This window comes from Mesorhizobium sp. M8A.F.Ca.ET.057.01.1.1 (assembly GCF_003952565.1).
Taxonomy (GTDB): Bacteria; Pseudomonadota; Alphaproteobacteria; order Rhizobiales; family Rhizobiaceae; genus Mesorhizobium.
On record NZ_CP034454.1, the window covers coordinates 6372681 to 6485920 of the forward strand.

General features: G+C 64.1%; 107 protein-coding genes and 3 pseudogenes (2 of these 110 cut by a window edge). 58 read left to right on the forward strand and 52 right to left on the reverse strand.

The features are described 5' to 3' along the window. On the reverse strand, positions 1–113 hold the beginning of the coding sequence (locus tag EJ077_RS30255) for a CerR family C-terminal domain-containing protein (protein ID WP_208698562.1). It extends 571 nt beyond the left edge of the window; 113 of the gene's 684 nt are visible here — the first part of the coding sequence; the start codon lies at positions 111–113; its stop codon lies beyond the left edge, outside the window. 90 nt (positions 114–203) lie between these two features. On the opposite strand from EJ077_RS30255, the gene EJ077_RS30260 reads away from it, so the two are divergent. From EJ077_RS30260 to EJ077_RS30270, 3 genes and pseudogenes are all read left to right on the forward strand, one after another. Then, positions 204–677 carry a CYTH domain-containing protein gene (locus tag EJ077_RS30260; RefSeq protein ID WP_208698564.1) on the forward strand — a complete coding sequence of 158 codons (474 nt, stop codon included), beginning with the start codon at positions 204–206 and terminating at the stop codon, positions 675–677. Then, entirely contained in the window at positions 674–1618 is a 945-nt protein-coding gene (locus EJ077_RS30265) for a CHAD domain-containing protein (protein WP_208698566.1), read from the forward strand. The genes EJ077_RS30260 and EJ077_RS30265 overlap by 4 nt, the downstream gene beginning before the upstream one ends. Before the next feature lie 35 nt (positions 1619–1653). Then, a pseudogene (locus EJ077_RS30270) lies at positions 1654–1785 on the forward strand (lipo-like protein); the annotation flags it as partial. Between the two features lie 214 nt (positions 1786–1999). Here the strand turns inward: EJ077_RS30270 and EJ077_RS30275 are convergent. After that, positions 2000–3376, reverse strand: a complete 1377-nt coding sequence (locus EJ077_RS30275) for an adenylate/guanylate cyclase domain-containing protein (protein WP_208698568.1) — start codon at positions 3374–3376, stop codon at positions 2000–2002. Positions 3377–3487: 111 nt separating this feature from the next. Continuing rightward, on the reverse strand, positions 3488–4288 hold the full coding sequence (locus EJ077_RS30280; RefSeq protein WP_208698570.1) for a helix-turn-helix domain-containing protein: 801 nt from the start codon (positions 4286–4288) through the stop codon (positions 3488–3490). 113 nt (positions 4289–4401) lie between these two features. Between EJ077_RS30280 and EJ077_RS30285 the strand changes: the two genes are divergently transcribed. The 4 genes and pseudogenes from EJ077_RS30285 (at position 4402) to EJ077_RS30300 (ending at position 7111) form a co-directional block, all read left to right on the forward strand. After that, complete coding sequence (locus EJ077_RS30285; RefSeq protein ID WP_208698572.1) at positions 4402–5256, forward strand: SMP-30/gluconolactonase/LRE family protein; 855 nt, start codon at positions 4402–4404, stop codon at positions 5254–5256. A 5-nt stretch (positions 5257–5261) separates the two neighbouring features. Continuing rightward, positions 5262–5990: pseudogene (locus EJ077_RS30290) on the forward strand (LysR substrate-binding domain-containing protein). A gap of 135 nt (positions 5991–6125) precedes the next feature. Then, on the forward strand, positions 6126–6506 hold the full coding sequence (locus EJ077_RS30295; protein ID WP_208698574.1) for a nuclear transport factor 2 family protein: 381 nt from the start codon (positions 6126–6128) through the stop codon (positions 6504–6506). After that, positions 6485–7111, forward strand: a complete 627-nt coding sequence (locus EJ077_RS30300; RefSeq protein ID WP_208698576.1) for a DNA-3-methyladenine glycosylase — start codon at positions 6485–6487, stop codon at positions 7109–7111. The genes EJ077_RS30295 and EJ077_RS30300 overlap by 22 nt, the downstream gene beginning before the upstream one ends. Here the strand turns inward: EJ077_RS30300 and EJ077_RS30305 are convergent. From EJ077_RS30305 to EJ077_RS30320, 4 genes are all read right to left on the reverse strand, one after another. Further along, complete coding sequence (locus tag EJ077_RS30305) at positions 7101–8843, reverse strand: SulP family inorganic anion transporter (protein ID WP_208698578.1); 1743 nt, start codon at positions 8841–8843, stop codon at positions 7101–7103. The two genes, EJ077_RS30300 and EJ077_RS30305, sit on opposite strands and share 11 nt — an antisense overlap. 68 nt (positions 8844–8911) lie before the next feature. After that, positions 8912–9190 carry a helix-turn-helix domain-containing protein gene (locus EJ077_RS30310; RefSeq protein WP_208698580.1) on the reverse strand — a complete coding sequence of 93 codons (279 nt, stop codon included), beginning with the start codon at positions 9188–9190 and terminating at the stop codon, positions 8912–8914. A gap of 152 nt (positions 9191–9342) precedes the next feature. Next, on the reverse strand, positions 9343–10044 hold the full coding sequence (locus EJ077_RS30315; RefSeq protein WP_208703172.1) for a phosphatase PAP2 family protein: 702 nt from the start codon (positions 10042–10044) through the stop codon (positions 9343–9345). Between the two features lie 8 nt (positions 10045–10052). Beyond that, positions 10053–10394 carry a hypothetical protein gene (locus tag EJ077_RS30320; RefSeq protein WP_208703173.1) on the reverse strand — a complete coding sequence of 114 codons (342 nt, stop codon included), beginning with the start codon at positions 10392–10394 and terminating at the stop codon, positions 10053–10055. A gap of 166 nt (positions 10395–10560) precedes the next feature. On the opposite strand from EJ077_RS30320, the gene EJ077_RS30325 reads away from it, so the two are divergent. Together EJ077_RS30325 and EJ077_RS30330 are read left to right on the forward strand one after the other, a co-directional pair. Beyond that, the gene (locus tag EJ077_RS30325; protein ID WP_208698582.1) at positions 10561–11952 is read left to right on the forward strand and encodes a sensor histidine kinase; all 1392 of its coding nucleotides are present in this window, start codon (positions 10561–10563) and stop codon (positions 11950–11952) included. Continuing rightward, the gene (locus tag EJ077_RS30330) at positions 11949–12611 is read left to right on the forward strand and encodes a response regulator (RefSeq protein ID WP_208698584.1); all 663 of its coding nucleotides are present in this window, start codon (positions 11949–11951) and stop codon (positions 12609–12611) included. Before EJ077_RS30325 ends, EJ077_RS30330 begins: the two co-directional genes overlap by 4 nt. Before the next feature lie 224 nt (positions 12612–12835). Here the strand turns inward: EJ077_RS30330 and EJ077_RS30335 are convergent, their stop codons facing one another. Next, positions 12836–13312 (reverse strand): hypothetical protein, encoded by a 477-nt coding sequence (locus EJ077_RS30335; RefSeq protein ID WP_208698586.1) that lies wholly within the window; start codon positions 13310–13312, stop codon positions 12836–12838. Positions 13313–13587: 275 nt separating this feature from the next. On the opposite strand from EJ077_RS30335, the gene EJ077_RS30340 reads away from it, so the two are divergent. Continuing rightward, positions 13588–15591, forward strand: a complete 2004-nt coding sequence (locus EJ077_RS30340; RefSeq protein WP_208698588.1) for a PhoX family protein — start codon at positions 13588–13590, stop codon at positions 15589–15591. Positions 15592–15724: 133 nt separating this feature from the next. Next, positions 15725–15949 carry a hypothetical protein gene (locus tag EJ077_RS30345; RefSeq protein WP_208698589.1) on the forward strand — a complete coding sequence of 75 codons (225 nt, stop codon included), beginning with the start codon at positions 15725–15727 and terminating at the stop codon, positions 15947–15949. Here EJ077_RS30345 and EJ077_RS30350 read toward each other — a convergent pair. Continuing rightward, positions 15941–17124: pseudogene (locus tag EJ077_RS30350) on the reverse strand (flavin-containing monooxygenase). The gene EJ077_RS30345 and the pseudogene EJ077_RS30350 sit on opposite strands and share 9 nt — an antisense overlap. Positions 17125–17565: 441 nt before the next feature. Here EJ077_RS30350 and EJ077_RS30355 point away from each other — a divergent pair. Then, a complete protein-coding gene (locus EJ077_RS30355) occupies positions 17566–18603 on the forward strand; it encodes a phosphatidylglycerol lysyltransferase domain-containing protein (RefSeq protein WP_208698591.1) in 1038 nt (345 codons plus the stop codon). 372 nt (positions 18604–18975) lie between these two features. On the opposite strand, the gene EJ077_RS30360 is transcribed toward EJ077_RS30355, so the two are convergent. After that, positions 18976–19737 carry an ABC transporter permease gene (locus tag EJ077_RS30360; RefSeq protein WP_127871058.1) on the reverse strand — a complete coding sequence of 254 codons (762 nt, stop codon included), beginning with the start codon at positions 19735–19737 and terminating at the stop codon, positions 18976–18978. After that, positions 19734–20660, reverse strand: a complete 927-nt coding sequence (locus EJ077_RS30365) for an ABC transporter ATP-binding protein (protein WP_208698593.1) — start codon at positions 20658–20660, stop codon at positions 19734–19736. Before EJ077_RS30365 ends, EJ077_RS30360 begins: the two co-directional genes overlap by 4 nt. 295 nt (positions 20661–20955) lie before the next feature. On the opposite strand from EJ077_RS30365, the gene EJ077_RS30370 reads away from it, so the two are divergent. Both EJ077_RS30370 and EJ077_RS30375 read left to right on the forward strand, forming a co-directional pair. After that, positions 20956–22317, forward strand: coding sequence for a cytochrome ubiquinol oxidase subunit I (locus EJ077_RS30370; RefSeq protein ID WP_208698595.1), 1362 nt, complete (start codon positions 20956–20958; stop codon positions 22315–22317). 4 nt (positions 22318–22321) lie between these two features. Further along, positions 22322–23326 carry a cytochrome d ubiquinol oxidase subunit II gene (locus tag EJ077_RS30375; RefSeq protein WP_208698597.1) on the forward strand — a complete coding sequence of 335 codons (1005 nt, stop codon included), beginning with the start codon at positions 22322–22324 and terminating at the stop codon, positions 23324–23326. Positions 23327–23371: 45 nt separating this feature from the next. On the opposite strand, the gene EJ077_RS30380 is transcribed toward EJ077_RS30375, so the two are convergent. Continuing rightward, positions 23372–25960 (reverse strand): helix-turn-helix transcriptional regulator, encoded by a 2589-nt coding sequence (locus tag EJ077_RS30380; RefSeq protein WP_208703174.1) that lies wholly within the window; start codon positions 25958–25960, stop codon positions 23372–23374. A gap of 223 nt (positions 25961–26183) precedes the next feature. Here EJ077_RS30380 and EJ077_RS30385 point away from each other — a divergent pair, with 223 nt between their 5' ends. The 3 genes from EJ077_RS30385 to EJ077_RS30395 all read left to right on the forward strand — a co-directional run bounded on the left by EJ077_RS30385 (position 26184) and on the right by EJ077_RS30395 (position 27278). Beyond that, positions 26184–26459, forward strand: coding sequence for a DUF4242 domain-containing protein (locus EJ077_RS30385; RefSeq protein ID WP_208698599.1), 276 nt, complete (start codon positions 26184–26186; stop codon positions 26457–26459). After that, the gene (locus EJ077_RS30390) at positions 26434–26700 is read left to right on the forward strand and encodes a hypothetical protein (RefSeq protein WP_208698601.1); all 267 of its coding nucleotides are present in this window, start codon (positions 26434–26436) and stop codon (positions 26698–26700) included. The genes EJ077_RS30385 and EJ077_RS30390 overlap by 26 nt, the downstream gene beginning before the upstream one ends. 77 nt (positions 26701–26777) lie before the next feature. Continuing rightward, complete coding sequence (locus EJ077_RS30395; protein WP_208698603.1) at positions 26778–27278, forward strand: hypothetical protein; 501 nt, start codon at positions 26778–26780, stop codon at positions 27276–27278. A 166-nt stretch (positions 27279–27444) separates the two neighbouring features. Here EJ077_RS30395 and msrA read toward each other — a convergent pair whose 3' ends face one another. The 4 genes from msrA to EJ077_RS30415 all read right to left on the reverse strand — a co-directional run bounded on the left by msrA (position 27445) and on the right by EJ077_RS30415 (position 30968). Continuing rightward, positions 27445–28170 (reverse strand): peptide-methionine (S)-S-oxide reductase MsrA, encoded by a 726-nt coding sequence (gene msrA, locus EJ077_RS30400; RefSeq protein WP_208698605.1) that lies wholly within the window; start codon positions 28168–28170, stop codon positions 27445–27447. A gap of 236 nt (positions 28171–28406) precedes the next feature. Then, positions 28407–28703 carry a hypothetical protein gene (locus EJ077_RS30405; RefSeq protein ID WP_208698607.1) on the reverse strand — a complete coding sequence of 99 codons (297 nt, stop codon included), beginning with the start codon at positions 28701–28703 and terminating at the stop codon, positions 28407–28409. A gap of 113 nt (positions 28704–28816) precedes the next feature. Continuing rightward, positions 28817–29521: a DUF1223 domain-containing protein gene (locus EJ077_RS30410; protein WP_208698609.1), complete on the reverse strand. Its 705-nt coding sequence runs from the start codon at positions 29519–29521 to the stop codon at positions 28817–28819. A 364-nt stretch (positions 29522–29885) separates the two neighbouring features. Continuing rightward, positions 29886–30968: a TadE/TadG family type IV pilus assembly protein gene (locus EJ077_RS30415; protein WP_208698611.1), complete on the reverse strand. Its 1083-nt coding sequence runs from the start codon at positions 30966–30968 to the stop codon at positions 29886–29888. Positions 30969–31176: 208 nt separating this feature from the next. On the opposite strand from EJ077_RS30415, the gene lepA reads away from it, so the two are divergent. Next, positions 31177–32982, forward strand: coding sequence for a translation elongation factor 4 (gene lepA / locus EJ077_RS30420; protein WP_208698613.1), 1806 nt, complete (start codon positions 31177–31179; stop codon positions 32980–32982). 6 nt (positions 32983–32988) lie between these two features. Here lepA and EJ077_RS30425 read toward each other — a convergent pair whose 3' ends face one another. The 3 genes from EJ077_RS30425 to EJ077_RS30435 form a co-directional block, all read right to left on the reverse strand. Continuing rightward, positions 32989–34032, reverse strand: a complete 1044-nt coding sequence (locus EJ077_RS30425) for a DUF262 domain-containing protein (RefSeq protein ID WP_208698615.1) — start codon at positions 34030–34032, stop codon at positions 32989–32991. Positions 34033–34096: 64 nt separating this feature from the next. Beyond that, the gene (locus EJ077_RS30430; RefSeq protein ID WP_208698617.1) at positions 34097–34879 is read right to left on the reverse strand and encodes an FRG domain-containing protein; all 783 of its coding nucleotides are present in this window, start codon (positions 34877–34879) and stop codon (positions 34097–34099) included. 70 nt (positions 34880–34949) lie between these two features. Continuing rightward, on the reverse strand, positions 34950–35618 hold the full coding sequence (locus tag EJ077_RS30435) for a hypothetical protein (RefSeq protein WP_208698619.1): 669 nt from the start codon (positions 35616–35618) through the stop codon (positions 34950–34952). 201 nt (positions 35619–35819) lie between these two features. Here EJ077_RS30435 and EJ077_RS30440 point away from each other — a divergent pair, with 201 nt between their 5' ends. Continuing rightward, a complete protein-coding gene (locus EJ077_RS30440; RefSeq protein ID WP_208698621.1) occupies positions 35820–36332 on the forward strand; it encodes a hypothetical protein in 513 nt (170 codons plus the stop codon). Between the two features lie 302 nt (positions 36333–36634). Here the strand turns inward: EJ077_RS30440 and EJ077_RS30445 are convergent, their stop codons facing one another. From EJ077_RS30445 to EJ077_RS30455, 3 genes are all read right to left on the reverse strand, one after another. Next, the gene (locus EJ077_RS30445) at positions 36635–38275 is read right to left on the reverse strand and encodes an ABC transporter substrate-binding protein (protein WP_208698623.1); all 1641 of its coding nucleotides are present in this window, start codon (positions 38273–38275) and stop codon (positions 36635–36637) included. A 502-nt stretch (positions 38276–38777) separates the two neighbouring features. Further along, the gene (gene secB, locus EJ077_RS30450) at positions 38778–39281 is read right to left on the reverse strand and encodes a protein-export chaperone SecB (RefSeq protein WP_127277690.1); all 504 of its coding nucleotides are present in this window, start codon (positions 39279–39281) and stop codon (positions 38778–38780) included. 385 nt (positions 39282–39666) lie between these two features. After that, a complete protein-coding gene (locus EJ077_RS30455) occupies positions 39667–40164 on the reverse strand; it encodes an FxsA family protein (RefSeq protein ID WP_208703175.1) in 498 nt (165 codons plus the stop codon). Between the two features lie 199 nt (positions 40165–40363). Here EJ077_RS30455 and EJ077_RS30460 point away from each other — a divergent pair, with 199 nt between their 5' ends. Genes EJ077_RS30460 through EJ077_RS30475 form a run of 4 tightly spaced genes read left to right on the forward strand, consistent with a single transcriptional unit; the run spans position 40364 to position 43085 of the window. Next, positions 40364–41071, forward strand: coding sequence for a Tim44/TimA family putative adaptor protein (locus EJ077_RS30460; RefSeq protein ID WP_208698625.1), 708 nt, complete (start codon positions 40364–40366; stop codon positions 41069–41071). Between the two features lie 21 nt (positions 41072–41092). Beyond that, positions 41093–42190, forward strand: coding sequence for a murein transglycosylase A (locus EJ077_RS30465; protein WP_208698627.1), 1098 nt, complete (start codon positions 41093–41095; stop codon positions 42188–42190). After that, positions 42190–42720 carry a Smr/MutS family protein gene (locus EJ077_RS30470; protein WP_208698629.1) on the forward strand — a complete coding sequence of 177 codons (531 nt, stop codon included), beginning with the start codon at positions 42190–42192 and terminating at the stop codon, positions 42718–42720. Before EJ077_RS30465 ends, EJ077_RS30470 begins: the two co-directional genes overlap by 1 nt. Beyond that, a complete protein-coding gene (locus EJ077_RS30475; RefSeq protein ID WP_208698631.1) occupies positions 42717–43085 on the forward strand; it encodes a helix-turn-helix domain-containing protein in 369 nt (122 codons plus the stop codon). Before EJ077_RS30470 ends, EJ077_RS30475 begins: the two co-directional genes overlap by 4 nt. Positions 43086–43174: 89 nt before the next feature. On the opposite strand, the gene EJ077_RS30480 is transcribed toward EJ077_RS30475, so the two are convergent. The 4 genes from EJ077_RS30480 to EJ077_RS30495 all read right to left on the reverse strand — a co-directional run bounded on the left by EJ077_RS30480 (position 43175) and on the right by EJ077_RS30495 (position 46514). Next, positions 43175–43429: a hypothetical protein gene (locus tag EJ077_RS30480; protein WP_135930959.1), complete on the reverse strand. Its 255-nt coding sequence runs from the start codon at positions 43427–43429 to the stop codon at positions 43175–43177. 358 nt (positions 43430–43787) lie between these two features. Beyond that, complete coding sequence (locus EJ077_RS30485; RefSeq protein ID WP_208698633.1) at positions 43788–44402, reverse strand: transglutaminase-like cysteine peptidase; 615 nt, start codon at positions 44400–44402, stop codon at positions 43788–43790. 166 nt (positions 44403–44568) lie between these two features. After that, complete coding sequence (locus EJ077_RS30490; RefSeq protein ID WP_208698635.1) at positions 44569–45846, reverse strand: polyhydroxyalkanoate depolymerase; 1278 nt, start codon at positions 45844–45846, stop codon at positions 44569–44571. A 299-nt stretch (positions 45847–46145) separates the two neighbouring features. Then, positions 46146–46514: a septal ring lytic transglycosylase RlpA family protein gene (locus EJ077_RS30495; protein WP_208698637.1), complete on the reverse strand. Its 369-nt coding sequence runs from the start codon at positions 46512–46514 to the stop codon at positions 46146–46148. Between the two features lie 310 nt (positions 46515–46824). Between EJ077_RS30495 and EJ077_RS30500 the strand changes: the two genes are divergently transcribed. After that, positions 46825–47010, forward strand: coding sequence for a hypothetical protein (locus EJ077_RS30500; RefSeq protein WP_167531555.1), 186 nt, complete (start codon positions 46825–46827; stop codon positions 47008–47010). A gap of 43 nt (positions 47011–47053) precedes the next feature. Here the strand turns inward: EJ077_RS30500 and EJ077_RS30505 are convergent, their stop codons facing one another. From EJ077_RS30505 to EJ077_RS30520, 4 genes are all read right to left on the reverse strand, one after another. Beyond that, positions 47054–47851 carry an ATP-binding cassette domain-containing protein gene (locus tag EJ077_RS30505; protein ID WP_208698639.1) on the reverse strand — a complete coding sequence of 266 codons (798 nt, stop codon included), beginning with the start codon at positions 47849–47851 and terminating at the stop codon, positions 47054–47056. A gap of 7 nt (positions 47852–47858) precedes the next feature. Next, the gene (locus EJ077_RS30510; protein WP_208698641.1) at positions 47859–48635 is read right to left on the reverse strand and encodes an ABC transporter permease subunit; all 777 of its coding nucleotides are present in this window, start codon (positions 48633–48635) and stop codon (positions 47859–47861) included. Beyond that, entirely contained in the window at positions 48632–49789 is a 1158-nt protein-coding gene (gene ssuD / locus EJ077_RS30515) for an FMNH2-dependent alkanesulfonate monooxygenase (protein ID WP_208698643.1), read from the reverse strand. The genes EJ077_RS30510 and ssuD overlap by 4 nt, the downstream gene beginning before the upstream one ends. Before the next feature lie 76 nt (positions 49790–49865). Then, positions 49866–50819 (reverse strand): sulfonate ABC transporter substrate-binding protein, encoded by a 954-nt coding sequence (locus EJ077_RS30520; protein ID WP_208698645.1) that lies wholly within the window; start codon positions 50817–50819, stop codon positions 49866–49868. A 286-nt stretch (positions 50820–51105) separates the two neighbouring features. Between EJ077_RS30520 and EJ077_RS30525 the strand changes: the two genes are divergently transcribed. Beyond that, the gene (locus tag EJ077_RS30525) at positions 51106–51393 is read left to right on the forward strand and encodes a GIY-YIG nuclease family protein (RefSeq protein ID WP_208698647.1); all 288 of its coding nucleotides are present in this window, start codon (positions 51106–51108) and stop codon (positions 51391–51393) included. A gap of 158 nt (positions 51394–51551) precedes the next feature. Here the strand turns inward: EJ077_RS30525 and EJ077_RS30530 are convergent, their stop codons facing one another. From EJ077_RS30530 to tauA, 4 genes are all read right to left on the reverse strand, one after another. Further along, positions 51552–51740, reverse strand: a complete 189-nt coding sequence (locus tag EJ077_RS30530; protein ID WP_208698649.1) for a hypothetical protein — start codon at positions 51738–51740, stop codon at positions 51552–51554. A 19-nt stretch (positions 51741–51759) separates the two neighbouring features. Continuing rightward, entirely contained in the window at positions 51760–52620 is an 861-nt protein-coding gene (locus tag EJ077_RS30535) for an ABC transporter permease subunit (RefSeq protein ID WP_208698651.1), read from the reverse strand. Beyond that, positions 52617–53390, reverse strand: a complete 774-nt coding sequence (locus EJ077_RS30540) for a taurine ABC transporter ATP-binding protein (protein WP_208698653.1) — start codon at positions 53388–53390, stop codon at positions 52617–52619. Before EJ077_RS30540 ends, EJ077_RS30535 begins: the two co-directional genes overlap by 4 nt. Positions 53391–53562: 172 nt before the next feature. Beyond that, on the reverse strand, positions 53563–54576 hold the full coding sequence (gene tauA, locus EJ077_RS30545; protein WP_208698655.1) for a taurine ABC transporter substrate-binding protein: 1014 nt from the start codon (positions 54574–54576) through the stop codon (positions 53563–53565). Positions 54577–55209: 633 nt separating this feature from the next. Between tauA and EJ077_RS30550 the strand changes: the two genes are divergently transcribed. The 6 genes from EJ077_RS30550 (at position 55210) to EJ077_RS30575 (ending at position 62014) form a co-directional block, all read left to right on the forward strand. Then, positions 55210–55671 carry an RrF2 family transcriptional regulator gene (locus EJ077_RS30550; RefSeq protein ID WP_208698657.1) on the forward strand — a complete coding sequence of 154 codons (462 nt, stop codon included), beginning with the start codon at positions 55210–55212 and terminating at the stop codon, positions 55669–55671. 31 nt (positions 55672–55702) lie between these two features. Further along, positions 55703–57046 (forward strand): FAD/NAD(P)-binding protein, encoded by a 1344-nt coding sequence (locus EJ077_RS30555; protein ID WP_208698659.1) that lies wholly within the window; start codon positions 55703–55705, stop codon positions 57044–57046. 916 nt (positions 57047–57962) lie between these two features. Next, entirely contained in the window at positions 57963–58121 is a 159-nt protein-coding gene (locus tag EJ077_RS30560) for a hypothetical protein (protein ID WP_208698662.1), read from the forward strand. A gap of 23 nt (positions 58122–58144) precedes the next feature. Next, positions 58145–59599 (forward strand): pyridoxal-phosphate dependent enzyme, encoded by a 1455-nt coding sequence (locus tag EJ077_RS30565; RefSeq protein WP_210212146.1) that lies wholly within the window; start codon positions 58145–58147, stop codon positions 59597–59599. After that, positions 59596–60765 carry a trans-sulfuration enzyme family protein gene (locus EJ077_RS30570; RefSeq protein ID WP_208698664.1) on the forward strand — a complete coding sequence of 390 codons (1170 nt, stop codon included), beginning with the start codon at positions 59596–59598 and terminating at the stop codon, positions 60763–60765. The genes EJ077_RS30565 and EJ077_RS30570 overlap by 4 nt, the downstream gene beginning before the upstream one ends. A gap of 280 nt (positions 60766–61045) precedes the next feature. Beyond that, positions 61046–62014 (forward strand): GlxA family transcriptional regulator, encoded by a 969-nt coding sequence (locus EJ077_RS30575; protein WP_208698666.1) that lies wholly within the window; start codon positions 61046–61048, stop codon positions 62012–62014. A gap of 44 nt (positions 62015–62058) precedes the next feature. Here EJ077_RS30575 and EJ077_RS30580 read toward each other — a convergent pair whose 3' ends face one another. Beyond that, positions 62059–62376, reverse strand: a complete 318-nt coding sequence (locus tag EJ077_RS30580) for a DUF2251 domain-containing protein (protein WP_208698668.1) — start codon at positions 62374–62376, stop codon at positions 62059–62061. 179 nt (positions 62377–62555) lie between these two features. Between EJ077_RS30580 and EJ077_RS30585 the strand changes: the two genes are divergently transcribed. The 3 genes from EJ077_RS30585 to EJ077_RS30595 all read left to right on the forward strand — a co-directional run bounded on the left by EJ077_RS30585 (position 62556) and on the right by EJ077_RS30595 (position 65834). After that, on the forward strand, positions 62556–63860 hold the full coding sequence (locus EJ077_RS30585; protein ID WP_208698670.1) for a M24 family metallopeptidase: 1305 nt from the start codon (positions 62556–62558) through the stop codon (positions 63858–63860). A 357-nt stretch (positions 63861–64217) separates the two neighbouring features. After that, a complete protein-coding gene (locus EJ077_RS30590; protein WP_245458581.1) occupies positions 64218–64865 on the forward strand; it encodes an isochorismatase family protein in 648 nt (215 codons plus the stop codon). Positions 64866–64883: 18 nt separating this feature from the next. After that, complete coding sequence (locus EJ077_RS30595) at positions 64884–65834, forward strand: alpha/beta hydrolase (RefSeq protein WP_208698672.1); 951 nt, start codon at positions 64884–64886, stop codon at positions 65832–65834. Positions 65835–65843: 9 nt separating this feature from the next. Here the strand turns inward: EJ077_RS30595 and dnaQ are convergent, their stop codons facing one another. The 5 genes from dnaQ to EJ077_RS30620 form a co-directional block, all read right to left on the reverse strand. Then, on the reverse strand, positions 65844–66569 hold the full coding sequence (gene dnaQ, locus EJ077_RS30600) for a DNA polymerase III subunit epsilon (RefSeq protein ID WP_208698674.1): 726 nt from the start codon (positions 66567–66569) through the stop codon (positions 65844–65846). A gap of 88 nt (positions 66570–66657) precedes the next feature. Then, on the reverse strand, positions 66658–67239 hold the full coding sequence (gene coaE, locus EJ077_RS30605; RefSeq protein ID WP_208698676.1) for a dephospho-CoA kinase: 582 nt from the start codon (positions 67237–67239) through the stop codon (positions 66658–66660). Then, on the reverse strand, positions 67236–68078 hold the full coding sequence (locus tag EJ077_RS30610) for a shikimate dehydrogenase (RefSeq protein WP_208698678.1): 843 nt from the start codon (positions 68076–68078) through the stop codon (positions 67236–67238). Before EJ077_RS30610 ends, coaE begins: the two co-directional genes overlap by 4 nt. After that, positions 68071–68670 (reverse strand): Maf-like protein, encoded by a 600-nt coding sequence (locus EJ077_RS30615; protein WP_208698680.1) that lies wholly within the window; start codon positions 68668–68670, stop codon positions 68071–68073. The genes EJ077_RS30610 and EJ077_RS30615 overlap by 8 nt, the downstream gene beginning before the upstream one ends. 268 nt (positions 68671–68938) lie before the next feature. Continuing rightward, positions 68939–69760, reverse strand: a complete 822-nt coding sequence (locus tag EJ077_RS30620; RefSeq protein ID WP_136091030.1) for a pyruvate, water dikinase regulatory protein — start codon at positions 69758–69760, stop codon at positions 68939–68941. Between the two features lie 405 nt (positions 69761–70165). Here EJ077_RS30620 and hemE point away from each other — a divergent pair, with 405 nt between their 5' ends. The 3 genes from hemE to rho all read left to right on the forward strand — a co-directional run bounded on the left by hemE (position 70166) and on the right by rho (position 73163). Beyond that, positions 70166–71197, forward strand: a complete 1032-nt coding sequence (gene hemE, locus EJ077_RS30625; RefSeq protein ID WP_208698682.1) for a uroporphyrinogen decarboxylase — start codon at positions 70166–70168, stop codon at positions 71195–71197. Then, positions 71197–71733, forward strand: coding sequence for a protoporphyrinogen oxidase HemJ (gene hemJ, locus EJ077_RS30630; RefSeq protein ID WP_208698683.1), 537 nt, complete (start codon positions 71197–71199; stop codon positions 71731–71733). The genes hemE and hemJ overlap by 1 nt, the downstream gene beginning before the upstream one ends. Before the next feature lie 164 nt (positions 71734–71897). Continuing rightward, on the forward strand, positions 71898–73163 hold the full coding sequence (rho, locus tag EJ077_RS30635; RefSeq protein WP_027145740.1) for a transcription termination factor Rho: 1266 nt from the start codon (positions 71898–71900) through the stop codon (positions 73161–73163). Positions 73164–73187: 24 nt separating this feature from the next. On the opposite strand, the gene EJ077_RS30640 is transcribed toward rho, so the two are convergent. Beyond that, entirely contained in the window at positions 73188–75230 is a 2043-nt protein-coding gene (locus tag EJ077_RS30640; protein ID WP_208703178.1) for a thioredoxin domain-containing protein, read from the reverse strand. 73 nt (positions 75231–75303) lie between these two features. On the opposite strand from EJ077_RS30640, the gene mnmE reads away from it, so the two are divergent. From mnmE to EJ077_RS30675, 7 genes are all read left to right on the forward strand, one after another. Then, on the forward strand, positions 75304–76632 hold the full coding sequence (gene mnmE / locus EJ077_RS30645; protein WP_208698685.1) for a tRNA uridine-5-carboxymethylaminomethyl(34) synthesis GTPase MnmE: 1329 nt from the start codon (positions 75304–75306) through the stop codon (positions 76630–76632). A gap of 199 nt (positions 76633–76831) precedes the next feature. Further along, positions 76832–78715, forward strand: coding sequence for a tRNA uridine-5-carboxymethylaminomethyl(34) synthesis enzyme MnmG (gene mnmG, locus EJ077_RS30650; protein WP_208698688.1), 1884 nt, complete (start codon positions 76832–76834; stop codon positions 78713–78715). Next, on the forward strand, positions 78712–79344 hold the full coding sequence (gene rsmG, locus EJ077_RS30655; protein ID WP_208698690.1) for a 16S rRNA (guanine(527)-N(7))-methyltransferase RsmG: 633 nt from the start codon (positions 78712–78714) through the stop codon (positions 79342–79344). The genes mnmG and rsmG overlap by 4 nt, the downstream gene beginning before the upstream one ends. A 55-nt stretch (positions 79345–79399) precedes the next feature. After that, positions 79400–80200, forward strand: a complete 801-nt coding sequence (locus EJ077_RS30660) for a ParA family protein (RefSeq protein WP_208703179.1) — start codon at positions 79400–79402, stop codon at positions 80198–80200. A 67-nt stretch (positions 80201–80267) separates the two neighbouring features. Next, entirely contained in the window at positions 80268–81152 is an 885-nt protein-coding gene (locus EJ077_RS30665; RefSeq protein WP_208698692.1) for a ParB/RepB/Spo0J family partition protein, read from the forward strand. A gap of 611 nt (positions 81153–81763) precedes the next feature. After that, on the forward strand, positions 81764–82390 hold the full coding sequence (locus EJ077_RS30670) for a DUF1326 domain-containing protein (RefSeq protein WP_208698694.1): 627 nt from the start codon (positions 81764–81766) through the stop codon (positions 82388–82390). Positions 82391–82423: 33 nt separating this feature from the next. After that, positions 82424–83212 (forward strand): DUF2182 domain-containing protein, encoded by a 789-nt coding sequence (locus EJ077_RS30675; RefSeq protein WP_208698696.1) that lies wholly within the window; start codon positions 82424–82426, stop codon positions 83210–83212. A gap of 44 nt (positions 83213–83256) precedes the next feature. On the opposite strand, the gene holA is transcribed toward EJ077_RS30675, so the two are convergent. Then, on the reverse strand, positions 83257–84300 hold the full coding sequence (gene holA, locus EJ077_RS30680; protein ID WP_208698698.1) for a DNA polymerase III subunit delta: 1044 nt from the start codon (positions 84298–84300) through the stop codon (positions 83257–83259). 551 nt (positions 84301–84851) lie between these two features. On the opposite strand from holA, the gene EJ077_RS30685 reads away from it, so the two are divergent. The 4 genes from EJ077_RS30685 to lpdA all read left to right on the forward strand — a co-directional run bounded on the left by EJ077_RS30685 (position 84852) and on the right by lpdA (position 90098). Further along, on the forward strand, positions 84852–86084 hold the full coding sequence (locus EJ077_RS30685; RefSeq protein WP_208698700.1) for a 3-methyl-2-oxobutanoate dehydrogenase (2-methylpropanoyl-transferring) subunit alpha: 1233 nt from the start codon (positions 84852–84854) through the stop codon (positions 86082–86084). A gap of 3 nt (positions 86085–86087) precedes the next feature. After that, on the forward strand, positions 86088–87101 hold the full coding sequence (locus tag EJ077_RS30690) for an alpha-ketoacid dehydrogenase subunit beta (protein WP_208698702.1): 1014 nt from the start codon (positions 86088–86090) through the stop codon (positions 87099–87101). Positions 87102–87112: 11 nt separating this feature from the next. After that, positions 87113–88435 carry a dihydrolipoamide acetyltransferase family protein gene (locus EJ077_RS30695; RefSeq protein WP_208698704.1) on the forward strand — a complete coding sequence of 441 codons (1323 nt, stop codon included), beginning with the start codon at positions 87113–87115 and terminating at the stop codon, positions 88433–88435. Between the two features lie 265 nt (positions 88436–88700). Further along, positions 88701–90098, forward strand: a complete 1398-nt coding sequence (gene lpdA, locus EJ077_RS30700) for a dihydrolipoyl dehydrogenase (protein WP_208698706.1) — start codon at positions 88701–88703, stop codon at positions 90096–90098. Between the two features lie 183 nt (positions 90099–90281). On the opposite strand, the gene EJ077_RS30705 is transcribed toward lpdA, so the two are convergent. Beyond that, positions 90282–91385: a saccharopine dehydrogenase family protein gene (locus EJ077_RS30705; RefSeq protein ID WP_208698708.1), complete on the reverse strand. Its 1104-nt coding sequence runs from the start codon at positions 91383–91385 to the stop codon at positions 90282–90284. Positions 91386–91506: 121 nt separating this feature from the next. Between EJ077_RS30705 and EJ077_RS30710 the strand changes: the two genes are divergently transcribed. Beyond that, positions 91507–91935 (forward strand): Lrp/AsnC family transcriptional regulator, encoded by a 429-nt coding sequence (locus EJ077_RS30710; RefSeq protein WP_208698710.1) that lies wholly within the window; start codon positions 91507–91509, stop codon positions 91933–91935. A gap of 410 nt (positions 91936–92345) precedes the next feature. Here EJ077_RS30710 and EJ077_RS30715 read toward each other — a convergent pair whose 3' ends face one another. From EJ077_RS30715 to EJ077_RS30730, 4 genes are all read right to left on the reverse strand, one after another. Then, entirely contained in the window at positions 92346–93716 is a 1371-nt protein-coding gene (locus tag EJ077_RS30715; protein ID WP_208698712.1) for a HAMP domain-containing sensor histidine kinase, read from the reverse strand. A gap of 47 nt (positions 93717–93763) precedes the next feature. Next, positions 93764–94447 carry a winged helix-turn-helix domain-containing protein gene (locus EJ077_RS30720; RefSeq protein WP_208698714.1) on the reverse strand — a complete coding sequence of 228 codons (684 nt, stop codon included), beginning with the start codon at positions 94445–94447 and terminating at the stop codon, positions 93764–93766. A 104-nt stretch (positions 94448–94551) separates the two neighbouring features. Beyond that, positions 94552–95346 carry a hypothetical protein gene (locus EJ077_RS30725; protein ID WP_208698716.1) on the reverse strand — a complete coding sequence of 265 codons (795 nt, stop codon included), beginning with the start codon at positions 95344–95346 and terminating at the stop codon, positions 94552–94554. A 139-nt stretch (positions 95347–95485) separates the two neighbouring features. Further along, positions 95486–95743, reverse strand: a complete 258-nt coding sequence (locus EJ077_RS30730; RefSeq protein ID WP_208698718.1) for a hypothetical protein — start codon at positions 95741–95743, stop codon at positions 95486–95488. 246 nt (positions 95744–95989) lie between these two features. Between EJ077_RS30730 and EJ077_RS30735 the strand changes: the two genes are divergently transcribed. Then, positions 95990–96625, forward strand: coding sequence for a methyltransferase family protein (locus EJ077_RS30735; protein WP_208698720.1), 636 nt, complete (start codon positions 95990–95992; stop codon positions 96623–96625). Between the two features lie 4 nt (positions 96626–96629). On the opposite strand, the gene EJ077_RS30740 is transcribed toward EJ077_RS30735, so the two are convergent. Continuing rightward, positions 96630–97115: a hypothetical protein gene (locus EJ077_RS30740; RefSeq protein ID WP_208698721.1), complete on the reverse strand. Its 486-nt coding sequence runs from the start codon at positions 97113–97115 to the stop codon at positions 96630–96632. Between the two features lie 220 nt (positions 97116–97335). Here EJ077_RS30740 and EJ077_RS30745 point away from each other — a divergent pair, with 220 nt between their 5' ends. Further along, positions 97336–97701 carry a RidA family protein gene (locus EJ077_RS30745; protein ID WP_208698723.1) on the forward strand — a complete coding sequence of 122 codons (366 nt, stop codon included), beginning with the start codon at positions 97336–97338 and terminating at the stop codon, positions 97699–97701. A gap of 30 nt (positions 97702–97731) precedes the next feature. Beyond that, a complete protein-coding gene (locus EJ077_RS30750) occupies positions 97732–98967 on the forward strand; it encodes an amidohydrolase/deacetylase family metallohydrolase (RefSeq protein WP_208698725.1) in 1236 nt (411 codons plus the stop codon). A gap of 192 nt (positions 98968–99159) precedes the next feature. On the opposite strand, the gene EJ077_RS30755 is transcribed toward EJ077_RS30750, so the two are convergent. Together EJ077_RS30755 and EJ077_RS30760 are read right to left on the reverse strand one after the other, a co-directional pair. Further along, the gene (locus tag EJ077_RS30755) at positions 99160–100950 is read right to left on the reverse strand and encodes an NAD(P)/FAD-dependent oxidoreductase (RefSeq protein WP_208698727.1); all 1791 of its coding nucleotides are present in this window, start codon (positions 100948–100950) and stop codon (positions 99160–99162) included. Between the two features lie 173 nt (positions 100951–101123). Continuing rightward, positions 101124–102062, reverse strand: a complete 939-nt coding sequence (locus EJ077_RS30760; protein WP_208698729.1) for a MurR/RpiR family transcriptional regulator — start codon at positions 102060–102062, stop codon at positions 101124–101126. A 313-nt stretch (positions 102063–102375) separates the two neighbouring features. Here EJ077_RS30760 and EJ077_RS30765 point away from each other — a divergent pair, with 313 nt between their 5' ends. The 5 genes from EJ077_RS30765 to EJ077_RS30785 all read left to right on the forward strand — a co-directional run bounded on the left by EJ077_RS30765 (position 102376) and on the right by EJ077_RS30785 (position 108375). Beyond that, positions 102376–103203 (forward strand): ABC transporter ATP-binding protein, encoded by an 828-nt coding sequence (locus tag EJ077_RS30765; protein WP_127872735.1) that lies wholly within the window; start codon positions 102376–102378, stop codon positions 103201–103203. Then, a complete protein-coding gene (locus EJ077_RS30770; RefSeq protein ID WP_208698731.1) occupies positions 103200–104042 on the forward strand; it encodes an ABC transporter permease in 843 nt (280 codons plus the stop codon). The genes EJ077_RS30765 and EJ077_RS30770 overlap by 4 nt, the downstream gene beginning before the upstream one ends. A gap of 65 nt (positions 104043–104107) precedes the next feature. Then, the gene (locus EJ077_RS30775) at positions 104108–105271 is read left to right on the forward strand and encodes an ABC transporter substrate-binding protein (protein WP_208698733.1); all 1164 of its coding nucleotides are present in this window, start codon (positions 104108–104110) and stop codon (positions 105269–105271) included. A gap of 260 nt (positions 105272–105531) precedes the next feature. Next, positions 105532–106620 carry a Gfo/Idh/MocA family protein gene (locus EJ077_RS30780; protein WP_208698735.1) on the forward strand — a complete coding sequence of 363 codons (1089 nt, stop codon included), beginning with the start codon at positions 105532–105534 and terminating at the stop codon, positions 106618–106620. 312 nt (positions 106621–106932) lie between these two features. Continuing rightward, positions 106933–108375 carry an amidase gene (locus EJ077_RS30785; RefSeq protein ID WP_208698738.1) on the forward strand — a complete coding sequence of 481 codons (1443 nt, stop codon included), beginning with the start codon at positions 106933–106935 and terminating at the stop codon, positions 108373–108375. A 145-nt stretch (positions 108376–108520) separates the two neighbouring features. On the opposite strand, the gene EJ077_RS30790 is transcribed toward EJ077_RS30785, so the two are convergent. Both EJ077_RS30790 and EJ077_RS30795 read right to left on the reverse strand, forming a co-directional pair. Next, positions 108521–109765 carry a M24 family metallopeptidase gene (locus EJ077_RS30790; RefSeq protein ID WP_208698740.1) on the reverse strand — a complete coding sequence of 415 codons (1245 nt, stop codon included), beginning with the start codon at positions 109763–109765 and terminating at the stop codon, positions 108521–108523. 232 nt (positions 109766–109997) lie between these two features. After that, positions 109998–110564 (reverse strand): invasion associated locus B family protein, encoded by a 567-nt coding sequence (locus tag EJ077_RS30795; RefSeq protein WP_208698742.1) that lies wholly within the window; start codon positions 110562–110564, stop codon positions 109998–110000. Positions 110565–110834: 270 nt separating this feature from the next. Here EJ077_RS30795 and EJ077_RS30800 point away from each other — a divergent pair, with 270 nt between their 5' ends. Then, positions 110835–113240 carry the start of an S-layer family protein gene (locus EJ077_RS30800; RefSeq protein ID WP_208698744.1) on the forward strand. Its footprint extends 5691 nt past the window's final position, so 2406 of the gene's 8097 nt are visible here — the first part of the coding sequence; the start codon lies at positions 110835–110837; its stop codon lies off the right edge, out of view.

Here is a 113240-nt window from a genome sequence, read left to right on the forward strand (position 1 = left end):
TCGAAGCCCTGCCGACCGAACAGTTTCAGCGCCGCCCGGACCAGCGCGGCGCGCGTCAGCTCCGCCGGGGATGTCGCGCGGCGGGGCGTCTTGGCGTCTGATGATTTGGTCATCGCAACACTTTAATCAATCGATTGATTAAAGTCAACTTGTGTGCGCTGCCGTCTTGCCACCGCCTTCGGCAAACGCTTTAGTGCGCGGCCATGGGCAAGGAAGTCGAGCGTAAGTTCCTGGTCTCCAGCCCCGCATGGCGGGATCTGGTTGAAGCGGATATCCCCATTCTCCAGTTCTATCTCGCCACGGCACCCGGACGAACCGTCCGCATCCGCATCAGTGATGGCGCCTCGGCCAAGCTGACGCTCAAATTCGGCAGCAGCGCGCGCGAGCGCGACGAATTCGAATATCCGATCCCGCTCGAGGAGGCGGTGGAGATGCTGGACTTCGCCATCGGACGTGTCATCGAGAAGACACGTCACCATGTTAGGCATCGCGGCTATCTCTACGAAGTCGATGTCTTTGGCGGCGCACTGGCGGGACTTGTGGTGGCCGAACTCGAAACTCCGGAAGACGTTCCGGATGAAATGCTGCCGGACTGGCTCGGCCGTGAAGTCACCGGCGAACAGAAGTTCTACAACGCGTCGCTCGCCCTCGGGGGAATACCGGAGATCGCCGCATGAGCTTTCGCATAGACCCGCGCCTGCCGCTGACCGGCGAGGTCAGACGCATCCTTGCCGAGGAAATCGGCAGGGCCCTGCAACATCTGGACGTGGCGCGCACACGGCCCGAACAGGGCCTGCACAAATGCCGCAAGCGGCTGAAGAGCGCGCGCGCTTTGTTGCGCCTCATTCGTTCCGGTGACGAAACATTCTGCACCACGGAAAACCAGTGCTATCGCAATGTGGCGGCGCTGCTTGCCGGCCCGCGTGAAGCGACAGCCCTGATCGAAACCATCGATCGGCTGGCGGCGGCCTTTGCCAGGGAAAGCGCCGATGGCGGGCTCGATGCCGTGCGCGACCGGCTGATCGCACGCCAGCATGATTTGTACGAAGGCGCCGGGCTGCAGGCCGCGATCGGCGCGGCCGCCGCCGCCTGCGAAGACGGCATGAAGCGCATGGAAACCCTTACCCTGCCCGACCAGCCGGAACAGGCCGCCGACGTGCTTGCCGAAGGCGCCCGCGGCACCTTGCGCCGCGCAAGGAAGGCGCTCGGCAAGGCCGGCTCGCACGGCGAGGCCAACGATTTCCACGACCTGCGCAAGGCGGCCAAGACCCATGGCATGCACCTGTCGCTGCTCGGCAGGCTGTGGCCGACCCCGATCAAGGCGCGGCGCAAGGCCGTCGACGCGTTGGGCGAACGGCTCGGTGAACTGCATGATGTGTTCGTCATGCGTGCGTTGCTCGAGGCGGCCGACGAGCCGCTGGGACCGCCCGAGGATACGAAACTTCTCGGCAAGCTGCTCAAGCGTTCGGAAAAGAGCCTGAAGAAGGCGTGCCTTGCCGAGGCGGCTGAACTCTTCGGCGACAGCCCCAAGCGTTCAACGAAAAGGCTTGCCCGCAAGGCCCGCGACGATCTTGCCGGCTCGGCCGAAGACGCCGGCGCACTTGCGGCCACCGGCTGATCCGGACCGAACATGCTTTGCCCTCGGCGCCGGCCTTGTCGCCCTTTTTCCGCATCGTCAAGCCGATGCTGGAATATGGTTTCGACTACCGGCAGATGGTCTGGGACGACAAGGCAAGCACAGAGGCCGCAGCCGCAAAGGATGGCGCAACCGCGACGGACACGTGATGGCTTTCGGCCTATAGCGGTTCAGCGTTTGACAGAATCGCCGACCCGCTCTAACTCTTTGTTTTCACGCAATTCCCAAGGGGAAGCGCTGCGCGCTTCTCCCGGGAAAACCGCTACGCACTTTTCCTGGAATTGCTCTAGGTCAGGGCATGCTCCCATGGCGCTGCCTGCCGCTAACCCGCCGAGGTGCAGGCGTTTCACATGGCGGCCTAAATTACGCCGGAACCGCGATAGCACCCTGGTTTTCGGCTCTGTGTTCGACCCAGACATGGACGGGTTCGTCCCGGCCGCGGATGCTCATCGGTCCATGATCGCGCGCATTCAGCGGTGTCGTGGGCGATTCCGCCTTCGCGGCCTCAATCAGTCGTGACCCAAAGCAAATGTTCGCCTGAAGCTCACGGCAGAGCGACTGCAAACGGCTGGCGACGTTGACGGTGTCGCCCACCACCGCGAAGGACAGATTGCGCTCGCTGCCGACCGCGCCGATGACCACCGCGCCATATTGTGCACCGATCCGAACGTCCAGCGGCGGGTATCCCCTGGACACACGCTGCACATTCCAGTCTTCGAGAGCGGCGATCATCGCTTCAGCGCATTGGATGGCCCGGGTCGCGTCGTCATGGCTGGCTTGCGGAACCCCGAATGTCGCCATGATGCAATCGCCGATATAGTTATCGACGGTGCCATGGTGGTCGAAAACGACTTGTTCCATGCGACGGTGGAACTGACGCAGAAGTTCGAACACTGCTTCGGCCGGATGATCCTCGGAATAATGTGTGAAGCCGACGATGTCGGCGAACAGCACCGCGATGTCCTGCCGGCGGACCGGGCCGAAGGGCTCGTCATCGGTGGCGAGCTGGTCGACGACATTGGGCGAAAAATGCCGGGCGAGATTGGCGCGGGCGCGCTCTGCCTTGACATAGTCTTCCGACAGATGTCGGGAACGAAAGACGACCAGCGCCATGATCGCGCCGATAATCAGCACAACCAACACGTTGGTCGCCTGCGCAAATGTATCGACGAAATTGGGGTTGAGATAGAGGTTCAGTCGCTCTGTCATTGGCAGCGAATAGAGGTTCGTCGCCGGAATTACGGTTCCCGGATGGGAAATCACCCATCCCACCCCGATCGCCCATGCCAGGGCCGCGAGCGCGCCGAGATAGAGTGCCAATCGTGTCGAAAGGGTCAGAGCGCCAAGGCATACGAAAATCAGCAGGTATTTAAAGCTGCCCTCGCGCAGTTGCATCGCGGCCGGCGCGACCTCGAGGGAAAACGGATTGGGCGTTATCAGCAGAACGGTCAACAGAATGATGTCCAGCGTACCGGCGACGTAACCAATCCACCATCGCGCCGCGCGACGGCGAGCAAAGAGAAATTGGATCAGGCCGACAAGCTGGAACAGCACGAGGCCCGCCAGCACGAAGAGCAGCGAAGCATCCCAACGGCTGATCAATGAAAAGAAGCAGGAGATCACGGCGAGCGATGCCGTACGCGCCCAGAACTGTAATGCAGCACCCTGGCGTTCTGCGCGCGCCCGCAAATTTTTCAGGCGCGAATAGCGGCGAAGTTCAAGTGTTGGCTGGGTCGACATAGGATCACTTCGATTTCACGGGGACGTGTCACGCTTTCGGCAAACCCGCCTTCTACAATCTGACAAATCAGTGCGCGAACTATATCATGAATGTGATTTCGTTTTTCTGTATCAGGCCGGTAACGGGCGGCGTCCCTTTGCAGGAGCGGCGGGCCGATCGAACGCCCCGGCGTCGCGCGGATGCGGGCCGATCGGCATGATCGCCTCGAACGGCGTGGCGCCGAAGGCGAACGTCCATTTGTAGCCGACCAACCCGTCCTCGGGCGTGGTGTGCTGGTCGTGATGGGCGAGCAGCTTGGCGCGGTCGGCCAGTTCCTCGGCCTCGCGCCGCACCATTTCCGCCGTCTCCGGCCGCATCCGCCTGGAGAAGCTGACGAAGGTCGCCTCCTTCTCGATGTGGGTGATCGCCCAGCCGATGAAATTTTTGTTGGTCATCTCGAACAGCGGCCTGAGCGGCCCCTCGAAATTCCACTGGATCGGCGTCTCGACCAGCAATTTCGCCGACAGACCGCGGCCGAGCGCGATCAGGCCGAGCTGCTCAAGGTCGCGCAGATAGAGGAACATCGAGGCTTCGCTCAGGCCCTGCGAGCGCATGATGCCTTCAGGCGTGAACTTTTCCGACAGCATGACGAAGACGAAGAGCAGCGCCGGACGGCCGGCGAGCCGACGCTCGATCTCGGGCGCGACGTGGTTGACCGGCCCCGGCCCCCTGCTCATCGAGCCGAGCACGTTTTCCAGTTCCACGCCGGCGGCGGCGCAGATTTCCACCAGCCGGTCGAGCTTGCAGTTCTTCTCATGGAAGATGCGCTTCACCGTCGGCTCGGAAACGCCCATGCGTTCGGCAAGCTCGCGATAGGTGACGCCCTTCGCCTTCAGCGTCCGCTTCAGCGCCTCGAAGATCAAACCGTTCATGGGATGCACCTCTTGCCGTCGGTTTCGTATCGGTATTCGATACTAGTGGCAATCTGGCTTCCCGAAAAGTATCGAAAAGCCTAGCTCTTCGCCGACATCAAAGGAGAGCAGTCATGAACATCTTCGTTACCTCAACCTTCATCGCCGCCATCGCCATTGCAGCACCTGCCCAGGCCGGCGAACTCTGGCGGGCAACGGGTCTTGAACAGCCGGAATCGGCGCTGTTCGACGCCGCCAATAACCGCATCATCGTTTCCAACATATCAGGCAATCCGGGCGACGCCGACGGCAATGGTTATCTCAGCGTGCTGTCCCTCGACGGCAAGACCGTCACCCAGCACTGGACCGACGGCATGGATGCGCCCAAGGGCATGGCGATAGCGGGCGGCAAGCTCTATGTCGCCGACATCACCAAGGTCCGTGTCGTCGACCTCGCCAGCGGCAAGCTCATCGCCAGCATCGTGGTCCCGAATGCCGTCTTCCTGAACGACATGACATCGGATCAGTCCGGCAAGGTCTATGTCACCGACATGCTGGCCAACACCATCTACCGCATCGACGGCGACAGGCCGGTGCTGCTTGTCAGGGACGCCATGCTCGCTTCACCCAACGGCGTCTTCGCCGATGGCAACAGGCTGATCGTCGCCTCCTGGGGCAAGGGCATCAAGCCCGACTTCAGCACGGCCGAGCCGGGCGGGCTGCTGGCGGTCGACCTCGCCAGCAAGACGGTAACGCCGCTGGCGGGCGCGCAGAAATTCGCCGACCTCGACGGCGTCATCGCCATTGGCGACACCATCTATGCCACCGCCTACATGACCGGCACGCTCTACCGATACAGGACCGGCGGCGCGCCGGAAGCGGTGGCGCATTTCAAGCCGGGCAGCGCCGACATCGGCACCGACGGCAAGTCGATCCTCTATGTGCCGCTGATGAACGAAGGCGAGGTGGCGGCGCTGAAGATCGATTGAGAGCCATGCCGACCGCTCCAGGAGCGTTGGAGCGGCTGCTGCGCGCCTTGGCGCCGCGCATCCAGGATATCGAGAACGACATCGACGCGCTGATGGCGTTTCGCGACAAGCCGTCGGGCAATGTGCGGATCACACTCTCCGATCACGCGCTGGACTGGATCGTCTGACCGAAGCTGAAACCAGTGCTGCGGCACTATCCCGACATCCACGTCGAACTGAATGTCGACAATGGCTTCCGCAACATCGTCGAGGAGCGGTTCGACGCGGGCGTGCGGCTGGGGGAAAGCGTCGACAAGGACATGATCGCCATTCGCATCAGCCCCGACTGGCGGCTGGTCGTCGTCGCGTCCCCTGACTACCTCGCCCGGCATCCGGCGCCCGGCACGCCTCAGGACCTGGTCCAGCACGATTGCATCAACCACCGGCAGTCGCGCTCGGGCGGCCTCTACGCCTGGGAATTCGCCAGGGACGGGCGAGAGCTGAGGGTGCGCGTCGACGGACAGCTGACTTTCAATTCGACGATCCCCATGATCGACGCCGCCGTGAGCGGACTTGGGATCGCCTACGTGCCGGAGAATTTGGTGACCGACGCGCTTCGGTCGGGCCGGCTGGTGCTGATGCTCGACGAATGGTGCCCGCTTTTCCCGGGCTATTACCTCTACTATCCGACCCGCCGGCAGAACTCGCCCGCCTTCGCGGTGATCGCCAATGCCCTGCGCCATGCGGATGTCTAATAAAAAATGATCGATGAGCGCGGCCGGCGGCGCCTCGGCTGGCTTTGCGAACGCCGTTCCGCGCAATCTCGAAGGTCCGCTCCAGGCAGGCATATATGGTATGACGGCCCGCCACCGGCGGCCAAGGAGTTCGAGATGGAAGACCGAGAGATCAGAGCGGCCCTGGATTGTCACTGGGCCGCTTCCGACACCAGCGACTTCGAAGCTGAGCACGAGATCTACCGGGAGGACGCGGTGCTCGACTATCCGCAATCGGGCGAGCGCATAAGCGGGCGGCGCAACATCCAGTCGTCCCGCGCCGCGCAGCCGAACCGCAAACGCTTCACCGTGCGCCGCATCACCGGCACCGGTGACCTCTGGGTCACCGAATATGTGCTGACCTATGACGGAAGGCCATCCTACACGGTCAGCATCATGGAGTTCCTCGACGGCAAGGTGGCCCGCGAGACGCAGTATTTCGGCGAGCCGTTCGAACCCGGACCTTCGCGCGCGCAATGGGTCGAACGGATTCCGTGAGCCGCTCGACAAGTCATCCACCGCTCGCGCGGGAAGAACTGCCGGACGATACGGCAGCGCTTGCCCGTTATCTCATCGGCAAGTTGGTGGTGCGCGACTTGCCCGAAGGCAGGGTCAGCGGGCGGATCGTCGAGACGGAAGCCTATGTCGCCGGCGATGCCGCCGGGCATGGCTTTCGGGGGATGACGCCGCGCAACCGGTCGCTGTTTCTCGAGCGCGGGCACGCCTATGTCTATCTCGCCTATGGCATCTCGTTCATGTTGAACGTTTCGAGCGAGGCGCAAGGCACGGGAACCGGCGTGCTGATCCGGGCGCTGGAACCGCTGGAAGGCATCGAGATCATGCGGCTGAACCGTGGCGTCGAGCGCCTGCGCGACCTGGCGCGTGGGCCCGGAAGGCTGGCCGCGGCATTGCGGATCGATCGATCGCTCGACGGGCTCGACCTTTGCCGGGAAGGCCCGCTATGGCTCGCACACGGTGAATTCGAGGCCGGCGCGATCGGACAGGGCATCAGGATCGGCATTTCGAAGGACGCGGACCGCCTGCTTCGCTTTTACCTGAAGGAAAGTCCTTTCGTCAGCGGCCCGGCATCGCTCAACCGTTGAGCAACGGTTGCTCCGCCTCTTGTTTTCCCGCCAGCTGCGCCCGCGCGTCGCGGATCGACGCGGCATAGGTCACCAGCGGCCGCTTGACGCCGTGGTTGATCAGCATGCGCCGTATCCGCGGCGAGGCGCCCGAAATGATGAAGCGCACGCCGGCGCGGCTTGCCTTGCGGGCCGCGCTTTCGATGACATTGGCCGCCGTCGAATCAAAGAGCGGCACGGCGGAGCAGTCGAGGATGAAGTTGCGGCGCTGGTCGGCGATGCGATCGAGCACGCTGCCGACGGTGGAGGCGGCACCGAAGAAGAAGGCGCCCGAGATGCGGTAGACGACGGTGTCGGCGTCAGCAGCTTCGCTGGGATCATAGGCGCGGCCGCGATCAACGCTGTCGGCGACATCGTCCTGCGCCAGATCCGCCTCGACCGCGACGGACTTCGCCATGCGGTCGATGAACAGGATCGAGCCGAGCGCGAAGCCGACGACGATGCCTTGGGTCAGGTCGCGGAAGACGACGATCAGGAACGTCGCCAGCAGCACCAGCGCGTCGCCGCGCGATGCCCTGAGCAGCGTGGCGAAGGCCTGTTTCTCGAACATGTTCCAGCAGACCACCGCCAGCACGCCTGCAAGGGCCGAGAGCGGGATGTAGCTGGCGAGCGGTGCGGCCACCAGCATCAGCACCAGCAGGATGGCCGAATGGATGATGCCCGAAACCGGGCCGTGCGCGCCGGCGCGCACGTTGGTGGCAGTGCGGGCGATGGTGCCGGTGGCGCAGATGCCGCCGAACAGGGCGGACGCGATGTTGGCGAAGCCTTGCGCCACCAGCTCGCAATTCGAGCGGTGCCGCCGCCCCGTCATGCCGTCGGCGACAACGGCCGACAGCAGCGATTCGATGGCGCCGAGCAGCGCGAAGGCGATGGCGTCCGGCAGCACCTCGATCATCCTGCCGAGACTGACCGGGGGCAGGCCAGGCCATTGCAGGCTGCGCGGGATGCCGCCATAGCGCGTGCCGATCGTGTCGGCCGGCAGCGCGAACATCGCCACGACGAGCGAGGCAAGCCCGATGGCGACCAGCATGGAAGGCCATTTCGGCCGCCAGCGCTTCAGGAAAATGATGGTGGCGATGGTCAGCACAGCCACCATGGTCGCGGCGGGTTTGATCGTGCCGGCCGCTTGGCCAAGCGCGATCAACTTGGGCACGAACGGTCCGGGTTCCCTGCCCGGCAAGGTCAGCCCGAACAGTTCGACGATCTGGCCGGAGAAGATGATGACGGCAATGCCGGCGGTGAAGCCGACGGTGACCGGATAGGGAATGAATTTGATGTAGGTGCCGAGCCTGAGATAGCCGATGGCCAGCAGGAAGATGCCCGCCATCATCGTCGCCAGCAGCAGGCCGTCGACGCCGACCCGCGCGACCGTCGCCGCCACCAGCACGATGAAAGCGCCGGCCGGGCCGCCGATCTGGAAGCGGCTGCCGCCCAAGGCCGAGATGATGAAGCCGCCGACGATGGAGGTGTAGAGGCCACGCTCCGGCGTCACGCCCGAAGCGATCGCGATTGCCATCGACAGCGGCAGCGCGACGATGGCGACGGTCAGGCCGGACATGAAGTCGGCCTTAAATTGCGGCAGGTGGTAACCCTCCCGCCAGACCGTCACCAGCTTCGGCGTGAACAGTTCGGAAAATGTCGGCTTCACCGGCTGATGGGCCTGTTGATGCACTGCCTGACGCGCTTGATCCATGGGCTGCCTTCCGCACCTGCAAGGGCGGCGGGATCGTCGGCAGGACTGTCGGCGGTCGCCGTCGCGACTTATGCCGGCTCAGCCTTGGGATCCAGCGGCACCGCGGGCTTGAGGCGCACGCCCCTGCCGCCGCGCTCGCTGGCCTGGTTCTCGCCGATCAGTTCCACCCCGGCCTCGTCGAGAGCCTGGATGACCTTCATCAGCGTATCGACCACACCCCTGACCACACCGTCGCTCGCTTCCATGCGCTGGATGGTCGGAAGCGAGACGCCGGCGCGCTCGGCGAGCGTCTTCTGGTCGATGCCGGCCAAAGCCCTTGCGGCACGCATCTGCGCGGCAGTGATCATTGGCCGGAACCCATGTCTGAGTCTGCTGATATAACGTATAATACCGTCATTGTGATGTTTCAAGCATCATTATAAAGGTTTCAGACGTAAGCGTCTTCGCCTGATTATCCATTTCTTCGATACTTTCCGAGGATTCAAGCTAAACGGCGGGGTCAGGCATCGTCGCTCACCGCCTGGCGCCGTTGCAGAATCCTCGCCACCAGCCAGCATAGCATCGCCCAGGCGAAGCCGGCACACCAGCCCGCCAGCACATCGGACGGCCAGTGGACGCCCAGATAGACGCGGCTGACGCCGACCAGCACCGTCGTCAGCACCGCCAGGAACAACACGTAGACCTTGGTGGTCCGGCCTGGCAGGAAGCGTGCCGCCAGCGAACCGAGCGTGAGATAGGTCACCGCCGACAGCATGGCATGGCCGCTCGGAAAGGAGAGCGAGGTCTCGTTGACCAGATGCGAAACCAGTTCCGGGCGTGGCCGGTCGACGCCGACTTTCAGCAGGCTCGACAGAAGCTGGCCGCCCGCCACGGCAACGAAGACGAGAAGCGCGGTGCCTCGCCTGCGGATCAAAAGCAGATACATGATCGTCGCCGTGGTGATCAGCACCAGCACGCTGGTACTGCCAAGACTGGTGATGTCGCGCATCGCCCCTTCCAGCCATGACGGACCGATGGGAACGCCGGGCTGGCCCGGCTGGCGGAAGGCAAGCAGGATTTCGGTATCGAAGGCGTGCGGCGTAGTGGCCCGTGCCACCTCCATCAATTCCTCGAACGCCCACAGCCCACCGGCGATGACCAGGCCGGCCAGCAGCACCGGGAATTCGACCCGGTTGAGCAGAGTTTTCGCAGCGCTTTTCATCGGCACGGTTACAACCGCCCTTGCAGATAGGGCCCAACGGTGATCAGCGCCACGGCGGCGATCGCCAGCATGATGCCGGTCGCCTGCAGCGCGTTGACGCGCTCGCCGAAGAACACCAGAGCCACGACATTGACCGAGACCAGCTGGATGACCGCAGAAAGGCTGAACGACACCGACATGCCGAACTCGCGGATCAGCCGCAGCATGATCAGATTGCCCAGCGAATAAAGCGCCAGCGTCAGCAGGATCTTGCCCAGGCTCGGCGCCAGTCCCCATTGCTTGGCGGCGGTTGCCGCCAGCAGGAAGATCACCGTCGAAAAACCCAGCTGCAACAATCCCGAAAAACTCAACGTCCGTCCCCCTCGAAGTGGCTTTCGCCTGATATCGCGGACCATGTTTCCGAAGCGCGCCGAGACGTCAAGCGACGTCGTTGCAACGAAGGCCTTGGCAACGGCGAGACTGAAGCTCAATGTGCTGGAATCGCCCGCCATATCGATAGAAGGGCGTCAGGGGCTCATGATTCGTATTCTTCAGAACTTGGCGCGGCGCTGGAGCGAGCTTTCCCTTGCCCTGCAATTCGTCGTTGCCGGCGGCTTTGGGCTGCTGGTCGTCATGCTGATCGTGGGGACTTGGGTGACGACGCAGATCCGGGACGGCGTCATTCGCAATTCGGCCGCCACGACGGCGCTCTATGTCGACAGTGTGATTGCGCCGTTGCTGCCCGACCTGCGCAAGAGCGAGGAGCTCAGCGAATCCGTCAAACAGGCGCTCGACGAGACGCTCGGCCAGGGCGCGCTCGGCAAACGCCTGGCATCGTTCAGGCTCTGGCGCCGCGACGGCACGGTGCTCTACGCGAAGAACGCTGATTTGATCGGCCGCCGCTTCGACCTGAACAAAAATCTGCGTTCCGCCTTCCAGGGTAGCGTCGTGGCCCAGTTCGATACGTTCGACGAGAACGAAGACAAGGAGCGGGCCGCGGGTATGCCATTGCTCGAGATCTACAATCCGGTGCGCGAACCCTGGTCCGGCGACGTGGTCGCCGTCACCGAATTCTACGAGCTCGCCGGCGATTTCAAGGCCACCCTGGCTTCCGCCCTGCTGTCGAGTTGGCTGGTCGTGGCCGGCACCACCTTGACGGCATTCCTGCTTCTGTCGGGCATCGTCCTGCGCGCCAGCCGCACCATCGACGACCAGCGCGGGGCGCTGCGCCGCCAGGTGTCGGAGCTGCAGGGCCTGGTGACGCAGAACAGCGCCTTGCGGCAGCGCGTGCAGCGGGCGTCCCGCCGCGCGACCGCGCTCAACGAAAGGTACCTTCGCCGGATCGGCGCCGACCTGCATGACGGCCCGGCCCAGCTCGTGGCCCTGGCGGCGCTGCGCATGGACAGTCCGGTGTTTACCGGCGACGGCCATGGCAGCGAAGGCCGCTCGACCGAGGTCGCCATGATCCGCAAGACGCTGGAGGACGCGATGCGCGAGATACGCGGCATCTGCACCGGCCTGGTGCTGCCGCAGATAGAAACGGCGGCGGCGGCGGAGGTGCTGCGGCTGGCCGTCGAGGAGCATGAGCACCGGACGGGCACGTCGGTGACGCTTACGCTGCCCAAACATTTGCCCGAACCCGGCGCTTCTGAGAAGATCAGCATCTATCGATTCGTGCAGGAGGGGCTGAACAATGCCTACCGCCACGGGCGGGGCAAGGATCAGGCGGTGCGTGCGGGAATGAAGAATGGCCGGCTTTTCGTCGAAGTTTCGGATGGCGGGCCGGGCTTCGATCCGGCTCGGGCCGAAGGGTTGGGGCTGGCTGGCCTCAGGGAGCGGGTTGAAAGCATTGGCGGACAGTTCGAAACCCTGACGGGGCCGAAGGGCACGAAACTGATGATCCGTCTTTCGGTCGAGGAGCAAGCATGATGGGGGCCATTCGCATCGCCATTGTCGACGACCATCCTCTCTTCCGCGAGGGTGTGACACGCAGCCTGTCGGAGATCGGAGGCTTCGAAGTGGTCGGAGAGGGGGCTACCGCGCAGGACGCGGAACGCATCGCCTCGACCGTGCAGCCCGACATATTGCTGCTCGACATTTCGATGCCCGGCGGCGGCCTGGCCGCGGTTGCAAGCATCCTTGCCGAGCATCCCGCCCAGAAGATCGTCATGCTGACCGTCTCGGAGGCCAATGCCGACGTGACCAAGGCCCTGAACGCGGGGGTGCACGGCTATATCCTCAAAGGAGTCGGATCGCGCTCGCTTGCCGATATCCTGCGCAACGTGGCGGCCGGCGAAAGCTATCTTTCGCCGATGTTGTCGGCCCGGCTGCTTTCCGATGTGCAGTCCCTGCAGCCCACCAACGGCGTGGCGGACCGGCTGCGGCAACTCACCGGCCGACAGACCGAAATCCTGCGGCTGGTGGCGGAAGGACTGAGCAACAAGGAAGTTGCCTTGCGCCTGGAGCTGCAGGAGAAGACCGTCAAGCACCACATGACGGGGGTGCTGTCGAAACTCAGCGTGCGAAACCGCACCGAGGCTGCCCTGATGATGCGCGAGTTTCGCGACCGCGACAGGGACTTCTCATAGAGCGGTTCGGCGTCGTTGGAATCGCCGACTTACGGCAACGCAGCCAGGGAAAGCTACGTGCTTTTCCTGGAGTTCTCCAAGTCATCGCAGCATTGGAAGACAGCGCGAAAACGAGGTCACCTCCGCCGGGGGCGGCGGAGGTGACGTGTGAAGCCGGTCGTTGCCTGTTGACCAGCTTCACAAGGCCTAGATTTCAGAAGGCGGAGATTTCAGAAGGCCAAGGTTCAGAGGGCCTTGAGGCGGGTGACATCGGCCGGTGTGGCCGGGCGGTCGATGATCGTGCGGTCGAGCGCATCCTTCATCCTGAAACGGCCGTTCTCGATCTTTTCCGTTATGCCGTCGGGGTGCTGAACCGTAATCTTGTTGCCGTCCACGTCGATCTCGTCGCCGGTGATGGCGTTGACATGGCTGCTCTTCCCGCCCTGGCCCTTGCCGGACCCCGAATTGCCGCCACCGTTATCAGCGCCATTTCCGTTGCCGTTGCCGTTGTTGCCGCCGTTGCCGTTTCCATTGTTGCCGCCGCCGCTATTCCCACCGCCACCGCCATTGCCACCCCCACCCTTGCCGGCGAGTGCGGTCGCGGCCTCGATTCCAGGCACGAAGCCATGAAAGGCAATTCCATAGGGAGCGATGGTCAGCGCCAGAAGCGCCGCCGATCCGAAAGCCAGCCGGCAACAACGGGCCGTTATCGATCCGTGCATCCTGAACTCCGTCGATTGAGCCGGCGCGCCCACCCCAACGTTGCAGTGCAACCAACATCGCCGAAACACGTGGTGACCGGAAGCGACCTCCGACCGTTGCGTTTGTCCTCCAGGACCTTTGCATGCGCAAGATTGGACTAAAGTCCGATATCCGGCGTGAAAAACGGTGTCGTGAGGGGGCGGCAGCGCGGATACCGTGTCACGAAAATGTGATCAGCCGACTGTAAGGCGGTCGATCAGGCAACAAGCTCCAGCCAATCCAGCCAGAGGCTCTCATGACCGAACATCGCTCCCCCGACGCCCGATTCCGCACCAGCCTGCTCGAGGAAAACGAAGGACCGGCCAACAATCCCAGCGAAAACCGCACGATGGGCGAGATCATCGCCGCGCGGTTTTCGCGCCGGGGCTTCCTCAAGGGTTCGCTTGCCGTCTCGGCGATCGCCGCCACCGTCAGCCCGCTGGCGATGATCGCCGCCGACGATGCCCGCGCAGCGGAAGGTTCGGCCTTCAAGTTCGACGAGCTGGAGGCCGGCATCGACGACAAGCACCATGTCGCGCCGGGCTACGACGCCGATGTGTTGCTGCGCTGGGGCGATCCGCTGTTTGCCGATTCGCCGGAATTCGATCCGACCAAGCAGTCGGCGCAAGCCCAGGCCAGGCAGTTCGGCTACAACAACGACTATGTCGGCTATATCGCGATCGATGGCTCGGCGGAACATGGCCTGCTGGTGGTCAACCACGAATACACCAACCCGCATCTGATGTTCCCGGGCATCGTCAAGATCGTCGAGAAGGACGGCAAGAAGGCGGCCGAGGTGGCGCCGCTGTCGAAGGAGCAGGTGGATGTCGAGATGGCCGCGCATGGCGGCACCATCGTCGAGATCCGCAAGGACGGCGGCAAATGGCAGGTTGTGCGTGACGGCAAGCTCAACCGCCGCATCACCTCCAGCACCGAGATGGCGCTGTCCGGCCCGGTCGCGGGCCATGACCGCGTCAAAACCAATGCCGATCCGTCCGGAACGAAAGTCTTCGGCACGATCAACAACTGCGCCGGCGGCGTCACGCCCTGGGGCACCTATGTGATGGCCGAGGAGAACATCCATGGCTATTTCTCCGGCGAGCTGCCGGAAGGCCACAAGGAAGCCGCCAACTACAAGCGCCTCGGCATCCCGGAAGGGGCCTATGAATGGGGCGCGCATTACGACCGCTTCAACCTCGCCAAGGAACCGAACGAGCCCAACCGCTTCGGCTGGATCGTCGAAGTCGATGTCAACGACCCGAATTCGGTGCCGCGCAAGCGCACCGCCATGGGCCGCTTCAAGCATGAGGGCGCCGAATCGATCGTCGCCAAGGACGGCCGCGTCGTCTTCTATCTCGGCGACGACGAGCGCTTCGACTATGTCTACAAATTCGTCACCAAGGGCATGTTCAATGCCGGCGACCGCGCAGCCAACAAGGACCTGCTCGACGAGGGTACGCTGCATGTCGCCAAATTCGCCGACGACGGCTCGGTCGAATGGATGCCGATCGTGTTCGGCCAGGGTCCGCTGACGGCGGAAAACGGTTTTGCCGGCCAGGCCGACGTGCTGATCGAGACGCGCCGCGCCGCCGACCTGCTTGGCGCCACCAAGATGGACCGGCCCGAAGACATCCAGCCCAATGCCGGCAACGGCAAGGTCTATGTCATGCTGACCAACAATTCCAAGCGCAAGGCCGATCAGGTCGACGCCGCCAACCCGCGCCCCGGGAATGCCTTCGGCCACATCATCGAGATCGTCGAGGACGGCGGCGATTTCGCCGCCACAAAGGGCAAGTGGGAAGTGCTGCTGAAATGCGGCGATCCGGCGGTGGCCGATGTCGGCGCCACCTTCTCCACCGCGACGACGGCCAATGGCTGGTTCGGCATGCCCGACAATTGCGCGGTCGATTCGGCCGGCCGCCTGTGGGTCGCCACCGACGGCCAGGGCCCGAAGGCCACCGGCCGCACCGATGGCCTGTGGGCGGTGGACACGGAAGGATCGGCGCGGGCGACCTCGAAGCTGTTCTTCCGGGTGCCGATCGGCGCCGAGATGTGCGGCCCGCTGTTTACGCCGGACGATCAGACCGCCTTCGTCGCCGTCCAGCATCCGGGCGACGGCGGTGAGGACTGGGACGCGTTTGGCCGGCCTTCCTATTATGAGGACCTGTCGACCCGCTGGCCCGATTTCAAGCCCGACATGCCGGTGCGGCCTGCAGTCGTGGCGATCACCAAACAGGGCGGCGGCAAGATCGGCGTCTGACGTCGAGCGAGACAAAACGAGAGGGGCTTCGGCGATCCGCGGCCCCTCTTTTTGCGCAGCATTGCATTCAAGCCTCGGGAAAGATTGGCAATTTAAACATGGCGCCCTAAATCGTGATCAGGAGATCATCGCCATGCCCAATTCGATCTACGACCGTGGCCTGCTCAAACCTGACGAAGTGGCCACCTTGCAACGTGTCTTCGATGAGGCCTGCCGCCGACGGCAAGCGCATCCCGAATCCGCCGAGGCGCGTGAATTGGCCCTCACCTTGCTTGCCCTCTACAATGCCGGCATGGCCGACGAGGCGATGCTGACCGAGGCCGTCGGCTTCCGGCGGCTGGAGCCGAAATCAGCGTGAGGTGCCCGGCTGGCCGGGACCGGCGACGCGCCTGGCTATCGCCTTGGCCAATATGCCGGCATTGGCGAAGCAGCCGCGGATGCTCGGCCGCATGCCGGTGAACCACAGGCCGGGCAGTTGCGGATCGGCCTGGCCGCCGTTGAAGAGGGGAACGCCTTTCTCGTCGAGCACGCCGAGATTTCCAACCATGCGCTCCAGCCCGGTGCGGTAGCCCGTCGCGGCAATGACGATGTCGGGAGCGATCAGGCCGCCATTGGCCAGGATGACGCCATCGCGGGTGAACTCCCGCATCCCCGGCACCACCAGGATCCTGCCCGATTTGATGGCCTTGACGGCGCCATCGTCGGCGGCGATCGCGGTATAGTCGGAAGTCAGGCGGCTGGCGCCGCCGGCAGGTGCCCGCGGCATGCCGAATTTGGTGAGATCGCCGAAAACCAGGCGCTGCGTCACCGCCATCGCCGCGTCGGCGACGCGCAGCGGCAAGCGCGCCATGAGCGGCGAGAAGCGGTGCACGGCGATCTTGCCGATACGCTTGGGCAAGAGGGCGGGGCCGTTGCGGGCCGACAGCCAGACAGCGGCGGTATCGACGCCTGCCAGATGATTGAGAGCATCGAAGCCCGAATTGCCGGCGCCGACAACCAGCACCTTCTTGCCCGCATAGGCCTGGGCGTCGCCAAAATCCGCCGAATGGATAATCCGGCCCGCGAACGCCTGCATGCCCTTCCATTGCGGCGTGAAGGGTTCCCTGTCGCGGCCGGTGGCGACAACGACATGACGCGCCAGGCGCGAGCCGGCGCTGGTGCGCACGATCCAGTGGTCGCCCCCGGACATGATGGCCTCGACGGAAACGCCAAACTCCACCGGCAAACGGTTCGCCTCATGGAAATCGTTCATATGGCGGATGACGACATCCCGATGGGGAAAGGCGGGGTACCCTTGGGGTAGGCAAGGCCGGGCAGCGCCGAGAGATCGCGGTGGGTGTTCAGGTGCAGCTGTTCGTGGCGCCGGCGCCAGGGCTCGGCCAGCCGGCTTTCCTTCTCCAGCACCGCCGTCGCCACGCCGGCCTTCATCAAGGCCCGCGCGACAGCCAACCCCGCGGCGCCGGCGCCAATGACGATCGCCGGCTCGACCGCCACCAACTGCTCCACCATCGTCCCGGGTGTCGTGTCAGCCATTCACACTCGAATCCCATTCGCCCTTGCGGCAACCCCAAAAGGCTCGCAGGCGCTGTAACAGTTGATCACGCGCGGCCCCCGAACGGCAAATCGATGCCGATTTTCGATGGGTGTGCGCCGAGCCGTGGTCTCGCCCCCGAGCATTCCGCCGCCAGGCGAAAACAACCGGATCGTGCAACCGCGGCCAAAACCACGACATGAAGCGATTGCCCGCTTCTGTCCGAATATATCCAGTCCTATATGGCATATCAGCGGCATCGGCGATAATCAGGTCGCGGCAAAGTGATTGATTCGAGGTCCGGGGGCTGGTGGATCTCTTCTGACGACGCAGGAATTCGAACCCGTAACCGACTCGGCTTCCCGCTAGAAATCAATGCGCCACGGCGGTCTTGCATGCCTTCAAGGCATGCGGCGCCGCAGACGGCACGCGGAATCTCGACCATGCCCTCCTTGCGGATCTATTTCGACAACATCCTCGAGGGTGCCTCGCCCAAGGTGGAGCGCCGGGCGCTGACGCATGTCGAGCGGCTGGCGCTGGTGCGCCGCCATGGCGATTTCTCGCTCGCCTATTCCACCGCCGTGCAGCACAAGCTCTCCTATTTCGGCGACGCCGACGGCTACATCGCCTTCGGCACCAAGATGAGGCATCATTTCGCGCTCGGCGATCCGGTGGCGGCGCCGGCGCAGCGGCCCGATTATATCAGACGCTTCGTCGAGCGTGCCGGCGGCCCATGGTTCGTGCAGATCGGCGAACAGACCGCCCAGGTCCTTGCCGGACTCGGCTACAAGGTCAACCGGCTGGGCATCGACACCCGCCTTGTCCTGCCCGACCATGATTTTTCCGGCAAGCGCAACGAAACCGTGCGCTATTCCGAGCGCTGGCTGCTGAAGAAAGGCTTTTCGTTCGAGGAGGACAAGCGCACGATCCATCTCGACGAAATCTCCCGGCTCTCCCAAAACTGGCGCGGCGACCGCATCGTCAAGCGCTGGGAGATGGGTTTTCTCAACCGTCCGTTTTACGATCAGCTCGGCACCGACATGCGTCGTTTCGTCCTGCACGATCCCGAGGGCGACCTGGTCGCCCTGCTCGACTTCGATCCGTTGTTCGCCGACGGCAAGGTGATCGGCTACACCACCGCCTTCAAGCGCAAGCATATCGATGCCTCGCCGCATGCCGAGATCGGCCTGACCAAATTCGCCGTCGACCGCTTTCGCGAGGAAGGCATTTCGGTGGTGACGCTCGGCCTGTCGCCGCTCGTCGACGTCGGCCCGAGCGGATTTGCCGAGAGCGAGTTCTGGCGCAACACCTTCCAGCGCGCCTACGACTCGCCCTGGATCAACCGCCGCAGGTTCAACCTGCAGGGACAGGCGGCATTCAAGCGCCGCTTCCACGGCGCCGAGGAGCCGGTCTACATCGCCTTTCGCGAGGGGACCTACATCGAAATGCTGGGGCTGCTGCGGCTGGTCAAGGCCATTTGAACTCTACAGGATTTGGGTTCCTCGCCTCCACTTTGCGCTATGTCATGCACACATCTTCTGTGATTGGCGTGACTGGTCGGCCCGAGGTTTGATTGCCACGTGGTTCCCCCAATCCGTCGCTGCTTCGCAGCGCCACCTTTCCCCCCTCCGGAGGGAAAGGAAGGGGGCTTTGCTGGACGAGCGTCGACGGCAAAAAAGGCCTGGCGCCTTTCCTCTCCCCGGTCGATCGGGGGGTCCGATGGACGGGCGAGACCCGCGGCTCGCCCCGGCAAGGTGGCTCGGCGAAGCCGAGACGGAGTGGGGGTCGACCAGCGCAGCTTATGACAAATGCATGCGCCAGGCCGCCATGCACGCTATCGCCAAGACAGCCGATCAGTTACGCAGCCGGTAGCCGGTCCGGAAGATCCAGGCGACGATCGCGATGCAGGCGGCCAGGAACACCAGCGTCATGCCGAGGCTGATGCCGACCGAGACGTCGGCCTTGCCGTAGAAACTCCAGCGAAAGCCGCTGATCAGGTAGACCACCGGGTTGAACAGCGTAATCGTCTTCCAGATGCCTGGCAGCATGTGGATCGAATAGAAGCTGCCGCCGAGGAAGGTCAGCGGGGTGACGATCAGCAGCGGCACCAGCTGCAGCTGCTCGAAGCTTTTCGCCCAGATGCCGATGATGAAGCCGAACAGGCTGAAGGTGACCGCCGTCAGGATCAGGAAGGCGAGCATCCAGAATGGATGCTCGATCTGCAGCGGCACGAACAGCGAGGCGGTGGCCAGGATGATCAGGCCGAGGATGATCGACTTGGTGGCCGCGCCCCCGACATAGGCGATGACGATCTCCAGATAGGAGACCGGCGCCGACAAAAGCTCGTAGATCGAGCCTACGAATTTCGGGAAATAGATGGCGAAGGAGGCGTTGGAGATCGACTGCGTCAACAGCGACAGCATGATCAGTCCCGGCACGATGAAGGCGCCGTAGCTGATGCCGTCGATTTCGGTGATGCGCGAGCCGATGGCCGAGCCGAAGACGACGAAATAGAGCGATGTCGAGATGACCGGCGATATGATGCTCTGCAGCACGGTGCGGAACGCACGCGCCATCTCGACCCGGTAGATCGCCCATACTGCACGCAGGTTCATGGCTCTTGCCTCAGGAGGCTGACGAAGATCTCTTCGAGCGAGCTGTTCTTGGTGTCGAGATCGCGGAATTGGATGCCGGCCGCCTCGAGATCCCTGATCAGCGAGGCGACGCCCGGCCGGTCGCTCTGATTGTCATAGATGTAGGTGAGTTGCGTGCCGTCCGGCGACAGTTCGAGCGCGTAGCGCGAGAGCCCGTCGGGCACGCTGCCGACCGGTGCGCGCAGCTCCAGCGTCATCTGCTTGCGGCCGAGCTTGCGCATCAGTTCGGCCTTGCCCTCGACCAGGATGATTTCGCCGCGGTTGATGACGCCGACGCGGTCGGCCATGGCCTCGGCTTCCTCGATATAGTGCGTGGTGAGGATGATGGTGACACCGTCCTCGCGCAACCGGCGCACCATCTCCCACATGTCCTGGCGCAGCTCGACGTCGACGCCGGCGGTGGGCTCGTCGAGGAACAGGATGCGCGGCTCGTGCGACAGCGCCTTGGCGATCATCAACCGCCGCTTCATGCCGCCCGATAGCGTAATCGCCTTGGCGTCCTTCTTGTCCCACAACGACAGATCGCGCAGCACCTTCTCGACAAAGGCCGGATTGGCCGGCTTGCCGAACAGGCCGCGGCTGTAATTGACCGTTGCCCAGACGCTCTCGAAGGCGTCGATGGTGAGTTCCTGCGGCACCAGCCCGATCAGGCTGCGCGCGGCGCGATAGTCCTTGTTGATGTCGTGGCCGTCGACGGTGACGGTGCCCGACGAGCGGTTGACGATGCCGCAGACGATCGAGATCAGCGTCGTCTTGCCGGCGCCGTTGGGGCCGAGCAGGGCGAAAATCTCGCCGCGCTGGATATCGAGATTGATTTCCTTGAGCGCGGTGAAGCCGGTGGCGTAGGTCTTGGAGACCCCGGAAATGGACAGAATGGAGGGCATGGTTGAAAACGGCTGCCTGAAAGAGGTGACTTCATATAGGCCTGTTGTCGCCCAGCGCAACCGCGAGTCAATGCCGCTGCTGCCAGTTCTCGACACCGGGGCTTGGGCTGGCTGAAAACAGATCGCCTGCATCCGGTAAAATTGTCCTGTGGCGTTCAGCCTCGCGGCAGGACGCCGCTTTGACCTGACCACGCATCGGGCCTATCCTCCGCCAGTATCGGAGCAATTCCAGGAAAAGTGTAAAGCGGTTTTCCGCCCGGAGTTGCGTCGAAATAGTAAGCAGCCGGAGCCCGCCATGGACCCGCTTATTCTCTCGCGCATGCAGTTCGGCGCGAATATCTCGTTTCATATCCTGTTTCCGACGATCACCATTGCCCTTGGCTGGGTGCTGCTGTTCTTCAAGCTGCGTTACAACGCGACCAATGATTCCGCCTGGATGCGCGCCTATTTCACCTGGGTGAAGGTGTTCGCGCTGTCCTTTGCCATGGGCGTGGTTTCGGGCGTGACCATGAGCTTCCAGTTCGGCACCAACTGGCCGGGCTACATGGAGCATGTCGGCAACATCGCCGGACCGCTGCTCGCCTACGAGATCCTCACCGCCTTCTTCCTCGAGGCGGCCTTCCTCGGCATCATGCTGTTCGGGTTCCGTCGCGTTTCCAACCGCGTCCACACGCTGGCGACGGTGCTGGTCGCCGGCGGCACCACGCTGTCGGCCTTCTGGATCATCGCGCTCAATTCCTGGATGCAGACCCCGGCCGGCTTCGAGATGCGCGATGGCGTGGCACATGCCGTCGACTGGTGGGCCATCGTCTTCAACCCGTCCATGCCCTACCGGCTGGTGCACATGCTGCTCGCCTCGGGGCTTACGGTCTCGTTCCTGATCGCTGGCCTGTCGGCGTTGCGCTACCTCAAGGGCGACCGTTCGGAATCGATGTGGAAGGCGCTGCGCACCGGCGTCTTCACCGCCGCCATCCTCATCCCGATCCAGATCCTGGCAGGCGACCAGCATGGGCTCAACACGCTGGAACACCAGCCGCAGAAGATCGCGGCCATGGAGGCCAACTGGAACACCGGCCCCAACGTGCCGCTGGTGCTGTTCGCGCTGCCCGACGAGGCGGCCAAGGAAAACAGATTCGAGGTCGCGATTCCGGATGGGGCCAGCCTTATCCTGCGGCACAGCACCGACGGTGTCGTGCCAGGGCTGAACGACTATCCCGGCAACCACCCGCCAGTCTTTCCGCTCTTCTGGAGCTTCCGCATCATGGTCGGCACCGGGCTTTTGATGCTCGCCGTCTCATGGTCGGCAGCCTTCTTCCTCAAGCGCCGGCATTCGCTGCCCAGGCCGCTCGCCCTGCTGATGGTGCCGATGGCGCTGTCGGGCTGGCTGGCGACATTGGCCGGCTGGTACACGACCGAGATCGGCCGCCAGCCCTGGCTGGTGACCGGCGTGCTGAAGACCGCCGACGCCGTCGGGCCGGTGGCCGGCAGCCATGTCGCGCTGACGCTCGCCATCTATCTCCTGCTCTACGTGCTTTTGCTGATAGCCTATCTCGGCGTGCTGGTGCACCTGGCGCTGAAGGCGGCCAAGGATGGCGATTCATCGCCGCTGCCGGGCGTGATGAAAACGGCCATGTCGCAACCGGCGGCGGGGGAGTGAGACGATGACCTACGACTGGCCAACCCTGCTCCCCCTCATCTTCGCCGGCCTGATGGGCCTCGCCATCCTGATCTACGTCATTCTGGACGGTTTCGACCTCGGCATCGGCATCCTGTTCGCCGCCGCCGAGGACACCGAGCAGGACACGATGATCGCGGCGATCGGCCCGTTCTGGGACGCCAACGAGACCTGGCTGGTGCTGGCCGTCGGCCTGCTGCTGGTCGCCTTTCCGCTGGCGCATGGCGTCATCCTCACGGCGCTCTACATTCCCGTCTTCGTGCTTTTGGTCGGGCTGATCCTGCGCGGCGTCGCCTTCGATTTCCGCGCCAAGGTGCCGGCCGGCCGCAAGCACCGCTGGAACCGCATCTTCTTCCTCGGCTCGATCACCGCCTCGCTGGCGCAGGGCTATATGCTGGGCGTCTACGTGCTCGGCCTCGATGTCGGGCCGGGCGGCACGGCGTTCGGCGTGCTGGTGGCGTTCTGCCTGGCGGCCGCCTACGCGGCGATGGGCGCTGCCTGGGTGATCTACAAGACCGAAGGCGAACTGCAGAAGAAGGCGGTGCGCTGGCTGCGCACGGCACTGGTGCTGACCGCGCTCGGCATGGCCGCGGTGTCACTGGCGACGCCCTTCGCCAGCCCGCGCATCTTCGACAAATGGTTCGTCTGGCCGCAGATGCTCTATCTGTCGCCGCTGCCGATCCTGTCGGCGCTGCTGTTCCTCTGGCTGTGGCGGCAGACCTTCCACCTGCCGAGGCCCGACGATCGCCATGCGCTGACGCCGTTCCTGACGCTCGCCGCCATCTTCGCGCTCGGTTTTGCCGGGCTGGCCTGGTCGTTCTACCCATTCGTGGTGCCCGATCGCCTGACCATCTGGCAGGCGGCGTCGGCGCCCGAGAGCCTGGCGATCATCCTGGCCGGCACCGTGGTGGTGCTGCCGGTGATCATATTCTATTCGTTCTATGCCTACCGCGTGTTCGGCGGCAAGGCGACGGATCTGACTTACGATTGAGGCTCTGCCTGCGGGCAGGGCGAGCGGCGGATCAAGCGTGCCGGCTCAGATCAGCCCGCTGTCGCGCGCGGCGGCGGTGGCCTCGCCGCGCGACACGGCGTCCAGCTTGCCCAGCACCGCCGAGACATGGTGGTCGACCGTTTTGGGCGAAATGGCGAGATGCTCGGCGATACGCTTGTTGGACAAGCCCCGCTCGATCAGCTGCAGCACTTCCATCTGGCGCTCGGTCAGGCCGGCGCGGTTGGCGCGCGTGGCGCGGCGCGGGCCACGGGCGATGTGAATGACGCCGCTGCGGCGCATGATGTCGCGCACGTGCTGGGCGACCGGCCGGGCGCCAAGCGCCTCGAATATCTCCAGCGCCACCCGCTGTGCGGCTTCGTCGCCCTGGGCAAGCGCAAATGCGCGTTCGTAAGGCGCCTCGAGCTCGACCCAGGCCGAGGCCGCGCCACGCCAGTCCCCGGTGAGCAGCATCCTGTAGGGCAAGGCCATGCCGGCCGTGTCTCCGGGATCGACATCCGGTACCAGCATTCGCCGCCAGACGGCCAGTTCGGCAAAGACAGCCCGCGTCGGCGACAGGCCTTCGGCAAGCCCGATGAGCCGCAGCGCCTCGTCCTTGTCCGCCTGCCCGAGCCAGGCCTGTTCGGCAACCACCGCCGCATAGGGCAGCAGCCGCTGCAGCTCGATGCCCTTTTCCAGAAACCGCTTCATCTCCGCCAGAAGCGGCTCGGCCGACGGATCGCCGCGCCGCAGGCGCAGTTTCACCAGCGCCACCAAAGCGGGATAGCGCACCAGGGCCGTGGCCTGATCGTTGCCAATCACGTCCAGTGCTTCGGAAGCCGCCTCATCCCAGCATCCCTGACGCAGCCGCAACTGCGCGCGCACGCCGTGCATATAGTCGCGCCATGTCGCGAGATCGTTCTCGACGCAGTAGTCGATGCCGCGATCGAGGAAGGATTGAGCCTCGCGGTAGTCGAGCTGGTTCATGCCGCCACAAGCGCAATTGGTGAAGGCGCGTGCCGCGTGCTCCTGAAAATTCTCCTGCAGCGCGATTTCGAGGCTGCGGGCAAGATGCCGCCGGCTGCTGGCCAGATCCAGCCACTGCTCGGCGGCGCCGACATTGTTGAGGGCGTGGCAGACGACATCCGGCCGGTCCAGCCGTTCGGCGAGCTCGATCGCCCTGGAGCCCAACGACAGCGCGTCGTGCAGTCTCTCGGCCAGCATCGCCAGCTGCGAGAGGTTCGAATAGGCCATGGCAAGCTCGGCACTGGGCCCAACGCTCTCCAGCAACGCAACCGCCTGGGCGCCGAACCGGTCTGCGGCCTGCCGATCGCCCAGGAGATAGGCGAAGCGGGACAGCCATCTGAGGCTGTCGCCTTCTTTCAGACTGTTGCCGAGCGCCTGCTGCAGTGCGCGCGCCTGCTCCTGCGCCTCGATGGCGTCGCCGATGCGCGCGATCAAGTGGCACTCGAAGGCATATTGCTCGTAAAGCCCGGCGCGCTCTTGCGCGGGCAAGGTGTCGGCCTGGCGCAAGGCGACCTCATAATAGCCGGCGGCGTCGCGATGGGCGCCAACGCGGGAGGCCTCGCGCGCGGCGACCGGCGCCAATTCGCGCACCGTCTCCAGATTGTGCGCCTCCACCGCGTGATGGACCAGCCGCGCGGTGGCGACGTCGCCCCTTTCGAGCAGCGCCGACAGCGCGCGCTGGTTGAACGCACGCCGGTGGCTGGTCGTCAGCATCGTCTCGATGGCGTGGCGGGCGATCTCGTGGCGAAATGCATAGGCGTCGCCCAGATCGTCCAGCAAACCGTTGGAGACGCATTCCGCCAGCTGGCCGGCACTGGCCACGCCGCACAGGCCCGCCAGCGCCCAGGCGTCGGCGCGCCTGGGAAATACTGAGACCGCATCGAGCATCGACCGGGCGCCGGCCGACAGACGTTCGGCGCGCGCCAGCACCGCGTCGCGCACGCTGGCCGGCAATGCCGTTTCGCATTCGCAGCTCAACAGTTCGGCGACGAAAAAGGCGTTGCCGGCGGTCGCCCGGTAGATGGCATCGCCGTCACGGCCGGCGGCGCCGGCGAGCGACAGCACCGCCGCCTCGCTCAAAAGCGGCACGTCGATGCGTGCGACGCTTGCGGCCGGGATTTCACCCAGCGCGCGGCGCACGCGCATCTGGCCCTCGCTGCGGTCCGTGCGCGCCGTCAGCAAGAGCAGGATATGGGTGTTGGCGATGCGGCGGCCGAGAAAGCGGACGAAGTCGAGCGTCGCGTCATCGGCCCAGTGCAGGTCCTCGATCACCAGAAGGGTCGCGCCCTCTGTCGCATCGAAGACGTCAAGCGCGTCGGAAAACAGCGGCAGCCGCTCTCCCCGCCGCGCGTCGACAGCTTGCGGCATTGCCCATTGCGCCTCTCGTGCTAGGTCGTAGAGCGGCCCGAGCGGATCTGGAATCGACAGGTCTTCGCAGGCGCTGCGGAAGATACGGGTCCGCGCACCGGCTTCGCCGATGAAGGCCTCGACAAGCGCCGACTTGCCGGCGCCCGCTTCGCCCGACAACGCCGCCACGTGACCACGGCCGCGGCTGGCCTGTGCCAGCAAGCCATCCAATTGCGCCAGCTGTGTCTGCCGTTCCAGAAGCATGGTCATTGGCTCATGTGATCCTGGTTGCGGCCGCCGCGCCCCAACTCGACCGCCAGGGTATCCGGGCTCGGTATCTGCTGTGTGGCTCCTGGGCTAAACGCCGTTAACATGGGGAATCGTCCCGCCAAACATAGGGAAAGGTTCCGATGCGCGCCGTTGACGGGCGTGATCATGTCCAGCCGCGCTCAATTCGAGCGTGTCCAATGGAAAAGGGAACCTCGATATGCCCCGCTATGTGGTTGAACGTACATTTCCTGCCGGCCTCAGCGTGCCGATGAACGATGCCGGCGCCGATGCACTGGCCGGAGTGATCATGCGCAATGCCGAGAAGGGCGTCACCTGGGTGCAGTCCTTCGTGTCGCCCGACAAGAAGCAGAGCTTCTGCATCTATGACGCGCCTTCGCCGGAGGCGATCCGCAGCACCGCCCAGAAGAACGCCCTGCCCGTCGACAAGATCACGGAGGTGCGGGTTCTTGACCCTTACTTTTATCGCCCATGAAAGTCCGGTCGCCCAGCGCAATGGCGACATGCCCGACATGCCGGCCAACGACGCGATGCCTGCCTTGGGAGATGACCGCCGGGAGTGGGGCGTGCCCCGCCGCCTGCGGCGGATCGTGTCGGCGCTTTCCGCGCACTTGCCGGGCAGGCGCCGGCCACCGGAAGGCGACTATCTGAGGCGCGACATCGGCCTGCCGGAGCGCGAAGAGCTGCCCCACTACTGGGACTTCACCCGGTTATAGCCACCGATACGTCCGGCCATCCGGGCTTCGCCGCGAGGAGCGGCTGCTCCCGCGCGCATCAACAACGAGGAGAGAAAATGAACATCCATCTGTGGACCAGACATCTCATCAACCTGTCGATCCTGTCGATCGCGGCCACGGCGGCGAATGCCGACGATGCCGGCGCGCTGGACGAGAAGGTGCGGGCGGCCAATAGCCGCTTCGAGAATGTGGCGATGGCGACCGCCGAAGGCTACGCGCCGATCGCATGCGCCAGCGGCATCAGCGGCGGCGCCATGGGCATCCACTACGTCAATGCCGCCTATCTGAAGGACGACGCGGTCGATGTCGCCAAGCCGGAGGCGGTGATGTACGAGCCGATGGCCGACGGCAAGCTCAGGCTTGTTGCCGTCGAATACATCACCTCGAAAGGTCCGGCCTCGCTGGGAGGGCAGCTGTTCAACTTCAACAGCGCACCCAACCGCTACGGCCTCGGGGCTTTCTACGAACTGCATGTCTGGGCGTGGAAGAAGAACCCGACCGGGATCTTTGCCGACATGAACCCCGATGTGTCGTGCGATGCAGTCAAGGCCATGTAGGCACAAAATCTCCCCCCTCGAGGGGGAGATGTCGCCGTAGGTGACAGAGGGGGTCGCCGGACGTAGAGCGCTAACCTTCTTCTGTCGCAACAGGTCGAGCCCGGTCGGACCGACCTCCTCTGGCCGCTTCGCGGCCATCTCCCCCTCAAGGGGGGAGATTAGGCACTCAGTTGCTCGCCGACAGCACCAGCACCGGCTTTTCGCTGTAGAGCGACGGGAACAGCGTCTTCAAATTCGCCACCTTGGGCAGGTCGTTGTAGACGATGTAGGGGTAGGTCGGGTTCAGCGTCAGGAAGTCCTGGTGGTAGTTTTCGGCCGGGTAGAAGGTCTTGCCGGTCTCCAGCGTGGTGACGATGGGCTCGGAAAACACCTTGGCCTTGTCGAGCTGGGCGATGTAGCTCTGCGCGATCTTCTTTTGCGCGTCGTTCTCGGCAAAGATCGTCGAGCGGTACTGGGTGCCGGAATCCGGTCCCTGGTAGTTGAGCTGGGTCGGGTTGTGGGCGACCGAGAAATAGACCTGCAGCAGCTGGCCGTAAGTCACGACCGAGGGATCATAGGTGATCTCGACGGATTCGGCGTGGCCGGTGCGGCCGGTGCCGACCGTCTCGTAGACGGCATCGTCCTTGGCGCCGCCGGTGTAGCCGGAAACCGCCTTGCTGACGCCCTTGACGTGCTGGAACACACCCTGCACGCCCCAGAAGCAGCCACCGGCGAAGATTGCCTTTTCGCTGCCCGAGGCCGCCTTTTCGTCGATTGCCGGCGGCGGGATTTTCACCGCGTCCTCGGCGGAGATGGCAGGCGTCAGCCAGAAGGCGGCGCCCGCGACGGCAAGGGCGAGTGCGGCGAGCGCGCCCCGGACAAGACCGGCCGAACGGTTGTTGGTATTGGTCATGGTTGCACTCCTCATGGCTTTCCCCGTTGATCAGTAATTTGGGGGATCAGTCTATTGGATCAGCTGCGGTGGCGCGATGCGCGAGTTGCGGCGGCGCCTCACATTCGCGTGCGCCGGGACTTTCGCCTTGACGTGTTCCCGACGCAAAAAACGCTTCAAGCCTTTGCCGGGATTGCTCCAGCGACTGCCCCCGGCTGGACAGAGAGCCCGCCAGGGACAGAAGGCCACGCCCAATCTCAATTGGCGGTGGCATCCGTTGCCGGCTTCATGGCATCGGTCGCCGGTTTCATCGCGTCCGCGGCGGGCTTCATGGCATCCGCAGCGGGCTTCATGGAGTTGGTGGCCATAGGGTCGGCCGGCTTCATCGCATCGGTTGCCGGCTTCATCGCGTCCGCGGCCGGCTTCATGGCGTCCGCGGCGGGCTTCATCGCATTGGTGGCATCGTCGGCGCGCGCGATGCCGCCGGCAACGAGCGCGGTCGAGCACAGAGCGAGCGCGAGCGCCGGCAGCGTCAGACGGGAGAAATTGGTCATAGTCGGTTTCCTTGTGGGGTTGGTGGCACGCCCTTTTGGACGGCCGGGGTCTTGCGCCGCCGCCCATGCGGTGGCGCAAATCTCTGCTCGGCAAATCTCTGCTCGAACGCGATCTAGTTGGCGGCGGCGGCCAGGATCGGCCCGCCGCCGGGCGACTGCACCAGCACTGCGGTGCTGAGGCCGCCGGAGGCGGAAGGCAGCGCATAGGTGGTGGCCGCGCCGCTCCAGCCACCGAGCTTTTGCAACTGATGCACGACATTGGCGTGCGGCAAGGTGCGGCCGGTGTTTTCGCCGCGCGCCACCGGCACCTCGACGACACCCTTGGTGTAGCGCACAAGCCAGACATCGGCCTTGCCGCCCGGTGCCGCGCCGGCGCCGATCGCGACCTTGCCGCCGTCGAGCGACAGCGACGGGCCGCCGGTCTTGGCCGTGGCGGTGATCAGATGTTCGATCTCGCCGGGCGCGGCGCCGACGACGTCGGCATGGCCGTTGACCACCACCTGCGGCGTGAACGGCCCGTCATGGCCGCGCGGCGGCTCGTAGGAAACCTGGCGCTGGGTGAATTCCTTCTTGCCGAACGTGTCCTTCCAGCCGAGATAGTCCCAATAGGTGACGTTGAACGACAGCGCCAGCACGCCGGGCCGGTCCTTGACCTTGATCAGGTTGGCATTGGCCGGCGGACAGGACGAGCAGCCCTGGCTGGTGAACAGTTCGACCACGCTGAGCGGCTGGGCTGCCGCCGCGCCGAGCGAGGCGGCGAGCGCGAGCGCGGCGAGGCCGGACAGTGCGAGGACCCTGCGTGACATGACTGGCGACATCGGCTTGCTCCGTGGGAGGGCGCCACGATGCGCCCGTCATATCCCCACTTCGCCGCCACTTGCCGCTTCGTTACAACGCTCACCGGTTTGTGATTGAAGAGCGCCTGCGCCTCCTCCTTGCGGCCCTGGAGATTGGCGAAAACGGTCGCGCGTCCAATCTCCCCCTCGTGGGGGAGATGTCCGGCAGGACAGAGGGGGGCGCCGTAGAGCGCCTACGCCCGCGCTTTTAAACAGATGTCGGCGCGCGGGGGAGATGGCCGGTCGAACCAGGGCGGATATCGTGGACCTGGCAGGTCGGCGGGACAGCGCCCCCTCTGGCCTGCCGGCCATCTCCCCCACGAGGGGGGAGATCGGCAGCCCCACCTCACTGCGTCAGCGCGGTGTCAGAGGGCCGCTTGTTGAAGTCGCACTTGCCGGTCACGTTGTAGAAGAAGTCGGCGTTGCCGACAGGCGCCGGGACCGCGTTGCCGCCATCTTCCCAGGCCTGATAGGCTGTCGCGCCGCAAGGCACGAGGCCGAAGATATCGACGACCTGGCCGGTCGCGATCTCATTGTAATTGACAGTGTTGGTCTGCGGATCCATGAGCCCGTTGTAGAGCCGGTTTGAGGTGGTTGGATCATTCGACTTGAGGTATTGCGGGTTGCCTGATGGCACATACATCTGCAGACTGAGGCCACCCATCTGGCTGACATCGATGGACGCGCCAGTGCCATTGGCGGGATACATCGTGTCGACACAGTAAAATTTCGTCTGAAACTTGTCGGTCTGGATCACCGCACCGGAAGGCGGGTTGGAGCCGGCGAGCTTGCAAACCTGCGTCTGGGCCACCGTGGTGACGGTCTTGCCGGTTGAATCGGTCGTTAGGATGCTGGTGGTGGTGGTGCCATAGCCCTTCGGATCTCCGGTCTTGCCATAGACGTAGTCGATCGTCATCAGCGGCTTGGCCGTCGTCGCGCCGAATTGCGTGCCGTAGAGCGTCATCGTCTTGTTCCAGTAGCCCGAGACGCCGCTGACCTTGAAGTTGGCCGCGACCAGCGCCGGCGGCTTGCTGACCGCCGAGGCCACGGCGATCGGTACGGTATCGATCCTTGCGATGGTCATGAAGACGGTCGGCATGGCGAAACTTGCCGTGGCCCGCGCGGTGGTCGCGGTGGCGGTGGTCCCAGCCACGAAGCTGGTCAGCGTCGCGGTGCCTTGTCCGCCGTTGGCGGTGAAGGAATCCTGCAGCATCGTCTGGCGCTGCGGCAGCGTCGACGTGGTGTCCATGGTGGTGATCGTCAGGATCGCGGCATCCAGCGCCTGCTGCTGGTTGGACCTGGTCTGGACCGCGCTGGTATAGTCGACCGAGAAGCCGATGGCCGCGATCAGCGGCATCAGGCTCACCAGGAAGAGCGGCATCATCGACCCGCTGCGGGAACGGGTAAAGCCGCTTGCAAGCTTGAACATTTCCAACTCCCGACAGACATTAGAGGGCGCGCAATTACCACGCAGCCGGCAAACCAAGGTCTAATCTGAACGATTAAAGTTTACGCATTGTTGGCGCGCAGGCCGGTTTTTTCGATTCTTTTGCCGATTTCACCGCTTTGCGAGCGGCAAGGCAGCCCTTGGGCGCCAAGCCTTGCCGCCGCTTGCCGCCCCTGCTAAAGCGCGCGGCATGAGCACGCCCCTCGACCACATCCGCAATTTTTCCATCGTCGCCCATATCGACCATGGCAAATCGACGCTTGCCGACCGCCTGATCCAGTCGACCGGCGGGCTGGAGCTGCGCGACATGAAGGAGCAGGTGCTGGACTCGATGGACATCGAGCGCGAGCGCGGCATCACCATCAAGGCGCAGACCGTGCGGCTGAAATACCGCGCCAACAATGGCGAGGACTATATCCTCAACCTGATCGACACGCCCGGCCATGTCGACTTCGCCTATGAAGTGTCGCGGTCGCTCGCCGCCTGCGAGGGCTCGCTGCTGGTGGTCGACGCCAGCCAGGGCGTCGAGGCGCAGACGCTGGCCAATGTCTACCAGGCGATCGACAACAACCACGAGATCGTCGTGGTGCTGAACAAGGTCGACCTGCCGGCCGCCGAGCCGGAGCGCATCCGCGAGCAGGTCGAGGAGGTGATCGGCATCGACGCTTCCAACGCCGTGCTGATCTCGGCCAAGACCGGGCTCGGCATTCCCGACGTGCTGGAAGCGATCGTCCACCAATTGCCGTCGCCGCGCGAGGGCGACGCGACAGCGCCCTTGAAGGCGATGCTGGTCGACAGCTGGTACGACGCCTATCTCGGCGTCATCGTGCTGGTGCGCATCATCGACGGCGTGCTGAGAAAAGGCCAGACCATCCGCATGATGGGCACCGGCGCCAAATATCTGGTCGAGCGCACCGGCGTGTTCACGCCGGCCCGCATCAATGTCGAGGAGCTCGGACCCGGCGAGTTCGGCTTCTTCACCGGCTCGATCAAGGAAGTGGCCGACACACGCGTCGGCGACACCATCACCGAGGACAAGCGCCAGACCGCGCATGCCTTGCCCGGCTTCAAGCCGGCGCAGCCGGTGGTGTTCTGCGGCCTGTTCCCGGTCGACGCCGCCGATTTCGAGGATCTGCGCGCCGCCGTCGGCAAATTGCGCCTCAACGACGCTTCTTTCTCTTATGAGATGGAAACGAGCGCCGCCCTCGGCTTCGGCTATCGCTGCGGCTTCCTCGGCCTGCTGCATCTCGAAATCATCCAGGAGCGGCTGGAGCGCGAGTTCAACCTCGACCTCATCGCCACCGCGCCGAGCGTCGTCTACCGGCTGCTGCTCAATGACGGCTCGGTGAAGGAACTGCACAACCCGGCCGACATGCCGGACGTGGTGAAAATCTCCGCCATCGAAGAGCCGTGGATCCGCGCCACCATATTGACGCCCGACGACTATCTCGGCGGTATCCTGAAGCTCTGCCAGGACCGGCGCGGCATCCAGGCCGATCTCTCCTATGTCGGCAAACGCGCCATGCTGACCTACGATCTGCCGCTAAACGAAGTGGTGTTCGACTTCTATGATCGGCTGAAATCGATCTCCAAGGGCTATGCCTCGTTCGACTATCACCTGACCGACTACCGCGAGGGCGACCTGGTGAAGATGTCGATCCTGGTCAATGAGGAGCCGGTCGACGCGCTCTCCATGCTGGTCCACCGCACGGCGGCCGAAAAGCGCGGCCGCCAGATGTGCGAAAAGCTGAAGGAACTGATCCCGCACCACCTGTTCAAGATCCCGATCCAGGCCGCGATCGGCGGCAAGGTCATCGCCCGCGAGACGATCTCGGCGCTGCGCAAGGACGTCACCGCCAAGTGCTATGGCGGCGACGTCTCGCGCAAACGCAAGCTCTTGGACAAGCAGAAAGAGGGCAAGAAGCGGATGCGGCAGTTCGGCAAGGTCGATATTCCGCAGGAGGCGTTTATCCAGGCCTTGAAGATGGGGGATTGAGGAGAATTAGGGCCGAGTTTGCTTGCGTTGTCCTGGGGGCGGGTAACCCTTTTGAAGAGCCCACGTTCCTAATTCTCGCTCTAAAATTTCGACCCGACCAACATGGCTGACACCATCGTTTGTGCTGCGGTTTAAGGCATCATACCGGGAGTAGATCGAAGAGTAATTATCCTGGCCGCCCTGAACATGCATGTCGCGGTGCCGTTTTCTGTCTCTCTCGAAGCTTAGTAAAAACTCCCTCAATACCGTAAGAGATGCATCATCGACCTGCCTGACTAACCAATAATATACCGGCATAATGCCAGCCGACGAAAGAAGCTCATCCTTCGGAAGGAAAACCTCTACCATTCGGTCCAAATTGTCGACACAGCGTCGTCCTGACAGTTCCAGCCTGGACTGCTCGACTGACGGCCCTCGAGCAAATTTGTCGAGATCTGATTTCTTCGTGCTAACCAATTTACCTTGGTACTCGAAGAGTAGAATTTTTCCTGCAGCGTTATAGTCTGCAGCGCGTTTGACGCTAAACCGAATAATATCGGAAAAAAATTCGTGTTTACTGACAGTTCTCGTGACCTCTGATACAGGCCCCGTCATAGCGTTGCGGATCTCTGCGCCGGTGAGAGGTTTGCTGCGATTAAGCCTTACGAACAGCTCGTTGATTTCATCCTCATCGGAGGTCACAACGCTCATAATATCGAGAGATTCGTTCTCAAAAGTTTCTGAGACCTGCGGGTAATTCGCCCTCAAATCCCTCAGAGACAGGCCACCAAGCTGAAGTGTTTCATCCTGACGCCATTTGAAGTCATGATTGAGGGTCAGCGTGCCGTCAAAGAAATCGAAAATCGCTTCAAGGCGCTGCTTGCCATCGATGATGGCAAAGGGGAGACGGTTAGGGTTGAGGGGATTTTCGCCAGTTTGAAAATCCGCGAGATAGAGTTTTGGTACGTCATACCCATTTATTATTGAGTCTATTAGATAGCCTTTATCTGACGGGGACCAGAGTCGCCCGCGACGCTGATATGGTGGATCCATATCAATCTGATCGCGCATCCTGTTCCACCAGGACAGCGTTTTCGGTGGATGGGCGTTTATCCGAATTGCTCTGGGTTTCATCTTAGAAGCCAAATACTCTCTTCAATTCTCGGGAAAGGCCTTCTAAATCTGGGAAAACGACTGATTCGGTAAAACCCTTTCTAAACAAAGAGTCACGTATCGACTGAACCTTATCTCTCGGTATTATTAGTTTCTTCAAGCATCCCTTCGAGAACGTGTCACTCTTGTAGACTTTTTCCATCTCCTCCAGTCCTTGCCCAAAGAGCGCGAAGCCACCGCGCTGAGCTACGATACGAGCGCTGTTATAGGTGCCGTATATCATTATCGGATGTTTGGGCATCTGTGGAATTGGCGTCCCTGGCGCATAGGTGTGCAACTGGTCGCTGCTTTCGTCCAATACGCCGCCCGAAAACGAGATATGTTGCAGAGCGGAGCGGTTCCATAAGATGGGATCGCACATCCAGAAAGCCGCATCTTTCTTATGCCGCTCGGCGCCGCTTAAGGCAAAATAGGCTGCAACGAATGGGTTCTCGCTCCAATCTAACAGCCTTGTTGGCACCCCATAGTGCTGCATCAAAAAGAGCTTATCCCAGTCGCTTGTCAGTGTCCGACTCAAAAATGGCTGCGACCGCTGAACAAATCTAATGGTAATCTCGCTTTCGAGCTGCGAAAGCTCCTCAATCTTCTTCTTTGAACTGTGGCGAAACAGCGATGGAACAAGCTTATGAGAGCTATCGCTGCTCCCCCGATACCAAGATGCATCATGCGCGAGCTGAAATTGCTCGATCTCGTCGAGTAAGTTTTTAAATTCAGTTACTTGGGTAGTCTCAAGAGTTTTAGCCATAAGATCTTCAATTTTTCAAGAGAACATACGAACAATCCATTTAAGGGGCGTGCATCCGAGAATAGATGCCCTATTCATACTCTTTCCGGAGCTTCCTCCATTCTGCGAGCAATGCAGTGTATTGACTCATGAAGAGACCCTCTTCATTTCCCTGCAACGGCGAGTCAATTGTGGCGAACGAAGCGCTTCGAAGTACGTCCAAAATGCGAAAATCTTCAACGCTAAAGACTGGTAGCGCTTGATTTAAAACCCAAAGTCCGACCCTTGCGCTTTCGGCCGTAAGGGCGGGCTTTTCGCTGAAATATGGGTACACAAGCCGGTGAGACTCATCGCCGATTTTGACAGAGAGCAAGTTCTCAACCTTCACGGTGCATCCCAGAGCCTCCACGACAAACTGCTTTTTTATGCTGCCTTCGACAATCTCAAAGGGTTCGTTTATCCATCGACGCTTTTCATTCCACCACGTCAGGAAGCCGCTTCTTAAAAGAGGATAGAGTCTCTGCCGTCGCTTATTGCTGGCAACTCGATCGTCAGTCAATAACCGCAGATCGGCATGACCTGTAACGTGTGTCTTGGCGTCTGCCCAAAAAGGCCCATGAAAATCACCGCCTCCAGGAGCCCCATACATTTTCTTATTTATGTCGCGGCGAATGTCGTCTCGTAATGCGGAGGTGCGTAGATTTCTTGGGAGATAGAAGAGCGCCAAAAGCTTCCTAAGGTGGATACGTTCCAGTGACAATTACACCCCCCTTGCCAAATCCCCAGCGTGAACTTCTACGATCAGATAAGTATTTGATCAACAATATTTGTATCTATGTCGATGGGGAACTTCCTTTGGCAAGCTTGGCATTTATGGCAAGGCGTCCTCCTTCGAGCCGACCTCGTAGGTGACAGATTGCACGCCATCAGAGTATCCTCTCCCTGGTTTGGGGAGACACAAATGCGCACCACCTCAGACACCGTCGCCGCTCTCGGCCTCGCCATCGGCGGCGCTTTCGGCCTCGCCGGCACCTTCGTCGCCAGCGCGCCGCTGCGCGAGACGCTCTGGACGATCGACGGCGCAGCACTCGTGGTGGCCGCCGCACTGCTGACCATGAAATATCAGCGGCTGGGCAATGACTGTGTTGCGGCCGGTTTCCTGACCTTCCTGGCCGGCGAGACGTTGCTGCTGGCCGGCAATGCGGCGGGGTTGGAGGCCAGCGTGCCTTCCTATGCCGGGGGCATCACGCTTTGGGCGGCGGGGCTGGTGCTGATCAGCGCGCCGAAGACTTTTGCCCTGTGGATGCGGCTCACTGCGCTGGTGGCCGCCGTGCTGTTTGTCGCATCAGTCGGCATGATCCTGTGGGGCGCGCCCTTGCTGCCAACCTCGGCGCCGCTGCCCGCCGCCGGCTATCCATTCCTGGTGCTGACTTTTATTGGGTGGATTTGGACGTTGGTGCGGGATGGGCGGTGAGCGTGACGCCTTTTCCTTCTCCCCTTGTGGGAGAAGGTGGATCGGCGCGCCAGCGCCGAGACGGATGAGGGGTGTTCCAGCGGAGTGAGGCGGTGGAAAGGATTGGGCGCTTGTGAGCGCTTGGTTCTGCAAGGCAGCGATCCGTCACGCACCCCTCATCCGTCTTGCCGCTTTGCGGCAATCCACCTTCCCCCACAAGGGGGGAAGGAAGAGCGTCGGCGCCCCGGCCCTTCGCAGGCTCAGGGCGTTCGAGGCTCGGAAAGCCAAGCAGTTGGCTTTCCGTCCGCTACGCGGACCGCCTCTCACCCCTCAATCCAGACCTTCTCGAAATGCTGTTCCAGCGCCTGGTGCTGTTCGCAGCCTTCGATGCCCTTGCGATAGGTGCGGTAGACCGAGCGCCAGTAGGGTTGGATGATGATGCCGGAACCGCGCAGATTCTGCTCGATCTTGGCCATGATCTCCTTGCGGGCCTTGGCGTCGGGCATGGCCAGCGCCTTGTCGAGCAGCGCGTCGAATTCCTTCGAGGCATAGGCGCTTTCGTTCCAGGCGGCGCCGGATTTGTAGGCCAGTGCCAGCACCTGGACGCCGAGCGGGCGGCCGAGCCATTCGGTGCAGGAGAAGGGGTATTTGCTCCAGTCGTTCCAGAAGGTGGCGGCGGGCAGCACGGTGCGCTTGATCTTGAGGCCGGCCTCGCGCATCTGTGCCGATATGGCGTCAGCGGTGCTCTTCTGCCATTCGACATCGACCGAGATCAGCTCATATTCGTGGTCCGCCTTGCCGGCTTCGGCCAGCAGCTTCTTCGCCTGGTCGACATCGCGCTTGGCGGGGCCGATATCGGCATATTCGGGGTGCATGGGGCCGACATGGTGGTTGTCGGCGGGCTTGCCGCGGCCATCGAGGCCGAGCTTCAGCACGGCGGCATTGTCCACCGCGAGCTGGGCGGCGCGGCGCATCTTGACGTCGTCATAGGGCGCATTGGCGACATTAAAGCGGGCGACGATGGTCGAGCCGGTGGCGATCTCGGAATTCTTGAGCCCCATCTTGTCGGTCTGCGCGACGGCGTCGGAGGCGGTTTCGTGGTCGGTGTCGATCTCGCCGGATTCAAAGGCCGACAGCATGGCGTTGGGGTCGGAGCCGTAGTCGATCCACTGGATGCCATCGAGATGGAACTCGCCCTTCCACCAGGGCTTGTCCTTGCGCTTCACCTCGGCGCCGGTCTCGGCGTCCCATTTCACCAGCTCGCAAGGACCGGTGGTGATGGCCAGCGCCTTCATGGGGTCGCCGTCCCCGTCATAGGAGCGGTGCATGATCAGCGCGGGATAGTCGGCCATGCCGGCGATCAGCGAAATGTCCGGTTTGGGCAGATTGAGTTTTATGGTGAAGTCGTCGACCTTCTCGATGCCGCCATCGACCACCTTCTTGGTGTCGGCATTGACCAGCGCGCCCATGCGCGCGGCGACCGAATTGCCGGCCACGCCGGCCTCGCACCAGCGGGTCAGGTTGTGGATGACATCATCTGAATTGAAGGCGTCGCCGTTCGACCAGGTGATGCCCTTGCGCACATGCAGGGTCAGCGTTTTGGCGTCGTCGCTCATCTCCCACTTTTCCAGCAGCCAGGGCTCGAACGAGAAATCGGTGTTCCAGCGCACCAGATATTCGTTGCAGTGGCGGGCGACATTGGACATTTCGACGCCGTCGAAGGTGCGCGGATCCTTGAAGCCCTTGACGTTCATGGCGACGCGCAGGGTGCCGCCCTTCTTGGGTTCGGCGGCGCGGGCCGGAGTCGCGGTCAGGCCACCCAAGGCAAAGGCGCCGGCGGCGCTGACGCCGAGCCCGGCCATCAGCGCCAGATATTCGCGGCGGCTGATGCCGCCCTTTTTGAAATCGTCGGCGGCGGGTCTGGCGCGCGGGTGGAGCTTGCGGTCGGTCAGCATGAATTTCATCGTCGTTCCCTCTTTTGTTGGTGCATGCCGCCGAATGGGCGGCGATCCGGCTGCAAGGACATGCACGAAAACAGGCTCGCCCCGGCGAAATCGCCAGCGCGGGCGCGGGCGCGACCACCGGGGCGTCGTTGCCTGAGAGGGAATGATAGGGCTGGGTAACACAAGGGAGTGTTCTGGAATCCGCAGGACTTGTGCGGTGCTCCGCAGGGCAAATAAGCTCGGCGGTGTGGCGCGCCAACTCCCGACGTTCGTTATCCACGGGCGGAGCGGTAGCGAAGCGTACGCGCAGACCCGAGGATCCATGCCGCGACCTTGCTGACGGGTGCAGCGGAGCGGAACCTGGACCGTGGCAACGCTTTGAGGTCGCGGCATGGATCCTCGGTTCTGCGCCGCGTCGCTGCGCTCCTTGCTCCGCCCGTGGATAACGAAGGAAAGGGTGGCGCTCCCAACAAAAAACCCGGCGCGAGGCCGGGTTTTTCAAAGCGATCCTGTCAGGCGAGCCTCAGCTCACCTTGGTCTGCGAGGCGGCCTGGTCCTCGGCGATCTTCTGCTGGAACATCTGCGCGAAATCGATCGGGTCGAGCATCAGCGGCGGGAAGCCGCCATTGCGCGTCGCCTCGGCGATGATCTGGCGGGCGAAGGGGAACAAAAGGCGCGGGCATTCGATGAACAGGATCGGCAGCATGTGCTCCTGCGGGAAGCCCGAAATGGCGAAGACGCCGCCATAGATCAGCTCGACGTTGAACAGCACTTCCTGGTCGAAGGAAGCCTTGGCGTTCAGCGTCAAATTGACGTCGAACTGCTTGTCGGAGAGCGGGTTGGCGTTGACGTTGACGTTGATGGCGATGCCGGGGGCCTTGTCGCGGCCGCGCAGCGAGTTTGGCGCGCCGGGGCTTTCGAAGGACAGATCCTTCACATACTGCGCCAGGACGTTGAGCGACGGCTGCGCCGCGCTGCCATTGCCGTTGCCGTTGGCGCCGACCGGCGCGTCATCATTGCTGGCCATAAGCCGATATCCTTTTGCGTGGGCAGCGTTGCTGACCGAATTGAAATCGGGCGTTCGCTACCATGGCCGGCATGACAAGACAAGGTTTGCCGCCTTGGGTCTCACGTCGTCATCCCAGGGCGAAGCAGGAGCGAAGCTCCGTCGCGCAGACCCTGGGATCCATGCCGCGACATCGGCCGGGAAATGCAGCGGCTCAAGATAGCCTCGTACAGTTTTGCCCGCGCTCCAAGTCTGCAAGTGCTCCAAGTCGAGACGATCATCGACGGGGTGAAGGAGAGGCGGAAATTCTGCACCGTCGCAGCGTTTCTGCGTCACGGCATGGATCCTGGGGTCTGCGCCGCGTCGCTCCGCTCCTTGCTCCGCCCCAGGATGACGAAGCGAAGCCTCAGTCGTCCTTCAGCCGTCGCCACGGCGAATTGTGGTCCGGGCCGCGCTTCAGGTCGTCCTCGCGCGAATAGTCGCCGTCGTCGAGGTCGATGACCTTGTCGCGCTGGCGGCGGAAGCCGCCGGTGGAGAAATTGCTGGCCACGACGATGCGGCCCTTCAGCCTGCTCCAGGCGAAGTCGCGCACCGGCGGCAGGAACAGCAGCAGGCCGATAATGTCGGTGATGAAGCCGGGGATGATCAGCAGGATCGCGGCGACCACGATCATGGCGCCATGGGCGAGCTGGCGGCTGGGGTCGTGGCCGGCGGCCATCTCGGCGCGGATGCGAGCCATGACGCCGAAACCCTGGTGCCTCAGCAGAAGCACGCCGGCGAAGCTCGAGGCCAGCACCAGGCCGACCGTCGCCAGCGCGCCGACCTCACGGCCGACGACGACGAAACCGGCGATTTCCAGCAGCGGCAGCGCGAGGAGAAAGAAGGGAAGCAGCGAAATGCGCAAGTCTTTACCGACCATTCGATTGTTTTAGCCCGCCGGCGACCAATCGCCGCTGGCACGGAGGCTGTTAGATAGGTATGCCTGCCTTTGATTTGAATGATTGCGCCTTGCGTTCTATATGCTTTGAATGGTGAACGCTATGCGACCGCGGCCTGTCGGCTGGACGGTCCGGCCTAGAGGCAGGGATTGATTGGCGGAAAATATGGGCTTCTTCGACTTCGGCACGATTTTCTTCCTGATCGCGGCGGTGGTGATCTTCTTCCAGCTGCGCAACGTGCTGGGCCGTCGGACCGGTAGCGAGCGGCCGCCCTTCGACCCCTATACGGCGGCGCGCACCGACAAGGATGCCACGCAGAAGCCCGAGAACGTGGTTTCGCTGCCGCGCAAGCGGCTGCCCGGCGAGGCGGCGCCGGCCGACGCCTATGCGGCGATCGACGCCTTCGCCAAGCCCGACACCGATCTCAACAAGGGCCTGCGCGCGATCAAGGACAACGACCCGTCGTTCGATCCCAAGGGTTTCGTCGACGGCGCCAAGATGGCCTATGAGATGATCGTCATGGCCTATGCCGACGGCGACCGCAAAACGCTGAAGAACCTTTTGTCGCGGGAGGTCTATGACGGCTTTGTCGCCGCGATCGGCGAGCGCGAGGCCAAGTCGGAAAAGATCCAGTCCTCCTTCGTCGGCATCGACAAGGCCGACATCGTCTCGGCCGAGATGAAGGGCGGCGAGGCGCATGTCACGCTGCGCATCATCAGCGAGCTGATCTCGGCGACGCGCGACCAGGCCGGCGCCGTCATCGACGGCGATCCGGAAACGGTGGCCGAGGTCAAGGATGTCTGGACCTTCGCCCGCGACACGCGCTCGCGCGATCCGAACTGGAAGCTCGTCGCAACCGAAGAAGAAGACTGAGCCCGGAACAGGCGGGCTCCGGTGTCGCTGTCGCCTCTCCTTGTTGAAAGGTCCTTCGGCGACCTGCCCGGCTGGGGCGACGACGACCATCTGCCGGCCTTCGAGGCGTTTGCCCGTTCCGCCTTGCATGTACCGATAAAACCCTATCGCAGCGGTGCGCTGGGCGTCGATTTCGGCGCCTTCGCGGAGGCCTATGCGCAAGCGCGCGGCGCCTCGCCGGCGAACCGATCCGAGGCCCGCGCCTTCTTCGAGCGTCATTTCGTGCCCATGCTGGTCCGGCCCGAAACCGGCGCCGGCCTCGTCACCGGCTTCTACGAGCCGCAAGTCGAGGCCTCGCCGGTGCGGACGGAGCATTTTGCCGTGCCGCTGCTGTCGCGGCCGGCCGATCTTGTCGATGTCGACGACGCCAACCGGCCGGCCGGGATGGATCCTTACCTCGCCTTCGCCCGCCGGGCCACCGACGGGCTGGCCGAATATCCCGACCGTGGCGCGATCGAGCGCGGCGCGCTCGCCGGCCGGGGGCTGGAGATCGCCTGGCTGGCCGACAAGGTCGATGCCTTCTTCATCCATGTGCAAGGCGCGGCGCGGCTCGCCATGACCGACGGCCGGCTTTGCCGCGTCACCTACGCCGCCAAAACCGGCCAGCGCTTTACTGGCCCCGGCAAAATCCTGAGCGAGCTGGGCGAAATCCCGCTGGCGGACGTGACGATGCAATCGATCCGCGCCTGGTTCAAGGCGCATCCGCAGCGCGTCGACGAGATCCTGTGGCAGAACCGTTCCTACATCTTCTTCCGCGAGGCCGCGGTGGATGACGCCGCGCTGGGGCCGATCGCGGCCGCCAAGGTGCCGCTGACGCCGGGCCGCTCGATGGCCGTCGACCGGCTGCTGCACACATTCGGCACGCCCTTTTACATCGACGCGCCGACGCTCACCGCCTTCGACAAAAGGCCGTTCCGGCGGCTGATGATTGCGCAGGACACCGGTTCGGCCATCACCGGGCCGGCGCGCGGCGACCTGTTCGCCGGCTCGGGCGATGCCGCTGGCGAGATCGCCGGCGTGGTGCGCAACGCCGCGGATTTCTATGCGCTGGTGCCGCGCGCGCTGGCCGGGGGCGCATGATGAGCAAGCGTCCGGACAAACTCAGCGAGGACGACCGGGTGCTGTGGAACCTGGTGGCGCGCACCGCCAAGCCGCTCAAGGGCCGCGCCGCGGTCGACATTCCAGACATGGCCGTCGACGCCAGGCCAACGCCCTCGCAGCCGGCTCAGCCCGCCGCCGGCCCGGCTGGCGTGGCAAAGCCGAAGGTGCAGCATGTCACGCACCGGCTCGACGAGCCGACGCTGGACAAGTTGCAGAAAGGCCGGCTGCCGATCGAGGGCCGCGTCGACCTGCATGGCATGACGCAGGACGAGGCCTATTCGCTGCTGTTCTCGTTCCTGCACCGGGCCCATGCCGGCGGCGTCCGCTATGTGCTGGTCATCACCGGCAAGGGGTCGTCTACGGGCGGCGACGGTGTCTTGCGGCGCGCCGTGCCGGCCTGGCTGTCGACGCCGGCGTTCCGGCCGCTGGTCTCCAGCCACGACCATGCCGCCCGCAACCATGGCGGCTCGGGCGCGCTCTATATCAGGCTACGGCGGGCGCGTTCATGACGCCGTTCGGCGAGAAGCTGCGAGCGCTGAGAGCCGAGCGCGGCGTCAGCCAGAAGGACATGGCCGCGGCGATCGGCATCAGCGCCGCCTATCTCTCGGCGCTGGAGCATGGCCGGCGCGGCGCGCCGACCTGGACGCTGATCCAGAAGATCATCGGCTATTTCAACATCATCTGGGACGATGCCGAGGAGCTGGCGCGGCTGGCCGAAGCCTCGCACCCGCGCGTGAAACTCGACACGTCGGGTCTTTCCCCCGCCGCCACCGAACTCGCCAATCTTTTGGCCGAGAACATAGAGAAGCTCGACGAGGCGGAACTGCGCCGCATCACCGCATCGATCCGTGCGGCGCTGGGCCGACGGGTGTGATCTAGATTCAACAGAATTTTGCGACGGGCGTCCGCCTGATCGCAAACCAGTGCCCGCCGGCGAAACGCCAGCGGGCAGCTGTGGCGCAATCAATATTTGCCGGTCGGGCCACCATTGGTGCTGCCGCCATTGGGATCGCGGCCGCCCTTGTCGTTATGATCGCGGCCACCATTGCCACCGCCCAGACAGTCCGACGCGCCGGCGGTGCCGCAACAACGGCCGGCCCAAAGGTCATTGAGCGTGGTCTTGACGCAGCTCGTGTCGGTCTGACCAGCCAGAGCGGATCCGGTCAGGGCCGATACCGCAGCGACGGCGAGAAGGGTATTGCGCAGGAAAGCAGTCATTTGAAGTCTCCATGGTTTGGGTTTCTATCGTCCACGGCTGTGTGTCGCCGGGCGAACGGAAATGGTTCACGGAGAGGTGGAAAATTTCGAGAGGAGTTCGTCATCCACGGGCGGAGCGGTAGCGAAGCGGACGCGCAGACCCGAGGATCCATGCCGCGACCTGCGAGCGCCACAGCGATGCGGAATCTGGCGATGCCCGCGTGAAAATAAGCGGCGTCATTTCCCGCGCCGTGGCGTCCATGCCTTGATGTCACGGCATGGATCCAGGGTCTGCGCGACGGAGCTTCGCTCCTGCTTCGCCCTGGGATGACGAAGCGCGAGGGACCGCCGCCCCAAGCGAGCGGCCGCGCCGCCCTTTCTACTGCACCGAGCCCACCAGAACCTGCTGGCCGCCGCGGATCGAGACCCAGCGGCCGGTGTTGTCGATCGCCTGCCGCTTGAGGAAGCGGTAGCCGGTCTGGTCCCAGGGCTTGACCTTGTCGGTCAAATTGTCGAGCACATAGTCGCCGCCGTCGGTGCGCACCGTCAGCACGGCGTGACCTTCGCCGTCGGGCTTGCGCACCACGGTTATCAAGAGATCGGCGAGCGAAACGCCCATGCGGGACAGCTGGCGCCGCTTCTCCAGCACATAGTCCTCACAGTCGCCGACGCCCTTGTCGGGATAGGCCCAGACCTCGTCCTTGCCATAGATGTCCATGTCGCTCATCGGCTTGACTGATGCATTGACCCTGGCGGTGACGTTGAGCAGCTTGCGCATCAACCCGTCAGTCAGGCTGGCTGGCGTCAGGTCGGACGGACGGGTCGAACATTCGCCCGGATGCTGCTTGCAGAAATCATAGTGGCCGATCGGCTGCGAGGTGAGGCCACCGGTCGCCATCGCGTCCGCAGCCCAGGCCGGTGCCATCCAGCCTCCCGTTACTGCCAGCCCGGCTGCCACGCATACGCGCAGCCTTCGCATGGTTGAGGAATTCATTGTCCCCGCTCGCCCTGTTGTTAACGAAACGTTAAGGGCGATTTACACTCCGTGTCAATTACGACGTCGGGTTGATTTGCAGCATGGTTACCCGCGGGAAGGGACAGCGGCACTTGTGCAACAGAACCGGACCGCCGGCCCGGCCCCGCTCCGTTTCCAGAATTGCCTACCGCTTGGCGGTGCGGACCAGCTTCGGCTTCACCGCCACCCGGTCCTGGCGGCCATAGCTGGTGATGAAGTCGACGATGCGCGGCACGATCTCGGAGCGGAAGCGCGAGCCGTTGAAGACGCCGTAATGGCCGACCGCCGGCTGCATGTAGTGCGCCTTCCTGTCGGCGGGGATGTTGACGCACAGGTCCTGCGCGGCCTTGGTCTGGCCAAGGCCCGAAATGTCGTCGTTCTCGCCCTCGACCGTGAACAAGGCGACGTTGCGGATGGCGGACGGATCGATCCTAGTGCCGCGATGCGTCATCTCGCCCTTGGGCAGCGCATGGCGCACGAAGACGGTGTCGACGGTCTGCAGGTAGAACTCCGCCGTCAGGTCCATCACCGCCAGATACTCGTCATAGAAGTCGCGGTGCTTTTCGGCATTGTCGCCATCATGCTTCACAAGGTGCATGAAGAAGTCCTTGTGGGCGATGATGTGGCGGTCGAGGTTCATGCTCATGAAGCCCGAAAGCTGCAGGAAGCCGGGATAGACCTCACGGCCGAAGCCCGGCACCGGCCAGGGCGCGCGCATGACGACATTGTCGCGGAACCAGTCGATGCCCTTTTCCTCGGCCAGCAGGTTGACCGCGGTCGGGTTGCGACGGGTGTCGATCGGTCCGCCCATCAGCGTCATCGTCGAAGGGACGAAGGGGTCGCCGCGCGTTTCCATCAGCGAAACCGCCGCCAGCACCGGCACGGAAGGCTGGCACACCGCCATCACATGGGTGTCCGGACCCAGCGTGTGCAACATGTCGATGATGTAGTCGATATAGTCGTCGAGATCGAAGCTGCCATCGGCCAGCGGCACCATGCGGGCGTCGACCCAGTCGGTGATGTGGACATCGGCATAGGGCAGCATCGCGTCGACCGTGCCGCGCAGCAGCGTCGCGTAATGGCCCGACATCGGCGCCACGATCAATAGCTTCGGGTCGGCCTTGCGTCCGGCGGGAACGGCGCGCTCGAACCGGACGAGATTGCAGAACGGCTTCGACCAGATGGTCTTTTCGGTGACCGCGACGCTCTTCCAGTCGACCACCGTCTTGGCCAGACCGAATTGCGGCTTGCCGTAGCGGCGCGTGGTGCGCTCGAACAGTTCGGCGCCCGCCGCGATCGAACGGCCCCAGGGTGTGTGCGAAACCGGATTGAGCGGATTGGAGTAGAAGAGCCGGACAGCGTCGGCATAGAGCCGCGCCGGCTGCAAGGCGGCATGGTTCATTTCGTAAAGCTGGTAGTACATCAAGAACCCCGCTGCTGCCGCGACCGAAGGGACGACGAGCAGCGCCGAGCCTTGAATGTCATGCGGGGAGGTTAACAATTAATTGCTGCGATGCAATACGTCACGTGGCGTGACCAATGCTTCTTTCGTCCAAAGCCTTGAAAACCGGCCCCGGACGGCACAGCCGGCTTAATGTGCGCCGCCGAAATGTGTAGGATATGTGTCAGGCTTTCGCCGGACACCTGACCATGATCCCCGAAAATTCCAGCTTTGCGCCGCCGAGCCGCGGTCCGGGAGGGATCATGGTCAAGACGGTCATATCAGACGCGCGCCATGCAGATCGAAGTCTGGCCGGAGCCGATGAAGCCGAGCTGGCCGGCGGCGCCTTTCGACAGGTCGAGCACGCGGCCCTTGATGAAGGGACCACGATCGTTGATGCGCACGACGACGCTGCGGCCGTTGTTCTTGTTGGTGACCCGCAATTTGGTGCCGAAAGGCAGCGTGCGGTGGGCGGCGGTCATCGCCGAGGGGTTCATGCGCTCGCCCGAGGCGGTCTTCGAGTGCAGCGCGTACCAGGAAGCGCGGCCACACTGGCCGGCGGCGGCGGTTGCCGAAGTGGCGGTGGCGCCGACCATCAGGCCAGCAGCGATCGTTACCGCGACAAGCGCGGTCTGTTTTGGGGTCTTCATATTTGGGGGATGGCTCCGTTTTTGACAGACCCCAGCCGTTAGGTCGAGAATAAGGCAGGAAATGCGGCAGTGATCTGGCGGTTCCATGGCGAGATCACACGTTTGGAGTCACCGGGTAACAGTCTGTCAGGGACTTTCTGGCGCGCCAGGATCAGTTTTCGACCTTGTTTTGATCGGCAGGAAGGACTTTCATGACAAGATTAGACGTTGATCTTCAAATAGAAACCTGCGCGATCTGGTCACTTCCTTCGGCTCTTTCATCGCGTCGATAGCGCCGCAATCGATCGACTTTCAAAATCGGGGTCCGACAATGAGACTGACCAAAAATCTGCTGGCGTTGATTGTGCTGGCCATCGGTGCGCTGTGGTCGCTGCAAGGCATCGGCGTGATCGGCGGCAGCTTCATGACCGGCCAGTCGCAATGGCTCTATATCGGCCTCGCCACCATGCTGATCGGCCTGGCCGGGCTGGTGTGGGCGAACCGTCGGCTTCGATGAAAGGTCGGGGAAGCCGCTCGTCAATCGCGCCGGCGCTGCGGCCTTAACCGAACAGCTGGTCGAGAATCCTGCCTTCGAGGCGGGCAAGCTCGGCGGAACCGCGGCGGCGCGGCCGTTCCACCGGCACATCCAGATCGAGCGCGATCCTGCCGCCGCTGATCACCACCACCCGGTCGGCGAGCGCAACCGCTTCGGCGACATCATGCGTGACCAGCACGGCGGTGAATTTCTGGGCTATCCAGATACGCTCCAGCAATTGCTGCATCTCGATGCGGGTCAGCGCGTCGAGCGCCCCGAGCGGCTCGTCGAGCGCCAGGACCTGCGGGTGGCCGACCAGCGCGCGGGCCAGCGCCACGCGCTGCTTCTGGCCGCCGGACAGCACCGAGGGCCATTCGTCGGCGCGATCGGCGAGGCCGACCTCGCCAAGGATATCCAGTGCGCGGTTCCTGGCCTCCGCACCGGAGGCGATGCCGGTCAACCCGACCTCGACATTTTTCACCACGCTGGCCCAGGGCAGCAGGCGCGGCTCCTGGAACATGAAGCGCGTGCGGCTGTGGCCCTCTTCCTCGGCTCCCAGCGTCAGCGATCCCGAAGTCGGCCGGTCGAGCCCCGCGAGCAAGCGGAGCAGCGTGCTCTTGCCGCAGCCGCTTTTGCCGATGACGGCGACGAACTGCCCGACCGGAACGTCGAGATCGATGCCGTCGAGAACGGTCTTGTCGCCAAAGCGTTTCTCCACGCCCTTGAAGGCGAAGGCACGCCGGCCTTCGACCGATATCGCCGGGCGCGCGGGCGCTGGCGTGGTGACAAAGGAGCGGACGGCGGTCAGACTGGCGGCTGGCATCGAATACTCATCCGTTCTGAAATGCGGGATGCCAGCCGAGCGACAGGCGCTCGAGCAGGCGGGCGAGACTGTCGGCGAGCTTGCCGAGCAGCGCGTAGATCAGGATAGACAGCACGACGACATTGATCAGCAGGAACTCGCGCGCCTGCATGGCCATGTAGCCGAGCCCGGAGCTGGCGGAGATGGTTTCGGCGACGATCAGCGTCAACCACATGATGCCCAAGGCGTAGCGCAGGCCGACGAAGATCGCCGGCAGCGCGCCGGGCAGGATGACGCGGAAGAACAGCGCGCGCCGGTCCATGCCGTAGACGCGGCCCATCTCCACCAGTTGCGGGTCCACGCTCTGGATGCCGAGCAGCGTGTTGACGTAGATCGGAAAGAACACGCCGAGCGCCACCAGGAACAGTTTTGCTTCCTCGTCGATGCCGAACCACAGGATGACCAGCGGGATCAGCGCCAGGTGCGGAATGTTGCGGATCATCTGCAGCGTGGTGTCGGTCAGGCCGCGGCTGAGCGTCGACAGCCCGTTGGCAAGGCCGAGCGCGAAGCCGATCGAGCCGCCGACGGCGAAGCCGGCCAGGGCACGCGCCGTCGAGACGCCGATATTGCGGACCAGTTCACCCGACAGCGTCAACCGCCAGAAGGCCTCGGCGACGGCGCTTGGTGCCGGAAGCACGTTGGCCGGCATGACGCCCGCGCGGGAAGCCACCTCCCAGCCGGCAAGCACCAGCACCGGCAATAGCCAGCCGATGCCATTCCGGCGCAGGCGCGTGGAAAAGCTCATGACGCGGCCTGCAGGCGGGCCGCGCCATGGAAGCCGACGGAGAATTCGTTGGCGATGTCTTCGCGCGGCTTGAGCCGCCTGGTACCGAGCCCGAGCTTGGGGAAGAGCAGTTCGGCGACGCGATAGGCTTCCTCGAGATGCGGATAGCCGGAGCCGATGATCGTATCGATGCCGATCGCCTGATACTCGCGGATGCGGTCGGCGATCTGCTCCGGCGTGCCGACCAGCGCGGTGCCGGCGCCGCCGCGCACCAGCCCGACGCCAGCCCACAGATTGGGCGAGACGACCAGTCTGTCACGGCGGCCGCCATGCAGTTCAGCCATGCGGCGCTGGCCGACCGAGTCCATCTGGTTGAGGAACCGCGCCTGCGCGTTCTCGATCTGCGCATCGGTGACGTGGCTGATCAACCGGTCGGCGGCACGCCAGGCTTCGTCCTCGGTTTCGCGAACAATGAAATGCAGCCGGATGCCGAAACGCAATTCGCGGCCGCGCAATGCCGCTTTCGCGCGCGCCGAAGCCAGCTTTTCGGCGACCTGCGCCGGTGGCTCACCCCATGTGAGGTACATAACCACCAGGTCGGCGGCAAGATCCTGCCCGGCGTCGGACGAACCGCCGAAATAAAGCGGCGGCCGTTCCTGTGACGGCAGAAGGTCGAGGCGGCCATTCTCGACGCGGTAATATTGGCCGTCGAAATTGACGCGCTCGCCGGACACCAGACCGCGCCAGATGGTCAGGAATTCATGCGCCTGCGCATAGCGCTCGTCATGTGGCAGGAAGACGCCGTCGCCGGCAAGCTCGGCCGGATTGCCGCCGACCACGACGTTGAGCAGCAGGCGGCCGTTGCTCAGACGGTCGAGCGCTGCCGTCTGGCGCGCCGCGAAGGTCGGCAGGGTCACGCCCGGCCGCAGCGCGACGAGGAATTTGAGCCTTTCGGTCAGCGTCGCCAGTCCGGTCGCGGTGATCCAGGAATCCTCGCAGTTCTGCCCGGTCGGCAACAGCACGCCGGGGAAGCCGAGCCGGTCGACCGCTTGCGCGATCTCCTTGAAATAGCCGAACTCCGGCGGCCGCTGCTGCTGCTCGGAGCCGAGATAGGAACCGTCGCCATGCGTCGGGATGAACCAGAAGAAATCGAGTGGCTTGGCTGGCGTGGTCAAGGCGGGCCTCCTGGAGGTCAAGGCACAACGGCAACGGCGCCGGGCGTTTCTCCACCCGGCGCCGCGTGACGAAAAATCAATTGCCCGGCGCTGTCCAAACCGCGTCGGAAATCCGCACCGCTTTGGGGATCAGGCCAAGCTTGTAGAAGCGGTCGGCGGTAGCCTGCTGGCCGGCAACGATCTCGTCGGTTATCGGAAAGATGCCGAACTTGCTGCGATTGGCGGCGATGGTCTGTGCGTCGAGCGGCACCCCGGTCACCTCATGCAGCGCCTCGGCCACCTTGTCGCGATTCTGGTCCGCCCACTTCGCCGCCTCGCCAAGCGCGGCGATGGTCGTGGTGACGATTTCGGGATGCGTCTTGGCGAAATCCTTGTTGGCGAGGAAATAGGTGTTGACCTTGAGCACTTCGCTGGAGCGGGCCAGCACACGCGGCTGGTAGCGGGTTTCGGCAATGGCAAAGAACGGATCCCAGACCGCCCAGGCATCGATCTGGTCGCTGGCGAATGCGGCGGCCGCATCCGCCGGGCTGAGATAGACCGGCGTGATCTGGTCGAAGGCGACACCTGCCTTTTCCAGGGCGGCGACGACAAGATTATGCGCACTGGTGCCCTTGCCGACGCCGACGCGCTTGCCCTTGAGGTCGGCGACCGACTGGACCGGCGAGGCCGGCTTGACGAAGATCGCCTCGCCTTCGCCATTGGACGGCAGCGCCGCGGCATAGACGATGTTGGCGCCGGCCGATTGACCGAAGATCGGGGGCGCGTCGCCAGTCCAGCCGGCATCGATGGCACCGACATTGAGCGCTTCGACCAATGGCGGCCCCGCGGTGAACTCGACCCACTTCACCGTGACGCCCTTGTCGCCGAGCGCCTTCTCGATCACCTGCTGTTGCCTGGCGATCACCGGCAGGCCGGTCTTCTGGTAGCCGATGCTGAACTGCTTCAGGTCCTGCGCGGCGGCGCCGAACGACAGCACGACCGTCGCGGCCACGAGGCCAAAGCCGAAAACGCGTCTCGTCAGATTGAACATGATCCCTCTCTTTCAATGCGCGGGCGGCGGCAGGAAATGTCCTTGCCGGTTGGAAGATGGATCAGGCTAGGTAGTTCTATAAATTTAGTAGAGAAATAATTTTGCGAGATGATTGTGACGGGCGGAATTTTTTTCTACGGCACCCTATACCTTCGTCATCCTAGGGCGAAGCAGGAGCGAAGCGACGCGGCGCAGACCCTAGGATCCATGCCGTGACTTTGGTCGTAGAATGCGACGGATCAGAAACGACGCTTACACGCTCACTCACCCGGATTACGCTTCAAACATGACCGGCTATGTCTACATGACCGCAAGCCAGAAACGTGGCACTATCTACATTGGCGTCACCAACGACCTCGGCCGCCCTGTACCCGAGCACAAATCTGGCCAAGGCTCAGGCTTTACCAGTCGCTACGGCGTGCAACGCCTTGTCTGGTACGAAGAGAATTTCGACATCACTGATGCGATCCAACGTGAGAAGTCCCTGAAACGCTGGCCACGCCAATGGAAGATCGAGCTGATCGAGAAAGCTAATCCGGAATGGTTCGAACTCTTTCGCGGAACTGGGTGGTGAGCCGTTTTTGCACCGTCGCAACGCACCACAGTCGCGGCATGGATCCTAGGGTCTGCGCGCGTCGCTTTGCTCCTTGCTTCGCCGTAGGATGACGAAGACGTGGAGGCTAGCGCGAAAGATCGCTAACGCTATGCGTCGGTGCGCCAACCGCCAGCCGCTCACTGCGACCAGTACTGCCAGGCCCAATAAAAACTCTCGTCGCGCGGCGGCAGGCGGTCGTGCCCGAAGCGGAAATGGACCGGCGCCGGCGAGCGCGGGCCGTCCTGCTTTGCCGCTTTGTCATCGGCGGCAAGGCCGAGCAGCCAGGAGCCGACATGAGCAAACAACACGGCGGTGGAATGGGTCATCGTCATCCTCCTTTTCCGATCATTCACGCCCCGCCCACGGGACAAGCACGCGCTCGATCCGGCGGATGGTGAATTCGAGCACGAAGGCGATGGCCGCGATCACCAATATGCCCATCACCACCACGTCGGTGACGAGGAACTGGGCCGCGGACTGGATCATGAAACCAAGGCCGCGCGTCGCCGCCACCAGTTCGGCCGCGACCAGTGTCGACCAGCCGGCGCCGAGCGCGATGCGCAGGCCGGTCAAGATCGAGGGCAGGGCGCTGGGCAGGATCACGTGGCGGACCACCTGGGCGCGTGTCGCGCCAAGCGAACGCGCGGCGTTGATTCGCTCCCGCGAGACGCCGCGGACGCCAGAGGCGGTCGACAGGGCGACCGGCGCCAACATGGCGATGGCGATCACCAGGATCTTCGACGGCTCGCCGATGCCGAACCAGATGATGACCAGCGGCAAATAGGCCAGCGGCGGGATCGGCCGCAGGAATTCGAGCAGCGGATCGAAGATGCCGCGCCCCACCGTGCTGATGCCGATGGCGAGCCCCACCGGCACGCCGACCAGGATGGCGGCGACCAGCGCGGCAAAGACGCGGCCAAGGCTGGCGACGACATGCTGCAGCAGCGTCGCGTCGACGAAGCCGTCGCGGGTGACGACGACGAACTTGTTCCAGACGGCGAGCGGCGAGGGCAGGAACACCGGCGACACCAGCTGCAGGCGGGCCGACAGCGTCCAGAGCGCCAGCACCGCCAGGATGGTGACGGCGCTGACCATGCGTGCCGAAACGCCGGCCCGCTTCGTCCGCGGCCTCGACCAGGGCACCGACAGGCCGTCGGTTTCGTCCGTCCTTGAACCGGGCCGTTCCGTGTAGGAGGAAATGGTCATGCCGCCTCTCCCTCGAAGATCGCGTCGGTCAGTTCGCCTCGCGCCGCCGCGAAGGCCGGGTCGGCCTTGATGGCGCGAACTGGCTCGCCGGCGGCATAGCGCCGGGAGAAGCCCGGCTCGAAGGTTCGAACCACGCGCCCGGGGCCGGGCGCCAGCACGACGATGCGGGTGGCGAGCACCAGCGCCTCCTCGATGCCATGCGTCACCATCAGCACGCCGGCATGGCTTGCCGTCCAAAGGTCGAGCAGCGTCGTCTGCATGCGTTCGCGCGTCAGCGCGTCGAGCGCGCCGAGCGGCTCGTCGAGCAGCAGGAATTCAGGTTCGGCGGCGAGCGCGCGGGCAAGGCCGACACGCTGGCGCATGCCGCCGGACAGCTCCCAGATGCGCTTGTCGCCAGCATCGCCGAGCTTCACCAGGTCCAGCAATTGATCGGCGCGCCGTGCCCGCTCGGTTGGGCTGACGCCGCGCAGCCGCAGCGCGAAGGCGACGTTCTCGCGGGCGGTGAGCCAGGGAAACAGCGCATCGTTCTGGAACACCACCGCCCGGTCCGAACCGGGCCCGGTGATCGGCTGGCCGTTGATCGAGGCCGTGCCACGGGCGGGCCCGACCAGGCCGGCGGCAACGTTGAGCAGCGAGGTCTTGCCGCAGCCGGAGCGGCCGACAAGAACGACGAAATCCTCCTTGGCAACAGCGATCGAGACCCGCTCGACGGCGGGCGCCGGCTGGCCGTCATAGTGGATGGAGATCTTGTCGAGCACGAGATGCGGCATGGGCTCCTCGCCGAGCAATTCCAGGAAAAGTGTGAGGCGGTTTTCCGTCCGGAATTGCGTCAGGGATGAATCGGTTCGGTAAAATCCGCCTGCCCCGAAACCGAGCCTCGTCAGCGGCTCCGGGACAGGCAACGCATGGCGTCAGGGAAGATGAGCCGCGCGTTTAGGCCCGTCAGTTCGAGGCCAGCGCCTCAGTGACGTATTTCGACGTCACGTATTTCGAGTAATCCGGCAGCACCGCGTCGACCTTGCCTTGCTCCTTGAGGAAGGCGGACGCGGCCGCGACCGCCTTGACCGTGCCGCCGCCGAGGAATTTGTCCGAGGCCTGCTCTTCAAGCGTCGGGAACACATAACCCTTCAAGAGTTCCGGCACTTCTTCCAGCTTGGCGCCGGTAAGCCTGGCGATCGACGCGGCCTGCGGCGACGACACCGACCAGGCGCCGGGCTTGGCGAGATATTCGGCATAGGCTGATCCCGTCACCTTGACGAAGTCGCGCACGGCTTCCGGATTCTTGTCGGCGAAGTCGGTGCGCACGATCCAGGCGTCGAAGGTCGGCGCGCCCCAGGCGGCGACCTGCGAGGAATCCAGGACCACCTTGCCAGACGTCTTGATCTGGCCCAGCGCCGGATCCCAGACATAGGCGGCATCGATATCACCGCGCGCGAAGGCGGCGGCGATTTCCGGCGGCCTGAGATTGAGGATCTGGACCGACTTCGGATCGACATTCTCATGCTTGAGTGCGGCAAGCAGGCCGTAATGCGTCGTCGACACGAAGGGCACGGCGACCTTCTTGCCGGCGAGGTCGGCGACCTTCTGGATGCCGGCGCCGTTGCGGGCGACCAGCGCTTCCGACGGCCCGATCAGGCCAACCACGAAGATGGTCTGGATCAGCAGTTCGCGGCTGGCGGCGGCCGCCAGCGGGCTAGAGCCGACATAGCCGATATCGACCGAGCCCGAGGCGACGGCGGCGATGACATCGGCGCCGGAATCGAACTTGCGCCAGTCGATGCTGGCCTTGGTGGCCTTTTCATAGGCGCCGTCGGCCTGCGGCACTTTCGAGGGCTCGACCACCGTCTGGTAGCCGATGGTGATCTTCAGGTCATCGGCCATGGCCGGACCGAGGAACGCGGCGCCGGCAAGGGCCGCCGAAGACAGGAGAATGATGCGGCGTGAAATGCTGGACATGAAAGGCTCCTTGAAAAAGGGGAAAACCGGATTGCCTGTTCATAGTCAGCTAATTCTATGGTTCTTGTAGAGTTAAATCCTTCCAAGGAAGAAGGGCTTGTTGGAAAAAAGCCACTGGCGGCGGGCCGTCATGGCGGACAGGGCGGCTGCCGTCGTTCAAGCGCGGCGAGGCCACCAACTTTGCCCGAGGCTCGCCCCCGCCCATTGCGGATACTGACAGTTTCGAACCAGAATTCCGATCTCTCCCAGCCTCCAGCAAATCCATGCTTCAAACGAGGATGAATTTAGAATGGCGTTCCGGCTGCCGACGGTTAAGTATAGTAACCTTATCGACTTAGGAGTTGCAGTGCCGATGACAGGCCATGTCAAGCGCATCGTGGCGACCACTGGCGTCACCGGGTTCCGGCTGCAGGCCTTGGTGAAAGCAAGCCATGTTTCCGTGTCATCGATGTCACAAGGCGGGCTAAAATCGCCGCAACGAGTTGAAAATCAAGCAAGATCAACCGCAATTGGCTTGTATATCATGTCACTAGAATTTATGTGTCATGGACGCTTCGGCGCGGCGGGGAGGCACGCGAGGCGTTTCGCAACGGATGGCCTGCGGCCGTCGCATGACAGAGAAACGTTCGGTCCATGCTCACCAAAAAAGGCAAGTACGGCCTCAAGGCGCTCGTCCATCTCGCGCGGATGCCGGCCGGGCAACTCGCTTTCGTTGGCGATATCGCGACCGGCAACAACATCCCGAAGAAATTTCTCGACGCCATATTGGGCGAGCTGCGCAATGCCGGCTTCGTCCAGAGCCGCAAGGGCAAGGATGGCGGCTACCGCCTGGCGCGACCCGCCGACGAAATCAAGGTCGGCCACGTCGTGCGCGTCCTCGACGGCCCGCTGGCTCCGATCCCCTGCGCCAGCCGAACACAATATCAGCGCTGTGAAGACTGCAACGAGGCGACATGCCAAGTCCGACATCTGATGCTGGAAGTCCGGCAGGCGATCGCCGAGGTGCTCGACCAGCGCAGCCTCGCCGAGATGCGCGACATTGCCGACGACCTCCCGGTCGCGCGGGACGACCTGCCGGTGAAGGTCCAGGCCTGAAGCCGGCGCTTCGCACGAGGCTCGCTCGCGCATGACCGGGCGAACCAACTCGATCAATTCCATCATCATCGTCGGCGGCGGCGCCAGCGGCGTTGTGCTGGCCGCGCATCTGCTCAAATCGCCCAATCCGGACCTGCGCGTCACGCTGATCGAAAAGCGCCCGCATTTCGGCCAGGGCATCGCCTATTCGACACTGCTATCGGCGCATGTGCTGAATGTCAGCGCGGCCGGCATGAGCGCCTATGCCGACGATCCCGGCAATTTCTGGCGCTGGCTGCTGGAGCGCGGGCTGGCGACACCGAAGCAGGCTCCGGTCTACGCACCGCGCAGCCTCTATGCCCGCTATCTCAAGGAATTGCTCGACGATCTGGAAACGCGCGAGCGCGAGACCAGACGGCTGCGCCTGATCCGCGAGGAGAGCCTGTCGATCTCACCCACCGCGTCCGGGGTCGAGGTGGCACTCGCCAACGGCACCAGCGTGGTCGCCCATCTTGCCGTGCTCGCCACCGGCCATGACGAACAGCCCGCGCAGGGCCATGCGATCCGGATGGGATCGGAGGCCGACACCGCGCTCGATCCAGACAGCCGGATCGTGGTGCTGGGGACGGGCTTGAGCATGGTCGACGCCTTCCTTTCCCTGGAGCAGCGCGGCCATCGCGGCGACATCATCGCGGTGTCGCGGCGCGGCCTGCTGCCCTCGCCGCACCGCAAGGGCAATCCGATCAAGCTCGACGTCGCCGACATCCCGCTCGGCACCCAGCTTTCCTATTTCGTCGGCTGGTTCCGCGACCTCATCCGCGAGAACCAGAAGGCCGGCGTCGACTGGCGCGACGTCGTCGACGGCCTGCGCCCCTTCAACCAGAAGATCTGGCAGAACTGGCCCGCTTCGGCCAAGCGCCGCTTTGTCGAACACACCAAGGCCTGGTGGGACATCCATCGCCACCGCATGGCACCCGAGGTCTACGCCAGGGTGACGGAGGCGGTGCAATCGGGACGCATCCGGCCGATCGCCGGGCGCGTCGTCGGCGTCACGCCGGGCGACGGCTTCGCCGTGGAGGTCCAGTCGCGCCACACCCAGCGCCTCGAAACATTCGACGCCGCCCGCATCTATGATTGCTCCGGCATCGTGCGCGACATCTCGACCTCATCGAACAGCGTGGTGCGCTCGCTGGTCGACCGCGGTCTGGCGCGGCCCGATCCGCTGCGCATCGGCCTCGACGTCTCGGCCGATTGTGAGATCATCGCCGCCGACGGCACCGTCTCGCGAAAAATCCTCGCCGTCGGGCCGCTGACGCGCGGCACCTTCTTCGAGATCGACGCCATTCCCGATATCCGCGTCCAGTGCGCCAGGCTGAGCAAGCGGTTGCTGGGATAGAGCAATTCCGGCGGCGATCGTATTTCTGGCGGACCCGCCTTCTGCTCGGCCCGAAAGCGGCTTCCGCGATCGCACCATAGTCGGCTGAGCGCAGTCTGGTATTTATCCGGGGCGGCCCTATGTCAGCCGAACAACTTCCGTTCTTAACTATAAGGCGGCAGGACTAAAGTCTTGCGTGCCGGTAGGCCTTGGTCTGAGGGGCCTTCAAACGTTCCGTACTTGTCCATTGGACGTTCCGTACTTTAGCCAATTGAGATATACATAACTTGACGCGGACCCGTTGCAAAGGGGGCGCGATTCCAGCGCTTTCGGTGTTGCCGATTTGCTCGGAAACCCGGTTTCGAGCCGGTCTTTTTTACTCGCAACGGCCAATTTCGACCGGATCTCCTTGACGGCGTTTGCGATGGCGTGAGGTCCAGAGTCATCCAAAAATGCCTTCCGCCGTCCGGATCGAAAGGATGCCTGGAAGGCCCTTTTCATCCTTGCGATTTGAAGCTGACCAGGGCTACCACGGGGAAAGGAATGGCCGGTGCGGGGATGCTTGGGTTGAAAGCAGGTCGCACCGGCCATTGCGGGTTAGGCTTCGATTTGGGATCGTTCCCCGCATGACCAAGCTATAGCTATATTAGCTATAGCTCAACTAAGACTGAAGTCCCTCCAGTTATCAGCCGAAGGGATAGCGTTCAATCGCCCAAAGCCTCACACACGGCGCGCGCGGTCTCGGCGCCGGAAAACGGATGAGACGGTGCAGCAGCTTGGGGCCGTTGAGGTCGGCGCCCTACGGCGCCCCCTCTGGCCTGCCGGCCATCTCCCCCTCAAGTGGGGAGATTGGCTGTGGCATCGTCTTCGCCAATTGTCGACGTTGTAAAAAATGTCGCGGCCCGCGAAGCTGTTGATCTCTCCCCTGGAGGGGGAGATGCCCGGCAAGGCAGAGGGGGCGCTGTCCCGCCGGCGTCTCGGTTCGGCGCCGTATCGCCTCGCCCTGACGCGCCGCTGGAATTTCATTCCCCGTCTGGCCACCGGATTGGCACGATCTATCTTCTTTCCGACTGCGATCGGCTGGAAAAGACGCTAGGTTGATCCATGGAGGGCTCCGAAATGAGCGAGCACAGAAAAGCCACGGCCGAGAGTGCCGCCTCGTACAGCGCCGCCGCGGCGAGCGCAATGTCGCGTCTGCGCCCGCCCTATGCGTCGGTGCTCGATCTGATCGGGCAGACGCCCATCGTCGAGCTGACCAAGTTCGACACCGGAAAATGCCGGCTGTTCATCAAGCTCGAAAGCCAGAACCCGGGCGGCTCGATCAAGGACCGCATCGCGCTGTCGATGATCGCGGCGGCCGAGAAGGATGGCAGGCTGAAGCCGGGCGGCACCATCGTCGAGGCGACCGCCGGCAATACCGGCCTGGGCCTCGCCCAGGTCGGCATCCCCAAGGGCTACCGCATCATCCTGGTGGTTCCCGACAAGATGTCGCGCGAAAAAATCCAGCACCTGCGCGCGCTCGGCGCCGAGGTGCGCATGACGCGCTCCGATGTCGGCAAGGGCCATGCCGAATATTACCAGGACATGGCGGAGAAGATCGCCGCCGAACTGCCCGGCGCCTTCTACGCCAACCAGTTCGCCAACCCGGCCAACCCGCTGGCGCATGAGACGACCACCGGCCCGGAAATTTTCTCGCAGCTCAACAGTGATGTCGACGCGGTGGTGGTCGGCGTCGGCTCGGGCGGCACGCTGACCGGGCTTGGCCGCTTCTTCGCCGGCGTGTCGCCGAAGACGGAGATGGTGCTGGCCGATCCGGTCGGCTCGGTGCTGGCGCCGCTGATCAAGACCGGCAAGATGGAAGAGGCGGGGAGTTGGACCGTCGAAGGCATCGGCGAGGATTTCGTGCCGCCCAATGCCGATTTGTCGCTGGTCAAGAGAGCCTATTCCATCACGGACAAGCAGAGCATGCTGGCGGTGCGCGATCTGCTGTCGCGCGAAGGCATATTGGCCGGTTCTTCCTCGGGCACGCTGCTGTCGGCGGCCCTGCGCTATTGCCGCGAACAGACGGTGCCCAAGCGCGTCGTCACCTTCGTCTGCGACAGCGGCAACAAATATCTGTCGAAAGTGTTCGACGATTTCTGGCTGGCCGAGCAGGGGCTGGCCGAGCACGAACAGCATGGCGATCTGCGCGACTTGGTGATGCGCACCCACCGCACTGGCGACACGGTCTATGTCGGCCCGGACGAGAGCCTGCTCAACGCCTATGGCCGCATGCGCCGCTCCGATGTCTCGCAATTGCCGGTGCTCGACAATGGCAAGCTGGTCGGCATCGTCGACGAAAGCGACATTCTGGCCCATGTCGACGGACCCTATGACGGGCGCTGGGAGCGCTTCAACGGCCCGGTGCGCACGGCGATGACCTCCAACCTGCACACGCTGCAGGCCAGCCAGACGCTGGACGCGCTGCTGCCGGTGTTCGACCGCAACGAGGTCGCCATCATCTTCGACGGCGACGAATTCGTCGGCCTGATTACCCGCATCGACCTGATCAACCATCTGAGGCGCGCACGATGACCACATCCGGAAAGAACCGCCTGGCGTTTTCGACGCGCACCATCCATGGCGGCCAGAGCCACGACCCGCTGACCGGGGCGGTGATGGTGCCGATCTACGCCACCTCGACCTACGGCCAGCAGTCGCCCGGCGTGCATAAGGGTTTCGAATATGCCCGCAGCCAGAACCCGACGCGCTTCGCCTTCGAGCGCGCGGTGGCGGACCTGGAAAGCGGCTCGGCCGCTTTCGCTTTCGCTTCCGGCCTGGCGTCGATCGCCACCGTGCTGGAACTGCTCGATTCCGGCGCGCATATCGTCGCCACCGACGACATCTATGGCGGCTCCTTCCGGCTGATGGAGCGGGTGCGCAAGCGCTCGGCCAATTTGCAGGTGAGCTTCGTCGATTTCACCAATCTGGCCGCGGTTGAAGCCGCGATCCGGCCGGAGACAAAAATGCTGTGGGTCGAGACGCCGACCAACCCGTTGCTGCGCATCGTCGACCTCGAGGGCGTCGCGGCCGTGGCCAGGCGCAAGGGAATTCTGACGGTCGCCGACAACACCTTCTGCAGCCCCTATATCCAGCGGCCGCTGGAGCTCGGCATCGACATCGTCGTCCACTCGACGACCAAATATCTCAACGGCCATTCCGACATGGTCGGCGGCGTGGCTGTCGTCGGCGACAACAAGGATCTCGCCGACCGGCTGAAGTTCCTGCAGAACGCCATCGGCGCCATATCGGGCCCGTTCGACAGTTTTCTGGCGCTGCGCGGCTTGAAGACCCTGGCGCTCAGGATGGAGCGCCATTCCAACAATGGCCTGAAGATCGCGCAATGGCTGGAAGCGCGCAGGGACGTGCGCCGCGTCATCTATCCCGGCCTCGCCAGCCATCCCCAGCACGCCATCGCCGTCCAGCAGATGTATGCCTTCGGCGGCATGATCACGGCCGTGCTCGACCGCGACCTCGCCGGTACGAAGCGCTTCCTCGAACGCACGCAACTGTTCACACTTGCCGAAAGCCTCGGCGGCGTGGAGAGCCTGATCGAACACCCGGCGCTGATGACGCATGGCTCCATTCCCGCCGAGAAGCGGGATGAGATCGGCATATCGGATTCGCTGGTACGGTTGTCGGCGGGGATAGAGGATGGCGATGATCTGATCGCCGATCTGGATCAGGCGCTGGCGGGCTGACACGAGCGCTCTGGGCGGCTTATGCCGATACCTGTCGGGTGTCGGCGCCGCCCCTCACCTGCCTGCCGGCATCCTCTCCCGTATAGTGACGGGGAGAGGGCGCTTTCCTCGGCGGTTTCGCCAATCGGCGACGTTGCAGGATTTGGCACCGAGGTCACGGCTGCTTCTTTCTCCCCGTCTCTATACGGGGAGAAATGCCCGGCAGGGTAATGAGGGGCGGCGCCAACGTTCCGGAATGGCAATTGACCACAAGCGCCATCTGTCCGAACTATTGCGCCCCATGGCCACGCGCGACCCACCCGAACCCACCGAGCCCCTCACCTTCGCGGTGCTGGTCTTTCCCGGTTTTCCGATGATGGCGTTCAGCTCGGTCATCGAGCCGCTGCGCGCCGTCAATGTGCTGGCGAAGCGGGAATGCTACCGCTGGATCATCGTCGGGGCGACACAGGGTCCGGTCGAGGCTTCCAACGGCGTCGTCATCCAGCCGGGCTTCTATGCCGAGGCGGCACCCAAGGTCGACCGCATCGTCGTCTGCTCGGGCGGCGACGCCGATCATCTCGTCGCCGAGGACGCGGCGAGCTGGATACGCCGCAGCCTGCGCGGCGGCGCCCATATCGGCGCGGTGGCGGATGCGGCGTTCTTCCTTGCTCGCGCGGGCCTGCTCGACGGCCATGCCTGCACCTTGCACTGGACCAGCCAGGCCGCCTTCACCGAGGCCTTTCCCAACATCGAATTGCGGCGCGATCTCTACGTCATCGATCGCAAGCGCTTCACCTCGGCCGGCGGCGTCGGCAGCCTCGACATGATGCTGGAGATCATCACCCGGGACTACGGCGCCGAGCTTGCGGCCGGCGTCGCCGAATGGTTCGTGCACAGCCAGCTGCGCTCGAGCGTCGACCGCAAGCTGATGCCGCTGCGCCTGCGCACCGGCGTCCAGAACGAACTGGTGCTGTCGGCCATCGCCATCATGGAGGACGCGGTCGAGGAAAGGCTCGGCATGGCGGAGCTCACCGCCAAGCTCGGCGTCTCCTCCGACAAGCTCGAGCGCTCCTTTCGCTCCGAACTCGCCATCTCGCCCAATGGCTACTACCGGCGGCTGCGACTGAAGCGCGCCGCCGATCTCCTGGCCCACTCGACGCTCGCCGTGCGCGACGTGGCGCTGGCCTGCGGCTTTGCCTCGATGTCGAGCTTTGCCCGGGCGTTTCGCGAGGAGCATGGCCATCCGCCGAAGCTGGCGCGACGGCATTAGGGCGATCAGTTGTTTGCCGACTGCCGAGATCGGCGGAAGCGGGCCTAGTGGCGGACGAACAGGCTCTTGTCGTCGTCGGTCGCCCAGCGACCCTTTTTGCCATAGTTTCGAAGCTCGAACACGGCAATCAAGTCGCCCGCAATGAAAAGACCTACCGCGTCGCCACCACTGTCCCACTGCAAAAGGACTGGCGCATCGGCTGGCATGGTGGTGACGGTGTACGTGCTGAAGGCCTCGACGATTTGCTTACCTTCATCTCGCGCAAGGTCGAGCAGGTAAAAATACGCGGTTTCATCGTCACGCTCGAAGGCAGCGGCGTATCGGCCCGAAGCATCAACAGCGCTTTCATAAACGTCAATCATGCCCTCTCACTCGCATCACAATCGAATGTTCGCAATGGGCTGGGCTTGGTCGTTCGTGCTGATCGGTCTTACCTGAAACCCCAGCGGCATCCCGCACAACAAACGCGGTTTTCCGCACAATCCTTCGTCGGCGCCTGGGCCATGGTCGGGCCTTGCAACCCACCCAAAGCCAGGCACCCATGAGCATCGTCGTATTCGACCCCGACAGCACCGAGGACGTCGACTTCAAGGACCGCATGCGACACCCCGTGGCCACTGACCCGGCCGGCGGCATGTGGCTGTCGGACACCGAGCCGTCCTTCATTGATGCCGATGCCTTGCGCAAAGGCCGGCTGGCCAAGCTGCGCGGCTGGATGCGTGACGCCGGGTATGGCGGCGTCGTGCTGTTCGACCCCTACAACCAGCGCTATGCCACCGGCTCGCGCAACATGTTCGGCTATTTCCTGCGCAACTCGACCCGCTATTTCTTCATCCCAACCGAAGGGCCGATCGTGCTGTTCGAATATCCGCAGAGCTACCATGTCTCCATGGTGCTCGACACGATCGACGAAGCGCGTCCGTCCAAGCTCGTCTGGTCTTCCGTGTCCGGCCGCGACGACGAGACCGCCGGTCCCTTCGCCGACGAGATCGCCGATCTCCTGAAGGCGCATGGCGGCGGCTCGATGAAGCTCGGCCTCGACCGCTGCAGCCATCTGCAGGCGCTGGCGCTGGAAAAGCGCGGCTGCGAGGTCCGCGATTGCCAGGGCGAAATCCTGGCGGTGCGCGCGGTCAAGACGCCGGAGGAAGTGAAATGCCTGATGGCGTCGATGGCCGGTGCCGAGGCCGCCGTCTATGCCGTGCGCGAGGCGATCAAGCCCGGCGTCTCCGAAAACGAGCTGTTCGCCATCATGTATGGCGAGGTGATTCGCCAGGGCGGCGAGTTCATCGAGACGCGGCTGTTGACGTCAGGCCAGCGCACCAATCCCTGGTTCAACGAGGCCAGCGGCCGCAAGATCAGGCCCGGCGAGTTGCTGGCGCTCGATACCGACACGATCGGCTGCTACGGCTATTATTCGGATTTCTCCCGCACCTTCCGATGCGGTCCGGGCAAGCCGACGCCCTATCAGAAGTCGCTCTACCGCATGGCGCACGACCAGGTTCAGCACAACATCTCGATCGTCAAGCCCGGCATGGCCTTCCGCGAGATCGCCGAGAAGGCCTGGAAGATCCCGGACCGCTTCGTCGACCAGCGCTACACCTCGGTCATGCACGGCGTCGGCATGCATGGCGAAACACCGTTCATCGCCCATGCCATGGACTACGAAACCTATGGCCGCGACGGCCATATCGTGCCAGGCATGGTGGTGAGCGTCGAAAGCTATATCGGCGAAAAGGGCGGCCGCGAGGGCGTCAAGCTGGAGGACGAGATCCTGATCACCGAGACGGGTACGGAGATGCTATCGCGCTTTCCCTATGAGGAGGATTTTCTGGAGGGGCGGGTTTGATAGCCGTTGCGCGCCTCGGCATTGTGGCCTTCAGGGCTGGCGCAGCCTCCCCTCATTTCGTCATCCTAGGGCGAAGCAAGGAGCGCAGCGACGCGGCGCAGACCCTAGGATCCATGCCGGGACTCCGCCGCGCCGCCACGGTCAAGAATTCTGCTCCGCTGCGCCCGTCAGAAAAGTCACGGAATGGATCCTCGGGTCTCCGCGACGGAGCTTCGCTCCTGCTCCGCCCGTGGATGACGACGTTGGGAAACCCTTGGCCAATCGCCGGGGCTGGCGATAACACGCTGAACGCGGCGACGTCGGCGCCGGGTCAGGACCCCTCCGCATGAAAACCCCATTTCCATCAAGCGCGGCTCGGTGGCCGCCATCTTCATCGACCTGCAGGAAGAGCACCGGCAGGACCCGCGCTACCTCGTCGAGGATTACGAAAAGATCCTCGCCAACGTCCGGCGCCTGCAGGCGGCGGCGCGGCAAAACCATGTGCCGCTCCATCATTGGGCCTATATCGTCGATCTCGACAGCCAGGAGCGGCCCTTTCATCCGGTCGGCGAAGACGGCAAGTCGGCCTTTTCCGACAAGAGCGACCCGCTGACCGAGATCTGCCATGAGGTTGCTCCGGCGGAGGGCGAGGCGCTGCTGATCAAAGCCGAGGCCAGCGCCTTCCGCAGCGGTCCGGCTGCTGAGCGGCTCAAGGCTTCCGGCATCGAATGGCTTGTTGTCGCGGGCGTGTGGACCGAGGCCTGCATCGACGCCACCGTAAAGGACGCGGTGGCGAAGGGCCTTCGCGTGCTCTTGGTCAAGGATGCCTGCGGCAGCGGCAGCGCGGCCATGCACCAGACCGGCATCCTCAACCTCGCCAACCGGCTCTATGGCGGCGCGGTCACCGACACCGACGGCGCCTGCCGGCTGCTGGCCGGCGAGACGGTCACCGTCTGGCAGGTCGAAGGCTCGGTACCGCTACGCTTCACTTTTGAAAACGCCGCCCGTCTCTATGCCGAGCTTTGATGGGCGTCCCGGACTGAAATGACCGGCCGCGGCAAATACCAAACCCGGCTCGACCCGGCCCTCTGGGCCTATATCGACAGCGTCAACGCCTGGTACCCACCCGAGATATCAGGCCTGCCGGTCGACAAGCAGCGTGCGGTCTATGCCAGGATGTGCCGGGCCTTCCACCAGGGCAGACCGCCCCGGGTCAAGGCCAGCGACAGCCTGGTCGCCGCTTCGAAGCATGGCATCCCGGTCCGCCGTTATCGGCTCGCCGGCGCGGCGCCGCGTGCGACGGTGCTCTATTACCACGGCGGCGGCTTCATCCTCGGCGGACTCGAAAGCCATGACGACATCTGCGCCGAAATCTGCGCCGGCACCGGCTTCGACGTGCTGTCGGTCGACTACCGGCTGGCGCCCGAGCACCTTCACCCGGCCGCCTTCAACGATGCACTGGCGGCTTTCGAATGGGCGGCCGCAAACAGCGACCTGCCGCTGGTGCTGTGCGGCGAAAGCGCCGGCGGCAATCTGGCGGCGGCGGTGGCACAGGCCGCGCGTCACCATCCGCGCGCCGCGATCGGCCAGGTGCTGATCTATCCCGATCTCGGCGGCAACGAGGCGGTGGGCTCCTATGCCGAACACTCTGACGCGCCGCTGCTGTCGACAGGCGATGCCGCCTTCTACCGCGACGTCCGCTCGACCAGGAAGCAATCGCCCGACGATCCGACCTTTTCACCGCTGCGCGACACGGACTTTTCCGGCCTGCCGCCAACGGTGATCATAACGGCCGAGTGCGACCCGCTGTCGTCGGATGGGGAGGTCTATCGCGACCGCATCCTGGGCGCCGGCGGCAAGGCCTGGTGGCAAGAGGAGCCCCGCCTCGTGCACAGTTTCCTGCGCGCCCGCACCACAGTGCCGGCCGCGGCGGAAGCCTTTGCGCGCATCATCGCGGCGCTTGCCGCGCTGGGCCGGGAGGAGTGGCCCTACTGAAGGTCCGGGTTACGACGAGATCGCGGCACTTGCCTCGGACGACGTTGCCTTCAGCCAGAGCGCCTTTTCGCCGAGCGTGGCGACCATGGCGGCGTGCGCCGCGCGCTCTGCTTCGGTCAGCCGCGGCATGAGCGGCGCCGGCCGTTCGGCGACGATGATCTCGATATGGCGGACATTCTCGCCCTGGGCCGGCGCTGTGGCGCTGTCGAGAATGAGCGCCGCCTGCTTGCCGCCGATCAGCTCGATATAGACCTCGGCCAGCAATTCGGAATCCAGCAGGGCGCCGTGCTTGGTACGTTTCGTATTGTCGATGCCGTAGCGCCGGCACAGTGCATCGAGCGAATTGGGACCCATCGGGTGCTTGCGGCGCGCCAGGGCCAGCGTGTCGACGACAAGCCCGTTATCGACGGGCGGATGCCCGAGCCGGCCGAATTCGACATTGAGGAAGCCGATATCGAATGTGGCGTTGTGGGCGACCAGCTTGGCGCCTTCCGTGAACCGCAGCCATTCCTCGGCGATTTCGGCGAAGGTCGGCTTTCCCGCGAGATCGGCCGCGCTGATGCCGTGCACGGACTGCGCCTCGGCGTGGATCGCGCGCCCTTGCGGGTTGATATAGTGATGGAAGGTCCTGCCGGTCGGAAAACGATTGACCAATTCGACGCCGCCAAGCTCGATCACGCGGTCGTCGCGCGAATCAAGGCCGGTGGTTTCGGTGTCGAAGATGATCTCGCGCATCGAATCAGTTGCTCCAAAGGAGCAGAATCACGAGACCGGAACAAAATGGCAATGGGCAATGCTGACGGCATGCCGTCAGCAGCCCCGCTTATCCCCGAAGTTCGGCAATGATCGAAGCAACCGCGGCGCGGGCGGCGTCCAGCCCATTACCGGTATCGATGACGAAATCGGCCAGCCGTCGCTTTTCCGCATCCGGCACCTGCTTGGCCAGGATCGACGCCAGTTTTTCCTCGCTCATGCCAGGCCGTGCCAGCACGCGCTGGCGCTGGACTTCGGCCGGCGCGGTGACCACGACGACCTTGTCGACCCGGCCACGGCCGCCGGTTTCGAACAGCAGCGGGATGTCGAGGACCGCGATCGATTCGCCCGCGTTACGATGCTTGGCCAGGAAGGCATCGGCATCGGCGCGGACCAGCGGATGGATGATGGCCTCGAGCTTTTTCAAGGCCGCGGCGTCGCCGAGCACACGGGCGCCGAGTTTTGCGCGGTCGACGCTTCCGTCGGCGGTGGTGCCGGGAAAGGCGGCCTCGACCAGGGGAGCCGCCTTGCCGGCATAGAGGCGGTGCACCGTCTCGTCGGAATCATGCACCGGCACGCCGGCCTCGGTGAACATCCTGGCCGTGGTCGACTTGCCCATGCCGATCGAGCCGGTGAGGCCGAGCGCGATCATGGTTTGCGCACCAGATCGGCAACGATGATCGCGCGGAGCTCAGCCGTAACCTTCGGTCTGACGCCGAACCAGCGCTCGAAGCCGGGCACCGCCTGGTTGAGCAGCATGCCGAGCCCGTCAACCGTCTTCAGCCCCCGTGCCCGCGCGGCGGCGAGCAGGGGGGTCTCGAGCGGCACATAGACGATGTCGTTGACCACGGCACGGTCGGGCAGCAGCGTGGGGTCGGCGGGCAGACCCTCATTGCCCTGCATGCCCAGCGCGGTGGTGTTGACCAGCAGGCCGGCGTCGCCCAGCAATTCGGCGGTCGCGGCCGTTTCGTGCGCCGAAACGCCGGCGCCAAAGCGGTCGCGCAATTCGATCGCCCGGGCGAGCGTCCGGTTGACGATGCGGATGTCGCCGAGGCCGCGCTCCTTCAGCGCGTGGATGACGGCGCGGGCGGCGCCGCCGGCGCCCAGCACCACAGCCGGGCCATTGGACGCCCAGCCCGGAGTATAGTCGTCGAGATTGGCGGCAAAGCCGTGGCCGTCGGTGTTGCCGCCCCACAAGGTACCGCCCTCGAGCCACAGCGTGTTGACGGCACCTATTTCGTCCGCCGCGTGGTCGCGGCGCGCGACCCCGGCAAAGGCCGCCTCCTTGTGCGGGATGGTGACGTTGCCGCCGCGATAGCCATTGGCCTGCAAGCTCGCCAGGAATTCGGCGAAATCCCGCGGCGCCACGTCGATCGCCTGGTAGCTGCCGTCAACGCCATGCTCGGCCAGCCAGTGACCGTGGATCATCGGCGAGCGCGAATGTTTTATCGGGTGGCCGGTGACGAAGGCCTTCTTCATTGCCTCAGCCATCGATGGCTCCCAGTGCGCGAAGCTCCGCCAGCAGCGCCAGCAGCGGCAGGCCGACAATGGTAAAATGGTCGCCTTCGATTTTTTCGAACAGCTGGATGCCTTGGCCTTCGATTTGATAGGCGCCGACGCTCGACAATGCCTTGGCGCCAACCCGGGCGAGATGGCGGCCGATGAAGGCGGGGTCGAGTTTGCGCATGGTCATCGAGGCAATGCCGACATGGCGCCACAGCACCTTGCCGTCGCGCACCAGCACGGCGGCGCTGTTCAACTGATGGGTCTTGCCCGACAGCGCCAGGAGATGGCGGCGCGCGCCTTCCATGTCGGCTGGCTTGTGGAACACCTCATCGCCGAGCGACAGCGTCTGGTCGCAGCCGAGCACCAGCGCGCCGGGCCGGCGCTCGCTAACTTCGGTGGCCTTGGCTTCGGCCAGCACCAGGGCGACATCCTCGGGGGAGGCGCCGCTGTCCTGCAACGGCGCTTCCAGCGCGCGTTCATCGAGCGTCGCGGGCACTGCCTCGATGGCGATGCCGGCATCGACCAGCATCGCCTTGCGGAACGGGCTGCCGGAAGCGAGGATGATTTTTTCGGTCATTGTTGCACTCTGGCGCAGATACGTATGAGGAGCTTTACTCTGTAAGGTTGGCGCCGCCCCTCATTGTCCTGCCGGACATTTCTCCCCGTATAGAGACGGGGAGAAAAGCGCAGCGTCAGCGCTGGCCCTTTACGGCTACCCGATTGGCGAAACCATCGATGGCAGCGTCCCTCTCCCCGTCACTATACGGGGAGAGGATGCCGGCAGGCAGGTGAGGGGCAGCGCCGACCTTCCGTTAAGAAAACCCCGAAAACCATTATTGGCTGATCTACCGCGTCTTCCCCCGCAGGGCAACGATGGCCGCGGCCGTCTCCTCGATCGAGCGGCGGCTGACGTCGATCATCGGCCAGCCGTGGCGGGTGCAGATCTGACGGGCGTAGGCGAGTTCCTCGTTGATGGCGGCGCGGTCGACATAGTCGGTCGGCACGTAGGTACTCGAATTGCCGAGGATGCGGTTCTGGCGCACATGCGAGATGCGCTCGGCGGTGGCGATCAATCCGACGATCAGCGGTGTCCTGGCGGTGACCAGGCTTTCGGGCACCGGCACGCCGAGCACGATCGGGATGTTGGCGGTCTTGATGCCGCGGTTGGCGAGATAGATGCTGGTCGGCGTCTTTGAGGTGCGTGATATGCCGATCAGCACGACATCGGCGTCATCCATGTTTGCCGGCAGCTGGCCGTCATCATGGTCCATGGTGAAATTGAGCGCATCGATGCGGCGGAAATATTCGGCGTCGAGAACATGCTGGGCGCCGACGCGGCGGCCGGCCGGGGTGCCGAGATAGGACTGGAAAACGGTAAGCACAGGTTCCAGCACCGACACGCAAGGCAGGCCCATGGCCGCGCAGCGTTCGTCGATGCCGCGCGCCAGTTTCTGGTCGACCACCGTATAGAGGATGATGCCCGGCTCCTCCTCTATGTCCTCGAACACCTTGGCTATCTGCTTTTCGGTGCGGATGAGCGGATAGATGTGCTCGATGGCGCGCGCATCCTTGTACTGCGCCGAGGCGGCGCGGCCGGCGGCGAGCAGCGTTTCCCCCGTGGCGTCGGAAATCAGATGCAGGTGGAAGAAGCTCTGGGGTTTGTTCACAGGGGGTCACCTGGGGCTGTGGGCGGATGTGGATAAGGTTGGACAGGCGGGCGTACTGGCCAGAGACGACTGTATCAGATGCCGGTTTGTCCACAATTCGATGCGCTGTCAGCTTCGCCGGACGGCTGGGGACAAGTCCGTGGACGAGACGTTTTGCCTTTCGCCTGTCCACAGGGGAGGCTTCGAGGGTGGTCGATCTAGCGCATTGACTCGCCTGCGAGATTCCTGATTGTCCCCAGAACCCTGCAAACCGCGATCGGGAGTGCGCGACAATATGCTTGCTGGCGTTTTGGCGGCCAAAGCGGGACAGGTGACAACCACCACAACCAACAGACTCTTAGAATCAGAAGACTCTTTTAAAATAAGATATTTGATTAAGAGGAAGCCGGGAGAGGCGAGCGCTCGATGCCTGCAAGACGGATCATGCTGGATGTCCTGAAGGGCAAGGCGGTGTTTCCTCCTCCGCTCTGGATGATGCGCCAGGCCGGGCGCTATCTGCCGGAATACAGGGAAACGCGAAAGCGTGCCGGTTCCTTCCTGGATCTCTGCTACGACCCCGACCTTGCCGTCGAAGTGACGCTGCAGCCGATCGAGCGCTTCGGCTTCGACGCTTCGATCATGTTCTCGGACATCCTTGTCGTTCCCCATGCGCTTGGCCGCGACGTGCGCTTCGAGGAAGGGCGTGGGCCGCTGCTGGCGCCGATTTCCGCGGCCGAGATCGCGGCGCTGGGAAGCGAGATGTTTCACGTGAATCTCGAACCGGTCTACGAGACGGTTCGCCGGCTGCGGGCGAAATTGCCCGACGAGACGACGCTGATCGGCTTTTGCGGCGCGCCATGGACAGTGGCGACCTACATGATCGCCGGCCACGGTACGCCCGACCAGGCGCCGGCGCGGCTGTTCGCCTATCGCGAGCCGGCGGCGTTTCGGCAACTGCTGAAAGTGCTGGCCGATCATTCGGCTTCCTACCTGATCCGCCAGATCGAGGCCGGCGCGGATGTCGTGCAGATCTTCGATTCCTGGTCGGGAGTGCTCGACGATGCCTCGTTCGAACAGTGCTGCGTCGAACCGGTGGCCGAGATCGTCAGGCAGGTGCGGGCCGTCCATCCCGACGTGCCCATCATCGGCTTTCCCAAGGGTGCAGGAGCCCGCTACCAGAGCTATCGCGAGAGGACCGGCGTGACCGGGCTCGGCATCGACTGGACGGTGCCGCTCGAGGCAGCGAAGGTTTTGCAGCGGCAAGGGGCCGTCCAAGGCAATCTCGATCCATTGCGGCTGGTCGCCGGCGGCGAGGCGCTGGCCGACGGCGTCGAGGCGATCCTCCAGGCGTTGGGGGACGGGCCGCTGATCTTCAACCTCGGCCACGGCATCACGCCGGAGACGCCGGTGGCGCATGTCGAGGCGATGGTGAAACAGGTTCGGAGCGCGGCACGCTGATGGCTGGCAGAGATGACACCAACAGCACCGGCCAGGCGATGAAGCGCATGGCCGTCGGCATCGCTGTGCTGATCGTGCTCACCGCGCTTTTGTTCTTCTTCGCACCGGAAAGCTTCTATCCCTGGGCGAAGGCGATCCATATCCTCGCCGTCATTTCCTGGATGGCCGGCATGCTTTATCTGCCGCGCCTGTTTGTCTATCACGTCGACGCCGAGAAGGGCTCCGTCCAATCCGAGACGTTCAAGGTGATGGAGCGGCGTCTGCTGCGCGGCATCATCAATCCGGCGATGATCCTTACCTGGGTGTTCGGGCTGTGGCTGGCCTGGAAGATCTTCGCATTTCAGGGCGGCTGGCTGCATGCCAAGATCGGCCTGGTGCTGCTTATGTCGGGCATTCACGGCTATCTGGCCGCCTCGGTGCGCAAATTCGCCGAGGACCGCAACGAAAAACCGGCAAGGCACTGGCGGATCGTCAACGAGATCCCCACATTGCTGATGATCGCAATCGTGATCCTGGTCGTCGTGAAGCCCTTCTGAGGCTTCATCCGGCCCCGTCAAAAGGCGGCTTGCTCTTTCAGCCGACCGACGATACAAGACGGGTCTTCCTTCCCGTCATGCGCCGCCCGTCATTGCTTTCGGCCGCGCCCGGCATTTGTCGCATCCCGCCGATTTTTCCCAAAAGCCTACCCAGAGTCCGTCTAATGCAAGAAATGAAACTCACCGAGTTCAAGAACAAGAAGCCGCCAGAGCTGATCGCTTATGCCGAATCGCTCGAGGTCGAGAACGCCAGCGTCATGCGCAAGCAGGAACTGATGTTCGCGATCCTGAAGAAGCTCGCCGCCCAGGACATCGAAATCATCGGTGATGGTGTGGTCGAGGTGCTGCAGGACGGTTTCGGCTTCCTGCGCTCCGCCAATGCCAATTACCTGCCAGGTCCCGACGACATCTATATCTCGCCGTCGCAGATCCGGCGTTTTTCGCTGAAGACCGGCGATACGGTCGAAGGACCGATCCGCAGCCCGAAGGAGGGCGAGCGCTATTTTGCGCTGCTCAAGGTCAACACGATCAATTTCGACGACCCCGAGAAGATCCGCCACAAGATCCACTTCGACAATCTGACGCCGCTCTATCCGACCTCGCGGCTGAAGATGGAGGTCGACAATCCGCCCAGCAAGGACATATCGCCTCGCGTGATCGACCTGGTGGCGCCGATCGGCAAGGGCCAGCGCGCCCTTATCAACGCGCAGCCGCGCACCGGCAAGACGGTGCTGTTGCAGAACATCGCGCACTCGATCACCGCCAATCATCCGGAATGCTATCTGATCGTGCTTCTGATCGACGAGCGTCCGGAGGAAGTGACCGACATGCAGCGTTCGGTCAAAGGCGAGGTGATCTCCTCCACCTTCGACGAGCCGGCGGTGCGCCACGTCCAGGTCGCCGAAATGGTCATCGAGAAGGCCAAGCGCCTGGTCGAGCACGGCCGCGACGTGGTGATCCTTCTGGATTCGATCACCCGCCTCGGCCGCGCCTACAACACCGTCGTGCCGTCATCCGGCAAGGTGCTGACCGGTGGTGTCGACGCCAACGCGCTACAGCGGCCGAAGCGCTTCTTCGGCGCCGCCCGCAACATCGAGGAGGGCGGCTCGCTGACCATCATCGCCACGGCGCTGATCGACACCGGCAGCCGCATGGACGAAGTCATTTTCGAAGAGTTCAAAGGCACCGGCAACTGCGAAATCCAGCTCGACCGCAAGGTGGCCGACAAGCGCATCTATCCGGCAATCGACATCCTCAAGTCCGGTACCCGCAAGGAAGACCTGCTGGTCTCGCGTCAGGACCTGCAGAAGATCTTCGTGCTGCGCCGTATCCTGGCGCCGATGGGAACCACCGACGCGATCGAGTTCCTGATCGACAAGCTGAAGCAGACCAAGACCAACGGCGATTTCTTCGATTCGATGAACACGTAATCGAGCGAGGCGGCTTTCTCTTCGTCATCCTCGGGTCAAGCCCGAGGATGACGCACTCCGCAGCAATCCTTCCAGCTCATCCGGATCCGTAACCACCGGCAGGCAGACCTGGCCGGTGCAGAACCAGGCGCCGCGCCGGTTGGTCGGCGGCAGGATTCCGCCGGGCAGCAAGGGTCGATTCGCTGCCGTACCGATCGGCTCGACGATATCGACGCGGCGCGGATCGGGATTTCGATTCGCGACCGCAATGAGCTTCGGATCTTCCGGCCCATCAACGATGACCAGTTTCAGCGGCTCGATGGCAAGCGCGCAGGCATTGACGATGCCGGTCTGGCCATAGGCCTGATGCGCGGCGCGGCCGGCAGCATGCTCGGCGGTTTTCCACGCCTTCTCCTGCAAGTCGAGATTGCCGGTGACGGAGGCGAGCCGGAGCTGCGCCTCGATGATCTGGCTGGTGGCCGACGGAATGGCCTCGTCGACATCACCCCTGATGCGGATAGGCACGTCGGTGCTGTCCGAGGCGGTCAGATAGTAGCCTGCGCCCTCCGCGTCGGCGTGCCAACGGTCGAGTTGGTCGAGGAACTGGTTGGCCTGGTCGACATAATTCCAATCGCCCGTGGCTTCGAACAGCGAGATCGCCGCGTTGGTCATGGCGGCATAGTCGCTCGACAGAGCGGGAAACAACTTCCTGGCGCCGAGCATGGAATGCGGCAAGCGATTGTCGCGACTGGCGGCGCCGACATGGGCAAAGGCCTTGGCCGCGGCCTCGACCCAGTCCGGGCGGGCCAGCGAGCGGCCAGCCTCGGCGAGGGCGGCTATCATCAGGCCGTTCCAGTCGGTAAGGGTCTTTGCATCCAGGCCCGGCCTGACGCGTTCTTCCCGGACTGCGAGAAGCCTTCTCTTGAGAGGGATCAACTGGTCCCGGTCCTCCACACCGAGCGCTTGCTGGGAGAGGGTCTGATGGACCACCGGCTTGCCTTCCCAACCGGGCGGGCTGGAAAGCGTGAAGTAATTGAAAAACAACGCGGAATCGTCACCAAGGACGGCTTCGACCTCCTCCCGGCTCCAGGTGTAGAACAGCCCCTCCTCGCCGTCGCTGTCGGCGTCGAGGCTGGCCGCAAAGGCACCGCCATCGACGCGCATTTCCCGCAGCAGCCAGTCGACCGTACCTTCGATTCGTAGCCGGAACAAATCGTTGCCGGTCGCCGCGTGAGCCCAGTTACAGAAACGGATGAGTTGGGCGTTGTCGTAGAGCATCTTCTCGAAATGCGGCACCAGCCATTCGGCGTCCGTCGAGTAGCGGCTGAGCCCGCCGCCAATGTGATCGTAGATGCCGCCGCTCAGCATATGTTCGAGGCTGGTGAGAACGTCGTCGCGATGCGCGGCATTGCCGTCGCGCAGCCAGGACAGCCACAACGTTTGCATGAACGGCGCGTTCGGGAATTTCGGCGCGCCGGCGAGGCCGCCGCGGTCGCGGTCGATCATGCCGCCGATGCGGCCGGCAAGATCGGATAGCGTATCGCGATCGAGAAGCGCCTTGGCATGCGTGGCCGAGAGCCGCGCCTCGACATGGGAGGTCAGGCCGTCGGCGCTCTGGTGCAGGCTCGCCCGCTTGTCGCGCCAGGCCTTGTCGACCGCTTCCATCACCTGGATGAATCCCGGACGGCCATAACGCGGCTCGCGCGGGAAATAGGTGCCGCCCCAGAACGGCTTGCCGTCCGGCGTCAGGAACATGGTCAGCGGCCAGCCGCCTTGCTCGCCCATGGAGGACAGGGCCGCCATATAGATCTGGTCGATGTCGGGGCGCTCCTCGCGGTCGACCTTGATATTGACGAACAGACGGTTCATGACGGCTGCGACGTCGTCATTCTCGAAGCTTTCATGGGCCATGACATGGCACCAGTGGCAGGCGGCATAGCCGATGGAGAGCAGGATAGGCCTCTCCAAGGCTTTTGCTTCTTCCAGCGATGCCGGCGACCATCCCCGCCAATGCACGGGGTTGCCGCTGTGCTGCTGCAGATAGGGGCTGGCCTCGTCGGCAAGCAGGTTTCGCGCGGGCAAAGTCACAAGGGCCAAACTTTCGGGGCAATCCGGGGGCGGTGATGAGGCGAAAGTTAGGGCGGTTCGGTAGAGCGGGCAAATGATTTCAGGCGAATCGATCGTGGCGCTATCAAGCGGCCGCCTCCCGGCCGGCGTCGCGGTGCTGCGCATATCCGGCCCACGGACTCGATTCGTTATCGAAACGATCGCTGGTGTCATGGTTAAGGAGCGGAGCGCTGTTCTGCGCCGGTTCAAGGCGGCGGATGGAACGCTGCTCGACAGCGGTTTGGTTCTCTTCTTCCCCGGTCCGGCGAGCTTCACCGGCGAGGACGTCGCCGAGTTTCATGTTCATGGCGGCCGCGCCGTGGTGGCCAGAATGCTGGAGACGATCGCTGGATTCGACGGCGTCAGGCATGCCGAACCCGGGGAGTTCACGCGGCGCGCCTTCCTCAACGGCAAGGTCGACCTGGTTGAGACGGAGGCACTGGCGGACCTCGTCAACGCCGAGACCGAAGCGCAGCGGCGCTTCGCCGTGCAGAATGCCGACGGCGCGCAGAGCGAGCTTTACCTCAATTGGCGTCGGCGCCTGATCCATGCGCGGGCCATGATCGAGGCCGAGATCGACTTCGCTGATGAGGATGATGTGCCGGGTTCCGTTTCGGATACGGTTTGGTCAGACGTGCGGTCGATGATGTCAGAGATAGATCGCCATGTTGCGGGATTCCACGCCGCCGAGATCATCCGGGACGGCTTCGAGGTCGTGATCCTCGGTGCCCCCAATGCCGGCAAGTCCAGCCTGTTCAATGCCTTGGCGCGGCGCGATGCGGCTATTGTAACGGATGAACCCGGCACCACCCGCGACCTGCTCGAGGTGGTGCTGGATCTCCAAGGCCTGCGTGTCAGGCTGACCGATACGGCCGGGTTGCGGGATGCGCCAGGGAAGGTCGAGGCGATCGGCATCGAGAAGGCGAAAGCCAGGGCGGATCGCGCCGATCTCGTGCTGTTGCTCGAGGACGCCGCCAACCCCAGGGAGGCTGGCCCGCTGACGGTGACGGCACCGGCATTGCGCGTTGGCACCAAGCTCGATCTGCTTGACAGCGAAGCGGCTCACAATGCGGCTGGGCGCTACGCGTTTGGCATATCGGTGGTCGACGGGACGGGCGTGGATGGATTGCTCGCGGAGATCGGGCGCCGCGCCAGTCAGGCAGCGGGCGGTGCCGGCGATGTGCTGCCGTCGCGGCTACGCCATGTCGAGCTGCTCGATGCCGCGAACCGGCATCTGCACCGCGCCGCCGATGAGCGCACCGCCCAGGAATTGCGCGCTGAAGAACTGCGCCTGGCAGCCGATCGGTTGGGGCGAATCGTGGGTGCCGTGGACGTCGAAGACTTGCTCGACGTGATCTTTTCCCAGTTCTGCATCGGAAAATGACTCACGTGAAACATGCGCGGTCGTTGGCGGGGACTTCGACTGACTCACGTGAAACATTTTTGGGGCCGTGATTCACGTGAAACACGGACAAAGGCAGCCTTTCCCTGTTTCACGTGAAACGTGGCGCGGAAGTTTTCTTGACAGCATGGCCTTGCGGGGACATGTGTCGCTCATCTCATGAGTCCGGGACCTATGTAAAATGACCGATCACTATGATGTGGTTGTGGTGGGCGGCGGCCATGCCGGTTGCGAGGCCGCCAGTGCCGCTGCGCGCGCCGGCGCCAGCACCGCTCTGGTAACGCTGCGTTTCGATACGATCGGAGTCATGTCGTGCAACCCGGCGATCGGCGGTCTCGGCAAGGGGCATCTGGTGCGCGAGATCGACGCCATGGACGGGCTGATGGGCCGCGTGGCGGATGCTGCCGGAATCCAGTTTCGTCTGCTCAACCGCCGCAAGGGCCCGGCGGTACGGGGTCCGCGCACGCAGGCCGACAGGAAGCTCTATCGCCTTGCCATGCAGGAAGCGATTCGGCAGCAGAACAATCTTGATGTCGTCGAGGGCGAAGTTCTCGATTTCGAAATGCCAGATGGAAAGATCGCCGCGGTTCTGCTGGCCGACGGCCGCCGGCTTGCCTGCGGCGCCGTGGTGCTGACGACGGGAACCTTTCTGCGCGGTCTCATCCATATCGGCGAGAAGAAGATCGTTGCCGGTCGCATGAACGAGAAGGCCAGCATGGGATTGTCGGCGACGATGGACCGCGCCGGCTTCAAGCTCGGGCGGCTCAAGACCGGAACGCCGCCGCGCCTGGATGGGCGAACCATCGACTGGGCGTTGCTCGACAGCCAGGCGGCGGACGAGCATCCCGTGCCGTTCTCGCTGATGACCGACCGTATCGTGACGCCGCAGATCGATTGCGGCATCACGCGCACGACCACGGCGACCCACGAGTTGATCCGCGCCAATCTAGGCCGCTCGGCGATGTATTCCGGCTCGATCGAAGGGGTTGGGCCGCGTTATTGCCCGTCGATCGAGGACAAGATCGTCAAGTTCGGTGACCGCGACGGGCACCAGATTTTTCTTGAGCCGGAAGGGCTCGACGACCACACCGTCTATCCCAACGGCATTTCGACCTCGCTGCCGGAAGACGTTCAGCTCGGCATATTGAAGACCATTCCCGGGCTGGAGCGTGCGGTCATGCTGCAGCCCGGCTATGCCATCGAATATGACCACGTCGATCCGCGCGAACTGCATCAGACACTGGAGACCAAGCGCGTCGCCGGGCTCTTTCTCGCCGGGCAGATCAACGGCACGACCGGCTATGAAGAGGCGGCTGGACAGGGCCTGCTCGCCGGCCTCAATGCGGCGCGTCGCGCGTCAGGCGGCGAGGAGGTCGTGCTCAGCCGCACCGAGGCCTATATCGGCGTGATGGTCGACGATTTGACCAGCCGCGGCATCAGCGAACCCTATCGAATGTTCACCTCTCGCGCCGAGTTCCGGCTGTCGCTGCGCGCCGACAACGCCGATGAGCGGCTGACGCCGTTGGCCAACAAGTTTGGGATCGTCTCGGCGCGGCGGATGCAGCGTTATGGCCATGTCATGCGGCGGCTTGACGAAGCCCGCCAGCTGGCGCTTTCGCTGACCATGACGCCGAATGAGGCGGCACGGCACGGTCTGGAGATCAACCGCGACGGCGTGCGCCGGTCCGGTTTTGAACTGCTGGCCTATCCCGGTGTCGACTTGGCCTGGCTGGCCAGGGTCGAGCCGAAATTTCACGACGTCGACGCCAAGACTGCCGAGCGTCTCGAAACGGAAGCAAAATATTCGGTCTATCTCGATCGCCAGAGCACGGATGTCGCGCAGATCCGGCATGAAGAGAGCCGGCTGATCCCGGAGACGGTCGATTTCGCCGGCGTGCCCGGACTGTCCAACGAGCTGAAGCAGAAGATGCAGGCGCGGCGGCCGCGCTCCATCGCGGATGCACAACGCATGGAAGGCATGACGCCGGCGGCGCTGGCGATCATCGTTGCGCATGTCCGCCATTGGGAACCCGCGGAGAAAGCCGAGCAGAGGGACGTTGCGTGAGCTCGTTTTCCCTGAAGAGCCTGCAGCACGCCGCCGGCCCGGTTTCACGTGAAACATTCGAGCGCCTGGTGGCGTTCGAAGAAATGTTCCAGAAATGGAATCGCAGCATCAATCTCGTGGCACAGTCGACCTCGGCCGATGTCTGGCAGCGCCACATACTGGACAGCGCCCAGCTCGCACGGATAGAGCCGGAAGCCAGGCATTGGGTCGACATCGGCTCGGGCGGCGGATTTCCTGGGCTTGTCATGGCCTTCCTGCTCGCCGAGCGCCCGGGGGCCAGCATCGATCTGGTTGAAAGCAACCGCAAGAAGGCCTCTTTCCTGCAGACCGTCATCGGGCAGTTCGGCCTGCCGGCGCGGGTCGTGGCGCGCCGTATCGAGGACAGCCATGGGCTTGTTTCGAAGCCGCAAATCGTCACGGCGCGGGCGCTGGCTTCGCTTTCGGTCCTGCTCGACCTGTCCGCGCCATGGCTGACCTCGGGCGCGCGCGGATTGTTCCACAAAGGCCGGGATTACCGCGCCGAAGTGCAAGAAAGCGTTAACCGGTGGACCTTCGATCTGGTAGAACATCCAAGCGTGACCGACGCCAGCGGCGTCATCCTCGAATTGTCCAATGTGCGGCCTGTCTGAACCGAGATCGGCCCGATTATTCGGCGACCCAAAGATGAATTTCTGGCATAAGCCCATGATGAAGAACGGCCCTCGAATCATCACCGTAGCCAACCAGAAGGGCGGTGTCGGCAAGACGACCACCGCCATCAACCTGGCCACCGCGCTCGCGGCAATCGGTGAAAAAGTGCTGATCGTCGACCTCGACCCGCAAGGCAATGCAAGCACCGGCCTCGGCATCGACCGCAAGGACCGGACCGTCTCGTCCTATGATGTGCTGACGGGCGAACTGGACCTGGAAGCGGCGGCCATTCCGACCGCGGTGCCCGGCCTGTCGATCGTGCCCTCGACGCTCGACCTGCTCGGCATCGAGATGGAGATCGCTTCGGCGCCCGACCGGGTCCTCAAGCTGCGCAATGCGCTGCGCGCCGCGACCGAGCGCGGGGCGCCTTTCGGCTATGTGCTGATCGATTGTCCGCCCTCGCTCAATCTTTTGACTTTGAATTCAATGGCGGCGGCCGATTCCGTTCTCGTGCCGCTGCAATGCGAGTTCTTCGCGCTGGAAGGTCTCAGCCAGTTGCTCGAAACCGTCGAGCAGGTGCGCCGATCGATCAATCCGGATCTCACCATCCAGGGCATCGTGCTGACCATGTATGACGGCCGCAACAACCTCGCCAATCAGGTGGTGCAGGACGTGCGCGAGCATATGGGCGACAAGGTCTATGAGACCGTCATTCCGCGCAATGTGCGCGTGTCCGAGGCGCCGTCCTATGGCAAGCCGGCGATCCTCTACGATCTGAAATGCTCTGGCAGCCAGGCCTATCTGCAGTTGGCCTCCGAAGTGATCCGCCGCGAGCGTAAATTGCGCGCCGCTTGATTAGGCCAGATGCATAATCAACAACCGATTCGATACCGAAACGATTCGAAATAGACGTGGAATAAAGATGAACGAAGATCTCTCGAGGAAAAGACTGGGTCGCGGGCTGGCAGCTTTGATCGGTGAGATCGATCGCCCGGCCGCACCGGAAAAGCCCGGCATCAGCGCCGATGGCAAGGTGCCGATCGAGTTCATCAGCGCCAATCCGAAAAATCCGCGCCGGCATTTCGGCGATGCCGAACTGACCGACCTCGCCCAGTCGATCCGCGAGCATGGCGTGGTGCAGCCGGTGGTGGCGCGGCCGTCGCCCACCCAGGCGGGCCGCTACGAGATCATCGCCGGCGAGCGGCGCTGGCGCGCGGCGCAGCGTGCCGGGCTGACCGAGATCCCGGTCATCATCCGCGATGTCAACGACCGCACGGCGCTGGAGCTGGCGATCATCGAGAACGTCCAGCGCGCCGACCTCAATCCGGTGGAAGAGGCGCAGGGCTACCAGCAGCTCATCGACGACCATGGCTACACCCAGGCCGATCTCGGCCAGGTGATCGGCAAGAGCCGCAGCCATGTCGCCAACACGCTGCGGCTGTTGAAGCTGGCCGACGTGATCCGCGACATGCTGGTCGACGGCGCGCTGTCGGCCGGCCATGCCCGCACGCTGGTAACGGCGGAGGACCCCGCCGGCCTTGCCAAGCGCATCGTCGAGGAAGGCCTTTCCGTGCGCCAGGCCGAAGCGCTGGCGCAGATGCCGGCCGGCACAACTTCCAACGGCACCAAACCCACAGCGCCGGCCGCCGAAAAGGACGCCGACACGTTGGCGCTGGAAAAGCTGCTCACCGACACGACCGGCATGATCGTCACGGTCGACCACAAGGGCAAGGGCGGGGTGCTGCGGGTTGCGTATCGGAGCCTGGAGCAGCTGGATGAGCTGTGCCGGAGGCTGAAGCAGGATTAGAGGTGGCCCGGTGATTCACTGGACTACCAATCCGTTCTGACTGTTGTTTCTACGCAGTTAGAGCAATTCCAGGAAAAGTGCGTAGCGGTTTTTCCGGGAGAAGCGCGTAGCGCTTCCCCTTGGGAATTGCGTAAAAACAAGAAGTTAGAGCGGGAGGCCGCGGCACGCTTTTTCTGGGACGCTTGGTATTTAGCCGGCAAATCTTTGGTGCGGTTCTCCCTTCTCCCCTTGTGGGAGAAGGTGTCGCCGAAGGCGACGGATGAGGGTGCCCCAGGGAACACCAGCGTCTCACTCCGCTGGAACACCCCTCATCCGTCTCGGCGCTGTCGCGCCGATCCACCTTCTCCCCCTGGGGGAGAAGGAACGGGCGCCTGCCACTGCCCCAACCTCGCGCTCCACGGCGATTTCCTGCAGCGCCTCTCGCCAGCCCTGGCGCTCGCGGCTTGACTGCGCCGGGCAACGGTATAACTTCAATTAGACATGGCTTAAATTAACTGCCCTAGCGTGCCGGTCAGCCGCGGCGAGGGCTATTTGCCATTCCTACATGCTCATGAATGGCACCGCCTCGCCAAACGATATGCCGACGCGCCTGACGCAAACGGGAGGTGCAAATGGCAGTCCGTTGGCAATTGTCCGGAAGTTACTTCGAAAATTGTAGCTGCGATGTCGTGTGTCCTTGCCTGCTGTCCACCAACGCGCAGCTGACATCGAAGCCGACGAGAGGCGTTTGCGACGTTGGTTTGGTCTTTCATATCGATACGGGCAATTACGGCGACGTTCGACTGGATGGGCTGAGTGTCGCGATGGTTGCTCACACGCCGGGTCCGATGGCAAACGGCGATTGGACGGCCGCCGCCTATATCGACGAACGGGCCGATGACAGGCAAACAGAGGCGCTAGGTGCCATCTTCACTGGCGCAGCGGGCGGCCCCATGGCGGTGTTGGCACCCTTGATCGGCACCAACCTCGGCGCCAAGAAGGTGCCGATAAGCTACCGGATAGACGGCAACAAGCGGTCGGCGGAGATCGCGGGCATCATGCGGATGGCTGTCGAGCCACTGCCGACAATGCGCGAGGATGGGCAGATGTGGGCGGCCACCGGCCATCCTGTCAATCCCGACTGGCTCGCCATGGCGATGGGGGCGGAAGGCAGCACGTTCAGCGACCATGGCATGAGCTGGGACAATTCCCGCCGAAACGGACATTACGCTCCGATCAACTGGTCCGGCCAGCAGTAGAAGCTGGACGAATAGGACGGAACGTACTTGTCCATGGCGCCGACGTTCCAGCGATACATCATTCTCGCGCTGCTGATCTCTATCGCCGCGGCGGCGTGGATCGTGCTTGTCTGGCAGCAGATGGGCATGGACGCGGACATGCGCATGGAAATGTACTCGCTCACCATGGGCATGAAGGCGCCGCTGTTCCTTGCCGTCTGGATGATCATGATGATTGCCATGATGTTTCCGACGGCCGCGCCCATGATCCTGACCTTTCACAAGGTCCAGGCCGGCAAACAGGGCCGCGGCGAGACCTTTGTCTCGAGCTGGGTGTTCGTGGCCGGGTACATGCTGGTTTGGGGGGTGATGGGCGTTATCGCCTTTGCCGGCGCGGCGGGTGCCGAGATGCTTGCCGGACGTGTGGGATTGTCCACGCCGACGGCCGCGCGTATCGGCGGCGCGCTGCTGATGATCGGAGGCGCCTATCAGCTCTCCCCGCTGAAAGATCTGTGTCTGGCCAAATGCCGCACGCCGATCGGCTTCATCCTGACCTCGTGGCGCGATGGTTACTGGGGCGCGGTTCGCATGGGCCTGGAGCACGGGCTTTTTTGCCTGGGCTGCTGCTGGCTCTTGTTTCTCGCCCTCTTTCCTCTTGGGATCATGAACGTCGCCGCGATGGCCGTGGTCACCTTGCTGGTCCTTGCGGAAAAGACCCTTCCGGCAGGAGATCGGATCGCAAAGATGTCGGGTGTCGCTCTGCTCCTTTATGGTGCGGCGGTGCTGGTCTTTCCACAGGCGCTGCCAACCTTCCAGCCGGTGGGCGCCATGATCATGCATTGACCGATGGAGGCCGCACTCGGCGCCGAAAAGGCAAGATCGCTCTCCTACCTTTGCGCCAACCGCGCGCTTTCCACCGCGATCCCCAGCAGTGCCTGCCGTGCCAGCGCCACCGACAGGTCCGGCCGGCGCCGCGTCTGCAGCACGGCTGACTGCAGGCGGGTCAGCGCGCGGCCGAGCGCTTCGCTGTTCCAGCGCTCCAGCGTTTTCTCCACCAGCTTGCGCCTGGAGAAAAAGACCGGCGGCCGAGCGCCGGCGACGACGGAAGCGGCATTGCGGCCGCCCGAGTCCATCTGGCCGCGCATGACCTGGATCTGCTGTAACTGCCGCATCGCCGAGGACAGCACCAAGAAGGGCTGGCCGCCACCCTGGCAATGGCGGGTGAAGGCGGTGTCGAAGGCGCCGACCTTGCCTTCGAGCAACGCGTCGACGGCGTCGTCGAAGGAGGCGCCGGACACGTCGCCGGACATGGCTCGCACCTCTTCCAGCCCGATTTCCTTCTGGCCGTGGGCGTAGAGGACGAGTTTTTCGATCTCGCCGCGCGAGGCCAGCCGGTCGCCGCCGAGATTGCGGCGCAGCGCCTGCCTCGCCTCCAGCGTCATCGACATGCCGGCCTTGCGCAGCTCGTCGTCGATGACGGTGTCGATGTCGCGGGCCTCATCGGCGTAGCAGGGCAAAGCCATGGCATTGTCGGCGCCCTCGACCACGGCGCGCAGCCCGACGCCTTTCTTCAAGTCGCCGGCCTCGATCAGGATGATGGCATCGCTCGCCGGCTCCGCCGTCAACGCCTTGACGTCGTCAGCCAGCGCCTTCTGCCCGGTGGCGTTGCGCACCCAGAGCAGCCGCCGGTCGGAAAACATCGGCACGGTGCGAGCCTCGTCGAGCAGGCGGCCCTCGTCGCGATCGACCTCCGAACCCTCGAGCCTGACCACCGAGAACGGATCGTCTAGGGGCAGGCCGGTCTTGCCGGCAAATGCCTTCGCCCGCTCCGAGACCAGGCCGCGATCGGGGCCATAAAGCAGGACGATCGAGATGCGCGGATCAGGCCGCGCCAGCCAACCGTCGACCTCGAAAGCTTTCTTCTGTGCCATGGAGGGGTGGTTAGCATGATGCGGGGATGGAGTGAACGGTTTCCAGCTTGGGCCGCCAACCTTCGACGCTCTTCCTCTCCCTCCGGAGGGGGAGAGGTGGCCCGGCGAAGCCGGGACGGAGTGGGGGAAGCCGGTCCTCAAATGCGCCGCCGCTGGCAGTCATCACAGAACCTCAATCAGGGCGAGGCGTTGTCCCGGCGAGAAACAACAACGCCGGAGGCAAGTCGACCCCCACTCCGTCGAGCTTCGCTCGCCACCTCTCCCCCGATCGACGGGGGAGAGGAAGGGCGCCAGGGTTGGCGAACCCCAAGTATTTCCAATCAATCACCTTATCTGGCGACAAACACGGCGCAACCATTCGCCAAATTGCGCGCCGCCGCTCAACATCGACAAGAAATTTCGCGGACATATCTTCATCTTGAGCGCGGGAGGCGGATCGGCCGGCGTGGCCGGAACCGATAGCTGAAGGGCTTGCCCCGCGAATTCGCACTGGCCTGGAGGCGCGGATGTGCAAATATCCGCATCCAGGCAACATTGGAGGATCTGAGGTCATGGCCGATGCTGGGATGTTGCGGTTCCATGTTCCGGAGCCGGAAGTGCGGCCGGGCGGCACGCCTGATTTCTCCAACGTGACCATCGCCGGGGCCGGCTCGGTGCCGCGCCCCGACATCGATGTCGATCCGCGCACCATCCGCGACATGGCCTTCTCGATCATCCGCGTGCTCAACCGCGACGGCGAGGCGGTCGGGCCGTGGGCCGGGCTGCTTTCCAGCGAGGAATTGCTGGAGGGCCTGCGCAACATGATGACGCTGCGGACCTTCGATGCGCGCATGCAGATGGCACAGCGCCAGGGCAAGACGTCCTTCTACATGCAGCATCTCGGTGAAGAAGCGGTGAGCTGCGCTTTCCGCAAGGCGCTGGCGCCCGGCGACATGAATTTTCCGACCTATCGGCAGGCAGGGCTGCTGATCGCCGACGGCTATCCGATGGTCACCATGATGAACCAGATCTATTCCAACGAGGCCGATCCGCTGAAGGGCCGGCAGCTGCCGATCATGTATTCGTCGAAGGAGCACGGCTTCTTCTCCATCTCCGGCAATCTGGCGACGCAGTACATCCAGGCGGTCGGCTGGGCGATGGCCTCGGCGATCTCGAACGATTCGCGCATCGCCGCGGCCTGGATCGGCGACGGTTCGACCGCGGAATCGGATTTCCATTCGGCGCTGGTGTTCGCCTCCACCTACAAGGCGCCGGTGGTGCTCAACGTCGTCAACAACCAGTGGGCGATCTCGACCTTCCAGGGCATTGCGCGCGGTGGCTCGGGCACCTTCGCAGCGCGCGGCCTCGGCTTCGGCATCCCGTCGCTGCGCGTCGACGGCAATGACTATCTCGCCGTCCACGCGGTGGCCAAATGGGCTGCCGAGCGGGCCCGCAGCAATCTCGGACCGACGCTGGTCGAATATGTCACCTACCGCGCCGGCGCTCATTCCAGTTCGGACGACCCCTCCGCCTACCGGCCCAAGACCGAGTCCGACGCCTGGCCGCTCGGCGACCCGGTCATGCGGCTGAAGAACCATCTCATCAAGCTCGGCGTCTGGTCGGACGAGCGGCATGCGCAGGCCGAGGCCGAAATCCTCGACACGGTCATCACGGCGCAGAAGGAGGCGGAAAGCCACGGCACGCTGCATGCCGGCGGCAAGCCGTCGACGCGCGAGATGTTCGAAGGTGTGTTTGCCGAGATGCCGCCGCATCTCAGACGCCAACGCCAGCAGGCGGGAGTCTGAGCCATGCCAAGACGGACCATGATCGAGGCCATTCGCGACGCCATGGACGTGTCGATGGAGCGCGACAGCAAAGTCGTCGTGTTCGGCGAGGATGTCGGCTTCTTCGGCGGCGTTTTTCGCGTCACGCACGGCCTGCAGGCCAAATATGGCAAGAGCCGCTGTTTCGACGCGCCGATCAACGAATCCGGCATTGTCGGCTCGGCCATCGGCATGGCCGCCTATGGCCTGAAACCCTGCGTGGAAATTCAGTTTGCCGACTACATGTATCCGGCCTACGACCAGCTGACGCAGGAAGCCGCGAGGCTGCGCTACCGCTCCAATGGCGACTTCACCTGCCCGATCGTTGTGCGCATGCCGACGGGCGGCGGCATTTTCGGCGGCCAGACGCACAGCCAGAGCCCGGAAGCGCTGTTCACCCATGTGTCGGGCCTGAAGACGGTGGTGCCGTCCAACCCGCATGACGCCAAGGGCCTGCTGATCGCGGCGATCGAGGACCCCGACCCGGTGATCTTCCTCGAGCCGAAGCGACTCTACAACGGTCCGTTCGACGGCCATCACGACCGGCCGGTGACGCCATGGTCGAAGCACGAGCTCGGCGAGGTCGCCGACGGCCATTACACCGTGCCGCTCGGCAAGGCGGCGATCCGCAGGGCGGGCTCAGCCGTCACGGTGCTCGCTTACGGCACCATGGTCTATGTCGCCCAGGCCGCGGCCGAGGAAACCGGCATCGACGCCGAGATCATCGATCTCAGGACGCTGCTGCCGCTCGATCTCGACACCATCGTGGCCTCGGTGAAGAAGACCGGACGTTGCGTCATCGTGCATGAGGCGACGCTGACCTCCGGTTTCGGCGCCGAACTGTCGGCGCTGGTGCAGGAAAACTGCTTTTACCATCTGGAGGCGCCGGTGGCCCGCGTCGCCGGCTGGGACACGCCCTATCCGCACGCGCAGGAGTGGGAGTATTTTCCGGGACCCGCCCGCGTCGGCCGTGCCCTCATCGAAACATTGGAAGCTTAGGGAGGCCTGAGATGGGCGAACACATCATCAAGCTGCCCGATGTCGGCGAGGGCGTCGCTGAGGCCGAACTCGTCGAATGGCATGTGAAGATCGGCGACATCGTGCGCGAGGACACGGTGCTTGCCGCCGTCATGACCGACAAGGCGACGGTCGAAATCCCGTCGCCGGTCGATGGCGAAATCCTGTGGCTGGGCGCCGAGATCGGCGACACGGTGGCGATCGGTTCGCCCATCGTGCGGTTGAAGGTGGCGGGCGAGGGCAATGTGAAGGCCGCCGGCAAAGAAGCGGAGCCAACCGCCGAGGCCGAAGCGCCCGCCAAGCTGCCGAGCCCGAAACCCGAAACCGCACCCTCGCCCAAGGTGGCAAAGCCCGCCGAGGCACCGGTAAAACCCGCACCGCCTGCTGCGAAGACCACTGCACGGGCCTCGGCCGGCGCGCCGCGCCCGGAAGGCGAAAAGCCGCTGGCGTCGCCAGCCGTCCGCTTGCGGGCGAAAGAGGCCGGCATCGATCTCAGGCAAGTCGCGGGCAGCGGCCCGGCCGGCCGCATCGGCCACGAAGACATCGAGGCGTTCCTGGCGCGCGGGCCGCAACTGGCCAAGACAACGGGTCTCGCCCGCAACGATGCAGTCGAAGACATCAAACTGGTCGGGCTCAGGCGCAAGATCGCCGAGAAGATGACGCTGTCCAAGTCGCGCATCCCGCACATCACCTATGTCGAGGAGATCGACGTCACGGCGCTGGAGGAACTGCGCGCCGCGCTCAACAAGGAAAAGCGCCCGGCCAAGGGAGGCGCGGAGAGGCCCAAGCTGACGCTGCTGCCGTTCCTGATGCGGGCTATGGTCAAGGCGATCGCTGACCAGCCCCAACTCAATTCGCTGTTCGACGACGAGGCCGGCATCATCCACCAGCATGGCGGCATCCATATCGGCATCGCCGCGCAGACACCGTCGGGGCTGGTGGTGCCTGTCGTCAAGCACGCCGAGGCGCGCGACATCTGGGATTGCGGCGCAGAGGTCGCCAGGCTGGCCGAGGCGGCCAAGTCCGGCACGGCGACCCGTGACGAACTGTCCGGCTCGACCATCACCATCACGTCTCTCGGCGCCATGGGCGGCGTTGCGACCACGCCGGTCATCAATCATCCGGAGGTGGCGATCGTCGGCGTCAACAAGATGATGGTGCGCCCCGTGTGGGACGGCACGCAGTTCATCCCGCGCAAGATGATGAACCTGTCGTCGAGCTTCGACCACCGCGTCATCGACGGCTGGGACGCGGCGGTTTTCGTGCAGCGGATCAAGGCGCTGCTGGAAACGCCGGCGCTGATTTTCGTGGATTAGAGGGGATGGTCACAAGCGCTGCCCTCTCGCGTTCGTCATCCTCGGGCTTGACCCGAGGATCCATGCCGCGACCTCAACCGGAGAATGCTTCGGAACAGAATTCTGCACCGTTGCAACGCCTTCTCGTCACGGCATGGATCCCAGGGTCTGCGCGCGTCGCTACGCTCCTTGCTCCGCCCTGGGATGACGAAGGCGGGGGCGCCTCGGCCAGTCTCCAAGGTCGGCGATCGGCAGGAGCAATGCCGCAACGAACCAGGGTCACATTATGAAAGAAATCTCCTGCAAGCTGCTCGTCATCGGCGCCGGTCCGGGCGGCTATATCTCAGCCATTCGTGCCGGCCAGCTCGGCGTCGATACGGTCATCGTCGAGGCCGGCAAGCCCGGCGGCACCTGCCTCAATGTCGGCTGCATCCCCTCAAAGGCCCTGATCCACGCGGCGGAGGAGTTCGAGAAGGTCGCGCATATGGCTGGCGGCAACAGCCTGCTCGGCATTTCGGTCACGGCACCGGTGCTCGATCTCGCCAGGACCGTGGCCTGGAAGGACGGGATCGTCAGCCGGCTCAACAGCGGCGTTGCCGGCCTGCTCAAGAAGGCCGGAGTGAAGACCGTGCAGGGCTGGGCGACCTTCCGCGACGGCAAGACCGTCGAGGTCGAAACCGAGACGGGAAGCCAGGTGATCCGGGCCGAGACGATCGTCATCGCGACGGGCTCGGCGCCGGTAGAATTGCCTTTTCTTCCCTTTGGCGGGCCGGTGATCTCATCCACCGAGGCCCTGGCGTTGAGCGAAGTGCCGAAGAAGCTTGCGGTCGTCGGTGGCGGCTATATCGGGCTGGAGCTCGGCATGGCCTTCGCCAAGATGGGCGCCGAGGTGACCGTGGTCGAAGCCTTGCCGCGCGTGCTGGCGCAGTATGATTCGGAGCTGACCAGGCCCGTGGTCAAGCGGCTCGCCGTGCTAGGCGTCGAAGTGATGACAGGCGCCAAGGCCAAGGGCCTGTCGACGAAGGGCGACGCGTTGCTGGTCGAGACATCCGACGGCAAGTGCGGCAAGGTCGCCGCGGACAAGATCCTGGTGACGGTCGGCCGCAAGCCGGTTACCGAGGGCTGGGGGCTCGAGCAGATCGATCTCGACAGGGCCGGAAAATTCATCAGGATCGACGACCAGTGCCGCACCTCGATGCGCGGCGTCTTCGCCATCGGCGACGTCACCGGCGAGCCGATGCTGGCGCACCGGGCAATGGCGCAGGGCGAGATGGTGGCCGAGATCGTCGCCGGCCACAAGCGCAGCTGGGACAAGCGCTCGATCCCCGCCGTCTGCTTCACCGATCCCGAATTGGTGACGGCGGGGCTGTCGCCCGAAGAGGCCAAAGCACTCGGCGGCGAGATCAAGATCGGCCTGTTTCCCTTCGCCGCCAATGGCCGCGCGATGACCAAGCTCGGCGAAGACGGCTTCGTCCGCGTCGTGGCGCGCGCGGACAATCACCTGGTGCTCGGCATCCAGGCGGTCGGCCAGGGCGTGTCGGAACTGTCGGCGGCTTTTGGGCTGGCGCTGGAAATGGGCGCGCGGCTGGAGGACATCGCCGGAACGATCCATGCCCATCCGACGCAGGGCGAGGGGTTCCAGGAAGCGGCGCTCAAGGCGTTGGGGCACGCGCTACATATTTGAGCGCGGCGTTGGTCTTTCCTTCTCCCCTTGTGGGAGAAGGTGGCCTCGCGAAGCGAGGTCGGATGAGGGGTGCTCCAGGGAACACCAACGCCTCACTCCGCTGGAACACCCCTCATCCGTCTCGGCGCTGCGCGCCGATCCACCTTCTCCCACAGGGGGAGAAGGGAGAAAGGCTGGCGCTCTTCACCCCGCCAGCCGGCTTACCATATCGTGCTGGGCATAGGCGCGGCCGAAGCGGTTGGCGAGGAAGGCGTCGAGCGCGATCTCCTCCTGCTTGACGAAGCCGGTCGCCGGCAGCGAGCCGTCGGCCAGCATGTCGAGCACGGCGCAGATTCCGGAAGCCGTGGTGATCTGGATGGCGCTGCGTATCGTCTGGCCGACGCGCCTGGAATAGATCTTGTTGGCGTAGGTCTCCTGCAGCAGACGGCCGTTCTTGCGGCCGGAGACGGTGACGAAGACGATGACCACGTCCTGCAGCGTCGCCGGCAAAGCACTTTCGAAAATGTCCTTCAACACGTCGCGGCGATGGCGCAGGCCGAGATCGTTGAGCAGCGCCTTCATGATCGCGGCGTGGCCGGGATAGCGGATGGTGCGGTAGTTCAGCGTGCGCACCTTGCCCTTCAGCGTCTCGGCCAAGGTGCCGAGCCCGCCGGAGGTGTTGAAGGCCTCGTAGGTGACGCCGTCGAGCGAGAACTCCTCGCGCTCTTCCAGCGGCGGCACTTCGACCAGTTCGCCTTGGACGATTGCCTCGCAGGGTTCGCAATATTCGTTGATGACGCCGTCGGTGCTCCAGGTCAGATTGTAGTTCAGCGCGTTGGACGGGTATTGCGGCAGCGCGCCGACGCGCATGCGCACGCTTTCCAGCGTGTCGAAGCGGCTGGCGAGATCGTTGGCGACGATCGAGATGAAGCCTGGCGCCAGCCCGCATTGCGGGATGAAGGCACTCTTGGCGGAACGGGCCAGCTCCTTGACCCGCCTGGTCGAGACGACATCCTCGGTGAGGTCGAGATAATGCACGCCGGCGCTGGCCGCCGCCTCGGCGATGCGCGTGGTGAGATGGAAGGGGGCGGCGCTCAGCACCGCGAACTTGCCGGCGAGCGCCGCTTCAAGCGCACCGACCGCCGCGATGTCGAGTTCGAGCGTCTCGACGCCGGCGGGCACTTCGGCAGCAGAGAGCTGTGCCGCAGAGCGATCGACCAAGGTGACCTGGTAGTCACCCGTTTCAGCAAGCATTTCGGCGATGGTCGAGCCGATCTTGCCGGCTCCGACGATAACGATTTTGTTCATGGTCAAATTCCCCTGCGATGCGCGTTTATCGGGACCATCGCAGCTTGCCTGTCGAAAGGAAGCGTGGAATCCTGCAAAGTGAACCCTATCTCTAGTCGATTTGCCGAGAGGATTCGTCGAAATGCTCAGTGATGCCGAACAGGCCCTGCTTTCGCTGCTGCGCGCCAACGCGCGCGCCTCGACGGCCGAACTGGCGCGGCAGCTCGGCGTGTCGCGCACGACGGTGCAAAGCCGGATCGAGCGGCTGGAACAGCGCGGCATCATCACCGGCTATGGCGTCAGGCTGTCGCCAGACTATGAGCAGGGGCTGGTCAGGGCGCATGTGCTGCTCACCGTCACGCCCAAGCTCGCCGACAAAGTGGTGCGCGCCCTGCAGGCGCTGCCGCCGGTCAGGACGCTGCACTCCGTCAGCGGCAATTTCGACATGATCGTCATTGTCGACGCGCCATCGATCCGCGACCTCGACACGCTGCTCGACCAGATCGGCGCCATGGACGGGGTCGAGCGGACGTCGTCGTCGATCATCCTGTCGACGCGAATCGACAGGTGAGTACTCAGGGCTCGGGCTCCTCGCTCCCGCCAGAGGCGCTAAGCATGCGCACATTTCCAGCGGCTGGTCTTTGGCGATAGCGTGCATGGCAGCTTGGCGCATGCATTGTCCTATGCTGCGCTGGTCGACCCCCACTCCGTCTCGGCTTCGCCGAGCCACCTCTCCCCCGATCGACGGGGGAGAGGAAAGGCGCCAGGCCTTTTTAGCCGTCAACGCGCGTCCAGCAACGCTCCCTTCCTTTCCCTCCGGAGGGGGAAAGGTGGCGCTGCGAAGCAGCGACGGATTGGGGGAACCACGTGGCAATCAAGCCTCGGGGCCGATCACGCCAGTCACAGAAGATGTGTTCATAGCGTAGCCAAAGCGGGGGCGAGGAACCCAAGCTGGATTGGCCAGCACCGGCAATTTGTCGGCTAAGCCGTAGCTACGGGAAAACTCACCACCACGGCAAGGCCCGGCTTACGGTCCTCAAGCGCGATGGTCGCGCCGTGCAGATCGGCGATGGCCCGGACAAGGCTGAGGCCAAGGCCGCTGCCTGGCGTCGACCGGCTGTGGTCCAGCCGGTAGAGCCGCTGAAACACCTTTTCGCGCTCGCCGGCGGGAATGCCTGGGCCGTTGTCGGCAACGCTGGCAAGGACGCGGTCACCCCGACGCGTCACCGCCAGTTCGATCGAGGTGCCGGGCGGGCAATGGCGCAGCGTGTTCTCCACCAGATTGGCGACCATTTGCGTCAGCAGTTCGCGATCGCCCTGGATCCGGTCCGGCGTCTCCTCCAGACGCGGCGGCGACAGCGATTTGCCGTCGTCGTCGGCCACATCGGTGTAGATCTCGGCGATGGTCCGCAGGATCTCGCCGAGATCGACATCGGTGAAGCGCGCCTTGCGCGCGCCGGCCTCGATCTGGGCGATCCGCAACAGCGCATCGAAAGTCTCGTTGATCTGGTGGCCTTCGGAACGCGCGTCGGCCAGATCGTCGGAGACGTCCTGGCGCCGCGCGGCCTTGTCGGCGGCGCTCTCCAGGATCATCTGCAGCCGGTTGAGCGGCGTCTTCAAATCGTGCGCGATGTCGGCGCTGACCTGCTTCATGCCTTCGACCAGCGCCGACAGGCGATCGAGCGCGGCGTTGACCTGGCTGGAGACGATGTCGATGTCGTCATCCTTGCCGGTCAGCGGAATGCGGGTATCCAGCCGGCCATGCGAGACATCGACCATCGTGGCGGCAATGCCGTCGAGACGGCGCTGGACGCGCGAGGCGAGGAGGGCGCCGCCGGTGACGGCCAGGCCGGTGATGATCAGGGTCGCCCAGCCGAAGCTCATCAGCATGATCGTTTCCAGCTCCTCCGTCTCGGAGAGGCTGAAGGCGATGGTCAAGGTGTTGGCGCCGACCGAACCGGAATAGGCGCGGTATTCGGTGTCCGGGGGTAGGCCGGGCATCTCGGCGCCGAACATCGAGAAACCGTCGGGAAGCCCCGCCGCGGTGAAGTTGCCCGCTATGCGGTTGCCGGCCGCGTCGGTCAGCGAAAACAGCTGCTCTTTCCTCGTGCTGCGGATCGAATGGCTCTGGACGGTCTCCACCAGCTCCTTGAGATCGTTGTCGGCATAGGTCGCGGCGATGACGGAATAGGTTTCCTTGATGGCGTCGTCGAGCTGCTCGGCAAGGTCGGCGCTCATCATATGGTAGACGATGGCGCCCGCCAGCACGAAGGCCAGCATGAACAGGAAGGCGAACGTCAGGGCAAGCCGGAACGGCGTGCTGCGCAGCAGGCGGGTCCAGGTGGCGGTCATCTGAAGTTCGCGGTCATGGGAAAGTCGCGGTCATCGGGATGTCGCGATCACTGGGAGAGCGGCACGTGCAGGCTATAGCCGGTGTTGCGGATGGTATGGATGAGCTGGGTTTCGAACGGCTTGTCGACTTTGGCCCGCAACCGGCTGATATGGGTCTCCACGACACTGGTCTTGGGATCGAAATGAAAATCCCAGACGCGCTCCAGAAGCATGGTGCGGGTGATGACGCGGCCCTCGCCGCGCATCAGCACCTCGAGCAAGCTGAACTCCCTCGGCTGCAGGTCGATCGGCTGGCCCTGCCTGACGACGCGCCGCATGATGAGGTCCATCTCCAGGTCGGCAACCTTCAACACCGTCTTCTGCTCCTGCGCCGCCGGACGCCGGCCGAGCGCATTGATGCGGGCGAGCAGCTCGGAAAAGGCGAAGGGCTTGACCAGATAGTCGTCGCCGCCAGCCTCGAGGCCCTCGACGCGGTCGTCGATGCCGCCGACGGAGGTGAGGAAGATCGCCGGCGTGCGCACGCCTGCGGCGCGGACCGCCTTGACCATCGACAGGCCGTCGAGGCCGGGGATCATGCGGTCGGCGATGATCACGTCGTAGCCGCCGCTGGTCGCCGCGAAAAGCGCGTCATGACCGTCGCGCAAGAGGTCGCAGACATGGCCGGCCTCGGTCAGGCCCCTGACGACGTAATCGGCCGTCCTTTGGTCGTCCTCGACAAGAAGAAGTCGCATCGCTGTTCCGGTTGATTGCCGATGTCGGGGGCAGGCTATCACCGGCACCGGTTCGTTCCTAGGACCGCGGTGAAGCTGACCGGGCCCGCGCGCTCACCCCAGCTTCATTCCGACTCCAGCAGCATCTCGTCGAGCTCGTCGGCCTTTTTCCTGAGCGTCATGTAGAGGACAAGGGCGACGATGCAACCGAGGAAGCTCAGGCTGGTGAAGGTGGTGCCAAAGCCGAGGCCGCCATATTCCATCGGCTGCGACAGCAGATCGCCGAAGGAGGCGCCAAGCGGCCGCGTCAGGATGTAGGCGAGCCAGAAGGCCAGGATGCCGTCCAGACGGAGCAGGTAGTAGGCAAGCGCGATGAGCGCGATCACGCCGCCGAACAGCAGGCCGGTGGTGAGGTAGCCCATGTCGAAGGTCTCGGCGACCAGATCGCCGGCGGCGGTGCCGAGCGAGAAGGTGAAGAGGATCGCCAGCCAGTAGAAGATCTCGCGCCTGGTGGTGAAGATGGTGTGGATCGACAGCGTTCGCTCGCTCGCGTACCAGACCGCGAACGTCGCTGCGAGCACGACGCTGAAAGCAATCGTGGTCGTTTCGAGACGCACGCCGAAATTGTCGACGAGGTTGTCGGTTACCAGCGTGCCGACGACGCTGATCAGCACCACCGCCAGCCAGTAGGCCCAGGGCACGTAGCGCTTCTGCGCGAACTGGGCGACAAGGGCGACGATCAGGACGCCGGTCATGATCAGCGAGGTGACGGTCAGCCCAAGACCGAGGTTGACGGCGAGATAGTCGGCCGCCGTCTCGCCCATGGTCACCGCCATCAGCTTGATCAACCAGAAATCGACGGTGACGTCCGGAACCCTGTTTTGGGCCGGGTCGGCAAGCTGCTTGTTGGTCGGGGGCATGGCTGAGGTCCTGAGGTTGATGGTTACGGCGGATGGAGGCGCATCGCGAGGGATTCATGCGATCCGCCCCCTATTTCATGCATGTCATCTCATCGCTGCGCGCCCTCGGATGAGGCCCGGGGTACCTTGAGCGACAGGATTACTTGCCCATGATTTTCATGGCCTGGGCGAAGAAGTCGTCCGCGCGCTTGTCGTCGTCGGCATTGCAGCGCTCGATGCCCTTGGTCTCCAGTTCCGAGACCTTGTTCTTGTCGGCATCGTTGAGCTTGGCCGTGGCCTCCGCCGCGCGCAGCGTCTTCAGCGTTTCCTCGCAGGGCGCCGTGGCCGCGAAGACGGAGGAAACCGGTCCGGAGGCGGCGAGGGTGGCCAGTGCGATGGCAAGTGCAAATCTTCTCATGAAACCATTTCCTATCTCTGATGTAATCGGAGGTGGCCCTAAATGGCGGGCCGGCACTCCAACGATAGGGATGTGACTTCTCTTCAGCCTGTCTGGCGGCATACAAATTCGTAAGGATCGCCGTGGCTGGCGCAAAAGGCCTTTACGAAAGCCTCGCGGTGCGCTGATAGAGGGCGGGCGCCTTGTATCCGCCATCAATGGCGTGCCCCAGTGGCCGGGCTCGCACGAGCGCCCCAGGAAACACGAATGACCTACGCCTCCCTCAAGCCGGTTTCGAAGGCTTTCGTCCAGCGCAAGCGGCTGATTTTCATCCGCGTCGCGGCGGCGCTGGCGGTGCTGCTCCTGTTCCTGACCAAACCGGCGCTCAGCGAAGGCTCGGACGGGCATGAAACGCTCGAACTGGTCGGCTTCTGCCTGGTGCTGATCTGCGTCGCCGGCCGGCTGTGGAGCATCCTCTATGTCGGCGGCAAGAAGAATGAGGAGCTGGTTTCGACGGGACCGTTCTCGATGAGCCAGAACCCGCTCTACTTTTTCTCCACCGTCGGCGCGGTCGGTATCGGCCTGCTTTACGGCTCGCTGGTGGCTGCTGGTGCCCTTGGCGTTGCCAGTTTCCTCATCTTCCGCGTCACGGCGCGCAAGGAAGCCGAATATCTGCTGGGCAAGTTCGGCGCGGCCTATACAGCCTATATCAAGGCGACGCCCCGGTTCTGGCCGAACCCGCTGCTCTACCGCGACAATGACGAGCTGCAGTTCTCGACGCGCGCGCTGCGGCGCACCTTCTTCGACGGGCTCTATTTCCTCGCCATCTTCCCGGCCATCGAGCTGATCGAGTATTTGCGGGAAACGGGCATGCTGTTCCCGGCCTTCGTCACGCTTTACTGATCGGCTAGCCGCCCAGCGGATAGGGCATGTAGCCGACGAAGCCGGCTATCTTCCAGCTCGCACCGACTCTCCGGCAGAAATACAGCGTCTGCCATTTCAGCCGGTCGACGCTGCCATCCGCCTTGGCGACGCTGCCGTCGAACTTCTTGTGCAGCACGGCGCGGTCGCCGTCGACATCGATGTCGCGCAGATTGGTGACGCGAAACAGCGCCTCGCGCAGCGGCTCGGCGAATTTGGTCGCCGCCGTCTCCTTGGCCTGGCGCAGCCACTCGTCGCGATAGATTTCCAGCCTGGGGAATTGCAGCCGCCAGGCATCCGCGTTGGCCAGGAAATGCGCGTGCATCCCGAAGAAGCTTTCGGCGACGAAGTCGTTCTCGACCATGGACCAGTCCTGGCCGATGAAGGCGTCGATGTCGCGCCGCACCAGCATCTCCCACAGCGCGTGGCGGTCGGCGTCGCCTGAAGGAAACGGGTTGTTGTCGAAGGTCATCGTCGGGTCTCCGGTCTTGCAAGGTCGTCTGTCCGTCGTGGCGTCGAGCCCGTCCGGCAAGTCCGCACGATGCAAGCGCTTGTGTAATAAAGCAACATGGATTTCGAAGAATGTTGCTTTCCAACAAGAGCCTCTATCGGGATCGGTCCGATCGCGGTAAATCTCGTTCCAAAGCGGGCACCGTCTCGGTGCCTCGCCGCGTCATCGGAGGAGCCATCCCTTGCCCAAGCAGACTTTTGGAACGTCCCACGTGCCGCTGTCGCCCGCCGTGCGGGCCGGCGATTTCATCTTTGTCTCGGGCCAGGTTCCGGTCGGCGGCGACGGTATCGTGGTCAAGGGTGGCATCACGGAACAGACCGAGCAGGTGCTCGCCAACGTCAAGGCCGCGCTGGCGCTGGCCGGCTGCACGATGGACGACGTGGTCAAGACGACCGTCTGGCTGGAGGACGCGCGCGACTTCGGCGCCTTCAACGCGGTCTATGCCAGGCATTTCCCCAAAAATCCGCCGGCCCGCACCACGGTCGAATCGCGGCTGATGATCGACATCAAGATCGAAGTCGAGGCCGTCGCGTACAGGCCGGCCTGAAAGACGAAGTAACAAGGCGGAGGCATCTCCATGCAATTCGACCTCCTGCTGAAGGGCGGACGGCTGATCGATCCGGCGTCCGGCATCGACGCGCCGCGCGATGTCGCCATCGCCAATGGCCGCGTCGCCGCGGTCGACGCCGACATCCCCGTGACCAGCGCCGCGCAGGTCGTCGATGCGACCGGGTGCATCGTGGCGCCCGGCCTCGTCGACCTGCACAGCCACGTCTATTGGGGCGGCACCTCGCTCGGCGTCGATGCCGACCGGCTCGCCGCGAAAAGCGGAACCACCACCTTCATCGATGCCGGCAGTGCGGGTGCGGGCAATTTTCTCGGCTTCCGCCGCCATGTCATGGAGCGCTCGAAGGTGCGCATCCTGGCCTATGTCAACATTTCCTTTGCCGGCATTTTCGGCTTCTCGCAGACGGTGTCGGTCGGCGAATGCAGCGATCTCCGGCTTTGCGAACCACGCGAGGTGGTGGCTGCCGCGCGCGAGCACGCCGATGTCGTGGTCGGCGTCAAGGTCCGCTCCGGCAAGCATGCCGGCGGCACCAGCGGCATCGCGCCGGTGGATCTGGCGCTGGAGGCCGCCGACAAAGCCGGATTGCCGCTGATGGCGCATATAGACGAGCCGCCGCCCGGCCGCTCCGAAGTGCTGCCGCGCCTGCGCCGGGGCGACATCCTCACCCATTGCTTCCGGCCGTTCCCCAACGCGCCGGTGTTCGCCTCCGGCATGGTGCGGCCCGACATGCGGCTGGCGCGCGAGCGCGGCGTCATCTTCGATCTCGGCCATGGCATGGGCTCGTTCGACTTCGACGTCGCCCGCGCCATGCTCGCCGAAGGGCTGGCGCCCGACGTCATTTCGAGCGACGTGCATCTCTACTGCGTCGACGGGCCGGCCTTCGACATATTGGTGTGCATGTCGAAGCTGATGGCGCTCGGCATGCCGCTGGTCGAGGTCTTGCGCGCGGCGACGCAAGCGCCGGCGCGGGCGATCGCGCGGCCGGACCTCGGCACGCTGGCGGTCGGCAGCGTCGGCGACGTCGCCGTGCTGCGGCAACGCTCAGGCCGCTTCACCTTCGTCGACGCGGTCGGCGCCTCGCTGGTCGCCGACGAGCGGCTGGTCTGCGAAGGCATCGTCATCGGTGGCACCTGGTGGCCGAACGAAGCGGCGAACGACCTTGGGGAGACCGAGCGTTTCGAAGCGCATGCGCGACATACGCATGTCGAGGTGGCGGCCCGGCATTTCGGGCACCGGCATGAATGATCAGCCAATCTCCCCCTCGTGGGGGAGATGCCCGGCAGGGCAGAGGGGGGCGCGAAGGAACGCAAACCCTGGCCATCCTGCGACCTGCAAAGAACCTGTGCCAAGCGCAATTGCAATCGGCTGAGAGGCCGGCGGGACAGCGCCCCCCTCTGGCCTGCCGGCCATCTCCCCACGAGGGGGAGATCAGCAGCTTCACTGCCTAGCGTTACTAGGCTTGCCATAAACCGGCGTATCGATCCCTTCCATCCGCGCCTTGATCTGCAGGGCTACGTACTTCGAATAAAACCGCGAAAGCGCTAGATTTCCGCCATGGAACCACAGCGCTTCCTGTGCGGTCGGTTTCCACATGTTGCGCAATTCGCCTTGCCAGGGGCCGGGGTCGCCCTTGACGCCCGAGCCTAAGCCCCAGCAGGGACCGACCTTGTCGGCGACCTCGCGCGAGACAAGCGCCGCCACATTCTCGTTCATCGACTGGTAGCCGGTGCAGGCGACGATGGCGTCGGCCTCGAGTTCGCTGCCGTCCTCGAACAGGATGCCGTTCGCTGTCAGCGATTTTATCGCGACGCCGCTGCGGATGCCGACCTTGCCGTCGATGATCAGGTCAGAGGCGCCGACATCGATGTAATAGCCGGAGCCGGTGCGGTAGGCCTTCATCAGCAGGCCGGTCTCGTCGTCGCCGAAATCCAGCGCGAAGCCGGAGGCGGCGAGGCGCTCGTAGAAAGCGGCGTCGCGCGCGCGGATGACGTCGTAGAGCGCGCGCTGGCCCTTGGGCACCAGCGCGAACGGCGTCGAAGCGACGATCATGTCGGCCTTTTCCGTGGTGATGCCGCGCGCCAGCGCGTCCTCCGAGAAGATCTCGAAGCCGACCTGCATCAGCGTGTCCGACTTGACCACCGTGGTCGGCGAGCGCTGGACCATGGTGACGTCGGCGCCGCTCTCCCAGAGGTCGACGCAGACGTCGTGCCCGGAGCTGGCCGCGCCGATGACGGCGACCTTTTTGCCGCGGAATTTCCCGCCGCTGGCATATTGGCTGGAATGCAACAGCTCGCCCTTGAATTGGTCCGCGCCGGGCAGCTCGATCTTGCGCGGCGGACCATAGGCGCCGGTGGCAAAGACGATGTGCTTCGGCTTCAGCGTGATCTGACGGCCGACACGATCGACCACCACGGTCCATTCCTTCTCCGCCTCGTCATAGCTGGCGCTGAGGCACTTGGTGGCGACCCAGTAATTCAGCTCCATGACGCGCGTGTACATTTCCAGCCAGTCGCCCATCTTGTCCTTGGGCGTGAAGACGGGCCAGTTGTCGGGGAACGGAATGTAGGGCAGATGGTCGTACCAGACCGGGTCATGCAGCACGAGGGTGCGATAGCGGTTGCGCCAGGAATCGCCGGGCCTTGCGTTCTTCTCGATAACGATGGTGGGCACGCCGAGCTGCCGCAGCCGCGCGCCGAGCATGATGCCGCCCTGGCCGCCGCCGATGACCAGGCAATAGGGTTGCGCCGAGACGCCGAGCTCGCGCGTCTCGCGCGCTCGCGCCTCCGACCAGGTTTCGCGTTCCGGGTCGGCCTTATGGCGCACGCCGAGCGGCCGCGCCGGTCCCTTGCGCTCCTCAAACCCCCTGAGGTCGGTCATCGCCGTGAACAGGGTGCGGCAGCGCCCATCGCGCAGCCGCATGATGCCTTGTCCCGACGCCACAGCGGTTTCGAAGGTGAACCAGGCCTCGATGGTGCCTTCATCCGAGGTCGCTTCGCCGGAAAGCTGCCATCCGGTCGGCCTGGTCGTTGCCAAAGTCGACTTCAGCATGCCGGCGATGGCCTCGCGGCCTTCCATGGTGGTGACGTTCCAGGTGAAGGTCAGCAGGTCGCGCCAGTAGCAGTCGTCGACGAACAGGTTGCTTGCGGCCGACACGTCGCCGGCTTCGAGCGCCCGCGCCAGGGATGCGAGCCACGCGGCCGCCTGTTTGGATGGTGACATTTCGAGCATTTCTTCCCTCTTTCTTCTTCCTTCTCCCCTTGTGGGAGAAGGTGGATCGGCGCGCAGCGCTGAGACGGATGAGGGGTGCGCCACGGGGTGCTATCCTTGCCAAGCTGGAACACCCCTCATCCGTCGCCTTCGGCGACACCTTCTCCCACAAGGGGAGAAGGAAGAACGCCTCATCAATCTCCGAGCGGCTCCATTTCCTTGCCCGTGCGGTGGATCTGGGCGTTGTATTTGATGCGGCGGACCGTCTCGCGGGCCGAGCCGTCGAGTTTGTAGGCCGATGCGACCGCCAAAAGGTCGATCATTGCCAGGAAGGCATAGCGCGAGGCGGTCGGCTTCAGCGTGTCGGGATATTCGGGCACGGCGACCGTCAGCCTGACGTCGCAGGCACAGGCGAGCTCGGTATCGGGCGCAGTCACGGCGATCGCGTTGGCACGGTAGTGTTTGGCCAGTTCGACGGCGTCGATCACTTCGCGGGTTCGCCCGGTCGCGGAGATGGCGATCACCAGGTCGCTGGGCTTCAGCGTCGACGCGGTCATGCGCATCAGGTAGGGGTCGCATTGGGCGCTGATCGAGATGCCATAGCGAAACAGCCGGTACTGCGTCTCCTGCGCCAGCGCCGAAGAGCTGCCGCCGAGCCCGAACACGGTGACCTGGCGGGCCCGGGCGATCAGCTCGGCCGCCTTTTCCAGCTCACCCGGATCGAGCTGCCGCTCGGCCTCCTGCAGTGCCCGCCGCGCTTCGCCGAACACGGCGTTCCAGAACGGCATGCCGGTGTCGCCCTCCCTGGCCGGCGACGTGTCCAGATAGAGCGCGCCGACGACGAGGCTCTGTGCCAGCTTCAGCTTGAAGTCGCGCACGCCCTCGCAGCCGATGGCGCGGCAGAAACGTGTCACCGTCGGCTCGCTGACGCCGGCGCGCTGGGCCAGCGCCGCGTTGGAGGCGTCGACCGCGTATTTGACATTTTCGAGCACGACATCGGCGACGCGGCGTTCGGCCGGGCGCAATTCCGCGTAGGAATCCTTGACGAGCGAGATGATGTCGGGAATGCGCCGGACGGGCTCGCCCCCGGCTCCTTCTTCGTCCACGATCGGATGGCTGGCAGCTTCGGTCATGAAGGCGGTCTTCCCTAACCCGTTTTCGACCTGACCTCTTATCATGTTTGCACGCCGTCGTTCCATGCGCCCGGCACTGTTGCAGCCAATGCGTGCCGCAAGACTGCACCGCGTGCGCCTATCTAACTATGTAGGAAAGCAACAAGGATTTCAAGGCAAAGAAAACGTTGCAAAAACAATCAGATAACCTACATCTACGATTTTGATGATACGCTTACCACCACCGGCGCTTGACAGCAAAGTAGGATAGTTACACACTGATTTCTGGCAGTCTGATGACCTATTGGATCATCACGCAATCTCCGAGGGGCGGATGAACGCGGGCGAAGCAACAACGCCGAAGCTTGGCGTGCAGGCAGCGACCAAGATCTATCACACGGCGTCCGGCGACCTCCTGGCGCTGGACCGCTGCAGTCTCGACGTCAGGGCCAATGAAATCGTCTCGATCGTCGGCCCGTCGGGTTGCGGCAAGACCACGCTGCTGTGGTCGATGTCGGGCCTGCACCGCTTGACCAGCGGCGAGATCCGGCTCGATGGCAAGGCGATCACCGGCCCACATCCCGATATCGGCATCGTCTTCCAGGAAGCCAACCTTCTGCCGTGGCGCAATCTCGACGCCAACATCCGCTTTCCCTTCGAGATCAAGGGCGAAAAACCCGACCGCGCCTGGATCGCGCACCTCCTGAACCGCGTCGGCCTCGATGGTTTCGGCGGCAAGTTCCCGCGCGAGCTTTCGGGCGGCATGCAGCAGCGCGCGGCGATCGTGCGGGCGCTGGCACTGAAGCCTTCGGTGCTGCTGATGGACGAGCCGTTCGGCGCGCTCGACAGTTTTACCCGCGAGGAGATGAACCGGCTCGTCGAGGAGATCTGGCTCGACACCAAGACCACCATCGTCTTCATCACCCACTCGATCGAGGAAGCGATTTTTCTCTCCGACCGCGTGGTCGTGCTGAGCGCGCGGCCGGGCAAAGTCGCCAAGGAATATCGCGTGCCGTTCGCGCGGCCGCGTTCGCTGGAGATCATGGCGACGAAGGAAGTCTTCGACCTCACCAACCGGATCAAGATGGACATTGTCGGTGAGCGCACCAGGCCGAAGGCGCCGGAACGCCCGAGCGCCGAGATCGTGAGGATCAGGCCGTGAGCGACGCCATCCCGGAATTCTCCAAGTCGAAATCAGGTGATGGGCAAGACGTCAGCCTGACCAACCTCTCGGCCTTCGCCAGCGGCCCCGGCATCAAGTCCGGGAAAGAGGTGGCGGCTATCGTCGCCGTCGCCGTCTTCATCATCGGTGGCATTGAACTGGCGCTGCGGCTGTTTCATGTGCCGCTCTACATCATGCCGCCGCCGAGTTCGATCGCCTATGCGCTGTTCGACGAGTTTCCGCTGATCGCGCCGCATCTCGGCTACACGCTGGTCGAGCTGGTGTCGGGCTTTGCCATAGGCGCGGTGATCGGGCTGGTGCTGGCCGCCGTCATCACCCAGTTCCCCTTCGCGGAAAAGATCGTCGCGCCCTACATATTGCTGCTGGTCACCACGCCGATGCTGGCGCTGGTGCCGCTTCTGATCCTGCGCTTCGGTTTCGGCTACACGCCGCGCATCATCGCGGTGGCGCTGGCCGCCGGACCGATGGTGATGATCAACGCCGCCACCGGCTTTCGCCGCGTCGACAGCGCCAAGATCGCGCTGGCACGGTCCTACGGCGCCAGCACATTGCAGATCTTCTGGAAGATCCGCGCGCCGATGGCGCTGCCGATGATCCTGGTCGGGCTGATGATCGGCGCCATCTTCGGCCTGCTCACCGCGGTCGGCGCCGAGATGGTTGGCGGCGGCTTCGGCCTCGGCAACCGGCTCACCACCTATTCGTCGATGATCCAGATGCCACAATTCTTCGCCGTGGTGCTGATCCTGTCGATGCTCGGCATCCTGATCTACGTGCTGTTCTTCCTCATCGGCAAGAAATGGGCGAGCTGGGAGGCTTGAGCAGAGGGCAATGACCGCGCCCCGGAGGCGGGCGACTGACCAACATCAACAAAAAGGGGAATGCCATGACCAACGACAATTTCATCCACCAGGCGGGAATGAGCCGCCGTACCTTCCTGCAGGTCACCGGCGCCGGATTGGTGACGGCGACCGCGCTCGGCGCGTCGGGCCTCAAGGCCAAAGCCGAGGCCTATGGAAAATTCACCTGGATCTCGCCGCGCGGCACGCTCGAAGTGCTCGACGATTATCCCTACTGGGCGGCCAAGAAGGCCGGCTATTTCGACGGGCTCGACACCGACATGCAGCCGGGACCGTCCGACGGCACGGCAACCGTAAAGTTCGTCGATGTCGGCCAGGCCGACATGGGCTTTCCCTCGCCCGGCGTGTTCTCCTTCGCCATCCAGAACGGCATGAAGCTGAAGTCGGTGTTCCACATGGGCGCGCGCGACACGTTCTCCATCGCCTTCCGCAAGGGCGAGGGCTCGAATGACCTGAAGAAGCTCGAAGGCAAGACTATCCTGCTCGGTTCCGCCGCCTGGCAGTCGATCACCGATCCGCTGCTGGCCGCGCAAGGCGTCGACATCAAGAAGGTCAAATATGTCGAGGCCGGCTGGCCGACCTGGGGAACCGCGCTGGCCGGCGGCCAGGGCGACGCGGCGCTGTCATGGGAAGGCTTGCGCGCCGAATGGATCGCCAAGGGCCTCGACTTCGAATACTGGCTCGGCGTGAAGAACTCCAAGCTGCCGGCGAACACCTTCGTCGTGCGCGCCGCCGATCTTGCCGATCCCGACAAGAAGGCGTTCCTGGAAAAGTACCTGCGCGGCTGGGCGATGGGCCTGGAGTTCGGTTATCAAAATCCGCGCGCGGCGGTCGAAGCGGTGTTCGAGCAGTTCCCGACGCTGGCCAAGAATCTCGGGCCGGAACTCGGCACCACGTCGATCCTGCAGCAGATCAACGTCTTCCGTGGCGACATGGACAAGCGTGGCGGCTGGGGTTCGCACGACATGGCGAGCTGGCAGGGCTTCTTCGACGAGATCCACAAGATCGGCCAGATCACCAACCCGGTGAAGGCCGAGGATGTCTGCACCAACGATCTCATTCCCGCGGCCAACGGCTTCGACAAGGCCAAGGTCAAGGCCGATGCCGACGGCGTCAAACTGTCGGAAGGCTTCGCCGCGCTCGATGTCGAGAAGATCAAAGCGCATCTGTTCGATTCGGCGGTCAAGTAGCACCGGCAATTGCCGAAGTCGGCGCCGCCCCTCACCTGCCTGCCGGCATCCTCTCCCCGTAACGGGGAGAGGGGCGCTCGCGTCGATGATTTCGCCAATCGCTAACGTTGCGGCCAGCTACTTTCTCCCCGTCACTATACGGGGAGAAATGCCCGGCAGGGCAATGAGGGGCGGCGCCAACCTGGCGTGATTTGCTCTGGACGAAGCAACAAGGGCGGCAGCGCGCCGCGCACGATTCAATCAGGAACTGGGAGGCTGATGTGGCCGACAAGGTAAATGTGCTGGTGGTGGGTCTGGGCAATATGGGTGCGTCGCATGCCAGCGCCTATCACCGCTCGGAGGGTTTTCAGATCGTCGGCATCATGAGCCGCTCGATCAAGAGCAACACCAAGATCCCGGCCGAACTTGCCGGCTATCCGCTCTACGAGGATTTCGACCTGGCGCTGAAGGAGACCACGCCCGACGCCGTCTCGATCAACAGCTGGCCCAACACGCATGCCGAATACGCGCTGAAGGCGATCGCGGCCAATTGCCATGTGTTCATGGAAAAGCCGCTCGCCACCAATATCGGGGATGCCGAGAAGGTGGTGGCCGCCGCGCGGGCGAAAAACCGCAAGCTGGTGCTCGGCTATATCCTGCGCGTCCATCCCTCGTGGATCAAGTTCATCGAGGTCGGCAAGACGCTCGGCAAGCCGCTGGTGATGCGGCTCAACCTCAACCAGCAAAGCAGCGGCAGCGCCTGGCACTGGCACAAGAACCTGATCGATTCGCTGATCCCGATCGTCGATTGCGGCGTGCATTATGTCGACGTCATGTGCCAGTTGACCGGCGCGAAGCCGGTCCGCGTGCACGGCATCGGCGCCAAATTGTGGGCAGAGGCCGACAAGCAGAATTACGGCCATCTCCACGTCACCTTCGATGACGGCTCGGTCGGCTGGTACGAGGCCGGCTGGGGGCCGATGATGAGCGAGACGGCCTATTTCGTGAAGGACGTCGTCGGGCCGAAGGGTGCGGTGTCGATCGTCGCCGGGCAAGCCGCCAGCACCGCCTCCGAGGCTGAAGTGTCGAACTCCGCCGACATCGATCGCCACACCAAGACCGATGCGCTGAAGATCCACTATGCCGCGGTCGACGGCGACAAGAATTTCAAGAAACCGGACGAGATCGTCAGCATGGAAGACGAGCCCGGCCATCAGGAATTGTGCGACCGCGAGCAGGCCTTCTTCCTGAGCGCCATTCGTGAGGACCTCGATCTGACCGAGCAGATGAACGCGGCGGTCAACAGCTTGCGCATCGTGCTCGCGGCGGAACAGAGCATCGAGCTGGGGCGGACGGTCGAGCTGGGCTGAAGTGGTGCTGCCTCATCCGGCAGCTTGGCGCATGCATTGTGTTGCGCTGGTCGACCCCCACTCCGTCTCGGCTTCGCCGAGCCACCTCTCCCCGATCGACGGGGTAGAGGAAAGGCGCCCAAGCTTTTGCCGCCAACGCTTCTCACGCCAGGCTCCCTTCCTTTCCCTCCGGAGGGGGGAAAGGTGGCGCTGCGAAGCAGCGACGGATTCGGGGAACCACGTAGCAGTCAGCTCGCAGGCTGATCAGTCATGCCAGTCGAAGCGGAGGCTGGGTGAGGTTAGTCTCTCAGCGCGATAAAAAAGGAGCAATACATGGCCGCCGTCACCGACAGTCTGCTGAAAACCTATGCCGAATCAGACGCGCTCGATCTGGCCGGGCTGGTGCGTGGCGGCCAGGTTTCGCCGGCGGAGCTGGTCGAGGCGGCGATCACACTGGTCGAGCGGTTGAATCCGGCGCTTAACGCGGTCATCCACCGCCTCTACGACATGTCGCGCGCCCAGGCGCGGACAGTCGACACATCGGCACCCTTTGCCGGCGTACCATTCCTGCTCAAGGAACTGGCCTCGTCCTGGAAAGGCGCGCCGAACACCAATTCCTGCCTCTACCTGAAAGACGTCGTCGCCGACTTCGACACCGAAGTCGTTCGCCGCATGAAGGCGGCGGGACTGGTGCTGGTCGGCAAGTCGAACGCGCCCGAAAACGGCTGGTCGATCACGACGGAGCCAAAACTCTACGGCACGACGAAGAACCCGTGGAAGGAAGGCATCACGCCGGGCGGCTCGAGCGGCGGCGCGGCGGCGGCCATCGCCTCGCGCATGGTCCCGATCGCGGAAGCCAGCGACGGCGCCGGCTCGATCCGCATTCCCGCCTCCTGCTGCGGCATTGTGGGTCTGAAGCCCTCGCGTGGGCGTGTCAGCCTCGCGCCATTCGGCGACTATTGGTATGGCGGCGCCTATTTTCTCTGCTGCTCGCGCACGGTGCGCGACACGGCGGCCTATCTCGACGCCGTCGCCGGCACGTTGCCCGGCGAGCCCTATACGCCGCCGGTGCCGGATGCGTCCTGGCTCAGCCTGTCGGGGAGCGCGGCGAAGAGATTGCGCATCGGCTTCACCGTCACGCCGCCCAATGGCACGGCGATGGATCCGGAGGTGAAGGCTGCGGTGCTGGCGACCGTGGCGGCGCTGGAGCGGCTTGGCCATGATGTCGAGGAGCACGACATGCCGCTTGATGCCAACGGCGTGTGGACGACCTACACCAACATGACCTGCGTGCAGACGGCCGCAACCTTCGACTATCTCGAAACGGTGATCGGCCGGCCGGCAACGCCCGGCGATGTCGAGCCGGTGACCTGGGCGATCATCGAGCGCGGCCGCGCGACGAGCGGTGTCAGACATATTTCCGATGTCGAGCAGCTCAGGCAGGTCGGCCGCGACATCGTCGGCGATCTCAACGCCTACGACCTCTTCATCACGCCGACACTGACCCAGCTGCCGCGTCCGTTCGGCTACTACGACATGTCGGAGACCGACATCGACCGCTACAACGCCAAATGGACGGACGCCGTCTTTGCCTTCCCTTTCAACATCTCCGGCCAGCCGGCGATCTCGCTGCCGCTCGGATGGTCGAAAGGCGGCGCGCCGATCGGCGTGCAGCTGGTCGGCCGCTATGGCGACGAGGCGACGGTGCTGGCGGCATCGGCGCAGCTGGAACAGGAGATGCCCTGGAAGGACAGGCGGCCACCGGTGAGCGGTTAGGATGCGCTGAGCGGAAGGTTTGACTGCTCGCGGCAGAACCCTTCCAGTCGTCATCCAGGGGTCTCCGCGACGGCGCTTCGCTCCTGCTCCGCCCGTGGATGACGAAGGTGGAGCGGCCCCGGCTAATCTCTGGAGTGAAGCCCCACTACCCAATCATCTCCAGCCGCCTCGGCAGCCGGTTCATGGCGACAGGTCCCTCCGGGGTGATCAGGAACTGGTCCTCGAGATTGAAGCTGGCGAGGCCGTCGATGTAGAGCGGGATCTCGAAGGCCAGCACCATGCCGGGCTCGATCACGGTATCGCTGCTGGCCGCGATGAACGGCCATTGTTCGGAAAAAACCGACTGGCCGACGCCGTGGCCGAAATGGCCGCGGCGGTAGGAGCGCAGGCCTTGCCGTGCCAGGCTGTCGGTGGCGACGCGATGCACATGGGCGAGCGTGTTTCCGGGGACAAGCTCGGCCAGGCCATCCTCAAAGGCGCGCTCGGCGATAGCGTGCAGTTCTGCCTGATCGGCGGAAGGCGGGCCGAAGGTGAAGTTGCGCGACATGTCGGAGGCGTAGCCACCGACCGTGCAGACCATGTCGCATTTCAGCGGATCGCCAGCCACGGCCCTCGCGTCCGCGCCCTTGGCCCGGGCACCCAGCGTCACATATTCGGCCGTGATGACCGGATGCGAAAGCCCGGCCGCCGCCGTGGCGACGCCTTGCCGGTAGAGCGCGACGAGGTCGCCCTGGCGCATGCCGGCCATGGCATCGACCTGCAGCCGCTCCAGGCCGGCCTCGGACAGGAGGATGCCTTGCCGCAGGAGGTCGATCTCGCGCTGCGACTTGACGGCGCGCAGCCGGTCCAGCACGGGTGAACCGTCGACAACAGGGCAATCCGGCAGCAGCGCCTGGATGACGGCAAAATCGGCGGCGGCAATGAAGTCGAGGTCGAGGCCGAGCGTGGCGCGCCCCAGCCCGAAATCGAGGAGAATGGCTTGCAGCTGGCGCACCGCGCCGGCGAGGTCGAAGGTCGCGGGACGCGAGAAATCCGGCGCGCGGTCGAGCGAAGCCAGGCCGGCCTCGATGCGTGCCGCCAGAGGAAGGCTGTGAGGCCCTGTCTCGACCGGCGCGGATTCGATCCAGATCGGGTGCGAACGGACAACCATTTCGGGCGCGGCGGTTCGCAGCTGCGCCGCGTTGAAGTCCGCAACCACGACGCCGATGGGCAGGTCCTGACGTGCGGGGATGACGACGAAGCCGGCGCCAGCGCGCCGAAACAGGCCGGCCGGGCCGATCGACGCGCCGGTCGCATAATGGAAGGCCTCGGGCGCGCAGAGCACCAGCGCCGCGATGCCGGCGCGTTGCATCAAATGCGTCGCGCGCTGGCGGTCGACAAAGCGCGTCATGACATTTCTCCATATGCCCGATCCGGCAACGGAGCATTGCGGCTGCCGACAATCAAGTGCGTTGCTTGCCGATGAAGGTCTGCGTGCGCCTCTCAATTTCGTCATCCTCGGGTCTGCGCCGCGTCGCTGCGCACCTTGCTCCGCCCGTGGATGACGAAGTCAGGGGTGGCGCCCACCAATCTCAGGGCCACTAGATCCATGGACGCAGCCAACCCATCCAAACGCGCGGCGACTACTTGGTCGTCTCCAGCTTGGTGAGCGCGGCGGTGAAGCCGGCCAGCGATACCGGGATGGTGACCGGCTTGCGGGTGACGGATTCCATGCCGATGTTCAGATTGGTTCCCGATTTCATCGCCTTGACGAGGTCAGGCGGCAGCGGGGTGGCGGCATAGGCGCCGTTCTGGTCGCTGGTCTGGATGGCGATGGTCGTCTTTTGCCCCTGGTCGACCTGATAGCTGGCGCCGGACGGCAGGAACAGGCCGTGCGGCAAAGCGAGCAGCATGGCGAGGCTGCCATTGGCATTGTCGCGGCGCACCGTCACGGTGAGCACGCGCTGCCCTGTCTTGGCTTCGGTCAGGTTCTGCGACAGCTGGCATTGAAGCTCGGTGTTCGCCGAGCCGCTGGAGCAGTTCACCGCCCAGGGATTGGCGTCGGCCGTCTTTGACTGGGCCGGTTGGGGCTGGGCCGGCTTGGTCGCGTCCTCGGCAAGTACGGGTCCGGCGACCGACAGGATGAGCCACAGAATACCAATACCTAGGGCGAAGCCTGAAATATTAGCTCTAGCTAAAGCAAATGCCATATTCCTTGTGCTCCGGCTGGTATTCCCGCAGTACGGCTTGATACAACACTCCAACCCGGCCTGGAAGCCGCGAGTCCAGCGAAGCAAGCCGGCAAATTTACTGTGTCCATATTGCCACAGGGAAGAATTTTGGCGGACGGTCATAGCAGTCTGGTCTTTAGGGACTCGCTATACAATAGAATTCCAGTAAATATCGGCACGCGGGACGTGTAGTCCCAGAAGGACCCGCCAGGGATGGGAACTACCGAGAAGTCTCGGCAAGTTGGTGAGATGGCGGCGCGTGGGGAGGGTTTCCGCGCGCGCGCAGGCTATCGCCGTTCGAGCATTGCAAGGCATCTCTGGAAGACGACCGCGCTTACGTCGCTGGCGCTTGCGCTCTCGGGCGCGGCCGCCTATGGCGACGATGCCGGGCTCTGGCAGCCGCAGATCCGGGCCATTATCGGCGCCGACAACAATGGCGGCAACGCCGCGCTCGAAGGCTTCATCCCGATCAAGCAGACCGCCGAATCGGTACTGTTCCTGGATGTCCGGGCCAAGCACGATTTCAAGGATGCCTTCGGCCAGGATATCGGCCTCGGCATCCGCCGCATCGTCAACCCGGACCTGATGCTCGGCGGCTACGCCTATTTCAATGCCGAGAGCTACGGCGGCACCCAGTTCACCGGCGGCACGCTGGGCGTCGAGGCGATCACGCCGAATTTCGATGCGCATGTGAACGTCTTCGTGCCGATCAAGGGGGATTCGACCGACCACTCGACCGGCTCGACCCTGTCGATGGTCTCCAACCAGCTGATCGAGCAGATCTCGGTGCTCGATCATCGCGATTACGCAGCCTGGGGCATCGAGGGCGAGGTCGGCGCGAAGGTGCCGCTCAACCTGCCCGACAAGCATTCGCTGCGGCTGGACATTGGCGGTTATCATTTCGAGGATCCGCACGGCGATGACGGCAGCGTCACCGGTGCCAAGGCCGGCATCGAATATGAGATCGGCGATGTCTTCGGCACCGGAACGTCGCTGACCTTCACCGGCGAGGTGCGCAACGACAACCGCGACGACACTCAGTTCGCCGGCAGCGTGCGGCTGAACATCCCGTTCAATCCCGGCCATGGCTCGGACACGACCGGGGCGATCAGCGACGCGGAGCCGGTCTATCCGGTCAGCGAAGGCCTGCGCAAGCGCGTCAACGAGCGGGTGCGCGGCGATATCGGCGTCAGGGTCCAGTCACAGGACAAGACCGGCGGCTCGACGACGCGCGTCGCCATCAACGCCGCCACCAATGCGGCGTTCGGCAAGTTCTACTTCGCCGATGGCGGCCTGGCCGGTGCGGGCACGCAGGCCGACCCGACGACGCTTGACGACGCGGTCACCAAGGCCGGCAGCGGCGGCTATGTGGTGGCGCTTGGCGGCAACGGCAATTTGACGACCAATGGCGTGACGCTGGCCACCGGCCAGACCGTCATTGGCGGCGGCGAAAGCGTCACCGCGAAGCTGTTCGGCGGCGGCACCGCCACCTTCAACCTTGGCGGCAGCGACGGCACGATCCAGGGCACCAACGTCGCCAACAACGTCATCACGCTCGGCAATGGCAACACGCTGAACGGCATCACCATCACCGGCGGCGCCGACGGCATCTTCGGCAACAACGTCACCGGCACGACGCTGACCAAGGTCACGGTGACGGGTGCCGGCGGCAACGGCGCCGAGTTCTCCGGCAATTCGACCAACGTCAAGGCGTCCGATTTCACCGCCACGAATAACGGTCTCGACGGCCTGCATATCGAGGACAACGGCACCTATAATTTCGCCGGCACGACGTTGCTGTCGGGCAATCTCGACGACGGCCTCGATATCACCGGTCAGGGCACCTACACCTTCGCCACGGTCAATGCGCTTGATAATACCGACCGCGGCATCACCGTGCAGGGCACGTCGAGCGGCGGCAGTTTCACCACCACCGGCGGCACCATCTCGGGCAATGGCGGCATCGGCGTCTACATCGACCCGATCACCGCGCATGTGGTGCTGGATTCGATCACCCAGACCGGCGGCACGTCGGGCGTGGTGCTCGACCACGTCTCGGGCAGCTTCACCGTCAACGGCGCCACGACGATTTCCAACACGACCGGACCGGCGATCGCCATTTCGGATTCGCCCGCGGCGATCCGCTTCGGCGATATCAGCATCACGACGCCCGGCGGCGACGGCATGGTGTTTTCCGGCGTCAACGCGGCTGTGGTTGCCGGCAACATCGTCATCTCCGGCCTGGGTCTCGGCCATACCGGCCTCGACTTCTCTGGCAGCCAGACGACCTTCACCGCACTGTCGGCCAACATCAGCGGGTCCGGCGCCGGCTCGATCGGCATCGATCTCGCCGATACGACCGGCGATGCTTCGATCACCATCACCAATGGCGGAACCATTTCGGGCGTCGACACCGGCGTGCGCCTCGGCATTGCCGGCTCGCTGGCCCATTCCGCCAATGCCGAATTCACTTTCGGCGGCGGCTCGATCGCGGGCGTCACCGCCTCGCTCGACGCGCGCGGGCTCAACCAGACGCTCGGCCACTATGCCTTCGGCTCGACCACATTCAGCGGCCCGCAGCTGTTCGACGTGCAGAATGTCATCTTCGTCGGCGCCGCGGCGTCGGGCAGCGGCGACGGCTCATCGCTTGGCAAC

Bases quoted from the DNA above. Each gene is read 5' to 3' on its own strand.
- EJ077_RS30260 (WP_208698564.1), top strand. From the start codon at position 204: ATGGGCAAGGAAGTCGAGCGTAAGTTCCTGGTCTCCAGCCCCGCATGG.
- EJ077_RS30265 (WP_208698566.1), top strand. From the start codon at position 674: ATGAGCTTTCGCATAGACCCGCGCCTGCCGCTGACCGGCGAGGTCAGA.
- EJ077_RS30275 (WP_208698568.1), bottom strand. From the start codon at position 3,376: ATGTCGACCCAGCCAACACTTGAACTTCGCCGCTATTCGCGCCTGAAA.
- EJ077_RS30280 (WP_208698570.1), bottom strand. From the start codon at position 4,288: ATGAACGGTTTGATCTTCGAGGCGCTGAAGCGGACGCTGAAGGCGAAG.
- EJ077_RS30285 (WP_208698572.1), top strand. From the start codon at position 4,402: ATGAACATCTTCGTTACCTCAACCTTCATCGCCGCCATCGCCATTGCA.
- EJ077_RS30295 (WP_208698574.1), top strand. From the start codon at position 6,126: ATGGAAGACCGAGAGATCAGAGCGGCCCTGGATTGTCACTGGGCCGCT.
- EJ077_RS30300 (WP_208698576.1), top strand. From the start codon at position 6,485: ATGGGTCGAACGGATTCCGTGAGCCGCTCGACAAGTCATCCACCGCTC.
- EJ077_RS30305 (WP_208698578.1), bottom strand. From the start codon at position 8,843: ATGGATCAAGCGCGTCAGGCAGTGCATCAACAGGCCCATCAGCCGGTG.
- EJ077_RS30310 (WP_208698580.1), bottom strand. From the start codon at position 9,190: ATGATCACTGCCGCGCAGATGCGTGCCGCAAGGGCTTTGGCCGGCATC.
- EJ077_RS30315 (WP_208703172.1), bottom strand. From the start codon at position 10,044: ATGAAAAGCGCTGCGAAAACTCTGCTCAACCGGGTCGAATTCCCGGTG.
- EJ077_RS30325 (WP_208698582.1), top strand. From the start codon at position 10,561: ATGATTCGTATTCTTCAGAACTTGGCGCGGCGCTGGAGCGAGCTTTCC.
- EJ077_RS30330 (WP_208698584.1), top strand. From the start codon at position 11,949: ATGATGGGGGCCATTCGCATCGCCATTGTCGACGACCATCCTCTCTTC.
- EJ077_RS30335 (WP_208698586.1), bottom strand. From the start codon at position 13,312: ATGCACGGATCGATAACGGCCCGTTGTTGCCGGCTGGCTTTCGGATCG.
- EJ077_RS30340 (WP_208698588.1), top strand. From the start codon at position 13,588: ATGACCGAACATCGCTCCCCCGACGCCCGATTCCGCACCAGCCTGCTC.
- EJ077_RS30345 (WP_208698589.1), top strand. From the start codon at position 15,725: ATGCCCAATTCGATCTACGACCGTGGCCTGCTCAAACCTGACGAAGTG.
- EJ077_RS30355 (WP_208698591.1), top strand. From the start codon at position 17,566: ATGCCCTCCTTGCGGATCTATTTCGACAACATCCTCGAGGGTGCCTCG.
- EJ077_RS30360 (WP_127871058.1), bottom strand. From the start codon at position 19,737: ATGAACCTGCGTGCAGTATGGGCGATCTACCGGGTCGAGATGGCGCGT.
- EJ077_RS30365 (WP_208698593.1), bottom strand. From the start codon at position 20,660: ATGCCCTCCATTCTGTCCATTTCCGGGGTCTCCAAGACCTACGCCACC.
- EJ077_RS30370 (WP_208698595.1), top strand. From the start codon at position 20,956: ATGGACCCGCTTATTCTCTCGCGCATGCAGTTCGGCGCGAATATCTCG.
- EJ077_RS30375 (WP_208698597.1), top strand. From the start codon at position 22,322: ATGACCTACGACTGGCCAACCCTGCTCCCCCTCATCTTCGCCGGCCTG.
- EJ077_RS30380 (WP_208703174.1), bottom strand. From the start codon at position 25,960: ATGCTTCTGGAACGGCAGACACAGCTGGCGCAATTGGATGGCTTGCTG.
- EJ077_RS30385 (WP_208698599.1), top strand. From the start codon at position 26,184: ATGCCCCGCTATGTGGTTGAACGTACATTTCCTGCCGGCCTCAGCGTG.
- EJ077_RS30395 (WP_208698603.1), top strand. From the start codon at position 26,778: ATGAACATCCATCTGTGGACCAGACATCTCATCAACCTGTCGATCCTG.
- msrA (WP_208698605.1), bottom strand. From the start codon at position 28,170: ATGACCAATACCAACAACCGTTCGGCCGGTCTTGTCCGGGGCGCGCTC.
- EJ077_RS30405 (WP_208698607.1), bottom strand. From the start codon at position 28,703: ATGACCAATTTCTCCCGTCTGACGCTGCCGGCGCTCGCGCTCGCTCTG.
- EJ077_RS30410 (WP_208698609.1), bottom strand. From the start codon at position 29,521: ATGTCGCCAGTCATGTCACGCAGGGTCCTCGCACTGTCCGGCCTCGCC.
- EJ077_RS30415 (WP_208698611.1), bottom strand. From the start codon at position 30,968: ATGTTCAAGCTTGCAAGCGGCTTTACCCGTTCCCGCAGCGGGTCGATG.
- lepA (WP_208698613.1), top strand. From the start codon at position 31,177: ATGAGCACGCCCCTCGACCACATCCGCAATTTTTCCATCGTCGCCCAT.
- EJ077_RS30425 (WP_208698615.1), bottom strand. From the start codon at position 34,032: ATGCGCGATCAGATTGATATGGATCCACCATATCAGCGTCGCGGGCGA.
- EJ077_RS30430 (WP_208698617.1), bottom strand. From the start codon at position 34,879: ATGGCTAAAACTCTTGAGACTACCCAAGTAACTGAATTTAAAAACTTA.
- EJ077_RS30440 (WP_208698621.1), top strand. From the start codon at position 35,820: ATGCGCACCACCTCAGACACCGTCGCCGCTCTCGGCCTCGCCATCGGC.
- EJ077_RS30445 (WP_208698623.1), bottom strand. From the start codon at position 38,275: ATGAAATTCATGCTGACCGACCGCAAGCTCCACCCGCGCGCCAGACCC.
- secB (WP_127277690.1), bottom strand. From the start codon at position 39,281: ATGGCCAGCAATGATGACGCGCCGGTCGGCGCCAACGGCAACGGCAAT.
- EJ077_RS30460 (WP_208698625.1), top strand. From the start codon at position 40,364: ATGGGCTTCTTCGACTTCGGCACGATTTTCTTCCTGATCGCGGCGGTG.
- EJ077_RS30470 (WP_208698629.1), top strand. From the start codon at position 42,190: ATGAGCAAGCGTCCGGACAAACTCAGCGAGGACGACCGGGTGCTGTGG.
- EJ077_RS30475 (WP_208698631.1), top strand. From the start codon at position 42,717: ATGACGCCGTTCGGCGAGAAGCTGCGAGCGCTGAGAGCCGAGCGCGGC.
- EJ077_RS30480 (WP_135930959.1), bottom strand. From the start codon at position 43,429: ATGACTGCTTTCCTGCGCAATACCCTTCTCGCCGTCGCTGCGGTATCG.
- EJ077_RS30485 (WP_208698633.1), bottom strand. From the start codon at position 44,402: ATGAATTCCTCAACCATGCGAAGGCTGCGCGTATGCGTGGCAGCCGGG.
- EJ077_RS30490 (WP_208698635.1), bottom strand. From the start codon at position 45,846: ATGTACTACCAGCTTTACGAAATGAACCATGCCGCCTTGCAGCCGGCG.
- EJ077_RS30495 (WP_208698637.1), bottom strand. From the start codon at position 46,514: ATGAAGACCCCAAAACAGACCGCGCTTGTCGCGGTAACGATCGCTGCT.
- EJ077_RS30500 (WP_167531555.1), top strand. From the start codon at position 46,825: ATGAGACTGACCAAAAATCTGCTGGCGTTGATTGTGCTGGCCATCGGT.
- EJ077_RS30505 (WP_208698639.1), bottom strand. From the start codon at position 47,851: ATGCCAGCCGCCAGTCTGACCGCCGTCCGCTCCTTTGTCACCACGCCA.
- EJ077_RS30510 (WP_208698641.1), bottom strand. From the start codon at position 48,635: ATGAGCTTTTCCACGCGCCTGCGCCGGAATGGCATCGGCTGGCTATTG.
- EJ077_RS30520 (WP_208698645.1), bottom strand. From the start codon at position 50,819: ATGTTCAATCTGACGAGACGCGTTTTCGGCTTTGGCCTCGTGGCCGCG.
- EJ077_RS30525 (WP_208698647.1), top strand. From the start codon at position 51,106: ATGACCGGCTATGTCTACATGACCGCAAGCCAGAAACGTGGCACTATC.
- EJ077_RS30530 (WP_208698649.1), bottom strand. From the start codon at position 51,740: ATGACCCATTCCACCGCCGTGTTGTTTGCTCATGTCGGCTCCTGGCTG.
- EJ077_RS30535 (WP_208698651.1), bottom strand. From the start codon at position 52,620: ATGACCATTTCCTCCTACACGGAACGGCCCGGTTCAAGGACGGACGAA.
- EJ077_RS30540 (WP_208698653.1), bottom strand. From the start codon at position 53,390: ATGCCGCATCTCGTGCTCGACAAGATCTCCATCCACTATGACGGCCAG.
- tauA (WP_208698655.1), bottom strand. From the start codon at position 54,576: ATGTCCAGCATTTCACGCCGCATCATTCTCCTGTCTTCGGCGGCCCTT.
- EJ077_RS30550 (WP_208698657.1), top strand. From the start codon at position 55,210: ATGCTCACCAAAAAAGGCAAGTACGGCCTCAAGGCGCTCGTCCATCTC.
- EJ077_RS30555 (WP_208698659.1), top strand. From the start codon at position 55,703: ATGACCGGGCGAACCAACTCGATCAATTCCATCATCATCGTCGGCGGC.
- EJ077_RS30560 (WP_208698662.1), top strand. From the start codon at position 57,963: ATGCCCGGCAAGGCAGAGGGGGCGCTGTCCCGCCGGCGTCTCGGTTCG.
- EJ077_RS30565 (WP_210212146.1), top strand. From the start codon at position 58,145: ATGAGCGAGCACAGAAAAGCCACGGCCGAGAGTGCCGCCTCGTACAGC.
- EJ077_RS30570 (WP_208698664.1), top strand. From the start codon at position 59,596: ATGACCACATCCGGAAAGAACCGCCTGGCGTTTTCGACGCGCACCATC.
- EJ077_RS30575 (WP_208698666.1), top strand. From the start codon at position 61,046: ATGGCCACGCGCGACCCACCCGAACCCACCGAGCCCCTCACCTTCGCG.
- EJ077_RS30580 (WP_208698668.1), bottom strand. From the start codon at position 62,376: ATGATTGACGTTTATGAAAGCGCTGTTGATGCTTCGGGCCGATACGCC.
- EJ077_RS30585 (WP_208698670.1), top strand. From the start codon at position 62,556: ATGAGCATCGTCGTATTCGACCCCGACAGCACCGAGGACGTCGACTTC.
- EJ077_RS30595 (WP_208698672.1), top strand. From the start codon at position 64,884: ATGACCGGCCGCGGCAAATACCAAACCCGGCTCGACCCGGCCCTCTGG.
- dnaQ (WP_208698674.1), bottom strand. From the start codon at position 66,569: ATGCGCGAGATCATCTTCGACACCGAAACCACCGGCCTTGATTCGCGC.
- coaE (WP_208698676.1), bottom strand. From the start codon at position 67,239: ATGATCGCGCTCGGCCTCACCGGCTCGATCGGCATGGGCAAGTCGACC.
- EJ077_RS30610 (WP_208698678.1), bottom strand. From the start codon at position 68,078: ATGGCTGAGGCAATGAAGAAGGCCTTCGTCACCGGCCACCCGATAAAA.
- EJ077_RS30615 (WP_208698680.1), bottom strand. From the start codon at position 68,670: ATGACCGAAAAAATCATCCTCGCTTCCGGCAGCCCGTTCCGCAAGGCG.
- hemE (WP_208698682.1), top strand. From the start codon at position 70,166: ATGCCTGCAAGACGGATCATGCTGGATGTCCTGAAGGGCAAGGCGGTG.
- hemJ (WP_208698683.1), top strand. From the start codon at position 71,197: ATGGCTGGCAGAGATGACACCAACAGCACCGGCCAGGCGATGAAGCGC.
- rho (WP_027145740.1), top strand. From the start codon at position 71,898: ATGCAAGAAATGAAACTCACCGAGTTCAAGAACAAGAAGCCGCCAGAG.
- mnmE (WP_208698685.1), top strand. From the start codon at position 75,304: ATGATTTCAGGCGAATCGATCGTGGCGCTATCAAGCGGCCGCCTCCCG.
- mnmG (WP_208698688.1), top strand. From the start codon at position 76,832: ATGACCGATCACTATGATGTGGTTGTGGTGGGCGGCGGCCATGCCGGT.
- EJ077_RS30660 (WP_208703179.1), top strand. From the start codon at position 79,400: ATGATGAAGAACGGCCCTCGAATCATCACCGTAGCCAACCAGAAGGGC.
- EJ077_RS30665 (WP_208698692.1), top strand. From the start codon at position 80,268: ATGAACGAAGATCTCTCGAGGAAAAGACTGGGTCGCGGGCTGGCAGCT.
- EJ077_RS30670 (WP_208698694.1), top strand. From the start codon at position 81,764: ATGGCAGTCCGTTGGCAATTGTCCGGAAGTTACTTCGAAAATTGTAGC.
- EJ077_RS30675 (WP_208698696.1), top strand. From the start codon at position 82,424: ATGGCGCCGACGTTCCAGCGATACATCATTCTCGCGCTGCTGATCTCT.
- holA (WP_208698698.1), bottom strand. From the start codon at position 84,300: ATGGCACAGAAGAAAGCTTTCGAGGTCGACGGTTGGCTGGCGCGGCCT.
- EJ077_RS30685 (WP_208698700.1), top strand. From the start codon at position 84,852: ATGGCCGATGCTGGGATGTTGCGGTTCCATGTTCCGGAGCCGGAAGTG.
- EJ077_RS30690 (WP_208698702.1), top strand. From the start codon at position 86,088: ATGCCAAGACGGACCATGATCGAGGCCATTCGCGACGCCATGGACGTG.
- EJ077_RS30695 (WP_208698704.1), top strand. From the start codon at position 87,113: ATGGGCGAACACATCATCAAGCTGCCCGATGTCGGCGAGGGCGTCGCT.
- lpdA (WP_208698706.1), top strand. From the start codon at position 88,701: ATGAAAGAAATCTCCTGCAAGCTGCTCGTCATCGGCGCCGGTCCGGGC.
- EJ077_RS30705 (WP_208698708.1), bottom strand. From the start codon at position 91,385: ATGAACAAAATCGTTATCGTCGGAGCCGGCAAGATCGGCTCGACCATC.
- EJ077_RS30710 (WP_208698710.1), top strand. From the start codon at position 91,507: ATGCTCAGTGATGCCGAACAGGCCCTGCTTTCGCTGCTGCGCGCCAAC.
- EJ077_RS30715 (WP_208698712.1), bottom strand. From the start codon at position 93,716: ATGACCGCCACCTGGACCCGCCTGCTGCGCAGCACGCCGTTCCGGCTT.
- EJ077_RS30720 (WP_208698714.1), bottom strand. From the start codon at position 94,447: ATGCGACTTCTTCTTGTCGAGGACGACCAAAGGACGGCCGATTACGTC.
- EJ077_RS30725 (WP_208698716.1), bottom strand. From the start codon at position 95,346: ATGCCCCCGACCAACAAGCAGCTTGCCGACCCGGCCCAAAACAGGGTT.
- EJ077_RS30730 (WP_208698718.1), bottom strand. From the start codon at position 95,743: ATGAGAAGATTTGCACTTGCCATCGCACTGGCCACCCTCGCCGCCTCC.
- EJ077_RS30735 (WP_208698720.1), top strand. From the start codon at position 95,990: ATGACCTACGCCTCCCTCAAGCCGGTTTCGAAGGCTTTCGTCCAGCGC.
- EJ077_RS30740 (WP_208698721.1), bottom strand. From the start codon at position 97,115: ATGACCTTCGACAACAACCCGTTTCCTTCAGGCGACGCCGACCGCCAC.
- EJ077_RS30750 (WP_208698725.1), top strand. From the start codon at position 97,732: ATGCAATTCGACCTCCTGCTGAAGGGCGGACGGCTGATCGATCCGGCG.
- EJ077_RS30755 (WP_208698727.1), bottom strand. From the start codon at position 100,950: ATGCTCGAAATGTCACCATCCAAACAGGCGGCCGCGTGGCTCGCATCC.
- EJ077_RS30760 (WP_208698729.1), bottom strand. From the start codon at position 102,062: ATGACCGAAGCTGCCAGCCATCCGATCGTGGACGAAGAAGGAGCCGGG.
- EJ077_RS30765 (WP_127872735.1), top strand. From the start codon at position 102,376: ATGAACGCGGGCGAAGCAACAACGCCGAAGCTTGGCGTGCAGGCAGCG.
- EJ077_RS30775 (WP_208698733.1), top strand. From the start codon at position 104,108: ATGACCAACGACAATTTCATCCACCAGGCGGGAATGAGCCGCCGTACC.
- EJ077_RS30785 (WP_208698738.1), top strand. From the start codon at position 106,933: ATGGCCGCCGTCACCGACAGTCTGCTGAAAACCTATGCCGAATCAGAC.
- EJ077_RS30790 (WP_208698740.1), bottom strand. From the start codon at position 109,765: ATGACGCGCTTTGTCGACCGCCAGCGCGCGACGCATTTGATGCAACGC.
- EJ077_RS30795 (WP_208698742.1), bottom strand. From the start codon at position 110,564: ATGGCATTTGCTTTAGCTAGAGCTAATATTTCAGGCTTCGCCCTAGGT.